This is a genomic window from Amycolatopsis alkalitolerans (assembly GCF_006152065.1).
Lineage (GTDB): Bacteria > Actinomycetota > Actinomycetes > Mycobacteriales > Pseudonocardiaceae > Amycolatopsis_E > Amycolatopsis_E alkalitolerans.
Map to the genome: position 1 here is coordinate 1 of NZ_VDFW01000001.1, position 115343 is coordinate 115343.

Genomic DNA, 115343 nt, shown 5'->3' on the forward strand with positions numbered 1-115343 from the left:
GGGGCACTGTCCTATATGGATTGCTTTGCCCGTGTCGTCCGAACCCAGACACCAATCGTTGGTGAGATCACCTCAGCGTGTGCCAGGGTTTGCGCCGCTCGACGTTGACCGTGAACGGCGAGTAGCGGCGCCCGCCGGTTTCGCTGCCCGACCACTCCGGTGAGGTGATCACCGCGCGGGGCTGGGTCTGCGTGTCGGCGAAGGTGATCCGATCCCCGGCCCGCTCCCCGGCCAGATCGGCCAGCGCGACCCCGGTTTGTTGTTCCAGCACGCGGAATCCGGCTTCGGCGAGCCTGCCGTTGGTGGTGCCGGACAGCGCGAGGATGGCCTCGCAGAACTGGTCGTCCCGGGCGATCGAGGGGCGGCCGTCGGCGATGCCGCCGCGGACGGTGCCGTTGTGCCGGCGCAAGTAGTCGATCTCCGCATCCGGGACCCAGGTGATGCCCTTGGTGGTGGTTCCCGCCGTGTCCAGCAGCGGCCCGATCGCGGCCATCTTCTCGGCCACCGCCGCGTAGTCGCGTTCGACCACGATCAGTTTCGGCATGGTCTTGCCGGGAACCGGCTCGCAGTCTCCGGCCTTCCAGTCCCGGACGAGGCCGTGCGGCTGGGCCAGTTCGTCCGGGGTGTCGTGGGCCAGCGGTGCGGCGATCACGTCGCGGCGCACGCCGAGGTGTGTCGCGGCCTGCCGGGAGAACTCGGCGGCGAGGGTGTGGAACAGGTCGAAGTCCGTGCGGGCCTGCCACGGCGGAGCGATCGCCGGGCTGAAGGCGTGCACGAAGGGATGCATGTCCGTCGAGGACAGGTCGTATTTCTCGTACCAGGTCGCGGCCGGAAGGACCACGTCGGAGAACAGGCACGTGCTGGTCATCCGGAAGTCGACCGCGACGGACAGGTCCAGCTTGCCGACCGGGGCCTCGTCCCGCCACCGCACCTCGGTCGGGCGCAGTTCGGGTGGGGTTTCCGTTGCAGTGACGGCATCGTCGGTGCCCAGCAGGTGCCGCAGCAGGTATTCGTGGCCCTTCATCGACGAGGCGAACAGGTTCGCCCGCCACACCATCAGCACCCGCGGGAAGTTCGCCGGATCGTCCGGGTCCTCGGCGGCGAAGGACAACGCGCCGGATTTCAGTTGCTCGACGACGTGGTCCGGCACTTCCTTGCCGGCGCGCTCGGCCTCGTCGCACAGGTCCAGCGGGTTGCGGTTGAACGCCGGGTGGGAAGGCATCCAGCCCAGCCGGGCGGCCAGTGCGTTGCAGTCGGGCAGGGTGCGCCCGGCCATCCGGCCCGAGCCGAGCGGGCTGGCCAGTACGTCGGCGCCGAAGGCTTCGTAGCGCCATTGGTCGGTGGCGAGCCAGAACAGCGGGGTGCCGACCATGTGCCGGGTCGGGCGCTGCCAGTCCAGGCCGAATGCCAGGTGGAACCAGCCGGTCAAGGGCCGTACCTTCTCCTGGCCGACGTAATGGGCCCAGCCGCCGCCGTTGACGCCCTGGCAGCCGCACAGTTGCAGCAGCGACAGGAAGGTGCGATAGATCTGGTCGGAGTGGAACCAGTGGTTGGTGCCCGCGCCCATCGCGATCATGGACCGGCCGCCGGTGCGTTCGGCGTTGCGGGCGAACTCCCGCGCCACCCGCGTGCACGCCGCCGCCGGAACCGAGGTGATCGCCTCCTGCCAGGCGGGCGTGTAGGGCCGCTCGGCGTCGTCGTAGCCGGTCGGCCAGTTGCCGGGAAGTCCGTTGCGTGCCACGCCGTACTGGGCCATGACGAGGTCGAACACCGTGGTGACCAGATGGCCGTCAACACGAATCGCGGGGACGCCCCGTCGCAGGACCGCACCGGCCTCGCCCTGGCCCCGGTCGAAGCGCGGCAGGTCCACGGCAACGGACTCGGCACCGGCCCGGCCCTGCAACGTCAGGGCGGGATCGGTGTCCAGGTTGAGGTTCCATTTGCCCGGCTCGGCGGCCCAGCGGAAACCGACCGATCCGTTGGGCACGACCGGCGCTCCAGTGGCCTCGTCCAGCAGGACGGTCTTGAACTCGGCGTGTTCCACCTGCCGGCCAAGGTCGGCGGCGGTGAGGAACCTGCCGGGCACGAACGCGTCGTCGCGTTCGGTCAAGGTCACCAGGAACGGCAGGTCGGTGTAGGTCTTGGCGTAGTCGAGGAACCGCGGTACCTGCCGCTGGGCGTAGAACTCGGTGAGGATGACGTGGCCCATGGCCATCGCGAGCGCACCGTCGGTGCCGGGCGCGGCGGCCAGCCATTCGTCGGCGAACTTGGTGTGGTCGGAGAAATCCGGCGACACCACCACGACCTTCTGACCCCGGTAGCGGGCCTCGGTCATGAAATGCGCATCCGGGGTGCGGGTGATCGGCAGGTTCGTGCCCCACACGATCAAATAGCCCGCGTTCCACCAGTCGCCAGACTCGGGCACGTCGGTCTGGTCGCCGAACACCTGCGGGGAAGCGACCGGCAGATCGGCGTACCAGTCGTAAAATGAGGAAATCGTGGCGCCGATCATCGACAGGTAGCGGGTGCCCGCCGCATACGACGTCATCGACATCGCCGGAATCGGCGAAAACCCGATGATCCGGTCCGGGCCGTGGCGTTTGATCGTGTGCACCTGCGCGGCGGCGATCAGCTCGATCACTTCTCCCCAGGTGGACCGCACGAAGCCGCCTTTGCCCCGGGCCCGCTTGTATGCCTGCGCGCGGACGGGGTCGGTCGCGATCGATTCCCACGCGTCCACTGGATCGGCGTGTCCGGCCCGCGCCGCCCGCCACAGCTCCAGCAGCGGCCCCCGCACGTAGGGATAGCGGATCCGGGTCGGCGAGTAGGTGTACCAGGAGAATGACGCGCCGCGCGGACAGCCGCGCGGTTCGTACTCCGGAGAATCCGGACCCACCGAGGGATAGTCGGTGGCCTGGGTCTCCCAGGTGATGATGCCGTCCTTGACGTACACCTTCCACGAGCACGAGCCGGTGCAGTTGACCCCGTGGGTGGAGCGGACCTCCCGGTCGTGGCGCCACCGCTCCCGGTAGAACTCGTCCGCACCCCGACCGCCTTCCCGGTACAACACTCGCTGGTCCGCTGACTGCTCACCCGGGAAGAACCACTGGGCGGCGCGCATCAGCGCGTCAACAGCGTCCTGTGTGGACGGTTGGTTAGTGTGCGGCGATTCGGCGGAGCACATAGGACAGGATCCCTCCGTGGCGGTAGTAGTCCGCTTCACTGGGCGTGTCGATCCGGACGTCGGCATCGAATTCCCGGCTGGTGCCGTCCGCCGGGGTGGCGATGACCCGGACCCACTCGGGTAGCTCGCCGTCGCCGGCCAGGCCGTGAATGGCGTACACCTCCTCGCCGGACAGGCCGAGTGTGGTGGCGTTCTGCCCGGGCGGGAACTGCAGGGGCAGCACGCCCATGCCGATCAAGTTGGAACGGTGGATCCGCTCGTAGGACTCCGCGAGCACCGCGCGCACGCCGAGCAGGGCGGTGCCCTTGGCGGCCCAGTCCCGCGACGACCCGGACCCGTATTCCTTGCCGGCGATGACCAGCAGCGGCACGCCCTCGGCGGCGTACCGTTGGGCGGCGGCGTAGATGCTCATCCGTTCCCCGTCCGGCAGGTGGCGGGTGATGCCGCCCTCGGTGGCCGGGGCGAGCAGGTTGCGCAGCCGGATGTTGGCGAAGGTGCCGCGGATCATCACCTCGTGATTGCCGCGCCGGGAGCCGTAGGAGTTGAACTCGCGTGGACTGATCCCGTGCTCGCGGAGGTAGGCGCCGGCCGGCGCGTCCCGCTTGATCGCCCCGGCCGGCGAGATGTGGTCGGTGGTGACCGAGTCGCCGAGCTGTACCAGCACACGGGCGCCTTCGATGTCGCGCAGCGGCTCGGGGGTGGCAGGCAAGTTCTCGAAGAACGGCGGCCGGCGCACGTAGGTCGAGGCGGGATCCCAGGCGAACGTGTCGCCGGCCGGGACGGGCAGCGATTGCCAGCGTTCGTCGCCGGTGAACACGTCGGCGTAGTCGCGGACGTACATCTGGGGGTCCAGGCTGGCCGCAACGGCCCGGTCGATCTCTCCCGAGTCGGGCCAGATGTCGCGCAGGAACACCGGCTTCCCGTCCGTGCCGGTGCCGAGGGGGTCCTGGGCGAGATTGACGTCCATCGATCCGGCCAGCGCGTAGGCGACCACCAGCGGCGGCGAGGCCAGATAGTTGAGTTTGGTTTCCGGGTGGATGCGGCCCTCGAAGTTGCGGTTGCCCGACAGCACCGAGCACACCGCGAGGTCACCGGCGTTGATGGCGCGAGACACCGGTTCGGGCAGCGGACCGGAGTTGCCGATGCAGGTGGTGCAGCCGTAGCCGACCAGATCGAATCCGAGTTCACGCAGCGCCGACAGCACGCCGGCCCGGTCGAAGTAGTCCATGACGACCTTCGAACCCGGCGCGAGACTGGTTTTCACCCACGGTTTCGGGCGCAGGCCCCGCTCGGCGGCGTTGCGCGCCAGCAAGCCGGCGCCGAGCATCACCTGAGGATTGGAGGTGTTGGTGCAGCTCGTGATCGCGGCGATCACCACTGCCCCGTGGTCCAGCTCGACGGTCTCCCCGGTGTCCAGGGCGACCGGCATCTTCGAACTGGGCCGCCGCCCCGGCTCGGCCGCCGAGGGAACAGCCCGTGGCCGGTCGCCGGGGCGGTCGCCGGTGACCGCGATCGGGTCGGAGGCGGGGAAGGACTCCGCGCCGCTCTCGTCCAACCCGACCGGTGCCGGATCGGCCGGCAGGTACCCGCGCACCGCCGCGCGGAACGCCTGGGGTGCCCGGTCCAGCGGGATGCGGTCCTGGGGCCGTTTCGGCCCGGCGATCGACGGGACCACGGTGGCCAGGTCGAGGTCCAGGACGTGGCTGTAGACCGGTTCGTGGTCCGGCTCGTGCCACAGGCCCTGTTCCTTGGCGTACGCCTCCACCAGCGCCACCTGCTCGTCGGTGCGGCCGGTGAGCCGCAGGTAGGCCAGGGTCTCGGCGTCGATCGGGAAGATCGCGCAGGTGCACCCGTATTCCGGGCTCATGTTGCCGATCGTGGCCCGGTTGGCCAGTGGCACCTGGGCCAGGCTCGGGCCGCAGAATTCCACGAACGTGCCGACCACCCCGTGGCTGCGCAGCAGTTCGGCGATGGTGAGCACCAGATCAGTGGCCGTAGCGCCATCCGGCAGTTCGCCAGTGAGCCGGACCCCGATCACCTGCGGCAGAAGCATGCTCATCGGCTGGCCGAGCATCGCGGCCTCGGCCTCGATCCCGCCGACGCCCCAACCCAGCACGCCCAGCCCGTTGACCATCGTGGTGTGCGAATCCGTGCCCACCAGAGTGTCCGGGAACGCCTGGCCGTCCTCGGCGAACACCACGCGGGCCAGGTGCTCGATGTTGACCTGGTGCACGATCCCGGTCTTCGGGGGCACCACCCGCAGGTTGTCAAACGCCTGCTGGCCCCAGCGCAGGAACTGGTAGCGCTCCCGGTTGCGCTGGTACTCCAGCTCGACGTTGCGGTCGAACGCATCCGGGCGAGCGAAGTAGTCGGCGATCACCGAATGGTCGATCACCAGCTCCACCGGGCGCAGCGGGTTGATCGCCGCCGGGTCCCCGCCCAGCGCGACCATGGCCTCGCGCATCGCGGCCAGGTCCACGATGCACGGCACCCCGGTGAAGTCCTGCATCAGCACCCGCGCCGGGGTGAACTGGACCTCGGTCGCGGGCTCGGCTGCCGGGTCCCAGGCGGCTAGAGCGCGGATCTGGTCGGCGGTGACGGCGTGGCCGTCCTCGTGCCGCAGCAAGTTCTCGGCCAGCACCTTCAGCCCGTAGGGCAGGCGCATGGCGCCGTCGAGCCGGTCGAGGCGATGGATCACGTACGACGCGCCGCCGGACACGAGGACGTCGCGGGCACCGAAACTGTTGGCAGACATGGCAATCCTCCGCTCACGCATCCGGGGAGGCCGGGCCGTCCTTGCCCGGTTCGCTGCCGGGCTTGCGCCGCCAGCGCGGGAACAGGCGGCGCAACGGGTCGTAGCGGCGGTCCACGACGCGTTCCTTCATCGGGATGATCGCGTTGTCGGTGATCTTGATCCCCTCCGGGCACACCTCGGTGCAGCACTTGGTGATGTTGCACAGGCCCAGGCCGTGCGCCTCGCGCAGCTGGTCGCGCCGGTCGGCGGTGTCCAGCGGGTGCATGTCCAGTTCGGCGTGCCGGATGAAGAACCGGGGGCCGGCGAAGGCGGGTTTGTTGTCGTCGTGGTCGCGGATGACGTGGCACACGGTCTGGCACAGCCAGCATTCGATGCACTTGCGGAACTCCTGCGGCCGTGTCACGTCGGCCTGCCGCATCCGGTACTCGCCGGGCTTGAGGTCGGCTGGTGGGGTGAAGGACGGGATCTCCATGGCCTTGCGGTAGTTGAACGACACGTCGCAGACCAGGTCCCGGATGACCGGAAAGGTGCGTAGCGGCGTGATGGTGATGGCGTCCCGGGGCAACGCGGACATGCGGGTCATGCACATCAGCCGGGGCCGGCCATTGATCTCCGCACTGCATGAGCCGCACTTGCCGGCTTTGCAGTTCCACCGCACCGCCAGGTCCCCGGCCTGGGTGGACTGCACCCGATGCACGAGATCCAGCACCACCTCGCCGTCGGCCACCGTGACCGGGTAGTCGACCAGGCCGCCGCCCTTGGCGGTGCCCCGCCAGATCCGCAGGTTCATCTGGTAACTCATGGTCACGCCACCTTTCCCCGGTCAGGCGACGATGCGCGGGTCGTGCAGGATGCCGGCGGCATCCAGCCGCACGTACAGGTCGGTCAGCGCCACCCAGACCAGCGAGGCCCAGGCGAACCGGCCGTGGATCGGGTTGATCTTCGACACGGCCGTCCAGAGCCGGTAGCGGATCGGGTGGCGGGAGAAGTGGTTGATCCGGCCACCGACCACGTGCCGGCAGGCGTGGCAGGACAGCGTGTACAGCCACAGCAGCACCGCGTTGATCACCAGCACCACGCTGCCGACGCCGATGCCGAAGTGCCCGTCGAAGTTGAACGCGATCACCGCGTCCCAGCTGAGGATCACGTTGAACACCATCGCCGCGTAGAAGAAGTAGCGGTGCACGTTCTGCAGGATCAGCGGGAACCGGGTCTCCCCGGTGTAGCGGCGATGGGGTTCGGGCACCGCGCAGGCTGGTGGTGCCAGCCAGAACGCCCGGTAGTACGCCTTGCGGTAGTAATAGCAGGTCAACCGGAACCCCAGCGGAAAGATCAACACGATCACCGCGGGCGTGACGATCCACCAGGTACCGAACCAGCCCAGGTGTGGTGCCCCGGGCGAGCCGGGCACCTGGCCGCAGTTCCAGGACAGGCAGGGCGAGTAGAACGGAGATAGATAGGGGTCTGCGTAGTAGTCGCGGTTGGCTACCGCCGCGTAGGTGGAGTACACGATGAACGCCAGCAGGACGGTGAACGTCGAGGCCGGGTAGGCCCACCACCGGTCGATCCGCAGGGTTCGGATGGTGATCGGGGCCCGCCCCGGCGCCCGAGTGCCGGTCCCGCCTGGTCCTGCTGGGGTGCGCATGTGCACCATCGCCGGCCCACCTCCGTACCGCTATGTCACCTGATCAAGCGATGTTGATCTGAGGACCAAAGACCCCAGTTTCGATTTGCTCCCTGTGGTTACAGTCACGGTGGGGGCAGGTGCTTGCAATTTGCCTGCGACCGGCCGCGTCAGGGCGGTGAAACGCACGCGGTCACTGGAGCGACAACAGACCGGCGGTGTCTTTGAGATGAGCCTGTCACGCCAGCAGAACCAACCGAACGGTCAACCCGACCCGGCTGACGAGCGGTCGAACTCGCAGGTCAGCATCCAGTTGCTCGGCCGGTTCGCGGTCCGCCGAGACGGCCGGGAGCAACCGGACCGGGTCTTCGGCGGCCGACTGGCGCGTCAACTGCTGCGGATGCTCACCCTGTCCCGCGGAACGCTGCTGTCCAAAGACGCCGCTATCGAGGCACTGTGGCCAACACAGCCGCCGATCGACGCGTCGGGCAACGTCGAGATCCTCATCAGCCGCATCCGCCGCGCTCTGGGTGACCGGTCGCTGATCCAGACCGGCCACGGCGGCTACACCCTGGTCGGCGACGACCGCTGCTGGGTGGACATCGAGGTGTTCCTGACCGCCGTGGGCCGGGGGCAGGCCGAATTGACCCACAATCCGGACGCCGCGCTGACCGCGTTCCGGACAGCGCTGGCGTGGTGGCGGGGCGAACCGCTTGCCGAGGACGCCTATGCCCCCTGGGCCCTTGAGCACCGCCACCACCTGCTGCGCGCCCACCTCGACGCGCTGGAAGGCGCAGCCACCGCCGCTTTGGCTGTTGGCGACACCGCCGCAGCCGTGGACTGCGCGCAGACGGCCGCCGACGAGCATCCCCTGCGCGAGGCGGCGGCGTTGCTGCTGGTCCGGGCACTGGCGGCCGGCGGTGACCGGGCGGCTGCGCTGGCGAGCTTCGACGCGTTCGGACGGCGCCTGGGCGATGAACTGGGTATCGACCCCTCCGCGGACGCGCTGCGGCTTCGCCAACAAGTGCTGTGTGACGAGATCCGCCCGGGCACCCCCGCCGCCGCGAGCCTGCCGCTGACCACGCCTGGGGAGGTCGGCGGTGGGGACCGGTCGGGGTCGATTGTCCCGTTCGTGGGGCGAGACCGGCTGCGGGAGCGGATCGCCGAGCTGTTGGCCGATCGAGAGGTACGGGTGGTGCTGGTCCGCGGCGCGCCGGGCAGCGGGAAATCCCGCCTGCTCGCCGAACTGGCCAATCAGGTCGGCATGCCGGTCGTGCTGCTGCGCGCGCGTCGGGATGGCCGGGACGACCCCGGCGCGCTGGCTGCCGACCTGCTACGAACCCTGCAAGCTCACCGAGCCCGGGCCGAACATGACGAGCATCCGCACCTGGTCTCGGCGCCACGAGCCAGCGCGTCCCCGGACGACAGCCCGTTGTGCGCCGACATACCGAAGGCGGCACGGGCCGTCCTGCGCGCGGCACGGGCGTGGGCACGGCCTCACTCTCTGATCGCGATCGACGACCTGCAGTGGGCCGACGACAGCAGCTTGGCCATGCTGCGGGTGCTGCGACAGCGCGTATCAGGGTTGCAGGTGATCGCCACGTGTCCGACCACTCCGCTCTCGGGAAGTCGTGATCCGGCAGAGGCGCTGGCCGGCGCTGACCCCGGACTGATTCGCCGGGTGGACCTCGCCCCGTGGTCGACCACCGATCTGTCCCTGATCATGGGCCCGATCCTGCGCACGGCCATCACCGAGTGCACCGACCGCATGCCCGCGACCTCCATCCAGATGCTGGAGGCGCTGGCCACCGCCCATCTGGTCGAGCGCGACCCGAGTGGCCGGTGGCGGCTGCGCGACCGCGGCTCGCGGTCGCAAGTCCGGGCGCTGGTGGCCGCCGGGGCGCGACCGCTGGTCCGTGCCAGGGTGGCGTCGGTGCCCATGCCGGGCCGGGAAGCGCTGACGCTGCTCGCGCTGCTGGGCCGTCCCGCCCCCGCCAGTGTGCTGGCCACCGCCGCTCGGCTGGACCTGCCGGGCACCTTGGACGCGCTGACCGTGCTGGCCAACGCCGGCCTCGTGACAGGTGACGACGACGGCTGGGTGCCCGCCACGAGGACCGTCGGCGATGTCGTGGCCGCCGACCTCGACCCCACAGATCGGCTGCGGCGCCACCTGATGCTCGCCGAGGCCCTGCGCGAGCACGACGGGGACCTCGCCGAGGTCGCCGCCCATTTGACGGCGGGCGGCGATCGTCCCGCCGCAGCCGTCGCGTTCGCCGACGCCGCGCGGGTCCGGTTGAACCGGATCGCCGATCGGGAAGCATTGCGCTTGATCCAGGCGGGTCTCGCGGCGGCGACACCCGGCCACACCCGGGCCGCGCTGTGGCAGATGCGGGGCGAGGCGCACCGGCGGTGCGGCCGACTCCGCGATGCCCGCGCAGACCTGGACGCGGCGCTGGCTGAAGCCCCGTCCGGGGCGGAACGCTCCCGCGTGCTGGCCCAGCGGGCCATCCTGGAGACCCGGTCGCTCAGCGCGTTCCGGGGCGCGGAGCTGGCCGAACTGGCGATCGCCGATGCCGGGGACGACCCGGCGGCCCGTGGCCAGGCGCTGGCCGCGCGGGCGCTGGCCGACCTGTGGCTGGCCCGGCTCGACGCGGGCCGCCGGCGCTTCCGGCGGGCGCAGCGGCTGGTGCGACGAGACGGAGACCCCGAGGGCGCCGCGCGGCTGCTGCACTGGCAGGCGATGGCCGCTCTCCTCGCCGGCCGGCTCACCGAGGCCGCCACCCGGCTGGACGATCTGGCCCGGCTGCCCACGACCTCACCCGAGACGCTGCTGCTGTGGAATCCTCGCGCCACCCGCGGGCACGCCTTGGCACTCCTCGGCGAGCCGGCCGCCGGCCTGGCCGAGATCGACGCGGCGCTGGCCTGGGCCCGCACCGCCGACCTGCCGGAGATGCACAGTTCCTGCCTGTGGCATCGCAGCGAAGCCCTCTCCGCCCTCAGCCGCCACGACGAGGCCGAGGACGCCGCCAGGGCCGCCCTGGCCATCGCCCGGCGCATCGAGCACACCGAGTGGATCGCGGCCGGGCTGCGGGCGCTCGGAATCGCCCGGCAGTCCGCCGGTGACCTGGACCGTGCCGAAGCCGCCTTCCGCGAGTGCCTGGACGTGGGCCACGAGATTCCGTTGTTCGGCGGCTGGGCAGCGGCCCGGTTGGGGCTGGTCCTGGTCGGCCAGGGACGGGTGGCCGAGGCGGAGCCGTTGATCGGCACCGCGCTGCAGCAGGGTGTTCCGCTGGCCCGGCACGAAGCCCGGTGGGCGCAGGCCGAGTTGCTGCACGCCCGTGGCGCCCCGGGCGCCAACGCCGCAGCCAGGGCGGCGCTGGCCGCGGCGCGCGAGGCCGGCTACCTGGCACTCGTGCCGCGGCTGGCCGCACTCGCCGGATAACCGACCGCAGGCAATTCGCAAGCCGGCCCGACCAACCTCGACACCGGAATCCACCCCGAGCGGCAGGTGTCTGGGAGGCGGTGTGCGATGGCGGCGGTGGCGATCAACGGCCTGGGCCGGATCGGCCGGGCCACGTTGAAATTGCTGCTGAACACCGAAGGTGTGCAGGTCGCGGCGGTCAACGATCTCGTCTCGATCGACAACCTCGCCTACCTGCTGCGTTACGACAGCGTGTACGGCCGCTACCCCCGGCCGGTGAGCGTCGACGGTAACGCCCTGGTCGTCGACGGGCACCGCATCCCGGTGTCCGCGCACCGCAGCCCCGCCGAGTTGCCGTGGCGCGAGCTGGGCGTGGACCTGGTGTTCGAGTGCACCGGCGCGTTCCGGCACGAACCCGAACTGGCCGGGCACCTGACCGCCGGCGCGCGGTTCGTGATCCTGTCCGCGCCAGCCCGGACCGAGACTGTCGCCACCGTGGTGCACGGCACCAACCGGGCGGGTGCGGACCAGCGGATCATCTCGTGCGCCAGTTGCACCACCAACTGCATCACCCCCGTGGTGGAAATCCTGGATCGGCGGGTCGGCGTGGCGCGGGCGGTGATGACCACGGTCCACGCCTACACCTCCACCCAGCAGTTGATCGACGGCCCCAGCACGGATTTCCGTCGCGGCCGGTCGGGGGCGGTGAACATGCTGCCCGCCTCGACCGGGGCCGCCCTGGCCACCACTCGTGCCCTGCCCGAACTGGCCGGCCGATTCGACGGGGTGGCGCTGCGCGTGCCGCTGCCGGTCGGGTCGATCGCCGACATCACGGCGGTGACCACCCGGCCCACCACTGTGGCCGAGGTCAACGACATCTTCCGTGCCGAGGCCACGACCGACCGCTACCGGGACATCGTCGGGGTCGCCGAGGACCCGATCGTGTCTACCGACGTCGTCGGCGACCCGCGCGCCTCGGTGATCGACGCGGCGATGACCCGGGTGGTGGACGGCACCCTGGTCAAGATCATGAGCTGGTACGACAACGAGTGGGGCTTCACCCACCAGATGGTGCGCGAGGCGCTGGCCGTGCTCGGCATCGCGGAGGGATCCCGGTGAGGGTCAAGGAGATCATGACCGCCCCGGTGGTGACCGTGCCGGCCGACGCGACACCGGCCATGGTGGCCGCGGTGCTGCGGGAGCACCGAATCAGCGGCGCGCCCGTCGTCGGCCCCGACGACGCGGTCGTCGGCCTGGTCAGCGAGTACGACCTGCTGGCCCGATCCGGCGGCACCGCGCGCGAGGTGATGTCGACCGCGGTCATCAGCGTCACCGAAGACACCGACGTCGACGAGGTGCGCCACCTGCTGGTCGAACGGCGCATCCACCGGGTTCCGGTGCTGGCCGGAGCACGGTTGGTGGGCATCGTGAGCCGCTCGGACGTGGTCGCGCTGCTGGCCACCGAATGGGTGTGCCAGGTCTGTGGCGAGGCCGTGCGCGGAAGCCACGCCTCGACGTCGTGCCCGAAATGTCAGGCCGGCGCCGACCAGTTCGAGCTGCAGGACCCCGACCCCGGCAGCTGAGCCCCGACATGCACGGCGAGGAGGTATTCGGCATGGTCGATCCCACTTCGGCCCCGGCGAGCGGCCCCGTGGCGACCCGTGGCCCCACGCCGTCGGAGGACGCCGAGGTGCTAAGTGGCTACTACTGGCAGATGACGCTGATCCGGCTCTTTGAGCAGCGCGCCGCCGAGATGTACACCAAGGCGAAGATCGGCGGCTACTGCCACCTCAACCTCGGTGAGGAAGCCACCGTCGTCGGCCTGATGGCCGCTCTACGACCCACCGACTACCTGTTCACCACCTACCGCGAACACGGCTACGCCCTGGCTCGCGGCGCCGAACCCGCACGGGTCATGGCCGAACTGTTCGGGCGCGCCACCGGCCTGTCCGGCGGGCGGGGCGGCTCGATGCACCTGTTCGACACCCAGCACCGCCTGCTGGGCGGGTACGGCATCGTCGGCGGCCAGATCCCGCCGGCGACCGGGGCCGCTCTCGCCGTGGCCTACCGGCACGAGCCGGGCCGCGACTGTGACGCGGTGATGTGCCTGCTCGGGGACGCGGCCACGAACATCGGGGCCTTCCACGAGTCGCTCAACCTCGCCGCTGTGTGGCGACTGCCGATCGTGTACGTGATCGTCAACAACCAGCTCGGCATGGGCACGCCGGTCGAGGCCGCCGCCGGCGAACCCGAGCTGTACCGGCGCGGGTGCTCCTACCGCATCCCGGGACAGCGGGTGGACGGCAACGACGTCATCGCCGTCCGCGAGGCCGCCCGCGAGGCGCTGGACAAGGCCCGGACCGAGCACCAGCCGATGCTGCTGGAAACCGTCAGCTACCGCTTGCGCGGCCACTCGGTCGTCGACCCGGCCCGCTACCGCAGCGACGCCGACAACCAGCGACTCCGGGAACTCGATCCGCTGCCCGCCTTCCGCGCCCGGCTGATCGACGAGGGTGCTCTCGACGCGCAGGACGCGGCGCGGATCGACGCCGAGGCCGAGCAGACCGTCGCGGCGGCCGTCGACGCAGCCGACCACGCCCCGGCCCCGGACGTGGACTCGCTGTTCGACCACGTGTATGCCACCCCGGTCGCCAACACCTACCGAGGCCGGCCCGGTGACCCGGTGGTGACACCATGACCTTGATCAGCTACCGGCAGGCGCTCCACGACACGCTGCGCACCGAACTACTCCGCGACGAGGACGTGCTGCTGCTCGGCGAAGAAATCGGTGTCTTCGAAGGCTCCTACAAGATCACCGCCGGGCTGCTCACCGAGTTCGGTCCCCGCCGAGTGCGGGACACCCCGATCTGCGAGGAAGGATTCGTCGGCACCGCGATCGGCGCCGCCATGCTGGGACTGCGGCCGGTGGTGGAGATCATGACGATCAACTTCAGCCTGCTGGCCATCGACCAGATCGTCAACCACGCCGCCAAGATGCACTCGATGTTCGGCGGCCAGGTCCGCGTCCCGCTGGTGATCCGCACCCCCGGCGGAGGCGGCCAGCAGCTGGCCGCCACCCATTCGCAGAACCTGGAGGTCTGGTACGCCCACGTGCCCGGGCTGAAGGTGCTCGCCCCGGCCACCCCGGCCGACGCCAAGGGCCTGCTGTCCGCGGCGATCCGCGACGACGACCCGGTGCTCCTGCTGGAGAATCTCGCCCTGTACAACACCAAGGGCGAGGTCCCCGACGGCGACCACACCCTCGGCATCGGCACCGCCACGGTGATGAAACCCGGCACCGACATCACCGTCATCGCCTACTCCCGCGCCGCCGTCGTCGCGCTGGACGTCGCCCGCAGGCTCGACGAGGACGGCATTTCCGTCGAGGTGGTCGACCTGCGCAGCCTGCGCCCCCTGGATCGGGACACCATCTGTGCCTCGGTCCGCAAGACCAGCCGAGCCGTCGTGCTCGAAGACGACTGGCTGTCCTACGGCGTAGGCGCGGAAATCGTGGCCACCCTTGCCGAAGGCGCGTTCGACTACCTGGACGCCCCCGTCCGCCGGGTCGCCGCGGCCGAAGTCCCGCTCCCATACGCCAAACCGCTGGAACTGGCCGCCCTGCCCGACGCCACCGCCCTGACCCGCGCCATCCGGGACACCCTCGACGCCACCCGCTTCGCCGGCCAGGAGGACCACCGATGACGGACGTGTTGATGCCCCGCCTGTCCGACACCATGGAAGAAGGTGTCCTGTCCACGTGGCACAAGCACGAAGGCGACCCGGTCCACAAGGGCGACATCCTGGCCGAGATCGACACCGACAAGGCCACCATGGAACTGGAGGCATACGACGAGGGCGTCCTCGCCCGTCTTCTGGTCGACGAAGGCGCGACCGTGCCCATCGGCACCCCCATCGCGGTCATCGTCCCCGCCGGTACCGCGCCCGCCGCCAGCCTCGACGTCCCGGCGACGACCTCTGCTGAGAAACGGTCCTCAGCCCCGCCTCCGGCACCGCCCACACCGCCGCCACCACGGCCCGTCCCGGTCCCGAGCTCACCGTCCACAGTGGCGTTTCGGGCGTCCCCGCTGGCTCGTCGGCTCGCCCGCGAACACGGACTGGACCTCGCCGCGATCCCCGGCAGCGGCCCCGACGGACGCATCGTGCGCGCCGACATCCACGCCGCCATCGCCGACCAAGCCGCCGCCCCACCGGCGCCAACACCAGTGGCACCACGGCCGACAACCCACCGCACACCCGCGGCAGACCCGGACACCGAGGAGATCCCGCTGACCCGGGTGCGTCGACTCACAGCACAACGCCTCGCCGCCAGCGCCCAGCAGGCACCGCACTTCTACCTGACCCGCGTCGTGGACGCCGACGCCCTGGTGGCCTTCCGTGCTCAGGTCAACACCGACCTCGCCGAGACCGGCGTCCGGGTCAGCGTCACCGACCTGCTCGTCAAAGCCTGCGCCCAGGCTCTGATCGCGCACCCGCAGGTCAACTCCTCCTGGGGCGAAACCCGGCTGCTACGCCACCACCGCGTGCACATCGGTATCGCGGTTGCCCTGGACGAGGGTCTGATCGTTCCGGTCGTCCACGACGCCGACCGCAAGACCGTGTCCCAGATCGGCCGCGAAGCCCACGACCTCGCCGAGCGGGCCCGCGCCGGCCGGCTGTCCCTGGACGAGATCACCGGCGGCACCTTCACCATCAGCAACCTCGGCATGTACGGCATCGACCAGTTCACCGCCGTGATCAACCCGCCCGAGGCGGCGATCCTCGCTGTCGGCGCCGCCGCCCAGGAGGCGATTGTCCGCGACGGCCAACTCGCGGTGGCCACCACGATGACCCTGACGCTCTCGATCGACCACCGCGTCCTCGACGGCGCCACCGGCGCCCAGTTCCTCGCCGACCTGACCGCGCTGCTGGAACACCCGACTCGGATCGTGCTCTGAGCCCATGCCCCGCCGCCAGCGACGGGTAACCGACCGGAAGGAGGCCATGATGACCGACCCGTTGACCGCTCTCACCGACGCCGGAGTATCGATCTGGCTGGACGATTTGAGTAGGGAGCGACTCACCAGTGGCAGCCTCTGCGGCCTGGTCGCCGACCAGCACGTCGCCGGAGTCACCACCAACCCGACCATCTTCGCCAAAGCGATCACCGGCAGCGACACCTACGCCGAGCAACTTGGGCAGCTCGCCGCGCGCCGGGTGGAGATGAGCACCGCGCTGCGCGAGATCACCACGTTCGACGTGCGATGGGCCTGCGACGTGCTGCGCCCCGTGTACGACGCCACCGACGGGGTGGACGGCCGGGTGTCCATCGAGGTCGATCCCCGCATCGCGCACGACACCGAGCGCACCATCGCCGAAGCCAAAGCCCTCTGGTGGCTGGTGGACCGGCCCAACCTGTTCGTCAAGATTCCCGCCGCGAAACAGGGGCTACCCGCGATCAGCGCATGTTTGGCCGAGGGAATCAGCATCAACGTCACGCTGATCTTCTCCCTGGCCCGCTACGTCGAAGTGATCGACGCGTTCTTCACCGGACTCGAACAGGCTCGCGCCCACGGCCGCGACGTCGCCACGATCTCTTCGGTCGCCTCGTTCTTCGTGTCCCGAGTGGACACCGAAATCGACAGTCGGCTGGACAAGCTCGGCAGCGACAAAGCCGCCGCACTGCGCGGCCAGGCCGCGATCGCCAATGCCCGGCTGGCCTACCAACGCTACGAGCAGGCGTGCGCCACCGAACGGTGGCAGGCCCTGCAGCAGGCCGGTGCCCGGCCACAACGTCCACTGTGGGCATCCACCGGCGTCAAGGACCCCGCGTATCCGGACACCCGATACGTGGTCGATCTGGTCGCCCCCGACGCGGTCAACACGATGCCCGAGGCCACCTTGCGCGCCGTCGCCGACCACGGTGTGATCCCCGCCGACAGCGTGCACGGCACCTACGAGGCCGCCCAGCAGACGCTCGACGACCTCGCCGAACTCGGCGTCGACTACGACGACGTGGTCCGGGTCCTCGAAGAGGAGGGTGTGGCGAAGTTCGACGCCAGCTGGGATCACCTCGGCGAGCAACTCGCCCGAACCCTGTCCACCCCACCCGCCACCTCGGGACGGTGATCACCAATGGCCAGTCAGTCCACGTTCGTGATCGTCGGTGCCGGCCTGGCCGGTGCCAAAGCCGCGGAAGCCTTGCGCGAGCAGGGTTTCGACGGCCGGATCGTTCTCATCGGGGACGAGGCGTCGCGTCCCTACGAACGGCCACCGCTGTCCAAGGAGTACCTGCAGGGCAAAGCCGAACGGGACAGCGTCTTCGTCCACGACGCCGACTGGTACCCCAGCCATGACATCGATCTGCGGCTGGGCACCGTCGTCCAATCCCTGGACCGCGACCGGCACGAGGTGATCCTCGCCGACGGCGACCACCTGCCCTACCACAAGCTCCTGCTGACCACCGGCGCCGAACCCCGCCGCCTGCCGATACCCGGAGCCGACGCCGAACGGGTGTATTACCTGCGGCGCGTCGAGGACAGCGACCGCCTGCGCGACCTGTTCGCCACCGCGTCCCGGCTCGCGGTCATCGGCGCCGGCTGGATCGGCCTGGAAGTCGCCGCCGCGGCCCGGACTGCCGGTGTCGCGGTCATCGTGGTCGAGGTCGCCGCCCTGCCGCTGCTGCGCGTGCTCGGGCCGCAGGTGGCGCCGGTGTTCGCCGACCTGCACCGCGCCCACGACGTCGACCTCCGCCGGGGCACCGGCATCCAGGAGATCACCAGCAGCAGCGGCAAGGCGACCGGGCTGCGGCTGGCCGACGGCAGCCACGTCGAGGCGGACGCGGTGCTCGTCGGGGTCGGCGCCGCCCCCAACACCCGACTCGCGACTGAGGCCGGCCTGGAGGTGGACAACGGCGTCGTGGTCGACGCGTCCCTACGCAGCTCCGATCCGGACATCTACGCCGCCGGGGATGTTGCCCGCGCCTACCATCCCTTCCTGGACAAGCACATCCGGGTCGAGCACTGGGCCAATGCCCTCAACCAGCCGGCGACCGCCGCAGCGGCCATGCTCGGTCAGGACGCTCGGTTCGAGGCGCTGCCGTATTTCTACACCGACCAGTACGACCTGGGCATGGAATACACCGGCTACACCGAACCGGAGGGCTACGACCAGGTCGTCGTCCGCGGCGATCTGAGCACACGCGAATTCGTCTCGTTCTGGCTCCACCAAGGCCGGGTACTGGCCGGCATGAACGTCAACATCTGGGACGTCACCCACGACATCAAGGCCCTCATCCACGCCCAGACCCCGGTCGACATCGCCCGGCTGGCAGATCCAAGCGTGCCGCTGGCCGAGGTGGGGACCAGGGCATGACGGCCACCAGTCAGCCACGGCGTGCATCGGCTGCTGGCCACGTGACGCGATCAGGTGCCCGGCTGGCACGAGCGCCAGCCACCATGCTGGCGGACCACCGTGTTCGCCTGCTCCGGGCCCCAGGAACCTCGCTGGTAGACCAGCGGTGGTTGGGACACCGTCAGGGCGGGCTCGACGATCCGCCATGCCTGCTCCACGGCATCCTGCCGGGCGAACCGGGAAGGGTTGCCATCCAGCGCATCGTCCAGCAACTGTTCATAGGCCGCGGGACCTTCGCCCAGAGCCTCGGCCTCCGACATGGTCAGCGCCACCGGTTCAGTGACCAAACGACCACCCGGCACCTTGGCCTGAAGAAACAAGGTGATCCGGCCGTCGGGTTTGACCCGGAACCGCAACTGGTTGGGGCCGGGCCGGGTCGGATCGGCTTCGGCGAACAACAAGCGGGGAGGCTCACGGAACTCCACGACCGCCTCGGTGACCGTGCACGGCAGTGATTTCCCGGCGCGCAGGTAGAACGGCACGCCCGCCCATCGCCAGGAGTCGATCTCCAAGCGCAGCGCGGCAAAGGTCTCCGTGGACGAGCCGGTCGCAACCCCGGCCTCGTCTCGGTAACCCACGTACTGGCCGCGTACCAGGTCCGCGGGATCCACGGCACGGGTTGCGGTGAGCACCTTGACCTTCTCGTCGCGCAGCGCACCGGGATCGGCCGACACCGGCGGCTCCATCGCCAGCAAGGCGACCAGCTGCAGGAGGTGATTCTGCACCACGTCCCGCACCGTCCCGATCCGGTCGTAGAACGCGCCCCGTCCCTCCACGCCGAACGACTCCGCCATGGTGACCTGCACGTGGGCCACATAATTGCGATTCCACAGCGGTTCCAGGACCGTATTGGCGAATCTCGTGCCGAGCACGTTCTGGACCGGCTCTTTGCCCAGGAAGTGATCGATCCGGAAGATGTCGGCTTCGGCGAACACGTCGTGCAGACAGGCATTGAGATGGCGCGCGGACTCAAGATCCCGGCCGAATGGTTTCTCCACGACCACCCGGCCTCCCCGATGCAGTCCGACCGAGCGCAGCCCCGTCACCACGTTCTCGAACAGGTCCGGCGGGATCGCCAGGTAGAACACCGGTGCCCGGCACCGGTCCAGAGACGCCGCCAGCCGGTGGTACAGCTGCGGATCACGGTAGTCACCCGCCACGTAGCCGACCCGTCCGGCCAGCTCATCGAGTATGGCGTCATCCACCAGCTCACCAGAGGCTTCGGCCGTCGAACGGATCTGGCTGCGAAACCGATCGGCAGTCCATGCCGTCGCCGCGACCCCGATCACCCGTGCACCACGCAGCCGTCCGCGACGCGCGAGCCGGTACACGCTGGGCAGCAACTTCCGGCGGGCGAGGTCGCCGGAAGCCCCGAACAGCACCAGCGCGTCTCCACGCAGCGATGCCATCGCCTTCCCTCACTTTCGTTCTCACCGGGAGCACCATGACCCGCTTGGTCGGTGTCGACGCCGACGCCGCGGCGTTACTCGCCGACATCGGTATCCGGGTGCACCTGGCCGTCACCGGTTTGCCCGGCTCGGGCACCCCGGCCGATCTGCTCGACGCCGGTATCTCCGTGCCCGGCATCGTCGCGGCCACGCACCGGCCGGTCGCCGCGTAGCCACCGAACGGTCGCGACGAGCATGGCCGCGAACACCACGGCCCACACCGCCAGCGCCACCCACCCCTCGCCCCCGCCGAACGCGGCCAGCCAGCGGGCGCCGGTGGCGTGCCCCAACTGGTCGCCGGCCACGCCGTACATGCCCACCGGGAACACGATGCTCCACAGGGCACTCTCGTAGCGCAACGGCACCCGGCGCACGAGGTGCCGCCACACGCCGAGCGCGACCAGCAGCGGGATCAGCCAGCTGCAGAACGACCACAACACCAGCGAAACATCCGCGAGCACGCCGCGCGACAGGAGGGCATCCGGTAGCGCGAGCAGGTGGGCGCCGGCCAGGATCGTGATCGCCGCGGCCCCCATGAACACCCAGTACGGCGGGACGAGTTCAGCCGCCGCGACCGGCCGGACCAGCAACCGGGCCAACCCGATCCCGGCCAGCAGCAGGTACAGCACCAACCCGATCGCCCAGCACACCGCCCCGGCTGTCGCCAGGAGCGTGGCCGGCCCGAACGGGGCGAGCGTGGCGGCGGCCACGGCGACGGACTGGGTGCCGACGACCCAGATGAACCAGGTGCCGTTGACCTGGTCCAGGCTCGGATGCCGGCGCGGGTCGGCGATCAGTCCCAGCGGTACCCCGTAGCCGAGCACCAGCCAGCTCACCACGCCCACGACCAGCAGCACGATCGCCGGCCACCACCACCCGCCGAGAGCCAGCCGGGCGGCCAGCACGTTCGACGCGGCCACGAAGGTGAGGAACGCGAACCCGCTCGGGCTGACCACATCCGCCAGCATCTGCCGCGGCCACCGCACCAAGCGCCATCCGGACACGGCGATCAGCCCGGCATAGCCGACCAGCCCGATCAGCAGCAGCGCATCCGACACGGCCGGCACGCCGTCTTCGTCCAGGGCGGTGGACACGATGCCGGTGGCCATGACGAACGCGAACACGCCCGGGTTGAGGCCACGGACCACGCTCCTGCATCCCGCCCACCCCGGGTGGGATGCTCGCAGCGTTCGCCGGTCCACGCGGTCCTCGGCCGGCCGCGTCAGGTCGACGGGCCGGAGCCTGGGCTCAGCCACTCGACGAGGACGGCCGCCTGGCTGTGCTCGACATCCCGCGTCGCGGTCAACAAGGTCAGGTCGTGTCGACGGGCGATCAAGCGCAGGTGCTGGGCGGCCTGACGTTGCGGGGACTCGCGCAGCTCGGCCAGGTAGCGGCGGCGGAACTCGGCGAACCGCGCGGGGTCATGCCCGTACCATTGGCGCAACTCGGTCGACGGTGCCACTTCGCGCAGCCACTCGTCCAGATGCGCTTTCTCCTTGCGCACCCCACGCGGCCACACCCGGTCCACCAGCACCCGCACCCCGTCCGACCGGTCGGGCCGGTCATAAATCCTGCGACAGGCGATGTGCGTATCCACGGCACGCTCCTTCCCGATGCCCATAGGTAACCTCCTGCACCCGTATTTTATACAATCAAGCTCGTATAAACTGCTCGTGGTGACGCACCACCCATGTCCAGTGTCCACCCGGCGGAGGTGACGGGTCCATGCGCGACAACCACCCGGGTGCGGTGCCGAACTCACCGGCACCGGACGATCCCGGCTACCCGGCGGCCACCGCTTCTGATGCGGGAACGGTGACCGAGCTGGATGCCGTGCTCGTCGGGTGCCGGGCCTGTCCGCGGCTGGTGGCCTGGCGCGAGCAGGTCGCCACGGTCAAACGCAGTGCCTTCCGCGAGTGGGACTACTGGGCGAAGCCGGTCCCCGGTTTCGGGCCGGTGGACGCCACCCTGGCGATCGTCGGCCTGGCCCCGGCCGCGCACGGCGGCAACCGCACCGGCCGGATCTTCACCGGCGACCCGTCCGGCGATGTGCTCTATGCCGCCTTGCACGCAGTCGGCCTCGCCTCTCAGCCCACCGCGACACACCGGGGAGACGGGCTGGCTCTGCGCGGGGTACGGATCACCGTGCCGGTGCACTGCGCGCCGCCGGACAACCGGCCCACCACCATCGAGCGGGACACCTGCCGGCCGTGGCTGGCCCGCGAACTGGCGCTGCTGCGGCCGACCCTGCGAGTGGTCGTGGTGCTGGGCGGGTTCGGCTGGCAGGCAGCACTGCCCGTGCTCGCGGCCGGCGGGTGGTCACTGCCCCGGCCTCGACCGGCGTTCGGCCACGGCGTCCACGTTCGAGTGACCGACCCGCGCACCGGCCGCGATCTGCACCTGCTCGGCTGCTACCACCCCAGCCGCCGCAACATCTCCACCCGCACCCTCACCATCCCCATGCTGCACGACGTGCTCCGCCGCGCCGCCCACCTCGCCCGGCAGTAGCCGGATCCCGTCCGCGTTCAGCCGGCCAGCAGCACGCCGAGGAACAACGCCGCCAGCGCGCTGACGCCCGTGAGCGCGCCGAACACGGCCAGTCCGGTGGTGCTGCGGGCGCGGGCGTGCAGGAACGCGGTGATGCCGGAGACGGCGACGACCGCGAGCTTGACGATCAGCGTGGTCCGGTAGTGGCCGGTGTCCTTGGCCGCCTCGGCCAGGATGTTCCACACCCCGGTCGCCACCAGCACGGCGAACGCCGGCCAGGCGACCTGGTTGAACCGCCGCGCGGCGGCCGCGGGCACCTGAGTGCCGAGCCCGCGCAACACCGGGACCAGCGCGGCCAGGGTGAGCTGTCCGCCGACCCAGATCGTCGCGGCCAGCACGTGCAGGAACAGGCGGACCGTGTCCCAGGACACCCCGAGCATGACAGCTGATCATTCCCTTCCGGCGGTCCGGCCGCAGAGGACCTCCGTCCCTACCGCGCCCACCGGGCCGCACCGTACCCTATCGTTGTTTCTACAAGTCCAATCGTTAAAAAGCGGGATGGGTAGTGATCGACCACGAACCGGAGGCGGCGCCGCAGTACCGGCGCCTGCCGCTGACCGAGGGCCCCGGCGCGTCACCACGCCGACGCCGGCACGCCATCGCCGCGAGCCTGATCGCCGGCTATCTGATCGCCGCGGCGGGCACGGTGATGGCGCACGGCGTGCTGGCCATGCCGGAGTGGCTGGCGTTGCACCTGCTGGTGCTCGGTGCGGCCAGCAACGCCGTGCTGGTGTACAGCCGGCACTTCGCCCAGGCCCTGCTGCACGCCCGGCCGGGACCCGAGTGGCCGGCCAGCGCCCGCCTGGCCGCGTTCAACCTCGGCGCGCTCGCCGTGCTCACCGGGATGGCGGCCGGGCTGCCGTGGGTGGCCGTCGCCGGGGCCGTGCTGGTGGTCGGCGCGGTGTTCGCGCACTCGGCCGCGCTGATCGCCATGGCACGCGCCGCGACCCTGTCCGGGCGGCTGCGGGTCGTCGTCCGCTACTACGTGGCCGCCGGCATCTGCCTGATCATCGGCGGCACCCTCGGCGGGCTGCTGGCCGGGGGCGCGTTCCCGTCCCCCGGATGGCAGCAGGCAGTGCGCCTGGCACACGCACACCTGAACCTGCTGGGCTGGCTCGGCCTCGTCGTGGTCGGCACCCTGTTCATGCTCTGGCCCGCGGTTCTGCGCACCCGCATGGCCGACACGGCGCCGCGGACCGCCCGGCAGGTTCTCGTGCTCACCACGGGCGGCCTGGCGGTCGCGGTGACCGGTGCGGTCCTGACCGGATGGCACCCCGCGGCACACTGGGCTGCGGCTGCGGGCATGGCCGGCTACGGGGCAGGCGTGGCGTACGCGCTGACGCCCGCGATCCGGGAGATGCGGGCCAAACCACCGCGCTCGGCCGCACCCGTGGCACTGCTCGCGGCCAACGGCTGGCTGCTGGCCGCCCTGGCCGTCGACATCATCGGCCTCGCCCTCGGCAGCACCGTCGCGGACGACCTGCTCGGTCGCCTCCTGGTGCCCGTGCTCGGCATCGGCGTGGTCGCCCAGATCCTGACCGGCGCGCTGACCTTCCTGATCCCGGTGACCGTGGGCGGCGGGCCGAGCAGCAATCGACGACTGACCGAGGTCCTGGAGTACGCCTGGCTGCCCCGCGCCGTGCTAGGCAACCTCGGCCTCCTCCTGCTCGCCCTGCCCACCGCGGGTGACCCGCGGGTGCTGGCGTGGGTGTTGGCGCTGGCCGGGTTCGGCTCGTTCCCGGCCCTCGTGGTCGCGGCCCTGGTGACGCGGCGCCGGCCGGCCCCTGCCGGCACCGCCGGGCCCTCTGCCGGATCGGCGCGACGGCGGCTGGCCGGCCACGAAATCCTGGCTCTCGGCAGCGTTGCGGCCGTGCTGGCGGTGCTCACCCTGGTGAGTGCCGGCGCCTGGCCCGGCCATCCCGACAACGCGGCCCCGGCAACGGCCACGACCGCATCCTCCGGCGTGCCGGTGGCGGTGAGCCTGAGCGAGTTCACGGTCACCCCGGCGACCATCGCCGTCACCCCGGGCACGAAGCTGGTGCTGACCGTGCGCAACACCGGCCGGATGAACCACGACCTGAAACTGGACGGCCGGCAGGGCACCGGCACGCTGGCCCCCGGTGCGCAGCAGACCGTCGACTTCGGCGTCGTCACCCAGGACGAGCAGGCCTGGTGCACCGTGCCCGGCCACCGTCAAGCCGGCATGACCCTGACCATCCACACCACGACGACGCCGTCCATCGCCGGTCAGCACGACCCCGGCATGGCCGGCATGGATATGAACGCCGCCCCGCCACCGACCTGGCGGCCCTACGACCCGACACTGCAACCAGCCTCCGGCGGCACCGAACACGACGTCACCCTGCGCGTCGAACACGCCACCATCGAGGTCGCACCCGGTGTGCGCCAACAGGTCTGGACCTACAACGGCACCGTGCCCGGCCCGGTGCTGCACGGCCGCGTCGGCGACCTGTTCACCGTGCACGTGATCAACAACGGCGACCTGCCGCACTCCATCGACTTCCACGCCGGCCAGGTCAGCCCCGACACCGCCATGCGACCCATCCCGCCGGGCGGCGAACTGACCTACTCCTTCCGCGCCGAGCACGCCGGAATCTGGCTCTACCACTGCGCCACCGCACCGATGATCCAGCATCTGGCGATGGGCATGTACGGCGCGGTGATCATCGATCCACCCACCCTGGCCCCGGTTGCGACCTCCGACGTGCTCGTGCAGTCCGAGTTCTACCTCGGCCCGAACGGTGGCATACCCGCCACGCCGCAACTGCTCGCCGCCGACCCGAACCTCGTGGTGTTCAACGGCTATGCCAACCAGTACCGTTCCGCGCCGATCCACGTCCGCATCGGACAACGCATCCGGCTGTGGGTGCTCGACGCCGGGCCCAACGAACCCAGCGCCTTCCACGTGGTCGGCACCCAGTTCGACACCGTCTTCAAAGAAGGCACCTACCTGCTGCAGCCCGGAAACACAGCCGACGGCGCCGCCCAGGAACTGGACCTGCAACCGGGAGAAGGCGGCTTCGTGGAACTGACCCTCACCCAACCCGGCACCTACACCATCACCACGCACCGGCTCGCCGACGCCGAACGCGGCGCCATGGGCAGCATCATCGTCGAACCATGAATCTCGGAGAGGAATCAAGATGAACTTGATCGTCTATGCGGATTTCAGCAGCCCGTTGTGCTATTTGGCCAGCAGCCGGGTGGACGCGCTGGGTGCAGCCGGGATCGACGTGGACTGGCGCGCTGTCGAGCGTGCACCGTGGTTGCCGGTGACCGGCCGACGACTCGACAGTAACAGCCGGCCCGCGCTGGAGGCCGAGATCGCCGAAACGCTCGACATGCTCCAGCCTGACGAACAACTGGACTGGACAATGCCCGACGTCGTGCCGAAGACGGAAGCCGCCGTCGCCGGCTACGCAGAGGCATACGGCGCGGGCGTGGCCGACGACGTGCGGCGACTGCTGTTCCGGGCGTACTGGTGCCGCAAAGTGGACATCGGTGACCCCGAGAAGCTACGGAAACCCCTGGCCGGACCCATTCTGCGAGGCCGTTCCGCTTCCGATCCCTTGCGCTTGTACGGCTATGCGGTGAGCATGAGCCGGGGACCGATCACCACCAGCGCATGGCGTCGCATTCAAGCATGGCAGGACGAATGGTCCGCTCTCGGCGCGGACGCCCTGCCGGTGCTCGTCGAGAACGGGTTGCCCCTGTCCGGCCCGGACGTTCCCCGATACCTGGCCAAGATGATCGCCCAGCTGAATGTTCCCTTCAACTCGGAACTCCCTGAGCCGGAACGCTATCCCTCGCCTCGTGTGCGTCCGCCGGCATGGTGGGCAGCCCAGGCCGGTGGCCGGTGGCTCTACCCCAGCAGGTGCACATAGGAGCCCCGGTTGACGCAGCGGCCGATCACCAGGCAGGCAGTCAGCCGTCCGTGTAAACCCGCGTCGGGCAACAGGCCGGGTCGCGTCTCGTAGGAGGAGGCCGTGAATGCCTTGACCGGGCTCGATTGTCAATTGGTAAATGACCAAGGGCGTCCTCGCCGCGCAATCAGTCGTTACGCCCATTCCGGCTGAGCGAACAATCGATCTTCCATGTTTTGGCCAGCCGACTGCTCGGCCCTGATGATCGACACCAGCAGTCGCGCGCGGGCGGCACCGATACGCAGGTTTCTGCGGAGCGTGTCGGCCGAGATCGGGCGCCGATGCTTGGCCCAATGCCGGGCGTCCGCGCGCCGGGCGCGTTCGAGCAGCTCATTCTCGGCACTTGCCTCGATGTCGCCGACCTTTCCCGACGCTGACGACGTAGCCGAATCGGTGTCCTCGTCGCTGGCGAGTGCCCTGCCAGCGTGGTCATTCAGGGCACGATGGTCGTTGCGGCTGACGGACTCCTCGACGTCGAGCGCTGTCGCTACGGGATGGCCGATGGTGGTGATGGCCTGCAGCAAGCCGGGTCCTACCTCGGCCCACCCGATAAGCAGTAGTGGGCCGACGGCGTCGAACGCAGCCTTGCCGTAGGCCCCGGTGACCACTGGGTCGGCGATGTTCAAGGCGAGGGTGGCAAGGCTGGCGAAGATGAGCAACCGGCGGGCTGGCCGGAGCTGCTCTTGTGTGGCGCCGTGGAGGGCGAGGTGGCGTGTGCCGAGGAGCAGGCCGAGGATGGACAGGTCGACCGCGGGCGCGACGAGGGGCGCGACCCAGGCAGGCACGCCGAGCCTGAGCGCGAGATTGAGGACGTTGCCGAAGCCGAAGAGGAAGGTCAGGCCGACGACGACGCCCATGATCACGGTGACAGCCTGAACCACGGCAGCCCCGTCCGAACCTGATTGAGTCGACATAACCGCACGCCGGGTCATCGGGCACCACCTACTTCGAGGCGCGGACGTCCATGGCTGTCTCGCGTGGGGATGCCGCGTTCACGGAGCTTGTTGAGCACGGTGGTGTGGTTGACGCCCAGACGGTCGCCGACTCGCGCCAGGGACCACCCGAGGTTGTAGAGGTGGATGGCGTCGTCGACCTGCTCAGGTGTGAGGCCGCGGCGGCGCATCGGCACACCGTACCGATGGAGGATGTTGCTGACCGTTCGCCGCTCGATGCCGAACCGGTCACCGAGCTCGTACACCGTCGCCCCGGACCGGTAGCCGGCGATCAACTGCTCGACTTGATCGGCACGGAGTTGCCGGGCACGCCGCGGCCGGTCGCGCTCGATCGACGTCGGCTCGGGGGCATCGAGGCTGGGAAGCTTCTCAAGGAGCTCTTCCAGGGCTCTGACCTGGTCTTTTATGTTCGAGTAAGGTCCCCTAACCTCCACTTAAGGGTTCTAACCGCTCTTGACCTGGTGTTTTTACCCTAGGTAGTTGCGGATCTCTGGCTTGGTGTTCGACAGAACGCCAAGCCAAGGTGGTGTTTTGAGGGTTCTAACTCTCTGAAGGTGTCGGTGTGTCGCCACTCTGTGTGGCGGCCTCTGGCTGGTTGGGTTCCTGCTCTCGCGCGAGACTGATGAGGACCTTGGCGAGCTTCTCGACGTCGGGTGGGTCACGACGTTCGTCAGTGACACGGAGCCGTCGTGAATCGGAGCGGCGGCGCACGTGCTGCTTCCGGTCTCGTTCGGTGCCCACACCCACCACCTTCTGTAAGAGAGGCCAAGTTCTGGGCCGACTCTGCGTTCGGAACCGAACGCCGCCCATAAAGGTGCGAAGGTACTCAACCCGACACCGACCAGGACGCAACCGCGGCTCACAAATAGAAGGCCCACCCGATCGTGTGTGTCTTGAGGGAGCACCTGCTAGGTCCACCCGTGGTGCTTGATCACCCGTTCGGCGCATGACATCCCACTCGGGCTTCTTGGACGATTTCACGATGTGCAGTCGTGGAACCGTCCGAGCGTGGCTTTCGTGACGGAGCAACATCTATTCTCCGATGACGATGACGACTCGGAGTCCGAGGATGCCTTTCTCGAACGGCTTGGCGCCTTCGTTGCCGCGGTGGCGGACAACGCTGGTGCTGTCATCCGCGACCCGGCGATGCTCAAGTGGGCGCAAGCTGTCTACGAGGCTTACGGCGATCTCGATGAGAATGGTGAAGGACTGACCGTCGAACAGCTCAAGGCGGCCTGCGGCGATGCAGGTCCCGGCACGTTTGAGAGCCGGATCGCGGTCTTCAAACAGCTGCGGCTGATCCGGCCTCCGCAAGGGCGTGCTTACCACCGCCGGCTGCACTTCGACGGCGCTGGTGTCGCCGCTTTGCTTGTTTTCGACAAGCTCCGTCTTGGTACAGGGGTCCAGGAAATCCTGTTCCTCCTCGACCAGACCAGACGCGACATCCTCGACGGCGTGCTTGGCATCGATGATGTGCTGGCGCGGCTGACGACTCTGAGGCGTGCCCTGTCCATCAGTACGGGCGAACTCATTCAACTCCGGGACCGGCCGGTCGAGGAACTGCTGCACGAGCGACGCAATCGCCGGGGAGCGGACCGTATGCTTTCCGAGGCCAAGGCGCTCGTGGCGGTCGTGGAGACGCAGTTTCCTGAACTGAGTCCTACAGGTTCGAAGTTGATCACTCAGGCGCTGCGCTACTCGACGGCGGTCAGTGACTTGATCGATCGCCTCCTGCGCGCGGTCACCGCTGAGCGGGATTTCTCCATGTTGCTGCCGGAGCAATACCACAGCGCCGCCCTGCGCTCGTCGGCTGATGGCCTCGCTGAGGTGTTCGGAGGCATAGTCTTCGACCCGGCGTCGGCGTTGATAACGCCGGACGAGATTCTCGCGACGGTCGAGAAGTACCGGCCGCCCGAGCCACGTAGGCGCGCACCGCGATCACCAGAACTGCCGCCGGAGCACGACCCAGTCCGTGAAGCGCGCCGTAGACGTGCGAGTCTGCGTGAGCGTCGCGAAGCCGTTCTACGGTTGCAGTTACGCGGAAACGCTGAGATCGACCTCACCGTCGAGATCGAGAACTCGTCGTGGCGCGATGCGATCCGCCTGGTCGCCGATCTGCTCGCCGCGTGCGGGGATCCTGAACTCGGGTTCACCCTGCGGCTGTCCGATGAGCTGCGGGTGCACATTACCGGAACGGTCAGCTACGTCACCCCGATCCGGTTGATCGACGAGAAGGGCGGTTACCGTGACTGAGGCCTTCCGACTGGCCCAGATGAGGGTGTGGCGGACGATCACTCCCCCCGAGGACGACGCGGACCTTACTGGTCTGCGGGTCGCTGCCGCTCGCGCCGGTCGCAGACTGGTCGAGTTGGGCGGCGGCGATTCCGGAGTCGAACTGACCTTGGGCTGGCGAGAGGAAGTGCCTCTGACGCCGGACGACGCGGGCGGCCCCAGCGGCGCGGGAGAAGGCACGGTGGTCGTGCTCGCCGCGTGTCTGAGCTGCTGCTGGCCGGATCCGGACGCACCGATGTTCCCAGGCATGCCCACGACCTTCGAGGAGCTGCGGCAGACTCTTGCGCCGCTGGGCATCCAGAACGTCACACACGCTGTCAACCGGCTGCGCAGGTGGGGGTACCTCGTGACCGACCTCGTTGACGGGGCCATCAGGCTGGGGCCCGCGGTGGCGACCTGGACACAAGCCGACGTCGACAGCCTGCGCCGCGAACACTCCCGACTGCCAGCTGTGAGAGGGCGAACGAGTGACTGAGCACCTGCTCGACACGCTGCCGATCGCCCGCCAGCACGACGTTCTATCCGCGGTAGCTGCCGTGGAGACCGCCGAGCTGCCCGTCCCGGCTCGTGAGTTTCGCGCGCTCATGGAAATACCGCTGCGGCACGTGGTGGAGCAGGTGCTCGCCGAGGCCGGCCGAGTGCTGATCAAGCGCGGTAGCGCCTACATCACGGGCTATGACGACACGATCCGCGAACGGCTCGCCTCGGAGGGCATAGGCGTGCTGCCTCCTGAACAACGTGCTGTCCTGGCAATGGTTCTGCTGTTGTCGGTCGCCATTCCACGGGCGGAGGGGCGCTTGTTTTCGGACGCACCGTGGACCGACGGCGATCCGGTTTCGCCCGCCTTGCTGAAGACGGGCCAGATCAAGCGCCAGAGTACGATCGACGACTCGCTGCGAGAACTCCGTGCTCTGGGGCTGATCAAGTCAGCGACCGGGGGCGGCGTCGTACTCGGAGCTCAGGTTCTCCGGCTCACGCCGCGGGCGACCACGACGCTGTTTGAGGAAATGATCCTAGTCGCCGAACCTCACGGTGATCTGGCACTGGCGATTCGCAGGCAACGCGCAACAGGTCCACGACTCGGGAGTGCACACGAGCATGAATGACCAGTACGTACCGAAAGCGAGCAACCGCGGAATCATAGGTTCGCGTCATCTGATCGCGGTGCAGACTTTCGACGTGGCCAGGCTGACTACCCATCCCGTGCCCGTCGTCCCAGGCACCTTCATCGCGGTGTCCGGCGAAGGACCTCGCGGTGACTCCAACGGGTCCGGCAAGACCAGCTTCCTAGCCGTCGTCTCGATCCTGCTCGGTGATCCACAGTGGAGGTTCGACACCAAGGGAGGAAAGGCCGCGACTGGGGTGCTCTTCCGGCCAGACTCGGCCGGCGTCAGCGTCCACCAGGCGAGCCCAGCACGAAGTGGGTACATCGTCGGGGTCTTCGCGGACGAGGTAGACGCGCTGGAGACGGCGGTAACGGTGTGGGTTCATCTCACTACCTCTGAGCCGTGGCTGGAGGTCAGGTGGGCCAGCGGCGTGCATCTCGCCGACGATGAGGATCTCGAACAGCGCGATCTGCAGGCCGACTCGATCTGGCACGCCGTGCGCCACAGCGGCACCTTGTCCGCCCGTCGCATGGCCGAGCAACTCTATGGAGACGCACCCCGCTGCTTGACCTACCTCGACACCCCGCTACGGCCTCCGGTGCCATCGCTGCTCAGTCAGCAAATGACCGAGATGGAGCCGAAGGACATCGGGGAATCCTTGATCGCGCTGTCGGGATCCAAAGCGCACCTTGACGCCGAACGCACGCTGCGCGGCGACGTCCTAATGCAAAGGCGTACTCGTGACGACTCGCTCTCGCGCGCAGCGGAGCGCGAACGTGAGGAAGCGGTCACGCTGCAGGCGATCGAGGACCGAGACGCTGCACGGGCCGCGCTGACTGAGGCTGATAGTCAGTGGGACCTGTACGTCCTTGCGCAGTACCGCAAGGCGCTGTCCGACGACGCAGCCGCGGACGAAGACGTTAAGGATCTTGGCGATAAGCACGCAGACGCAGCAAAGCTCGTTACTGAGACTGAGGCGGTGCTTGCCGAACTGAAGAACACCACAGACTATGCCACCACCGAACGACGAGCTCGCGATGCCTGGACGGGGGCGCAACAGAAGACCAGTGGCCTTCGGATCCAGCGCGCGGAGGTCAACAAAGCACACCGCGACTTGGTGGATGAGCGGAACAAGCTTTTGAAGGACGCGGCTGAGTGGGATGGTCGTCCGTCTACCGAGACGGCAATAGACCACGCAAGGTCGCTCCATGACCGGAACAAGGCCGAACTCAAGCTGGAGAGCGCACACACAGCGGTTGCCGAGGCCGAGAAGGTACTAGATCGGGCAGAGAACGGCCGTGGTGGGGTGGCCGGTCTGGTGCTGGACACCCTGGAGAGCAACGGGATCGAAGCCGCCTCGCTCTTCGACGTGGTCGAGGTCGACGAGTCCGAGCGTCATGCCTGGGAACCTAGGTTGCTGCCCTATCAGGATGCCGTCGTCGTTGACCATCGACTGGCTTCTCCGACACTTGATGCCGCCCTCGCCGAGCGCCCTGGGGCGATGGTCATCACCACCGATGAGCTGGAAGGTTCATTTCCGGACGGTGTTCGGTGTCGGCTGCCGATCACCCGCTTTCTTCAGACGCTTGAAGCTCGCCTGGAGCACCGGGTCGCGCCCGACCGCGTTCACGACGGATCGTTGAGCCTGACGATCAGCGGCAGCTTCCCTAACCCCATAGCGGGCAGGGAAGCACTACTGGGTCGCCTCCGTAGGGATGTAGATGACGCGGTTGAGCTCGAAGACCAAGCCGGAACCGAACTTCAGCTGGCTGAAGCTGCGCTTCGGCTCGCATCCGCCAAGCACAACTGCGCTGTTGCTGCCGAGCGGCTGAAAGCCGTGAATGAGGAAGAGGATCGGCTGTCCAATCAGATCGGCGAATTTGATCGTGCGATTGGTAAGGCGTCCGAGGATGAGGCCGAGCTGCAGGAAGCTTGGGAGCAGGCTAAGGGAGCACTGGATGGGCACGATCAGCAGGTGACTCTTCTCAAAGTCCGTCTGGAGAACTTTCAGCGTGACGAACGGGAGAAGCGTCGCAAGCTGCGTGCCCGCGAACAGGAACGCGTCGATCTCGATGTCGAGATGTGGAAGGCGCTTGCTCGTGGTGCCCTGCACCGGTATGAGGGCGACCTGGACGACTTGCCGGTCCGGGACCTCGGCACGATTCGAGTCGCGGCCACGGACCGGTTGGCGGATGCGATGCGATTGTTCGGCATCGATGATCGCGACGAAACGCTGCCCACCGAGATGCGGGACTGCATACGGCTGCGAAAGGCGCTCGCCGCGGGGTCCGGCGATCGTGCACCCGCAACAGATCTCCCCGCCGTCGCCGAACCACTGTGCCGCAGACTCGAAGCGATGGCGGGCCAGGATCGAGTCATGCGAACCAAGATCGAGAATCAGCGGGCTGAGCACGCGCGCGTCCATCAAGGACTAGAGCGTGAATTGGCGGACGGTGAGCAGAATCTTAAGGTCATGCAGGACATGATCGAGCAGCACCTCGAAGGCATTCTCGGCCGCGTGAGCGATCAGTTCGACCAACTGGACAGGCAACGTGGCGGCAGCGGAGCCGACCTTCATGTCGCGGCCTCGCTACCACAGGGTGCATCCGAATGGGTCTGGGAGGTCACACCCAGGTGGAGACGCTCCCGTGGCAGCGGGATGGTGTCCTACAAGGAGGTCGCCAATGGGGCACAGGTCAAGGTCCACGCAGTGCAGCTCGTCCTCGCGGCAGTTCTGGCCGACACCGAGACCCATGGCAGAGTGCTCGTGCTCGACGAGCTCGGCAACAGCCTGGGTGAGGTCAACCGCAAGGACGTCCTCGGCGCGCTCAAACGCGTCGCCGAAGACACCCAGGTCACGATTCTTGGCACATGCCAGGACAGCGTGCTAGTCGATGCGGCGGACGTCTGCGGCGAGCTGATGTGGTTCGCCCACACGAGCGAGGCGGAAGCCTATAACCGGCCGACCCGAGTGTGGGGCTTCAACGCGAACTCCGAACAGGTCACCCTGACCGCCGACCACCTCACGGCCGGTCGGCGCGGCAAGGGAGCTTAACCCGTGAACGCCCATTCACTGGAGTTCCTCTTCGGTGAAAGCGCCGGCCGAATCGAGGTGCCACTGCCGGGCCTGCTGCCTCCCGATGTTAAGGCCTTCACGGTGCCGAAACCCCGTGCCGACGACGATGACGAACTCGAACTCGGCGCTCCGGCGGACCGGGTCCGCCGCGACAGGAAGGGGCGAGTCAAGGTGCGCCAGGTCGACCTACTCGCCAGCTCGCGGTCGTCGTCCTTCGCGCTTCCTGCCACACTCACCAAGCGCGACCTCGTCTGGGTGCTCAGTACCAAGACCGAGCGTCGTTGGTCCGGCCTCGTCACCCAGTTCGAGGATAGGGCCTGGCCATCCACGATGGATCTGGTCCGCAGCGGGGTGGCCGTCGTGCGGTGCACGGTGACCGCGACCAAGACCGGATTCGACCTCCGGCCACAGCACCTCCGACTCACGGCAGGGTGGCAGGCGGCGCGTCTCGACCACCTCAACGAGGTCACCGGAAGGCCAGACCCCGCCACCGCGCGGGCAGAGCTCCAGAACTTGATGACAAACATCGTGGAATTGGCTGACGAATGCCTTCTGTTGGCCGGAGTCGAGCAGGGGTCACCGCTTCGCGCGCCCGCAGGTACCCGCGCGGGAACGAAAGTGTGGTCGGTCTACGAGGACGCTGTCCGCGCTGCGTGCTACTGGTACCTCCACGAGGGTGCCAACGGTGAGCTCACCGCAAAGGACGTCGCCAGCCACGCATTTCGGGACTCGAAGCGATGGACTCCGGAACGGGAAGCTGCGTTCGCCAACATTGTCAACAAGTCCTTCACGGAGGCTGTGAAGGTCAATGACGTCGAGATCCTGATGCGTGGTCCGCTACTGTGGCACGTCGGCAGCGTCATCGCCGACGCTCACACGAGCGAGCCTTGGATCGGTCTGCCTGCCGGAGGTCTCGGACTGCTCGGCACGGTAGACACTACTGCCGTACGCGGCGTTCTCGTGATTGAAAACAAGGACACTTTCGAGCAAATTTGCCAGCGGACTGATGTCTACGACCGGTGGTTGTGCGTGTGGGGCAAGGGCTACGCCAGCCGTCCGCTGGTCGCCTTCCTGTCCGGCTTCGCTGAACTGCCGATCGCAGCGTGGTGCGACCTGGACGCCGACGGCGTAGGCATCATCAACAACCTGAGCGTCCGGCTCGGCCGTTCCGTGGAACCCGTGTGCATGGGCGTCGAGTTCTGGAGAACCGGACCGTACCGTCGGCAGACGCCCTCCGAGTTGGAACGCGGACGGGCTAGGGCCACCACGCTGGCCGCCGAAGGCCCACTGGGGCTTCGCGCGCTCGCCGAGGCCATCGCGCCGAGCGGCGAGGGACGCGAACAGGAGTCCATGTACGACGACGTGCTACCCACGCTCTCGAAGGTCCTGAGCAGTCTCGAAAGTTAAAACCCTTATTGCCGCCAGTGGTTCTCATCGAACTTCGATGGCTGGCTTGGGGACGCGAAGACATCTGGGAGCAGGCAGACGGCGTGCTTGCATTTGTCGAGCAGCGGCGGTTGCAGCACCAGGCATGAAGGGTCATGCAGCGACTGGGTCTCAGCGGAGATGGTGCTCGATGATCTAGTCGCGGACATAATCACAGACCCTGTCGACGTCCCCGGTCCGCTCGCCGTAGCAGCCGCTGCATGCCGTCTGGAGACACGTCACCAGGCCGTCTGGTCAGCGTCCCATCCGTTCTTGCGTTCCAGGTGCGCGATCAGTCCAGACCCATGCGTGGGGTTCGGCGCGGGTGAACCGGTCCGCGATCTGTTCATACAATCGGTCCAGTTCGGCCATCACCAGGGTAACTACCACGAACAACGTGATCCACTACAGATCAAGCGAGTGCCGTTGCTACATTCAACTCTCCTCGAAGCCGGACTGGTCGAACTTGAGGGTTTGGGCGTTCTCGGAGACCGTGCGAACCTTGCTCTCCTCGAAGCCGGAGGTTTCAGTTGCTTCGATTTCGATGCGGACAGTCAGGTTCGTGCTCTGATCGGCTCGGAGGGGAGCGATGACCTCCTCAGCGATGTTCTTGAAGTCCTGTGCGATCTTCTCGGTGTTCAGTGTCTTGACGCCGTAGAAGCGGGTCTTGAACTTCCGGTGGTAGACGCCCGGATGGTCAGGGTCCGGCTCGAAGTGTTTCTTGGCACTGCTTTCGGTGGACCCAGTCGGGATTCCCGGCGCCGCAGAGGCTTCGGTCTCGCGCTGCTGAACGGCGACGTCCGGGCGGACGAGCAGTAGCGAATCCGTGGTGGGGGGAGCGGGCCGCTCGTCGTCTGGGGTCCAGAGGTCGATGTACCGGTTGGCGACCTCGTCGTAGCTGGTCGCCAGGGCGAAGGCATCGGTCTGCCAGATCATCGGCAGATCGACCACGCCATCGTCGAGGACACGGCGATCACGCAGACGCGGCATGTACGGGTACTGACTGTAAAGCCCCCAGAGCGCGCCTAGGGAGACGTGGCCGTCCTTCCAGATTTGCGGCACCTTGCCCAGGGCAAGACGGACCGTCGCGGCGGCCTGTCGAGTGGACAGGTCACCGTCATTGCCGAGTCGTCGCGAGACCCGCTCGGCCAACGCGTCAGACTGCCCTTCTACCTTGGTCTCCCGAAGGACGAAGGGCGCTCCGGGGTCAGGCTGGGCGGGTATGAGCGCCCAGGTGAAGGTTTGCAGCAGGCGCGCGGTCACGGTCTGGTCGGCCTGAGCCTGACGCTGCGCAGCTTGGTTCTTCTGGTTGTGGGTCAGGTCGAGGTCTGTCTCGTTGTCGAGCACATGGCGCCAGCCGAGGTAGTCGCGGGTCGCTGTGTCGAGTTCTTCCAGTCGGGCCTCGTCGGCAGCGAGGTAGACGAGCATGTTGCGATGGGTTCTGTTGGCGTTACCGCGTTGTTCGGTCGCCTTCTGGGCGAATTCTTTCGCTGCTGACTCGGTGCCGCGCTTGTGCGCGACCTTCGGGTGGAGGATGACAAGCCGGGATTCGTCCGTGTCGGGGATGTCGGAATTGGTTTCTGGGCACACGTGTACGCCAGCGAAGTCGCCGCGGGTGCGGGCCTGGCTTTGCAGCCGGCGGACGATCTCGGCCCAGACATCTTCCTTGTGCAGGCGCTCGGCCTGGTCTTTGGCGGTGCGGGTGATGTTGGGCTGGAGATCATACCAGTACTTGCCGGAGCCGGAGTAGAAGTAGGTGGCCCGGTCGCCGAGTTGAGTCAGCGCGGAGTGGAAGTTGCCGGGTACGTCGCCGGGGACGGCGGTGCCGAGGAAGACCCGCTGGGTGCCGATCCCCTTGTGGACCGAGCCCGGTGCGATGGTCGGCGCGGCACCGAAAAATACCGCACGGGCGAGACGTTTGGTCAGGGCTCGCTGGCCGTAGAGTGGCTTCTCCCGGTCGATACGGGCAGGTTCGGAGTTGGGACCATCCACGTCGGCGTCGATGATCGTTTTCCAGGAGTCCTGGAGGTACTGCGTCAGCTCGGCATTCACGTTCGCCGTGGCGAGCGGAATCGACGAGGGCATGATCAGGGGCGCGGCGTCCTCGCCTGTCCAAAGGGCGTGAATCACCGTGCTCATTAACCGCAGAACGCCTCGCGTGCGCTGGAACCGTTCGAGCGAGGACCACTCCTCGTACAGGGTGTCGAACAGCTCCGGGTGGATGGGGTAGGTCCGCTTGATCCGGTTCTCGTACGTCGAGTCCCGAGACTCGCGCGGAAAATCATCGATGTACTTGCGATACATCTCCACATAGGCACGTGCCGTCGCGCCGATCGCGGCGAGCCCGGCGGCGTCGGGCTGCTTGAACAGCCGCTGTTTCACGATGTGATACGCCTCGTCCGAGGACGCCGGTCGCCACTGATCGGCCACCCGGCGCACGACGTTCTGCAGCCGCCTGAGAGCCTCGAGACCGTTGGCACCGCCGACCTCCTCGGCGTTGCCGGCGACGGTCTCGGAGTCGTCGCCGCTCTCGGAGGCGGGGATGGAGATCGCGAGCAGAATGCCCGAGGTGCCTTTGGCGGTCTCGGTGAGCGACTGGGCGAAGGTGAATTGGTCATCGAAGGTGCCGCCAGCGAGGTCGTCACGACCAACGAGCGAGCGGGCGTAGGCGACCCATTCGTCGATCAGGATCACGGCCGGGGCGTACTTCGCGAGTAACTCGTGGAGCGCGTCGCCGGGGTGCGTCCGGTTGCTGTCGGCGGTGGCGACGATCGCGTAGCCCTCTGCGCCACCGAGCTGCCACGCGAGTTCGCCCCAGATCGTGCTGACCTGGGTGCCGTCCTCCTTGGTGGCACCGGACGGGCTAAGGTGGTTGCCGACGATCGCGACACGGTTGACCTTTGCGCCGGCGTAGCCGTGGGCGTTCAGCAATTCCTGGGTGTCTTGCGGGAAGTCGCCCACCGGGAGCCCGGCGGCGATGTGCCACAGGGACAGCATCGAGTGGGTTTTGCCGCCACCGAAGTTGGTCTGCAGGTTGATCACTGGCGAGGCGTTGTCGTCACCGGACAGTCGGCTCACCGCGCGGCCGATGAGGTCACGTAGGCCCTCGGTGAGGTAGGTGCGCTTGAAGAACTCGATGGGGTCGGCGTAATCCGAGTCCACCTCGCCGCCCGTAGCGACCTTGTACAGGTCGGCGGCGAACTCGGAGGCATGGAAGTTGCCGGTGGCGACGTCATCGTGCGGTGGCAGCACCTCACGCCAGGGCTTGAGCCCGGATGCCTCGGGGTTGTCGACTGCGGACTTGAGGAATTTCTTGTCATCCTTGTCTGCGGTGACGCGGCGCAGGTTGAGCCGAATCCGCGCAATCTCCTCACCGGTCCCGACAGCGCCGATCGCGACCGCGAAACGCTGAGCGGTGTCGAGAGCCCGGTACGCATCGTCGTCGGTGAACGACCTCATGTGCGCCCACGTGTGCCGCACCTGCAGGAGTTCCGCGGCGTAAGCCAGATGCGTGCGGTTCAAGTGGGAATTCAACGGACGCCAGTTACGCCGGTACCGGTGCGTGTAGTCCCGGGTGATCAGCTTGAGCTGGACCGACGGGTCGCCCCGGTGGACCTCCCTGCCGTCGCTGTTGTCAACCGCGGTGATGATGTCGACCCAGGTACGACCGGCCTCGAGCTGCGGGTCGAGGATCTGGGACAGGAAGGCGTCCAACTTGGGTGCCAGCAAGTCGAACATCTGGCCGATGCGGTCGCGGTTGCTCACTGCCATGTCAGTCGTCCCCCTCAGTAAAGTCGAACGCGCCCTGCTCCCGGACCGGCTTTGGCGCGGTCCGCGCCACATCGAGAATCTCGGGCCAGCTCGTGACGAGATTGTTGAAGCTCAGCGCATCCTTGGTCCAGCCATTTCCCTCGGCGATACGGAACAGCAAGTGGGCGAGTTCCTTGACGAGATCGCCGTTAACGGCTCCGTCGGGACGGCTCAACGCGGCCTGGAGGAACTTGCCCGTGCTGACGATGCCATCATGCTCTACGATCTTGATCAGATGGTGCAGCGCTTCCCAGTTGCAGGTGTGGCTGTCTTTGAGGACGTCATACTCCTCCGGCAGGTCCGCAGGCTTGATCAGCTGAACCTTGCCCGCCCGACTAGTCAAGATCGCTTCCCGATCCATCACGTCCACGCTGGTGTTCCGTGCTCGAGCGAGACTATCCGCGTCACCGAACGTCCCGACGCCGTAACCGTGCTGTCGGTACCAAGCGATTGCAAACCGGGTTGCCGCGTCGAAGTCCCCTTCCTGCTCGGCCAAGACCTGGTCGAGAATCTCGTTGATCCGTGCCAGTGCTGAGCGGACGGTCATTTTTCTCCCGTCATTCTCAATCACTCTGCTGTAGCGACTGAATACTGCCATCCCGGGCCCGATCGCAGCCTGCGGCAAGTCGACTGGCGCAATCTGCCCCTGCTGGAGCTTGCGCAGCGCGTCAGGCAGCTCCTCCGTCAACGCCGTAATGAACTCGCGACGATCGATTGTCGGCGCCCCTTCGAGCCGCGGTCGCAGAGACAGGACGATCGAAGAGGCAAGAGCATTCGAGTCGATGCTACGCATTCGGTTGCCCAACTCGCTACGACTCGGCCAAGTGGCAGTGATCGCCCAACCCGATCGGATCATGCCCTCGAGCAGGGTTTCCCAGCCGGTCGACGCCTCGCCGCGCTCGTCAGCCTCGCTCTGCTTGAAGGCATACCAAACGGTGATCGGCAGGTCGTCATGGGCAGACTCTCGAGCGCGTGCAAAGACGGAGCGGAAACCATCCTCAAAAAAATTCTGCGCACCATCCCGGCCGCCGTGTCGGAACGGATTTGCTACCAATTCCTCAGTCTTTGGCACCAGCATGGTCGAGAGTTGGGCAGAGTGGATCACTCGCAATGACCGTCGCAGCCAGATGTAGAAGAAGTCGGAGAGATCGGAGTAGCCAATGTTGTCATAATATGGAGGGTCGGTGCTGATGAGGACTCTCTTATAACTCCGCGACGCGGCGTCTGCCTGCAGCGCCTCGCCGCTGCCCGAAACGGGCAAATATTCGATTACCTTCGGGATGAACCGAAAAGCAGGGCTCCAGCCGCCAGCCGAGTTGCTGAACGGGAATGCCTCGGCGAAATCCCAGACCATTGAGATCGCTTGGCGTCCGAACATGTCTCCGACCTGTTCTTTGCCCGCATCGGGCCTCCAGCGACCCATTGCACTTGCGTAGTTGGTGTAACGGCTTACACCGAGGCCGAGGTATGTGGCAACAGCGTCGGCGTATTCCTTGGAGCCGCCTTCGACGAGGATGCGTGAATGTGCTTCGAAGACGAGGTCGCTGAAGGCCGTGATGGCGACGAGTTGGCGGTCGGTGAAGAGGTCGACCCATTTCGTCATGCCATAGGCCTGTACGCGGAAGCCGAGGGCTTCTTGCGGGAGAGTCGAGTCCGGCAGGTCTGTGGGTCGCTCTACCACTGCAGCGGCTTCGTGGTCGGCGGTGGGTTCCAGATAAAGGCGCTGGCGGTTCCCTTCAGCGACGACAGCCATTAGCTGCAAACCAAGTCGATGGGCCCGCCCTTCCGCTCGCACATACTTTAGGTCGACGCTGGCATCACAGGCGAGGCAACGTGCGCCAGTCTTCGATATCGTCCCGTCAGTAGCAGCGGTAGGCGCGCCAGACTTATCGCGGCCGATCTGGAACTTCACACGTTGCCCCGAGGGATGGGTGGAGTCGGGGACCACAGTGGCGATGACGTAAGCCTCTTTGCCCTTTTTCTTGCCTAGCCACCACGACCGGACCAACGGCGTCTCGATGCCACAGGCAGGGTTGGGGCAGGTAACGGTACGGGCCCAGATCCATGCGATGACGGCGGCCTTGGTGCCATCCGCGAGGGTGGCCTTGGGGTAGAGGTGGCCGATACGCTTCTGAGCCTCGTCGCGCATCCACGCGCCATAAGCACGGACATCGGCAGCCAGGCCCTCGGCGCCCCGCCACTGCCGAATCTGGGAATCAGCCAAGCCAGGAAACACTGGTGGCTGGTTGTGGAATTTCGGCGGGATCTCGATGAGCGCCTTGTTGATGAGCACGGCGACCGGATTGAGGTCGGAGGCATGTGCCTCCAGGCCGAGTCGTTGGGCTTCAAGCGGAATCGTGCCGCCGCCGGTGAACGGGTCCAGGATGGGCGGCGGGTTTCCGTTGGTGGACTTCAGAATTTCAGCGTGGGCCTCGGCAAGCAGTTTCTCGTCGCGGACGTTCTCCCACACGACGAGTCGCTCAATGATGTTGTGTAGCCGCTCCCGCTCTTTGCGCTGTAGTTCCTCCGTCGGAAACTCGTCTGGCCGCGACGAGGGATCGTCAACGAGTTGGGCGAACAGCACTGCCCTGGCCGCCGCGAGCGGTCGGCGAGCCCACCACAGATGAAGGGTCGAGGGGTGGCCGTGCCGGATCGACTTCTCGCGGGCCGACTCTCGGTTGATAGCCTCCAGCGGCAGGGCCACCTCAATCAGCTTGCGCTTGTACATCTACCTTCTCGACCCTCTGAGCCTTGGAGTTGGCTCGACCAAGCGGTGTCTCGTCACCGCGACTTGCTCGTTCAAACCTAGCGACTGGCCAAACGCAATCGACCTGAATTGGAACAAGACTGTCGCGTAGAGCCTCTGCGAAAGGCAGGTCAGGATGCGCTCGGTAGGTCCATCGTTGCCAGCGCGATGGATGTCTTGGCCCGTCGCCGACGTGCCAGGTCGGCAGGTCGCTGGCGGCGATTCGGTGGTGAAGCCACGCGACCTGCTGGCGAAACTGCCACCGCGCCTCTCCGGACGGCGAGGTGGCTCCATACGCGAGTAGAACGCCGTCGCTGGCCCCGAGGCAGGTCTCCAGCGACTCTCTCGCCGCCAGCCATCCGTCTTCGGCGGCCCCCAGTTCAGTGATGGCACCGGTCCGGTATGACGGCACCGAGAATAGGTTCGCCACTGCGACGTCGTCGAACCCGAGCAGTTCGGCCGCCAATGCCACCCGGCGCAGGGTCCGCTTGCCATCAGTCATGGGTGGGTTGGCCAGAACCGCGACCAGAGTTCTTCTCGAAGCAGTCGGCATCAGAAGGGCACCGTTCCCTTGGCCCACATCTTGGCCCAGTCGCCGCGAATTCCGGTGGCCTCGAAATTGCCGAGATCGGTGGTGGCGAAGGGGTTGTCGAGGTAGCGGACCTCGTCGTGCTGGGGTCCGCGCGGGCCGACGCGCACCAGAGCCAGGCGGTAGCGGGGCACGGCGTTCTTGCCGGTCATCACCTCGTTGTGGGTGACGAAGAAATCCGTGGCCCCGTCCAGACGGGCCTTGACCTCGACCCGGTAGGTGTCGCCGTTCGGTGCCGTGGACAGGATGTCGAAGCCTTTGTTGTTGAACGGCTGCTCGACCGGTCGCCGACCGAGTTCTCGCTCACGGGCCAGCACCAGGTCGACGCCGCGTCGTTCGATTTCCTTGGTCTCCTTGGCATGGATGGGGGCGTTGGTGGGGAGGTCGTCTTCGAGCAGGCTGATCGGCAGGACGAGCGCCGCGGTGACGATCAGCGGCGGCTTCGTGGACATGAGGCTCTGCTGGTCCAGCAGGGCGAGTCGGCGACGCAGTCGCACTTCGAGCTCTGCGGCCTTACGGCTGAGACTGTCGGAGGTCTCCTTCGGCTTCTCGCCTTTCTGCTCCTTCTCGGCGGCGACTGCGGCCTCGAGAAGCAGGCGTTCGTTTTCGGACGAGAGCCGCTTGGTGACCAACGTCCGTGTCCTGGTCAGCTCGGCCAAGCGCTGGGGCTGAACTTCGGCCAGGTGCTCCGGCAACTGGTGGGCGATGATCCAGCTCGTTGCCTTGTCTTCCGCCTCGGCCAGCCACGGCACGGCGCGAGCCGCCGCGACGGCAGGCGTGTCGGGGGCGGCGACACAGTCCAGGTAGGGCGCGGGACCGGCAGCGGTCACGGTGCCGAGGCTGTCGACGAAGGCATAGCCGAAGCGACGGGCTACGCTGGCGCCGGTCGCGTCCGCGACCTCCTCGATAACGCCCACCAGCAGGTGCGGCTCCTCGAGGGTCGAGGACACCAGCACGGTGCCCGCGTTGAGGGTGCCACCGAACTGTTTGATGGCCTCGTCCATGACCGTGTCGTGCAGCGGGTGACCGGGGGCGAGGAGATCGGCGCGGACGAGGCCGTCTTCCGGGGCGACCCGGGCCAGGTCGAAGGTGATGCGGTCGTAGCGGGTCGCGATTGGCCCGTACTTGCTGGCCCGGAGGTGGGCCGGCACGTTGGCGACCTCGTAGCGTCCGCGTTCACGCCGGGCGATCCGGCCACCGAGGCGGGTGAACGCTGCTTTGAAAGCCAATTCGATGTAGTGCGGCTGCAGACGACGGGCGCGGGCCTCGTCCATCGCGGCACGCAGAGCCGCGAGGTCGGCCTCCGCGAGGTGTTCGGCGGCTAGCGCCCGTTCCTCCAGCAGCTCCTTGACGCCGTCGCCGACGCTGGCGTCGATGACCTTGTGCATCTTCGCTCGGACATCGGGCCGCTCGCCGTACTGGATCGCCTCCTTCAAGAGGTCCCGGAGCGGGGTCTCGGTGAAGGCTTCGCCGAGCACATCGAAGACCTTCCCGCCGTAGGCCTTGCCCATCTCCTCAAGCTTCACGAGCAAGCGGGTGAAGACCTCGCCTTCACGCGTGTTGGAGGCGACCAGGTTCCACAGTCGGCAGACCTCTTCCTGGCCGATACGGTGGATCCGGCCGAAGCGCTGTTCAATCCGGTTCGGGTTCCAGGGCAGGTCGTAGTTGACCATCAGGTGAGCGGCCTGCAGGTTCAGTCCCTCGCCCGCGGCGTCGGTGGCGATGAGGATCTGGCAGTCGCGGCTCTTGGTGAATTCCTCGGTGATCTGCCGGCGCTCGCCGCGGCGCACGCCGCCGTGGATGGTGCGGACGGCATCCGGGCGGCCGAGCAGCGAGCTGATGCGGCCCCGGAGATATTCGAGGGTGTCACGGTGTTCGGTGAAGATGATGAACTTGCGTGGCCAGCCGTCGTGGTCAGTGGTCAGGGCGTTGTCCTGCAGGATCGTCGACAGCTCGGTCCATTTGCGGTCTTTAGCCAGGTCGCGGACCTGCTTGGCCAGCGCGGTCAAGTCGGTCAGCTCGACCAGTTCCGCGTCAAGCTCATTCACGGTGCGTGCCGCGGTGGCCGCGTCGAGGAGTTCTTCCTCCAGCACCTCGACCTGTTCGGCGTTGTATTCGTCCGCGTCGAGGTCATTGAGGTCGATCGTGGGCTCTGACTCCTGGTAGGTGCCGTTGAGGATCTCGTGCTTCTTGCGCTCGAGTCGCCGGGAGCGGCGGATCAGGCTCTGGTAGATCGCCTCAGGGCTGGAGGCGAGACGGCGCTGGAGCACGGTGAGAGCAAAGCCGACAGTGTTTCGGCGTTTGCCGTCGAGCTTGTCTGCCCGGTTCATCCCAGTACGGACGTACTGGGTGACCTGTTCATAGAGGTGGTACTCGCTAGCGGTGAGCTCGTAGGGAACAGTCTCGGCGATCCGCTCGGGGAACAGCTTTTTACCCTCGAAGGTGAGCAGGTCTTCCTTGACCATCCTGCGCATGATGCCGCTGGTGTCGGCGCTGATCTTCTGCTTGCCTTCGAAGCGGTCGCGGTCCAGCAGAGTGAGGAAGAGCTGAAAATCCTCCTCTTTGCCCGAATGAGGGGTGGCCGTCATCAGCAGCAGATGGCGGGTGAGGTCACTCAGGAGCTCGCCGAGCTGAAACCGTTTCGTCTTCTCCAGCTTGCCACCGAAGTAATGCGCCCCCATCCGGTGGGCTTCGTCGACAATGATCAGGTCCCACTCGGTCTCCTTCAATCGCGCCCGCAGCTCCTCATTGCGGCTGAGCTGGTCCATCCTGGCGATCAACAGCGGGTTGGTCTCGAAGACGTTGAAGTTGACGTTCGCGTCGATAAGCTGGTTGGTCAGCAGATCGAAGCGCAGGCCGAACTTGAAGAACAACTCGTCCTGCCACTGCTCCACCAGACCGCCCGGCGCGACGACGAGGCACCGCTGGACGTCATCGCGAAGGATCAGCTCCTTGATGTAGAGCCCCGCCATGATCGTCTTGCCGGCGCCGGGGTCATCGGCCAGGAGGAACCGCAGCGGCGTGCGTGGGAGCAGTTCACCGTAGACGGCGCGGATCTGGTGTGGCAGCGGTCGGACGTCGCTGGTCGCTACCGCGAGCATGGGGTCGAACAGGCCAGCGAGCGTGATCCGCTGGGCTTCGGCGACGAGCTTGAACTCGCTGGCCGGAGCGTTGAAGGCGCGGCTCCCAGCCTGGGCGATCGACAGCGTGCCCTCGTCCTTCCGGAACACGACCTGTTGCCCGAGCACGCCTGCGGTGGTCTTGTAGGTCAGTTCCAGAGCGTCGGCGCCGTGCCTCTGCACCGCGACGACGGTGATGACCTCAGCCGGAATGAGCCCTTCGAGCCGCAACCCCGGCTTGACCTCCTCAAGCCGCACCTATTGACCTCCTCGCCCACAGTCCACCTACCTCCGATCGAGAGGCCCGGCCCTTGCGTTACGACCCCCAGTAGCGTGGTTCGCCGGTCTTCGCAGCACCAGCGGCGGACCTTGAGGGTAACGGGCTAGGATGAACGGCCGCAGTTCTGGACTGTCGCGGGCCGGTTGCTGGCAGTGGACACCACTGCGCTTGGTCTGTCATGCCTGGTCAGCGAGCAGAGAGGAGTACCTCGACCGCGAAGATCGACACCACTCCTCAAACGGACCCGCCGATATGCTGGCCACGCCGGCTCTAGCTACCAGCCTGGCGGGGCGGGCGATGCGCCCACCGACCATCCGCAGACAAGTGAGTCGCTAACTGCCGCCTCCTGGTATCACAGACTTCGAGGTGACAGTCGATCATCTGACTTCGCCCCTCAACGTGGGCTGCCATCTCGTCTGGAGCTGCTCGTTGTTTGCGAATCGGCCCGGATGATCGAGACGATCAGCCGGGAGCGGGCGGCGCCAATTCGGAGCCTCCTACGTAGCGTGTCAGCGGAGATCGGTCGGCGATGCTCGTCCCAATGACGCGCGTCGGCTGCCCTCGCTTGCTCCAACAGATCGTCATCAACCACGTTGGAAGCATCACGGCTGCCCTGCTCGTCGGCTGGAGCGCCCTTGGGTTTGGTGTTCTCGCCGGACGACTCCAGCGCCGTCTCGCCGACAGCAGCCAGATCGCCGGCGAAGGCGGCCTGCACCGGTTCCGCGTCCTCGGGTGTCGCATCGCCCGGCTGAAGTGTGATGCTCAACGCCCTGAGCAGGTCCGGGCCGACTTCCACCCATCCGATCAGCAGCAGTGGTCCCACGGCGTCGAACACGGCCTTGCCGTACTGGCCTGCGAAGAGTGGGGCCGCCACGTTCAGCGCCAAGGTGACCGCGCTGGCGAAGATCAGCAGACGGCGAGCTGGTCGCAGTTGGGTCGGTGTCGCCCCGGCCAGGGCCAGTTGTCGGATGCCGAGGAGAAGTCCAAGGATCGAGAGATCGACAGCGGGGGCGACGAGGGGAGCAACCCAGGCGGGCACGTCGAGGCGGAGTGCGAGGTTGAGGACGTTGCCGAAGCCGAAGAGGAAGGTGAGGCCGACGACGGTGCCCATGATCACGGTGACGGCTTGAACGACGGTAGTGCTGTTCGAACCTGATCGGGGTGGCAGTGTGGTTGCTGGCCGGGTCATCGTGGGGTGCCTGCTTCGATGCGCGGGCGCCCGTGGGTGTCACGCATGGTGACGCCGTGTTCGAGGAGGCGTTTGCGTACGGTGTCGGCCGTGACGTCCATCTGGATGCCGATTCGGGCGAGTGACCAGCCGAGGTTGTAGAGGTGGATCGCGTCGTTGACCTGCTCGGGCGTGAGGCCGCGGTGGCGCATTGGCACGCCGTGTCGGCGGAGGATGGTGCTGACCGTTCGCCGTTCGATGCCGAACCGGTCGCCGAGCGCGTGGACTGTGGCGCCGGACCTGTAGCTGGCGATCAGCTCCTGGATGTGTTCGTCGGCGAGCTGTCGAGCACGTCGCGGTCGGTCTCGTGTGGCTGGGGCCTGCTCGGAGTCGTCGACGCTGGGAAGCTTCTCGCGGAGCTGTTCCAGGGCCCTGACCTGGTCTTTCGGGTTGTAATAAGCTCCCCCAAGGTCCGGGATCGCTGCCCTCGGTGGCCTGCTCCTGGAGTTCGACCAGCCGGTACTCACGTTCGCGAACTTCACCGTGTTCGGCTCGATCTATCTGGTCGCCGTGACGGTGACGGCCGGTATCGGGTATGTCGCCGGCGCTCCCCTCGGCGCGCTGCTGATCGGGGGCGGCGTCGTCAGCCAGCTACTCAACGGCTGGTCGGCCGTCAACCTGTGCCTCCCGCTGATCGGCGGCCTCTCCGTGGTGGTCACCCTGCTGTCGGCACTCGACGGTCAGATGCGCCTGTTCGCCAGGGCTCGTGGTCCGCTCGCCGACCGCTGGGCGGCGTTCACCGGTGGAATCAGAGCCCGCCTGCCGTGGGCCACCGCCGGTTCGCTGGAGAGCGAGGTCGATGCCCACCTCGCTCGAACCGACCGTCCCAACTCGGTACTCAGCGTCCAAGACCTCGCCGTGCGCTTCGGCGGCGTGGTCGCGGTGAACGGAGTATCACTGGAGGTTCGTCCTGGCGAGATCCACGGGCCGATCGGGCCCAACGGTTCTGGCAAGACTACCTGCATCGACGCCATCACCGGCTTCGTCCGGTCCTCGGGGCAGGTGACACTGGGTAAGCGAAACCTGGTCGGCAAGTCGGCACAACGTCGAGCCGCCGCCGGGCTTTCCCGCTCGTTCCAGTCCCTTGAGCTCTTCGGCGACCTGACAGTCGAGGAGAACATGGCCGTCGCGGCCGGGACTCCGCGCGTCTGGCGCCATGTGACCGACCTATTCCGGCCCGGCAAGATCCGCTTGAGCGCGGCGGCGCTCGAGGCGATGCGGCAGTTCGACCTCGAAGGCTGCCGCTACCTGCACCCCGACCAGGTTTCCTTCGGCAGCGCAAGGCGATCGCGATCGCGCGCGGTCGCCGGACGGCCGGATATCCTGCTGCTGGACGAGCCGGCCGCCGGCCTCAGCGACGCCGAGGCCGGCCAGCTCGCGGACCTCGTCGTGCGAGTCGCTCGTGAGTGGCGGATCGGTGTTCTGCTCGTCGAACACAAGGTCGACCTGGTCCTGGCGGTGAGCGACCGGCTCACCGTGCTGCAAGAAGGCCGCATCCTCACTACCGGCCAGCCGGATGCGGTCCTGCGCGACCCGCGCGTTGTCGCCGCCTACCTCGGGATCCCGCTGGCGGATTCGAGGCAAGCCGTCGAGTGATCCGATGTTCACCCGCTGACCGGCACCAGGCCGTCCGCGTGGCGATCGTGCTGCACGTGCGTCTCAGCCGTTGGTAGCACCGGCCGGAGGCCGTGCCACACTTGTCCGGCGCGCACCGGCGGCGGAGGATCGACCACGGGGGCTTGTGTGAGTCAGCAGGAGACCAGCAAAGCGGGCGGCGCCATGGGCAGCGTCGCGAGCACGTTCCGCGTGCTGGAGGAGGTCGCCCGGCGTCAGCCGATCGGGCTGCGTGAGCTCGCCCGGCACCTCGATATGCCCAAGAGCACCGTGCACCGGTGCCTCGTGTCGCTGCGCGAGGTGGGTTGGCTCTACGTGGTCGACCCCGAGCGCGCTCGCTGGGGCGTCACGAGCAAGCCACTCGCCATCGGACTCGCCGCCGCCGGGCACATCAACTTGCGGGACGTCGCGGACGCACACCTGGAGGATTTGCGTGCCGCTACCAAGGAAACCGTCCACATGAGCGTCCGCGAGGGGTACACCTTGGTGCTGCTGGTTCGCAAGGACGGCTTGCAAGCCATCCGCACCTTCATCGCGCTCGGGACGAAGGTCCCCATCCACGCGACGTCGAGTGGAATCGCGGTGATGAGCCGGATGTCGGCCGAAGAGGTGGAAACAGTGCTCGACCGGAGCCTGGAGAAGTACACCGACGCGACTCCGGTCTCGCGTGAAACCGTTCTCGCGGAAGTCGAGCGGGCACGTGAGCTGGGTTATGCCGTCAACGGGGCGGGCTGGTGCCGTCCCGAGGTCGCGGGGATCAGCGCGGCGGTGGTCGGCGGTGGAGGCCAGCCACTGGCCGCGCTGACGATTTCGTTGCCGGTGAATCACTTGCAGGTCGTGGACGTGGCGGCCTTCGGTCAGCTCGTGGCCGAGACGGCGGGTGCGATTTCGAAAGACCTGCAGCACCTGTAGCTTCGCCGACTGCCCGGGCCCGCCCGCGTCCTTTGAGAAGCACGGCCGCTCTGCCGGTCCTGTGCTTTCCTCGTGCGCCGTGCCCAGTGCGGTTTCGTGTGCCCGCTTTTCGTACTCGCTGCAGACAGGGCGTCTCGACTGCTCACGTCCCCGCTTGACATGCGTCGCTGTCGCGGTCATGTTTTGGACCGTAAAGCAGAACGGTGTCCCGTAATACGGGACAACATTCGGCGCACGCGTCCCGAAGTGAATCCCCGACGAGCGGAAGAAGGACTTCTCCGACATGCCGTTGAAGATCCACGCATTGCACGTTGGCTCGCTGGTCAACTTCCCGACCGCGGCGATCAAGTACCACCGGGACTTCGGCAAGTTCCACGACGTCGCCGTGATCATGTTCGTGATCACCGGCGGTGAGCACACCATCGTGGTGGACACGGGCACGGGCGACCCGGAGCACGCCGCAACGTGGCACGGGTACGAACTCCATCGCCCGCCAGAGCAAGAGCCCCTCGCGGCGCTCGAGCGGATCGGTGTGGATCCGGCGTCGGTAGGCACGGTGGTCAACACCCACCTGCACTGGGACCACTGCTCGAACAACGACCTCTTTCCCGAGGCGGAAGTCCTGATCCAGCAGAAGGAACTGCGGTACGCGATCGATCCGCTCGAGCCGACGCGCAAGCCGTACGAGCGGCTGGGTACGGCGATGCCGAACTGGCTCAAGGCACTCAACCAGGTTCGAAGCGTGGACGGGGACGCGGAGGTCTTTCCCGGAGTCAGCCTGGTTCACCTTCCCGGCCACACTCCAGGGTCGCAGGGAGTTCTGGTCGACACCGGAACCAACCGGTACGTGATCGCAGGCGACTGCGTCGACACCTACGAGAACTGGAACGGTGACGACAAGGCGACCCACATCCCGAACGGCTCGTTCACCGATCTCGAGGCCTACATGCGGTCCTTCCACAAACTCGATCAGCTCGGCGCCGCGATCGTGCCAAGCCACGACGTCGAAGTGGTCAAGCACGCCGAATTTACCTGACCACGGGCCGCTTTCTGTCCGAAACGGACTTTGTCACGGCGCGAAGAGGAGGAAAGCCAACGATGTCGGTGACACCTGTTGAAGAGATCGGTCACCCGGATGCGGTTCGCGCACTGTTCGAAGCCCGCTCGGTCGCGCTCGTGGGCGCGAGTGGGGACGAATCGAAGTTCTCCGGCCAACCGGTGCGCAACCTCCGCTCCGGCGGGTATCCGGGTGGAATCTTTCCCGTCAACCGCCGCGGTGGGACGGTTTCGGGCGTCGACGCGGTGTCGAGCATCGCCGAACTTCCAGACGGCGTCGACGCCGTCATGGTGATGGTCCCCGCGGCGAGCTGTCCGGAAGCGGTTCGCGAAATCGGCAGGCGTGGCATCCCCGTCGCGGTCGTCGCGGTGAGCGGGTTCGCCGAGATCGGCACCGAAACAGGCGAACGCCTGCAACGTGAACTCGCCCAGGCGGGCAGAGAGGCGGGCGTGCGCATCGTCGGACCCAACTGCAACGGGATCTACGAAACGCACCGGCCGTTGCCGCTCGGGTACAACTACACGCACTCCCTGACACTGGCGAAGGGCACGGTGGGCCTGGTTTCCCACAGCGGCGCCGTTCTCGGTGGCTTCGTGCCGTTGCTCGAAAGCTATGGGTCCGGCATTTCGGCATTCGTCTCGTGCGGGAACGAAGTCGATCTCGAGTTGACGGACTACTTCGAATATCTCGTCGATGACCCGAACACCGAGGTGATCGCCTTGATCATGGACGGGGTGCGGGACGGCACGAGGTTTCGCAGGACCGTGCGCCGCGCCCGCGACGCAGGGAAACCGGTCGTGGCCCTCAAGCTGGGCACCACCTCGTCCGGGGCGACCGCGGCAGCAGCCCACTCATCTCGAATGGCGGGTGCCGCCGCTGCCTATGACGCGGTGTTCGCCGCCGACGGGGTGGTGAGCGTCTCGACTTTGGAAACGCTTGCGCTCGTGGCGGCGGTGCTTGCCGCAGGCCGGGCACCGCAAGTAGCCGGAGCCGTGGCGACGAGCACGTCCGGCGCGGGTGGTGTCATGCTCGCCGACACGCTGAACCGGGCCGGTGTGCCGCTGGCGACCTTCGCCCCCGCGACCTGCCGGGCCCTTGCCCCGGCCGCAGGCTTCGCGCAGGTGATCAACCCGTTCGATATCGGCGCCGCCGGTCCGGCCACGATCGCGGACAACATGTGCGCCCTCGCGGCCGATCCCGGGGCAGGCGCCTTCGTCTTCTACCTGACGCCGGTACCGACGCAGGCTTGGCGGGAAGCACTGGCCGCCGGTGTCGCGGCAGCGGCGGCGGCGAACCCGCGGCTTCCGTTCCTGGTGGTCAGCCCGGCCCCGATATCGGCGGGGGAACAGGCTCTCTACCGGGACGCCCGGGTGCCGGTCGTGGCGTCGCTCGACAACGCGGCTCGCGCGCTGCATGCCCTGACCAGGGTTTTCGCGCCAATGAAAGCTGAAGCCGCAGTCGAGCACCCGCCGGCTTCGGCAGGCGGAGCCGCGTTGTCCGAGCCGGGGAGCAAGCGCTTCCTGGCCGAGCGTGGCGTGCCCGTGTCGCAGGAGTCGCTCGCCACTACGGCAGAGGCCGCGGTCGTGGCGGCTTTCGAGATCGGCTATCCCGTCGTGTTGAAGGCTTCCGGCGCGGCGTTGCCCCACAAGAGCGAGCATCGCCTCGTGGCCCTCGACGTCGCCGATGCGAAGGCCGTTCGGGACGCGTTCACCGATTTGGCCACACGCGGCCGGGAACTCGACCCGCGGACTTTCGAAGGCGTCACGGTCACCAGGATGATCGGCGAAGGCGTGGACGTCATGGTCGGCATGCATACCGATCCCGATTTCGGGCCGATGATCGTGCTCGGCGCGGGAGGTGTGCTGACCGAACTCGTCGCCGACGTCACGCTCGCGCCCGCTCCGCTGACCGCGGATCAGGTCCAGACCATGCTTGATCGCACCAAGATCGGGCGGCTGCTCGCCGGATACCGCGGCAGTGTGGCGGCAGATCTGCCGGCTCTGGTCGATCTTGTCGTCAAGGTTTCGGAGATCGCCGCATCGGAGCCGGAAGTGCTTGCCGTGGACCTGAACCCGGTGCGTGTGCTTCCGGCGGGCCGCGGCGTCGCCATCGTCGACGCGCTCGTTATCCGGCACGTGTGAATCCCACGTCGTTTCGTCATCCCCACCGAAAGCGAACCCATGTCACTCAATGCAGAGCGATCAGCCGGACGATCGAAGTCCGCGGTGTTACGGATCGGCGCGGCCAGCTTCATCGGCACGGCGGTCGAGTATTATGACTTCTTCATTTACAGCACTGCCGCTGCCTTGGTTTTCGGGAAGCTGTTCTTCCCGTCCGGCTCTGCGGTGGCCGGCACGCTGGCGGCGTTTGCGACGTTCGCCGCGGGTTTTCTCGTCCGTCCCCTCGGCGGGGTGATCTTCGGTCACTTCGGTGATCGTGTCGGGCGCAAGAAGATGCTCATCCTGAGCCTGTTCTTCATGGGTGGGTCGACCGTGCTCATCGGCCTATTGCCCACCTTCACCACCGCCGGCGCGTGGGCGCCCATCGCGCTTGTCGTGGTCAGGATCGTGCAGGGTCTGGCCGTCGGTGGTGAATGGGGAGCGGCCGTGCTGATGGCCGTCGAACATGGCCCGCAGAACCGCCGGGGTCTCCACGGAAGCTGGGCGCAAGCGGGCGCACCGGCGGGCAGCGTACTGGCCACGGGGGCGTTCGCCGCGGTGTCGTGGCTACCCGACGACCAGCTGATGTCATGGGGATGGCGCATTCCCTTCCTGGCCAGCGCGGTTCTGCTCGTCGTCGGGATACTCGTCCGGCTCCGTGTGGCCGAGTCACCGGTCTTCGCCGAGGTCAGCCAGACCAAGGAGTTGCCCAAGATCCCGGTGCTCGTAGCGGTGCGGCGCTACCCGGGCAACGTGATCAAGGGTTTCGCGGTGTGCGTTGCGCCGACGATTCTTTTTTATCTGTTGAGTACCTTCGGCCTGCAGTACGCGACCAAGACGCTGCACATCGAGCGCGGGACGGTATTGCTGGTGTTGACGATCGCGTCGATCATGCAGACCGTCGCCGTCGTCCTGTTCGCCCTGCTGTCCGACCACATCGGACGGAAGCTGGTGTTCGCGTCGGGTGCCGCGGCGATGAGCGTCTTCGGAGTCCTTTACTTCACGGTAAACAACGGGTCCTTGGTGGTCTTCGCGGCCACCGTCATCGCCGGCCTGTTGATACATGCGAGTATGTACGGACCACTCGGTGCGCTGTTCACCGAAATGTTCCCGCCGGAGGTCCGCTACAGCGGAGCTTCCCTTGGGTATCAGGTAGGCAACCTGCTCGGCGGCGGTTTCGCGCCGCTGGTGCTCACCGCCCTGTTCGCGGCGGACAGCGGCGGTGCGACGTTGGCCACCATGTACGTCGTCGGAGCCGCGCTGATCACCATAGCTGGCTCGGTTACCGCGAAGCTCGGGAAGACGGCGCTCGCGACCGAACCGCAGTCGACGGCGCCGGGTATCTGACGCGGATTTGCACAATTGCTTGAAGGATGTTCATGACTGATCAGTCAGAAGAAGTCGGATACCGCGTCCTCGATCGCGTCGCTTACGTGACGATCGACCGCCCACAGCGGCGGAACTCGCTCAGCTTGGCGGTAATGGCGCGGCTCGTCGAGATCTTCGCCGAGGTGAACATCGACGACGAGATCTGGGCCGTGCTGCTCACGGGCGCGGGTGACAAAGCGTTCTGCGCGGGTGCCGATCTCAAGGAACTCGACGACCGCGCCAGGGCCGGGATCCGGTTCGTTCCGCCGATGGCGGGGCCGGAACGGAACCTGTTCGAAACCGTGCTCGAGACCTACAAGCCGGTCGTCGCAGCCGTGAACGGTCCCTGTCTAGCCGGTGGGGCGGAGCTGGCCCTGGCCTGCGACTTGCGGATCGCCGCGGAGCATGCCTTCCTCGGGCTGCCCGAAGCCAAACGAGGAATGGGTGCCAACTTCGCCAGCGTGATTTTGCCCCGGCTGATCCCACGGGCGATCGCGCTCGAGATGCTCTACATGGGCGAGCCGATCCAGGCCGCCGAGGCTCAGCGACTGGGACTGTACAACCGGGTCGTCCCCGCCGCCGCCTTGGCGGACGAAGCGGAGCGGTACGTGCGCGGCATCGTCGCGAACGCTCCGCTCACGCTGCGCCGGTACAAGGAGATGGTGACCAAGGGCTGGGAGCTGCCGGTGGCGACCGCGCTTCGCCTGTCCGTCGGGCCGAATCCTTACCTCAGTGAAGACCGCGAAGAGGGCATACGGGCCTTCGTGGAGAAGCGTGCGCCGAAATGGAGTGGCCGATGACACGGGAGAACGGGACCGCCGAGCCCACGATGCCCGGCGCGGCGATCGGCCCGCCGGGCTGGCCCGCCGTCGCTGTCGTCGACGAAGGCCCGCGGGAAGGGCTTCAGATCGAGGACGCGGGCATCCCGGCCGCGGAAAAGGTCCGGTTGATCGACGCGATGTCCGCGGCCGGACTGCGTCGCATCGTCGTCGGCAGTTTTGTCAGTCCGAAGTGGACTCCGCAGATGGCGGAGGTTGAGGAGGTCGTCAAGGGCTTCACGCCTCGTGCGGGCACGATCTATACCGCGCTGGCGCTGAACCAGAAGGGAGTCGAGCGGAGGGCCCAGTACCTGGGCAAACTGTCGCTCGACGGTGCGCTGCCCGCCACGCTGGTCCACTTGTGCGACGTTTTCGTGCGGCGCAATACCAATCGTTCCCAGGAAGACGAGATTGCCGCCTGGGAGCTTGCGGTGGCCCGGGCGAAGGTGGCCGGTGCCACGGAGGCACAGGTAGGGGTGAACGCCGCGTGGGGTTCGAACTGGCTCGGCCTGTTCACCCAGGAGCAGCGGATGACGATGCTGGAGCGCCAGATCGCGCTGTGGACCGACGCCGGTATCCGGGTCACGAAGGTCTTCCTCGGCGATCCGATGGGGTGGCACACGCCGGATCAGGTGGAGGGGGACCTGACCGAGATCACCCAACGCTGGCCAGCGATCCGGACGTTTCACCTGCACCTGCACAACACCCGCGGGATGGCCCCGATCAGCGCGTACAGCGCGCTGAAGCTGCTCGACGCACGGCACACGGTCGTCCTGGATGCCTCGATCGGCGGGATGGGCGGCTGCCCCTACTGCGGGAATGGGCGTGCGGCCGGGCTCTTTCCCACCGAGGACCTGATTTACCTGCTGCACGCCCTCGGCTACGACACCGGCGTCGACCTCGACGCACTGATCGAGGCGGCGATCGACGCCGAGGACGTCGTCGGGCACCGTCTCTACGGGCACGTGTCCAAGGCGGGCGGGCGTCCTGGACCGGACCAGCTCTACCCGATGGACATGCCGTTCGTGGAGACGTTGGAGCAGGCGCAGCACTTCCGGCTCGGACCATCGGTCTACGCCGGTGCTCCCTCGCCGTGGAAGCGCCCAATTGTGAATCCGGCCCGGCCATCCTGAGCCCGCCACTCGAAGGAGACGAGAAAGCATGCAGTTCGACCTCACCGACGAGCAACTGGCCATCCGGTCGGCAGTGGAAGACCTGTGCCGGCGATACCCGCAGGAGTACTGGCGCGAACGCGACGCGAATCTCGAATACCCCGAGGAGTTCGTCGACGAGCTCGGCAAAGCAGGTTGGCTGTCCGTACTGGTCCCCGAGGAATACGGGGGCGGGGGTGGGACGATCGGCGACGCCGCCGTGATCCTGGAGACGATCAACCGCTCCGGAGGCACCGGCGTCCCGGCGCATGCACAGATGTACACGATGGGCACGATCCTCAGACACGGCAACGAAGAGCAGAAACGTTCGTTGCTGCCGCGCATCGCGAACAACGAGGTGCGACTGCAGGCTTTCGGGGTTACCGAGCCCGACGCGGGCTCGGACACTACACGCATCCGTACCTTCGCCCGCCGCGAAGGTGATGAGTACATCGTCAATGGAGCCAAGGTCTGGACCTCACGATTCCAGCACTCGGACTACCTCCTGCTGCTGTGCCGCACGACCCCCTACGACGAGGTCGAGAAGAAGTCCGACGGCCTTTCGGTGCTGCTGGTGGACATCCGCGAGGCCGGGGACTCGATCAAGGCCACCCCGATCCGCACCATGACCGCGCACGAGACGAACGAGGTCCGCTTCGTTGATCTCCGGGTGCCGGTGGGGAACCGGATCGGTGAGGAGGGCAAAGGCTTCCGCTACATCCTTTCTGGTCTGAACGCCGAGCGGATCCTCGTCGCGTCGGAGGTGCTCGGGGACGGGTTCTGGTTCATCGACCGCGCAGCGGGTTACGCGAGCGAGAGGGAGGTTTTCGGCCGTCTGATCGGGCAGAACCAGGGCGTGCAGTTCCCGATCGCGCAGGCCTACGCGGATCTGGAGGCGGCGAGCCTGATGCGATGGAAGGCGGCCGCGAAATTCGAGGCCGGTGAGAACCCCGGGTTCGAGGCGAATGCCGCGAAGCTGCTGGCCTCCCGGGCGACGTGGTCCGCGGCGAACGCCGCGATGGATACCTTCGGCGGTTACGGTCTGGCCGAAGAGTACGGAATCGAGCGCAAGTTCCGCGAAGCCCGGCTGCCGATGGTCGCTCCCATCAACAACAACCTCGTCCTCGCTTACATCGCTCACGCGGTGCTGGGGATGCCCAAGTCGTACTGAAGAACTCACAGGGGACACCTTGATCGGATCACTGGACGGCGTCCGCGTCGTCGATGTCACCACCAGCGTCGCAGGTCCGTTCGCGACTCTCATCCTCGGCGATCTCGGCGCGGACGTGGTGAAGGTGGAGCGACCCGGTTCCGGCGACGACACCCGGCGCTGGGGACCGCCGTTCTGGAACGGCGAGAGCCCGCACTTCACCGCGTTCAACCGGAACAAGCGCAGCGTCGTGATGGACCTCAAGGAACCGGCCGACGCGGAGCGCTTCCGTGCACTGGTCGACGCCGCCGACGTGCTGGTACAGAACCTCCGGCCGGGCGCCATGGACGCGCTCGGCTTCGGCTACGACACGCTGTCGGCCACCAATCCCGGTCTGATCCACTGCGACATGACCGGGTACGGATCCGGCGGCCCGCTGTCCGATCGCCCTGCTTACGATCCACTCCTCCAGGCGTTCAGCGGGCTGATGAGCATGACCGGTGAGCCGGGCGGCGCACCGGCGCGGATCCCGGTGTCGGTGCTCGACCAGGGCACCGGAATGTGGGCAGCCATCGGCATTCTCGACGCGTTGCGTCGCCGCGAGCGGACGGGGCGGGGCACTCGCTTTGAGGTCTCGCTCCTCAACACCGCGCTGATGTGGTTACCGGCGCAGTTCGGCAACTACTTCGCCGATGGGACTGTGCCGCGGCGCCTCGGCTCGGGGACCATCGGTATCTATCCCTACGGCGCGTTTCCAACGGCGGACGGTTCCGCTGTGGTGGCTGCCGGAAACCAGGTCTTGTGGACCCGGTTGTGCGGGGTCATCGGGCGCCGCGACCTGATCGAAGACACCCGCTTCGCCGACAACCCCGGTCGCGTCGACCACCGCGACGAACTGCACGCCGAGTTGGCCGCGACGCTTTCGACGCGGCCGACCGCGTACTGGACCGAGTCTCTCGGCGCCGTGGGCGTGCCGTGCACGCCGATCCAAACCCTCGACCAGGTCGCCGAACACGAGCAGGTCAAGGCGATCGGGGCGTTCGGTAGCGTGCCGCACCCGGCGATCCCGGATTTCCGCACCGTTCACTTACCCGTCCGCGATGCCGATGGATATCCCGCGTTGTCCCGTCCCGCACCGGGGCTGGGTGAGCACGACAGCGAGTTCGCGGACGGCTGGCCTTCCGCGCGTGACAACGCCTGAGCCACGACCAGGAGGATGATCATGACTACCGACGCCGCCGTGACCCGTACCGTTGCTCAGTACGTCCGCGATGCCGACCTGGGTGGGGCGTCCGAGGCGGCACTGGACCAGGCCCGGCGGACACTTGTCGACACCGTCGCCGTCGCGGTTGCCGGGGGCAGGGAGCCTGCGGTGCGGATCGTGCGCGACACAGTGGCAACCGGCCCGGACGGTCCCGCCCAGGTGCTGGCGGACGGTTCGCGAGCCACCGCCGCCGACGCCGCGCTGCTGGGTGCGGTCGCAGGCCACGCCCTGGATTACGACGATGTGGTCGACCACATCTACGGGCATCCAAGCGTGGTGTTGTGGCCCGCCGTGCTCGCGGCAGGCCAATCCGTGGGTGCCACCGAGCGGCAGATCATCGAGGCCTACCTGGCCGGGTTCGATGTGCAAATGGCGCTGGCCGAAGGAATCGACGTCCGCAGGCACTACGCTCGCGGCTGGCATTCGACCGCGACACTGGGCGTAGTCGCCGCCGCGGCGGGCGTGGCCCGCCTTTTGTGCCCCGACGTCGAAAGCATGGCACACGCGCTCGGTGTCGCCGCCTCGATGGCGGGTGGCAGCCGGCAGAACTTCGGCACGATGACCAAGCCTTTGCACGCGGGTCTCGCCGCCAGGGACGGCGTTCTCGCCGCGGTTCTCGCCGCCGATGGGTTCACCGCGGACGAGAGTCAGCTCGAGGGGCCGCTCGGCTTTTTCGCGCTCTATGACACCAGGGAACAACTGGCCGGCGTGACGGCGGCACTCGGCGCCGAAGAGCCAGGGGCGGCGATTCTGCGCCGCCGGATCAACGTCAAGAGGTACCCTGCGTGTTACAACACCCAGCGCATGTCGAACGCCGCGCTCGACCTCTTCAACGGCTCCGAGCGTGCTGCGGACATCAAGCACGTCCAGGTCACCGTCGAGCCAGGCGGTCTCGATCCGCTCATTCACCACCGTCCGCGGAGTGGTCTGGAGGGCAAGTTCAGCGCCGAGTACGTCGTGGCCGCGGCCTTGCTCGACGGTCGGCTCGGTCTCGACACCTACACCGACGCGGCGGTCACCCGCCCTGAGGTTCAAGCGCTCGCGGAGCGGGTGGACGTCACCGAGCAACGGGTGCCGCCGCGGGGCCCCGCGGAGTGGGACCAGGCGTACGCCGTGATCCGCGTCGAACTCGCCGATGGCTCGGTCCGGGAAACGCGCGTCGACGTGCCGCGCGGGGACTGTCGAGCGCCGCTCTCGGACGCGGAGCTGGAAGCGAAGCTCAAGGACTGTGTCAGCTACTCGGGGATGGCGGTCGACCCGGGCGAGTTGTCGGCGGAGCTGTTCGACTTCGGCTCGGGCACCGTGTTCACCGGCTTCGCCGCTCTGGAGCCGTGATGGTGCGGCGGGCCTGTGGTTGCGGACCTGAGTCGAGCTGGCCTGCGTGCCGCCGAAGGAACGGCGACGCGCACCGCCGTACCGATTCGGGCAGCACGGCGAGCGCCCAGTCGTAGGCGGTCTGGTGGCTTTCGCGGAGCCGCAGCGCCGGTACGTCGACCTCGATCATGAGATCGCCGTCGAACCGGTCCGGCAGCGCGGCGAGACAGCCGGCGAGGTCGAGCTGACCTCGCCCCGGCTCGGCCCAGATCCGGCCGGGACGGGTCGCGCGCCGGTAGTCCAGTTCGTCGGTGGCGGCACAAGTGACACCTGCGGTGAACAGGTCCTTGAGGTGCACGGCCACGATCCGGTCGGCGTAGGCCCGCAGGAACGACGGCACGTTCACCCCGGCCCAGGCCAGGTGTTCGACGTCGGGCCCGAAGGCGAGCAGATCGGGCCCGATGTCGCCGAGCACGGCGCGGACTTCGTGCTTGGTCTCCACCCATCCGCCGACGTGCTGGTGCAGCGCCGCCGTGACACCTTCGCTGCGCACCGCCGCGCACGCCTGCCCGGGGTGTACCCGGCACCGACCGTGGGCCGGTCCGTGCGCGGCGTCCCTGGACCGAACGCCGAACACGCTCCTCCCACACCCGCACAACAGGCCTCCTTCACATGATCTTCACGGAATCAATCGCCTAGCCGGCGGCGTCGGTGGCGGGCTCGCCACGGAGGACATAGAGGTCCTCGATCCGGCCGAAGGGCAGGATGCCTATCCGGTCGGCCCAGGCGGACCAGTCGGCCAGGAGATGCTCGGCCAACTCGCGGTTCTGGCCTGCGACATCGTTGAGTTCGGTGGGATCCTTCGCGAGGTTGTAGAGCTCCCATGGTTTCGTGTGCTCGCGCACGAGCTTCCACTGACCCCGCCGGACCGCGCCGTTGCCGCAGTGCTCCCAGTAAAGGGCTGGCCCCCCGGCGGGCGACGCCGCGTGGTCGGACCCGCGAAGCTGGGCCAGGAATCCGGTGCCCTCCATCGGCGGAATCGGATGGTCGCCGAGGACGGTGGGGTATGCGACGTCCAGCGCGTCGAGGAGGGTGGGCAGCACGTGGGTGAGCTGGTGCGGCTCGCTCAGGATCTGCCCGGCCTCGACGCCCCCGGCGGGCCAGTGGACGATGAACGGGGCCGCGATGCCGCCCTCGTGGGTCCACTTCTTGTAGAGGCGGAACGGCGTGTTGGACAGGTTGGCCCACGGACGCCCGTAGCTCGAGTAGGTGTTCTCCGGGCCGGGCATGGTGCCAGGTTCGTTGCCCAGGCGGACCGGCTCGCCGGTACGGGTGTGGCCGCGGAAGATGTCCGTGCGGGAGACGAACCTCTCCCGCGTCATGTGGGGGATCTCCTCGGGGGAAGCGCCGTTGTCAGAGAGGAAGACGATGATCGTGTTCTCGAACCGGCCGAGGCGCTTGAGGGTGTCGAGGATGCGGCCGATGCCGTGGTCCATGCGGTCGACCTGGGCTGCGTAGACTTCCATGCGGCGCGCTTGCCAGTCCTTGTCCGTAACGTCCTCCCAGGCCGGCTCGCGCGGGTCGCGGGGGCTGAGGACGGCGTCGGCCTCCACGATGCCCAGCTGGACCTGGCGCTCGAACCGCTCTCGGCGCAGGGTGTCCCAGCCGGCGTCGAAGCGGCCCTGGTACCTGCCGATGTCCTCTTCCGGGGCGTGGAGCGGCCAGTGCGGGGCTGTGTAGGCGGTGTAGAGGAAGAAGGGCTGGTCGGCCTCGGCGGAGCGCTCGATGAACGCGACGGCTTCGTTCGTGATGGCGTCGGTGTAGTAGAAGCCCGGGTCGTCCGCTTCGTGCTCGATGTTCTCCTCGCCACGCGTGAGTGTGCCGGGGCTGTAGTAGCTTCCGCACCCGGTCAGCGTGCCGTAGAAGTAGTCGAAGCCGCGGCGAGTGGGCCAGGAATCGCTGGGGTTCCGCACGTCGGCCGCGAGGTGCCACTTGCCCGTCAGGCCGGTCGCGTAACCGGCTCCCCTGAGGATCTCGGCGATCGTCGCGCAGCCACGATGCAGGTCGCCCCGGTAGCCGACCGGGGAGTCGTCCCCTGTCAGGACGCCGATACCGGTCTGGTGCGGGTGCAGTCCCGTCAGCAGCGAGGCACGGGACGGGCTGCAGCGGGCGGTGTTGTAGAACCGCGTCAGCCGCGTTCCGCCCCGGGCGAGCGAGTCGATGTTCGGCGTGGAGATCTCGCCGCCATAGCAGCCCAGATCGGAGTAGCCGAGGTCGTCGACGAGTACGAGGACAACGTTGGGGCGGGGCATCGGGATCCCTTCGTGAAGGTTGCACCGGGCGCTGGGTCAGCCCTTGACTGCGCCCGCGGTGAGGCCGGCCACGAGGTAGCGGTTGGCGACGACGGTGATGAGGATGATCGGCACGGCGGCCAGGGTCCCGGCGGCGGCCATCTGACCCCAGGCGACCTCGTACGGCTGGACCAGGGAGGCGATGCCGACCGTAAGCGGCGCGGTCACCCCGCCCGAGGTCATGGTCAGCGCGAAGAGGAACTCGTTCCACGCCATGATGCCGGTGAAGGTGCCGACGGCGGCGAGCCCGGGCTTGACCAGCGGCAGCATGATCGTCCGGAAGGTGGCCGCTTCGGAGGCGCCGTCGATGAGCGCAGCCTCCCGGAGGGTGCTGGGAACCCCGTCGAAGTAGACCTTCATCAGCAGGGCGGCAAACGGCAGCTGGAAGACCGTGTTGAGCACGATCAGGCCGAGGGTTCCGCCGATGAGCCCCAGGCTGGTCATCGTGGCGTAGAGACCCGGGACGAGGACCATGGGTGGGACAAGCGGGAGGAACCCGGCCAGGATCAGCAGCGGAACGGTGGCCCAGCGCGGGAGAGGTAGCTGGGACAGCGCGTAGCCGGCGAGGGAACCGAAGACCAGGCACAGCAGCACGGTTCCCACGACGATGAGAAGGCTGTTGACCAGCTGGGCGAGCAGGGGGTTCCCGGGCGCCAGCAGGTCGGTGAAGTTGCTCAGGCTGAAACCGATCCGCACGCCCGAGCCGATGATGTCCTTCAGCGGCTGGAACGACAGGACGAGCATCCAGAGGATCGGTGCGAGCGTGGCGGTGACGGCCGCGATGAGCACGAACTCCGCCAGCACGCCGATCGCGCCGCGGGCCGAGCGGCGGGGCTCAGGCATGTGCGGCCTCCCTGCCGGTCGCGAAGCGCCTGACGGCGGCGAAGATCCCACCGAGCAGGACGAAAACGATGATGATGGCGACGCCGATCGCGGCGCCGTAGCCGAACTCCAGGCGGTCGAAGAAGATCGTGCGGATGTCGAGGCTGATGAGGTTCGTGGCGTTGCCGGGGCCACCGTGGGTGAGCAGGTACATCTCGTCGAAGGCCTTCACGCACATCACGAGCCGGATGACCGCGGCGGTGACGATGGCCGGGCGGATCATCGGCAGGACGACTTGCCGGATCACCCGCCCCTCGCCCGCGCCGTCCACGCGGGCCGCCTCGAGGACCTCCGGGTCGAGAGACTGGAGTGCGGTGTAGACGAGCAGGAAGACCAGCGGGGCCCAGTGCCAGACGTCCACGACGATGATCGCGATCAGCGCTCCGGCCGGCTCGCCGAGCCAGCCCTGCTGCGGCAGTCCGAGCGCGGCCAGGACCTTGTTGACGAGGCCGATGGCCGGGCTCAGCAGGAGCATCCAGATCACGCTCACCACGACCGGGGCGATCACCGTCGGCCAGATCAGCATCCGCCGCGCGACGCGGCGCATGAAGGGCGCCCGGTCGAGCATGACCGCCAGGAACGTGCCGAGAACCACGGTGAGCACGACGGCACAGGCGATGAACACGATCGTCACCCCCACCACGGGTGCCGTGTCCGGGTCGGTGAAGATGCGGGCGAAGTTGCCAAGGCCGGCTGGCTGGTACCGGAAACCGCCGTGCAGGATCGTGACGTTCGAGATGGACATCGTCACCAGCTGGACCATCGGGTAGATCCCGAAGACGACCAGGAACAGGGCGAACGGAGCCACCGCGACCAGGCCGAAGCGAGACCACCGGCGCTTGCGTGGCCGGCCGGCCGCGGGAGGGGACATGGCCGCGCGGACGCGGTCGCCCATGGGCGCGACAGCCGTCACTTCAGGTATCCCGCGTCCTTGACGACCTTCGTCACGGCATCCTGCAGGGCCGTCATGCCCGCCTCGGGGGCCAGCTGACCGGAGGCGATCTGGCTCAGGTACTTCTCGGTCTCGGCGGCCATCGCGGGCCCGAACGTCCACCGGATCGACGGCTTGACGTCCTTGATGGAGTCTTCGAGAGGTTTCAGGTAGGCGGCCGCCGTCCCCGCGGACGCTCCCGCCGACAGGGCGTTCCGGCGGGTCGGAATGCCACCTGCCTGCGTGAAGAGCGTCTGGCCCTCGTCGGAGAGAACCCACTTGATGTAGTTCAGGGCCGCGCGGGCCCGGTCGGGCGGGAGGCCCTTCGGAATGCAGAGGCTCCACGTGCCGCTGGTCGGCGCGGGAGTCCCGGTCGAACCGGCCGGTACCTCGGCGAATCCCACCGTGCCGGCGATCTGCGACTTGTCCTTGTTCTGGAACTGGCTCGCCGCCGCGGCCACCACGTGCGTCTGGGCCGCCTGGCCGCCTTGCATGAGGGAGATGACCTCGGCCTGGCCGACGGTCTGAGGCTGGGCGGGGCCGAGCTTGGCCAGTTCGCGGTAGACGGCCGCGGCCTTGCGGCCGGCCGGCGTGTCGACCGTCGGGGTCCAGTCTGTGCCCTCGTCCTCGAACCAGGTGCCGCCGTAGCTGTAGAAGACGGGCATGAACTCGTAGGTCACCGAGAGGCCGCTCTTCGTCGCCTGTGCCCGCGGGACATACCCGTAGCGAATCTTCCCTGACGCCATGGCCTGCCGACCGTTCGCGATCACCGCGTCCCAGGTCTTCGGCACGGACAGGCCCAGCTCGACGTAGATGTCCTTGCGGTAGACGAAAAGGTCCATGTTGCCGTTGATCGGGTACCCCATGACCTTGCCCTGGGGATCGGAGCTGCGCGTGGCAGCGTCCCAGAAGGGCAGGTTCGCGTAGCTGAGCACCTGGGGATCGATCGTGAAGCTCGAATCGACCGCGTCGAAGGGCTGGACCCACTGGTTGCCGTAGAACTGCCCGACGCCGAACTCGTCGAGCTGGAAGATGTCGAACGGGAAGTTGCTGCTCTGGACGGCGTTGGTCATCTGCGTGTAGAGGCCGTCGTAGGGGAACTCGCGGAGAGTGACCTTGACCCCGGTCTTCTCCTGGTACTTCGCCGCGAGCTTCCGGTAGGCGTCCAGCCACGGCGTCTGCGCCGTCGGGACGATGAGCTCGCTCCCGCCGGCAGCGTTTCCGCTCCCCAGAGCCCCGCCGCCGTTGCTGCAGCCGGCCAGGCCGCCCACCAGCGGGACAGCGGCGCCCGCACCCACGAGCTGGAGGAAGCGCCTGCGGCTGGTCTCGTGCGCACGGTCCTCAAACATGCCAATGCTCCTCTTTGAACAGTGGTTAGTTTGGTATGTATTCCGAACTTAACCGTAGGAGGGCTGGATCGCACATGTCAAGACGTGCGGGCCCGCTATTCGGCGAGCCAGGGCCTCAGGCAGAGGTCCTGCGTGGCGGATTCGATGCCGCCGGCCATGACAGCCGCGGCACCGAGCGTCGAGACGCGGATCTCGGCCCGGCCGTACCGGCCGCGGGTGCGTTCGAACTCCGCCCAGAAGGCGGGCATGATCAGCGGCGCGAGCGCGGTCAGGTGCCCGCCGAGGATCACGGCGCGGGGGTCGAAGATGCTCACCAGAGACTGGACGCTCCGGGCCAGGATGACGCCCTGCCGTGCGACCTCCGCCCGCATCGTGGCGTCCGGGTTCCGCAGCGAATCGAGCATGTGGGCCACGAAACCCGCCCCTCCGACGTCGCGTCCGGTGCCCATCGCCTCGGCGAGCGGGCCGAGCCCGACGTAGGTCTCGAGGCAGCCGGCCTTGCCGCAGAAGCACGGCCGGCCGCCCTGTTCGACGACCACGTGCCCGAACTCCGCACCCATTCCCCAATCGCCGTGCAGCACCTGTCCGTCGCGCTGGTACGCGCCACCGATGCCCACATCGCCGAAGAGCAGGAGGATGCCGTCCTCGGCCGGCCACCCGCCGGCCTTCCGCTCCGCGTGCACGGCCAGGTTCGCCAGCCGGTCGAGAGAGAAGGACACCCCGTTCCCCGCCAGCCGGTCGAGTTCCGGCACGACGGGCACGCCGCTCCACCCCAGTGCCTGGGACATGATCACGACCCCCGCCGACGCGTCCACGTAGGCCGGGCACCCGACGCTCACCCTGGCCAGCCGGGTTCCGGCCGAAGCGAGGAACCCTCGTGCCTCCTCGACGGTCTTGGCCAGGTCCGCCAGTACCTGGCCGGGACTCATCCGCGAGCAGTCCACCTCGATGTCGCGGGAGAACACCGTCCGGCCCTGCAGGGAGGCGCACTCCAAGGCCGCGTGGTCGGCGGTGATCCGCAAGGTGCCGACCGCGAGGCGGGTGTCGTCCATCTCGAGCGCCCGGGCGGGGCGGCCGCCGGCCCGTCCCGCGGGAGTGAACCCGCTTTCGCGGATGAACCCGCGATCCTGGAGCTCGCCAACGATGTCGAGCACCGTCACCCGCCCGAGACCGGACGCCGTGACAAGGCCGCTGCGGGTGAGCGGGGCGTTTCCCCGCACCAGCTGCAGGACGCGGATCAGGTTGAACCGCCGGACGTCCCCGATGCTCGGGGGGCGGGCGGTTCCCGCTCGCTGGCCGGCCCCCCCGCGACCTCCGGTCATTCCCGCGCCGTCCTTTGCGTCGTTCGGTATACCCTACGAACAAAACGTTAGCGCAAAACCGGGATAAGCAGGCAGCCCGACCCAAACCTGCGACCGGCCGTTCCGCGGGCGAGCTGGGGCTGAGCTGGCGGCGACGTTGCGGGCCGGGGAGACGCTCGGGCTGAGCTACAGCAGGCAGATCGCCGCCATGGCGAGCCACGTCCGGCAGCTGCCCCGGTGCGACGTCGTCCAGCTGGCCGGTCATCTGCTGCAGGCGCACGACCCCGCGGGCCGCCCGGAGGTGGCGCGCCGCGTGGCGGCCGCCTCCGGGGGCTCGTGGTATCCGGTCTGCTGCCCGATGCTCGTCACCGACAGCTCGGTGGCCACGGCGTTGCGCCACCAGCCGGAGATCGCCGACGCGCTGGACCGCGGCCGTGCCGTCGACCGGGCCGTGGTGTCGATCGGCGCCTGGGGCGCGCCGAGGTCCCGCGGAGGTGCCGGAACTGCTGGCCGAGGCGCTCGGCGAGGTCTCGGGCCGCCTGTTCGACGCGGCGGGCCGCCGGATCGCCAGCCTGCTCGACGATCGCGTGGTCGCGCTGACGCTCGACGAGTTCCGCGCCCTGCCGCACGTCATCGGGTCGTTCGCGCTCGGCTGGCCAATGCGGGCCAGTGCGTGATCGTGGCGCGGCCGTCGAAGTAGATGTCGCCGCATTCGAACGGCGCTCTCGTAATCCGCAGCGCCATCGCGAGACGAGCTGGGAAGGAACCATTGAGGGCGGCGACGTTAGGACGTGGCGTTCAGGCGATCGCCTTCGAGCACCGTCTCGAGATATTCGGCGATTGCGTCGCGGTTGCGGGTCAGGACGGCGATGCGCTCGGTCATCCGGTCGCGCTCCTGTTCCAGTGTGGCGATCATCTCCGGAGTTGCGTCAGAGAAGTGGATTACACGGGGCTTGTCGAGACACGGAAGGATCTGCTTGATGATCCGGGTCGGCAGCCCGGCGTCGAGCAGCCCTCTGATCTGTGTCACCCGGTCGACGGAGGCCTCGTCGTACTCGCGATAGCCGTTCGGTGAGCGTTCCGCGACGATCAACTTCTGCTCTTCGTAGTAACGCAGCAGCCGACGGGAGGCGCCGCTGCGCTCCGACAGCTCTCCGATACGCATGCGCCCTGCCTCGTATCTCTGGCTACGGTCACTTCAAACTTGCGTGAAGAAGATGCTCACGCAGGTAAGTCAGATGAGCAATGATTGCTTCCTCGGCCGCGTCGGGGTCGCGGCCTTCGATCGCCTTGATGATTTGCTGGTGTTGGCGCACGCTTTGCGTGCCCACCTTGGGGGACAGGTCCAGGTAGTGAACTGGCTCGGTCTCGCGGTGGAGTGCGTGAACGAAAGAGGCGAGAACCCGGTTCCCGGAGGCCTTCGCGATTGCCGCGTGGAACCGTTGATCCAGGTCGGGCACATCCGGATCGTCGACCGATATCGTCCGCTGCCGGTTGACGATCTCGCGGAGGGTCTGCAAATCCTCGTCGGTGCGGTGTTCGGCGGCCAACCGCGTCGATGGGACCTCAAGGTACTGCCGGACCATCGCGACTTCGTTGGCGTCCACGCTACCCAAGGACAGCAGGTGGTGAAGGGACTCCTGGAGTTGCGTTCCCAAGGCTTCGTGGTTGACGCTCCGTACGAAGCTGCCACCACCAGCGCCGGGCTGCTTGTCGATGAGGTTCTGGGTAGACAGGGCACGGAGCGCCTCGCGCACCGTTGTCCGGCTCACCTCGAACTGCCGAGCCAGTTCAGCTTCGGGCGGCAGCCTCTCTCCGGGGCGGAGTTCGCCGGAATAGATCAGTTCGCGGATCTGCTCCTCGACCTGTTGGCGTGGTCGCACGACACGCCGACCGATCGGCCTGGACTGTCGCGCCTCCTCGCCGGTAGCCAGCGGCCTGGCCATGTGACCTCCCTCAGTCCTCGCAACTGTCGAACTTTAGCACTTGGTCCACAAGCAGTCGCAGAGGACAGCGGTTGACAGGCACTAAATGTTGAATAATAGTCATGCTGTCTACTGCTGGTGGAAGGTCGCCCGAGCGCGGTCGGGCTTCGCCGGCCGGCACACGGGGGCACCGCTGCCCGGCCCCGGTGCACGATTCGATCCGTCTGGTCAGGATGGGGTGAACGATGCAGGACATCGGCTTCGTCGGCGTGGGCACGATGGCGGCGCCTATGGTGTGGCGATTCATCGAGCGTGGCTGGCGAGTTCATCTGCTTGATCCCGCGCCCGAAGCAACCGCGCCCTTTCACGGCCACACGCAGGCGACGGTGCACGACGACGTGGCTGCCTTGCTGCACAACGCAGGAGTTGTGCTCCTGAGCCTGCCCAGCCCGGCGATACTGGTCGAGGTCGCCAAGCGGTTGTCCGCCGCCACCGCGAACGTGGCGGAGCCGGCCGTCGTCATCAATACCTCGACGACCGGGCTGATCGCGACGCGTGAGGCCGCCGCTGAGCTCACCGCGGCCGGACTGTCTTTCGTCGACGCTCCAGTCAGTGGGGGTGCGGCAGGAGCGCGACGTGGTTCCCTCACCATCATGGTTTCGGGCGCCCCCAAAGTCGTTGCCCGTTGCACTTCAGTGTTCGAAGTCATCGGCGAACACGTGCTGCACGTGGGCCCTGAGCCGGCGCAGGCCCAGGTGATGAAGGTGGCCAACAACCTTCTCTCACTCGGCGCATTGGCAGCGACCGCCGAAGCGACAGCGTTGACGAGCAAGGCCGGAATTCCGCTCGACGTCGCCATTGACGTGCTGAACGTGAGCTCTGGTCGCAACTCGGCCACCGCGGTGAAGTTCCCAGACGCGGTGCTGACTGGACTGTTCAATTTTGGTTTCCCCACTGAGGGCGCGCTCAAGGACGTCTCGCTCTTCGCGGAGCTCGCCAGTGAGTTGGGCGCCCCCGCGCCGTTGGCGAGTGCGGTAGCGGCTTGCTGGCGGCTGGCTGTCGACCACGGCTACGGGGAGCAGGATTGCACGCGCATCGCAACCATGTACGAGCAGATGGCCGGGTTACCCGTGCAGGGAACGAGTGGTGAGGCCATGGCAGACAAAACTCCCGAAATGCCGGCGTAAGGGCGTGTCGGCGAATCGGAGGCTAGCTTGATCACTGACAGCACGCACCAGGACTCAAGCCTGGCACTGTGGCGGTCGGCTCGCGAGAGCGCGGACATGGCCGACGCCGCCACTCTCGAGCGAGCAGCTGGCTGCCTCGCCGTAGCACTCGCGGAAATGGTGGTGTCCGCCAGAACTCCGCAGCACTTCACCGCCGCGGAGGCTTTGGCCGGCGCTCCCGGTCCATGCACCGTTAGTAGTCTGACCGGCCGCGCGGCCCTCACCGGCGCGGTGACCGCCAACGCGTACCTCATGCACGCACGGCTCACCGACGACTCGTTCCGGGTCGCCGCGCATCCTGGCTTGGCGGTTGTGCCGGTAGCCTTGGCTGCCGCTGAGCACACCTCTGGGCATGGCGCTGTTGATGGCGTTCGGCTGCTGCGTGCGGTGGTGGGCGGATACGAGTGTGCCTGCCAGCTCGCGGAACGTCTCTTGCCCGCGGTCTCCCGGCGAGGCTGGCGAGTCACCTCGGTCATCGCACCGCTGGCCGCTGCGGCCACCACGGCGTTGGTGCTGGGCTTGCCGGATGAGGTCGCCTCCGCGGCGCTCGGTTTGGCTTCTGCCGCCGCGGGCGGCCCGCTGGGAGTCGTGTCCACCAATGGCGACGGCTGGCGGCTGCAGCCTGCGCTTGCCGTCCAAGCGGGCGTGTCGGCAACCGTTGCCTCCATCGCCGGTCTGCGTGGGGGAGCAGATGCCTTGGGCGGAGCGCATGGACTGTACGCGCTGTTCGGTGGCGACGATGTAGAGCAGCCACAGCCGTTCGGTCAGGCCGCCGTCCACCGCGTCACCTTCAAGCGATATCCGGTGGCGATGTACGGACAGTCGATCTTCGACGCCATACGGGCGCTGCCGCCGATCGAGGGAAGTGTCCGGCGCATCACCGTGCGGCTGGCACCGTTCGCCGCCGGATACGGAGGAAATCAGCGTGCCGTCTCGACCGACTCCATCTCCAGCGTGGAGGGGATCACGGCGGCCGCGCTACGAACGTTCCAGCCTGGCCTCGCCAAAGACTTCAGCGCGAGCCAGGGACTCGTCGAGGTCCTCGGCGACCCGGCACTGCCGGAACTCACCGCGCAGATGCATCTCGAGGTCACCGACGGCCGTCTGTTCGAGCTGACGGGCAATGGCGATACCAGCAGCTGGGGTATTGCGGACTTCAGCCGTCATTGCCAGGAACGTCTCGGTGACGTGGGCACCCGGCTGTACGAGGCCACGACGACGTTGACCGAGGAGGCCGGCGTCGCCCGCCTCTTCGAGGTGTGGCGAGCAGCACGCTGAGTGCGAATTGAGCGGCGAACGGATCGTCGTTGCCCGGTTTCGCCCGCCATGTCGACGATCACGCTGCCTGATCTCATCCCCTCGAGGCCCGTGGCGTCTCGGGGACGACCACCGTCCCGCCGTCCACCACGATCGTGGCTCCGGTGGTACTGGCAGACCGGTCCGAAAGGAGAAACACGATGGCGGCGGCGACTTCGTCCGGCTCGGACGGGCGGCCCAGGGGGACCGTGCTGTCGAGGATCTTCCTTGCCTCCGCTGGGGCGAGGCCGTCTTGCTCGCTGAGGCGTTCGACCCGCCGCTTGTATCGATCGGTCGCCGTCGTGCCGGGGACGACGGTGTTGACCCGGATCTTCCGCGGGGCGAGCGCGGCCGCGTAGTGCGTGGACAGCGCTTCCACGGCCGCATTGATGGCGCTCACGTGGGGCGACCGGGGCCAGTAGCGCTTCGACGCGATTCCCGAGATATTGACGACGCTCCCACCCTCGGGGAGGTGTTCGAGCGCTGCCTGTACGACGGCCTCATAGCCGAGGAGCTTGAGTTCGAACAGATCGGTCCACGCGGCCCTGTCCGGGTGGTCGAGATCGATGGAGAACGCGGACGCGTTGTTGACGACGCCGTCCAGCGAGCCAAACCGCTCAACAGCGGCGGCCACCGCCATGCGCGCGCCATCAGGCTGCCGCAGGTCAGCCCGCACGAACCCGGCCCGCGGATGCTCGCCCAATTCGGCAGCCGCCGTCTCGATCGACGAGGTGGTCCGCGCCGCGACGGTCACCCGCGCACCGTCTTCGAGCAGCAGCCGGGCGGCGGCCAGGCCGATCCCACGGGTGCCTCCGGTGACCAGATACGACCGGTTGCTGATCCCGAGATCCATTACGACCCCCCACCGACGCGGCGCACTGCCTCGGCCGCCGCCAACCGGATGTTCCGTCGAGTCTCTCGACTGTTATCGATGGTCACTTCTTCTCCTTGGCCTGCCGCACCGTCGACGCGTAACGTTGGACATTAATCTGCATGTCCAACATCTGTCAACAGCGGTTGATCCGGAGACCGTGCGACCTGGTGCGTTGTGCTTCACGTCATATCTCCTTGACGTTCACATTTATGTGAAGGTTCTGAACTGGGGTCATGCGGCAGAGTCCTCATTGACAAGGAGAGCGAATATTGGACAATTGCCCAGGTGTGTGAACGTGCGCCATTCGTGGTCCCGTCGTCGAGGAGGAAGAAGTGAGTGCAGTGAGCAAGCCGTGGGTCGGCGCCATCCCCGACGAGGACATCGCGAGCTTCGGGCGCGGGTTCGACCGCCAGGACCGCCCGATGGCAGCCGGCGTGCGCCCCGCGGTGCTGGTGGTCGACATGACTCGCGCGTTCGTCGACTCCACCTACGCGACCGGCTGGAGTGCGACCGGCTACCCCGCGGTGGACGCGAATGTGGAATTGCTCGGCGCGGCCAGGCAAGCACAGGTGCCGATCTTCTTCACCAAGGGCTACCCGGAGCAGGACGACCAGCTGCAGCCCGCCGAGCGCGGCCGCTGGAAGTCCAATGGCGCTCCCGCTCCACTGCCGGAGGGCACGCCCCCCGGGGATGTCATCGTCGAGAGCCTGGGTCCGCAGCCGGGTGACATTGTCGTCGACAAGGGCACGAGGCCCAGCGGGTTCTTCGGCACGCCCCTCATTTCCTACCTCGTTCATGCAGGATGCGACACCGTCATCGTCACTGGCATGACGACCAGTGGATGTGTGCGAGCCACCGTGCTGGACGCTTTCCAGTACAACTTCCACGTCCTGATCCCGTTCGAGTGCTCGGCAGACCGGAGCCAGATCTCGCACAAGGTCAGCCTCTTCGACATGCACATGAAGTACGCGGACGTGATCAGTCTCAACGAGACGATCGACTACCTCCAGAAACTGCCGGGCGCCTGACACTCGCCACCTCGATTGGATTGAAGAACGCATGGAGCACGAGCTGTACCCGTATTCCCCGATCGCCTCCAGGCCGCCGTTGAGCTTCCCCAACGGGGCCCGGCTGGCGTTCTACGCCGGGCTCAACATCGAACACTTCCGCATCGGCACCCCGTTTCCGGGCACCGCCGGTACTGTGCCGGATCCGATGTCCTACGGGTGGCGGGACTACGGGAACCGGGTGGGCATCTGGCGACTGATGGATCTGTTCGACGACGTCGGGATTCGCGCAACCGGCATCATCAATTCCGAGGTGTGCACCGAGTATCCGGAGATCATCAAAGCCGGCGTCGAACGGAACTGGGCGTGGGTGGCGCACGGGAAGACCAACTCGATCTTCCAAGCGGGCATGGCCCCGGACGAGGAGGAGCAGTTCCTGGCGGAGATGTTCGCCACGCTCGACGCCTCGCTCCCAGCCCGCCCGCGCGGCTGGCTCGGCCCCGGCCTCAACGAGACGTTCACTACCCCGCGACTGCTCGCCGAGGCCGGCCTCACCTACCTCCTCGACTGGTGCTGCGACGATCAGCCGTTCCCGCTGAACATTCCGGGCATGCTTTCGGTGCCATACGGGATCGATGTCAACGACTACGTGCTGTTCACGTCGAATCCCGCCCTGACCGGTCCCGACTACGAGCGGATCGTCCTGGACCAGTTCGAGCAGCTACTCGACGACTCAGCCACCACCGGCCGCGTACTGGCCCTGCCGCTGCACACCTTCATCGTCGGGCAACCGTTCCGTGCCAAGTATCTTGCGCGGGTGTTGCGCGCGATCACTTCGACTCCCGAGGTCTGGGTCTGCACAGGCGACGACATCGCTGAGCACTATGCGAGCATCGGACCGGAACAAGCCACCTGAGCACTTGTAGACGGACTGCGGAGGTGTGGGCGTTCCTGCCTCACACCTCCGCGATGCCGGTAGCGGGAACTTCAGCGAGGCGACCAGACGGCTCCGGTGGGCAACGGGTCGAGCGCCGGGTAGCCGAGCGCACCGGGCGGCCGGCGCAGCGCGGAGTCCACGGGGCTCGGTAACGTGCCGACATCGAATCCCTCACCGATGAGCCGGTCGGTCGAATCCGTGTCCACCAGCCCGGATTCGACCGCCTCATCGAACGTGGCGACCACGACAGCACAGATATCCTCGCCGTCGAACACGGTGCGCCAGTGTTCAGCGGTGTGGGCGCCGATGCGCCTGGTCATCTCGGCGATGATCTCCTTTTCCCGGCCGCGTTCGTCGAGATATTCGGTCGGCAGATCCACCAGTGTGGCAAGCCGCTCCCAGAACTTGTCCTCCAGCGCCGCGACGGCCACGTGCCGCCCGTCCGACGTGCCGTAGACCTGGTAACGCGGGCTGCCACCGGTGAGCAGTTCCTGACCCGGCACAGGCCATCCGCCGCCGCCCTGGTGAGTGGCGAAATACCCGTAGGCCAGCAGTTGCAGGTTATGGGTTATCGAGACGTCGAGGTGGCACCCGGCGCCGGTGGCGTCGCGCTGTCGTAGCGCGAGCAAGATGTTCATCACCGCCGGATAGGTTCCGGCGGCGATGTCGGCGAGCACTGTCGGTGGCAGCGGCGGTGTGCCCGTGCCGTCGGCGACGACGCCGAGCAAGCCCATCTCGGCCAGATAGTTCAGGTCGTGCCCGGCGCGAGCCGCGTTCGGCCCGTGCTGCCCGTACCCCGTGATCGAGCAGTAGATCACGCCAGGGTTGGCCGCGCGCACCTGGTCGTAGCCCAAGCCGAGCCGGTCGGTGACCCCAGGACGGAACTGCTCGACCACCACATCGGCTTTCGCCGCCAGCGCGAGCACCCGATCCCGCTCGGCCACGTTCTTGAGGTCGGCCGCATAGGCGCGCTTCCCGCGGTTGAGCACGGCGTAGTTGGCACTGGTGCCGCCCAGTCTGGGCTGGTACGTGCGCATCTCGTCGCCGCGCCCCGGTCGTTCGATCTTGATCACCTCGGCGCCGGATTCGGCCAGCAGCAGGGTCGCGAGAGGGCCGGGCAACAGGGTCGACAGATCCAGCACGCGCACCCCGGAAAGGGGACGGAGGGCGGTCACTTCGGCGCCTCGCTCCCGCGGGGCAGCCCGCCCTGGTCGGCTGCGACGAGTCCGCGGAGCTTGAACTTCTGGATCTTTCCGCTCTGCGTCGTCGGCAGCTCGTCGAGCAGCACGAGCCGCTCAGGCAGGTAGTGTTTGGACAGTCCGCGCGCCAGCAGGTAGTCACACAGCGCGGGCAGATCCAGGGTGCTGCCGGCGCGTGTGACGAGCACGGCACACGCCCGTTCGCCCAACCGCTCATCCGGGTAGCCGACGAGCGCCGCGTTGATCACCGCCGGGTGGTCGAAGAGCAGGGTCTCCACATCGGTCACCGGGATGTTCTCACCGCCCCGGATGATGATGTCCTTGCTGCGTCCACGAAGGGACAGCCAGCCGTGCTCGTCGATGCTCGCGGTGTCACCGGTTTTCAACCAGAGGCCGGGCAGGAACGACTCGTCCGTCGCATCTGGACGGTCGTAGTAGCCGAGCACCACGCCCGGGCCACGCATCAGCAGGTGACCGGTCACGCCGACCGGAACATCGGCGCCCGAAGCGTCGACGACCCGCACCTGGGAGCCTGCGAAGATCGAACCGTCGGTGCCCTGGATCTGCGCCGGCTCCGCGGGCGTGCAGCAGCTCATGATGCTGCACTCGGTCATGCCCCAGGCCGGTGCGATGTACGCGCCGAGCGCTTCGCCCGCTTTCGCCGGCAGGGTCCTCGGGACCGAGGACCCTGCGATGACCAGGCATTCGAGTGGGCAGTCCGGATCATCGGCGAGCGGGGTGCGCATCATGTCCTGCAGGAACGTGGGCGCGCCGAAGAACGCGGTCACCCCTTCGTCGCGGATCACCCGGACGCCCCAGTTGGGCTCCCACCGGTCCACGTACACGCCGGTGCCCGCGAGATAGACGGTGAACAGGATCCCCCACACGTACCCGGTGTGATGCCCGACGGGCGAGGCGACCAGTTGGCGCATCGGGTCGCCGAACACCGTGGGCCCCACGTGATCGGCAAGGGCCTGCACCGGGTAGAGCAGGGTGTCGTGGGTGTGCATAGCGCCTTTCGGCTCACCGGTGGTGCCCGAGGTGAAACCCAGATAGCACAGCTCACCCGAGTCGCGCGGGTCAAAAGATCGGGTGGGCACATCGACAAACGAGGTCCACGCGTGCTCGCCCGGACCGAGCGCGGCCCCGTCGTCTCCGATCACGACGATGTGTTCCAGGCTGGGGATCTCCTCGCGGAGGCGACGCGCGAGCGCGAGATGGTCGGTTGACCGCCACCGCCGGGGAATGACGAGCGCCTTTGCCTTCGCCCGCCGCAGGATCGCGATCATCTGGCGTTCCCCGTAGGAGACAGGGATGCCGGTGTAGACAGCACCGATCTCGTTGATGCCGAAGACGAGTGCGCAGTACTCGATCCAGTTCGGCAGCATGAGCGCGACGACGTCCCCCGCGCCGACGCCGATGGCGGCGAGCGCCGACGCGACGCGGTTGGCCTCGCCGTCGAATTCCCGATAGGTCAGGTGTGCTGTGGGCTCGCCCGCGCGGTGGCCGATCAGGGCGACGCGATCGGGATACCGGGCGGCGGCATCGGACAGCACGGACCGGATCGTCTTGCCCGGCCACCAGCCGGCCGCCCGGAACTCCGCGGCATCGGCATCGGTGACCGGTGTGTACTGGCCGCGAAGTAGTTCCGCCAACGTCCGCGTCATGTCCTGTCCTTCCCGGAATCCGTCCTCGGATGTCCGGCTAGCTCGGACGCCGCGGCGCGGCGCGCGCCCGCCACGTCGGCTGCGGCGCGCAGCGAGACCGCGTCGCGAAGCAGGCGTTCCACCGGGTACTCGGCGAGGTACCCGTAGCCCCCGTGGGATTGAACCGCCAGGGCACAGGTGTCGATTGCCTGCTCACACAGCGAGTCGAGCACCGCCGCGGCCTGCCAGGCCGAGCAGTCCCGGGGTCGCAGCACCTGCCGCAACGCCGTCGTGGCCGCGCCCGAGGACAGGAACAAGGCGTCGCGCACTGTCGGCAAGGCGGTAAGCGGTGCGCCGAACTGTTCACGTTGCGCGCTGTAGGAGAGCGCGGCCTCTGCCGCAGCGTCCGCGATTCCCGCGGCGATCGCCGCCGCTCCGAGCCGCAGCCGGATCCGTGCCGCGGTCGTGTCGACACCGGCTCGGGTCACGTCCGCTTCCCGCACCGCCTCGGTCGTCTCGGCGGACACGGTCAGCGCACCGTCGAGGCCGGTGCGCCGCAAAGGCTCGAACCGCAACGCCTCGGCGGGGATGACCCGGGCCGAACCTTCACCGAGCAGGATGACGTGTGGTCGCTCGCCGGCCGGATCCAGCCGGTCGATCCGTCCCGACAGCCACCCGTCTCGTGCCGTCATGTGCACCACCGCCGACGACTGGTCGAGCACCGCCACCGCCGAGTCACCCGCCCGGATAGCGGCGGAGAGTTCGCTGTCGCCGACAACGTCCACCGCCGCATGAGCCTGAACCGAAGCCCAGGCGAGGGCGGCCCAGCTCCGGCCGAGACGGGCGAAGGCAATGGCGGCGAGCTCGTCACCCGCAGGATCGCCATCCATCGTCGCGCCCAGAGTCCACACACCGAGCTCAGCCAGGCGCCGCCGGAGGACCGCGATGTCAGCAGGATGCTCGTCGGCGGGCAGGTGGCCGGCGTCCGCGACGACGGCGGAGAGCATGTCCTGCAGATCGGTCTGCTCCGTGGTCAGCGCCGGCGCGTGCCGGGTCACGACCAGAACCTTTCCGGATCGGGTTGCCGCCGCTCGGCGAAGGCGTCGTTCACCTCGTGCGCTTCCTTCGTGGTGAGGTACACGCTGAGGTACTGGTCGTGCGCCATCCTGGCCTGCCCGGACACGCCGTTGTGCCGGCCGGAGAACGCCGACTTCAACGCGCCGAGTGCCATCGGGCTGCGGCTGGTGAGCTCCCTCGCGACCTCGGCCGCGCGTGCCGGCAGCTCGGCCGCGGGCACGACCTCGTTGACCAGTCCCATGTGCAGCGCCTGCTGGGCGGAGTACTTGCGGTTGAGGTACCACATCTCCTTCGCGCGCTTGCGGCCGACGGTGTCTTCCAGGTACCAGCTGCCGTATCCGGCGTCGAAGCTGCCCACCATGGGACCGACCTGGCGGAACACGGCGTGGTCTGCGGCGATGGACAGGTCGCACACGGTGTGCAGCACGTTCCCGCCACCGACCGCGAACCCGTTGACCGCGGCCACGATCGGCTTCGGGATCGTGTCGATCGCCTGGTAGACGTCGACGATCGGCAACACCTGGGACTGGTCGAGCGAGGTGATCTCGTCGTGTTCCCCGCCGATACAGAAGAACTTCTCACCGGTTCCGGTGAGCACCGCGGCCCGCGACGCGGGATCGAGGCGGAACCGCTGCAGCGCGTCGAACAGTTCCACGCACGTCTGGTGGCGGAACTTGTTGCCCGCCTCCGGCCGGTCGATCCTGATCGTCACGACCGGACCATCCGTGGCGACGGCGATATCGGTGTACTCGATCATGAAGCCTTCTCCTGGCCGGTACGGAATCCCTGCCCGGTCTTCTTGCCGTGAAATCCGGCGGCGACCATCTGCCGCAGCAACGGCGGCGGCGCGAACCGGGGATCCAGGGTCGCGTCGTAGGCACTCTGCGTCGCGTGGTTGTGCACGTCCAGCCCGATGAGATCGAGGAGTTCCAACGGGCCCAGCTTGTAACCCAGGCCGAGACGCATAGCCGTGTCGAGATCCTCGGCCGTGGCGAGATCCCGGTCGTACTCGGCGATCACGTCGTTGAGGTAGGGCATGAGCAGGTAGTTGACCAGGAACCCCGGGCGGTCCTTGACGACGACGGGCTCCTTGCCGAGTTCGCCGACAAAGGCCGCCAGCCGCTCGACGACGTCGGCGCCGGTCTGCAGGGCACGTACGACCTCGACGACCTTCATCAACGGTGCCGGGTTGAAGAAATGCAGGCCCGCGAAGCGCGCAGGATGGGGCACTGACGCGGCGAGATCGGTCACGGGCAGCGCCGAGGTGTTGGTCACGATCAGCGCGTCGCCGGCGACCACCTCCGCGACCGCGCGGAACAGCGCCCGCTTCACCTCGGCGCGCTCGGTCACCGCTTCGATCACCAAATCGCTGCCAGCAAGCTCGGCGGTCTGGGTGACGGGCCGGATACGGGCGAGCGTCTCGTCCCGCTTGGTCTCCGTGAGCTTGCCTCGTTCCACCCCGCCGTCCAGAAATGCCCGCAGCGCCGCGAGCCCGGCGTCGATCCTCTCCTGACTGGTTTCCAGGACCGTGACCTCGTGCCCCGTCATGGCGGTGACCTGTGCGATACCGGAACCCATCGTGCCCAGCCCCAGCACGGCCACTCGTTTGATGTCAGACATGCGATCCTCGCTCACGAACCGAACAGCCGGTTGTCGTCGTAGGTGTAGAAGCCGCGGCCGGTCTTGCGCCCGAGATCGCCCGCGGCGACCATCCGCTCGACCATGGGCGGCGGGAAGAAGCGCGGATCGCGCAACTGCTCGTAGAGCCGCGTAGCCACCTGCTGATGGATGTCCAAGCCGACCACATCGAGCAGCCTGAACGGTCCCATCGGATGACCGAGCGCGCCCGTCACGGCGGTGTCGATGGACTCCTTGGTGCCGAGCCCCGCGTCAAGCGCGTGGATGCAGCTGTTCTCCCAAGGGATCAGGAAGCGGTTGACGATGAAGCCGGGGCGGTCCTTGGTGACCACGGTGGTCTTTCCCACCGCGGTCAGGAATTCCGTTGTCGCGTCGTGTGCCCAGCTTGCCGTGTGGCGGCCGTCGGCGACCTCGACCAGCTTCATCAGGGGCGCCGGGTTGCAGTAGTGGGTACCGACGACTCGCTCCGGTCGCCTCGATCCCGAAGCGATCGCGGTGACCGACAAGGTCGAGGTGTTGGTGTGGAACAGGGTGCGCTCGCCGACGATGCCGTCGAGCTCACCGAACAGCTGTTGCTTCGCGCCCAGGTCCTCGTAGATCGCCTCGATCACCACCTCGGCGTCAGCGAGATCGGGCAGGTCGGTGGTTCCCTCGATCCTGGCGGCCGCCTGCCGGGCTTCCTCCGGCGCCATCTTGCCCAGCCGCACGCTCTTGTCCAGGAACCCGCGCACCGTGTCGAGACCGCGCTCGAGGTTGCTCTGGCTGAGGTCGTGGATGATGGTTCGACAGCCGGCGCGCACGGCGACGAGGGCGATTCCGGACCCCATGGTCCCGGCGCCGAGCACCGCCACGATGGGCTCTTTCGTTGTCACGTTGTTCACTCCTGTTCGGGGCTCGCGGTCCTCATCGGACAGATTGACCACCATCGATGACGATGGTTTCGCCGGTCACGAAGGCAGAGGCTTCTCCGGCAAGCAGGAGCAGCCACGGCGTGATTTCCGCCGGCTCGCCCATACGGCGTGCCGGGATCGCCTTGAGCACCCGCTCGGTCGCCTCCGCGTCGGCTCGCAACTCGGCGTTGAGCGGGGTGGCGAAGTAGCCGGGCGCCAGCGCGTTGACCGTGATGCCGTACCGAGCCCATTCGATCGCCATGGATTTGGTGAACGCGATCACTCCGGCCTTGGACGCCGAGTAGGCCGCATGATTGGCCACGCCCTGCAGGGCGAAGTTGGACGCGATGTTCACGATCTTGCCGGACCGCGCGGGCACCATGTACCGTCCGGCTGCCCTGGTGGCCAGGTAGACCCCGCGCAGGTTGGTCGCGATGACCCGGTCCCACTCCTCCGGTTCCTGCTCGAGCAGTGGTGTGCTCGCGACGATGCCGGAGTTGTTCACCAGCACGTCCAGCCGACCGAAGGCGTCCACAGTGGAATCCACGAGATGGTTCACCGCATCGGCGTCGGTGACGTCGGTCGGGCAGGCCAGCGCCTCCCGCCCGAGTTGTGCCTGCTCCTTGACGAACGTGTCCAGCTCCGCGGCGCTGCGGGCGGCCACGCACACCCGGGCGCCGGCCTCGGCCAGTGCCTCGGCCATGGCACGGCCGAGCCCTCGCCCGGCCCCGGTGACGATGGCCACCTTGCCTTCGAGTGATGCCGTCATCGCAGGCCTCCCAAGGTACGCGCGGTGTCGCGGGCGATGAGCAACCGCTGCACCTCATTCGTGCCGTCGTAGATCTGAGTCACCTTGGCGTCCCGCAGGCACCGCTCCACGCCGAGTTCGGCCAGGTCGCCGTAGGGCCCGAGGATGCGCATGGCTTCGCGGGCGGCATGCCAGCCGAGGTCGGTGCAGGACTGCTTCATCATGCCGATCTGCCCGGCCGACGGCGTTCCGGAGCGGTCGACCTGCCGAGCAACGCTGAAGAGCAGCAGCCGGCCCTGCAGGACCTGACCCCGCAACGTCGCGAGAGCGAACGCCTGCTCGTCCGGCAACCGCGATCCGTGCAGCCGGGTCAGCGCACGCAGCGTGCGCGCGTACGCCGCGCGCGCGATTCCCACTCCCTGTGCGGCCGCGCTGATCCGGGATTTGATCACCGAGTTCAGCACGACTCGCCAGCCGCCGCCGGGCTTTCCCAGCAGGTGATTCGCGGGTACCTCGACCTCGTCGAAGAAAAGTTCGGCGGTAGTCGACCCGTGCATGCCGAGTTTGGCCAACGGGGTGCCCCTGGATAGTCCCGGCCAGCGCCCGTCCAGCACGAAGGCGGTCACGCCGTCGCGACCGAGCGACCGGTCGATGGTGGCGAAGCAGATGATCACGTCGGCCTTGTCGCCCGTCGTGATGAACGTTTTGGCGCCACTGAGCCGGTACCCGTCCGGGTGTGGGGTGGCAACGGTCCGCAGGCTCGCCACGTCACTGCCGGCGTTCGGTTCGGTGATCCCGAGCGCGCCGTAGGTTTCGCCGCACAGCAGGCCCGGGATGTAGCGCCCGGCCAGCTCGTCCGATCCCGCGATCATGATCGGGTACGCGGCGTGCATCTGTGTCATGTAGACAAGGGCCGTCGCGGCGCATCCCGCGCTGATCTCTTCCATCGCGGCGGCATAGGCGGTGTGGGTATCGCCTGTGCCGCCCAGGCGTTCCGGGAAGATCAACCCGGCCAGGCCGGCCTTGGCCAGCGCCTGGTAGCTCTCGTGCACGAACACGTGATCCCGATCCGCGGCGGCCGCCCGCGGCGCCACCTCGTGAGCCACCACGTCGCGCACCGCCGCCCGCACCGTCCGCTCTCGCTCGTCGAGCAGCGCGTCGGCGGCGGACTCGTCGAGCGCCTGGTGCAGTGCGAGATAAGCCTGGGGATCGCGGTCGATGTCCAGTGCCGCTGTCGCGATGGTCATGCCCGCACCCCGAACTCCGGCCGGCGCTTCTGCTTGAACGCGGCGACCCCCTCGGTGGATTCGGAACCGCCGATCGCCATCGCCGCGAGCCTCGTCTCCAGCGCCAGACCGACGTCAAGCGGGCTGTCCAGCCCGGCATCGACCGCGTCGAGAATCGCCCGGCAGGCCGCGGGGCCGCGCGTCGCGACTTCTCTTGCCACGTCCAGTGCGAACGGCATCAGCTCGCCCGGCTCGACCGGGGGCGCGACCGCGATGCCGAGCCGATAGGCGCGGTTGGCGTCGATACGGTGACCGGTGAGCATCACGTGGCGCGCGACTGCGGGCCCGGCCACCCGGGCGAGGCGCTGCGTGCCGCCATACCCGGGAATCAGCCCGAGTCCGGCCTCGGGCAGCCCGAACGCCGCAGTTGTCGAGACGACCGCGAAGGAGCAGGCAAGTACCAGCTCAAAACCGCCACCGAGGGCAAGGCCGTTCACCGCGGCGATCACCGGCACGGGGGATCGTTCGATGCCACGGATGATCGACTGGCCGGCGCGCATCAGGGGAGCTGCGTCCTCGGCGTCGAGGTTGGCCAGCTCGTCCAGGTCGGCGCCCGCACTGAACGCTTTTTCGCCCGTGCCCGTGAGCACGATGGCGCGCGTCGTTCCCGATGCGGCCAGCTCGGCGATCTGGTCGCCGAGCCGTTGCAGGATCGCCGAGTTCAGCGCATTGTGCACCGTCGGGCGATCGATCCGTACCGTGGCGATCGCACCATCGCGTTCCACGGCAATGAATCCCTCACTCATCGCACTCCGTGTCCTTTGAATCACCGTCTTCGATCGCGCCTCGCTCGATCAGACGGGCGATCTCACTCTTGCTGAAGCCGTGTTCGGCCAGCACCTCGACCGTGTGCTCGCCGAGGTCGGGGAAGCGTGTGTTGCGCACCTCCGGTATCGAATCGAGCCGGAACGGGCTGCGCACGCTGCACATCGCCCCGTCCGTGCCGGGAACCGCGAGAAGGTTCTCGCGGGCCAGGACCTGCCGATCCGTGACCACTTCGGATAATCGCTGGACGAGCGAGCACGGGATGCCGGCGTCGGCGAGTACTCGCTGCCATTCGGCGGCTGTTCGCGTGGCAATCCGGGCTCCCACCAGGCCGACCAGTTCCTCGCGGTGGGCGCGCCGGCCGGCGTTGTCCACCAGGTCGGCCCGCTCCGCGAGATCGGGAAGGCCGATCGCGACACAGAATCGCCGCCACATGGCGTCGTTGCCGACCGCGATCACGAGATCGCGATCGGCCGCCGAGAACGACTGGTAGACGGCCAGCACCGAGTCCGCCCCTCCGCTCGGCGCTGGCTCCGGTTCTCCCGCGAGATAGGCGGCGATCCGAGGGGCCATCACGGCGAGATCGGCGTCGAGCAGGGACACGTCGACCAGGTCGCCGACACCCTCTTCCCGCTGCCGTACCACCGCCGCACTGACGGCCAGAGCGGCGCACATGCCGGTCATCACATCGGAGAGCGCAGTCGACACGCGCTGCGGCGAGTCGGCCTTGGCGCCGGTCACCGACATCAACCCGGATCGAGCCTGCGCGGCGAGATCGTAGCCGGGCAGGGTCCGGTCCGGACCGTCCAGCCCGAACCCCGACATGGCGCAGTAGATGAGGTGGGGAAAGTCCGCCCGAAGCCGTTCATGGTCGAGATCGAGGGCCTCCAGCTTGCCGGGGTTGAAGTTCTCCATGAACACGTCCGCCTTGCCGATCAGCGTGCGCAGCGTCGCCAACCCCTCCGGATCCCGCAAGTTGATCACGACGGACCGCTTGTTCCGGTTCGCGGAGGCGAACCACGCCGAAGCGGACCCGACGAACGGCGGACCCCACCACCGGGCGTCGTCTCCGGCGCCCGGCCGCTCCACCTTGATCACGTCGGCACCCAGATCAGCCAGGTACATGGATGCCGTCGGGCCCGCGTACGACGTCGTCGTGTCGACAACCTTGAGACCGGTGAGCGGGCCACCCATCGACGCCTCCCCCTGTCCTTTCACCCACATCCCCTGTATATTGTTCGACATTTATCAGTGTGTCAAGACGTCGCCGTTTCCGCTCGCGGCTCGTTCTCCTCGGCGGGCCGTCCAACCTGCCTGATGTCATCGCGATAGGACTCTCGCGCAACGAGGACCGCGATCACGGTCGCGATGCCGCCAACGATGATGTACACGGCCAACGGCCACGCATTGCCCGCCAACGACACCAGCGCGGCAGCCACGAACGGCACCGGCCCACTCCACACCATGCTTCCGACCTGGTAACCGATCGCGGAACCGCTGTACCGCAACCGCGTGTCGAAGAGTTCAGGCAGGAACGAGGCCATCGGGCCGTAGGTCAGCGTATGCACAACCGGGAGCGCAATCACCAGCGCGACGATGATTGCGATGGCGTTGCCCGTGTTCAGCAGCCAGAAGAACGGGAAGGCCGTCACCATGGCAAGCACGGCACCAGCGAGCAGGACAGGTCGACGGCCGTATCGGTCGGCGAGGACAGCCACCCGCGGAATGGTGAAAACCTGCACCAGCCCGGCGATACACACCGCCAGCAACATGGTGCCGCGCGTCGCGCCGGCTCGCTGGACGCCGTAGCTCAGCGCATACACGGCCGACAGATAGAACACCACACTGTTGACGGCCATCGAGAAGATCGCGATGAGCAGGGGCTTGCCGGCCCGGCGGACCACTTCGCCTGCCGGGAACCTCGACACCTCGCCGCGGTCGAGAACTGACTGGAACGCGGGCGACTCCGTCACCTTCAGCCGGATGTAGAGGCCCAGGATCACCAGAACGGCGCTGGCCAGGAAGGGAATGCGCCAGCCCCAGCTCATCATCGCGCTCTGCGGCAGCAAACCGACGAGATAGAAGGACACCGTGGCCAGCACGAGCCCGGCCGGCACCCCCCGCTGCGGCCAGCTGCTGTAGAACGCCCGCCTCCCCGGCGGCGCGTGCTCGACAGCCATCAGGACGGCGCCGCTCCACTCGCCACCGATGGCCACACCCTGCAGGACGCGGGACACAACCAGGAGAAGGGGGGCCCAGATTCCGATCTGCGCATAGGTCGGCAGCAACCCCACCATGGCTGTTCCGGTACCCATCATCACCAGACTCAGCACCAGCATCGCCTTGCGTCCGAGCCGGTCGCCGAAGTGGCCGAAGATGACCCCGCCCAGTGGTTTCGCGACGAACGCGACCGCGAACGTGGCGAACGCGGCGAGCGTGCCAGCCAGCGGATCCAGCGACGGGAAGAAGATCTTGTTGAAGACCAGCGCTGCGGCCGTGCTGAAGATGAAGAAGTCGAAGAACTCGATGACGGTGCCGATGAAGCTCGCGAAGGCGATCCTGCCGACCGGCACGCCGGAAGATGGGGTTCGACTAGCCATGATGCCGTCCTTCTGCTGATTCCCTGCACGTTCGTTGCATTAACGGAGAACCGTAGGTTATTCGTCCTTCATGTTCAAGGTCCAACCTTTAGCAGGCGCAGAGCGTTCCGGGCGTCCTGCGGATCTGACCGCGGATGAGGCTTGACCTTCTCACCGGTGTGATGGACCGGCCCACCGATCCCGTCAGCACGTGAGCGCATAACTGGCGGCCTTCGCGCCGTGCTCGGCGGTCACTCGCCAGAACTGGGTCAGGGCGCCTACACGATCCGGATTCAGCGGTCGATGTGCAGATGTTCGGGGGTGTCGGCCAGCGCGGGTACCGGGCGGGTGGTGATGCGGTGGCCGAGGAAGACGGGCCGGTTGGCATGCCCGAGCAGCAGCGGCAGCAGTTCCTCGGCCCGGATCGGGCCGTACCAGCCGTGGCGGGCGGGCCATTCGCCGAATTGCTGGACCTCGTCTGGCCGCACGGTCGGACCGGCCACGGTGAGCGGGGTCGGGTCGGCGGTGTGCAGGACTCCATGCGTAGACGGGGTGGCGTGGTCCCCGGTCACGGCCACGACCGCCCGCTCGGCGAGCGAACCGAGGCGTGCCAGGCCTCGGTCGGCGGCTTCGAGGACTTCCCGCTTGGCGTGGGGGTTTTTCGTGTGGCCGGCCTCGTCGGTAGCCTTGGTGTGGACGTGCACGAACCGGGCACCGCCGGTGATGAGTTCCTCGACCGCGTCGAGACGGGCCGCGAGGTCGGTCGCCAGATCGTTGACCGGCGGAAGGTCGACAGAGGTCATCTCCAGCGCCGCGGCCAGCCCGCGATAGAGACGGGTGCTGGTGACCGCCGCTCCGCGGATACCGATCTGTTCGGTGAAGGACGGGATCGCGTCCCGGACACCGGCCCATTTGGTGGTCAGTGCGTCCAGCGGCGGCAGACCTCGGATGCGGCGGTCGGCGTTGGTCGGGCTATCGAGCAGACATTCGCGTGCCGCGTGGAGGACATCGCGCAGCGTCGCCGCAAATCCCTGCCCTTCCGGCGTGGTCGGCTGCGGTCGCAGGCAAGGATGGAAGGTTTCGAAGAAGGGATCGGAGTCGGTGACGGCCGCGCTGGTGTGCCCGGGTGCGAGCAGCAGTGCCTCGCCGCGCGCTCCGAGTGGTTCGAGTCGGACACCCATGCCGTCGAGTACCGGCCGTCGCTCGGCAAGTAGCGCGCCCGCGTCGGCGTCGCGTCAGTGCGTCCAGCGCGCCCGGTGATCCAGAGCCGGTCTCCCTCGCGACAGGATGTGCGCAGCGAGGCGTGCACGATTGCGGTGTGCAGGGGGATGTCGAGCCCTGCGCCGAGTCCTTCGAGGACGGCTCGTCCGGGGAAGGCCACGTCGTTGAAACCGAACATGGCCGGGCGCGACATGGCCACCGGCGGCCGCGTCGCCAGTTGATCCCCACGTATGGAGGGTTTACGCGGAACGCACCGAGAAACTGCCGCGTCCCGAGCGACGAGGCGACCCCACTCAAGCAGCGCCGGTGAACGAAGGAGCACCGGCCAGTGCCGATTTCGCGGCGATCACGCATTCGGTGAGCGTGACGGTGGCAAGGCTCGACCCGACGACCTGGATCGCCGGCGGGTTCATCGAGAGGCTGGTCATCCCGAGCCCCGCGAGCACCTGAGCCAGCAGCGGGTCCGCCGCGGCTTCGCCGCAGACTCCGGCCGGTTTGCCGCAGTCGCGCGCAGCCACGCCGATCAGCTCGAGCAGCCGCAGGAGTGCGGGCTGCCACGGGTCGTTCAGGCTCGCCACCGCGCCGAGTTGACGGTCCGCGGCGAAGGTGTACTGCGCGAGATCGTTGGTGCCGGCGGAGACGAAGTCGACCATCTCCAGGATCTCCCGGGCGGCCAGCGCCGCCGCCGGAATTTCGATCATCGCGCCCACTCTGGCGATTCCGGCGGCCCGGGCGTGGCCGGCGAACCAGGCGGCTTCCGCCGCGGTGGCCACCATCGGTGCCATCACCGAGACGTCCGCCCCGGAGTCCTGCGCGGCCAGTGCGATGGCTTCGAGTTGGCGGTCGAGGACGTCCGGCCGGTCGAAGGCCACCCGGAGCCCGCGCACACCCAGTGCGGGATTCGGCTCGGGGTCGGGTGCGAGGAAGGCGAGCGGCTTGTCGGCCCCGGCGTCAAGAGTGCGCACGACGACCGGCTTCCCGGCGAAGGGCTCGAGAACGGGAGCGTATGCGGCACGCTGTTCCGCGACGGACGGTTCGGTGAGTGCGCTGAGAAAGCAGAACTCCGTGCGGAACAGCCCGACGCCTTCGGCACCCGCGGCTGCCGCGGCGTGGGCGTCGGCGGTGGAACCGACGTTGCCGAGCACCTTCACCCGGTGCCCGTCCGCGGTCGTGCCCGTCCCGTCCCACTCCGCGACGGCACGTCGTTCCGCGGTCACCACGGCCGCCCGGGGATCCATGGTTTCGACGGCTCCGGTGTCGCCGTCGACGAGGAGTGCCCCGGCTTCGAAACTCAGCAGGCCGCGCACCGCGACGACGGCGGGAATTCCCAGTGCCCGCGCGAGAATCGCGGTGTGGCTGGTCGGCCCGCCCTCTTCGGTGGCCAGGGCGAGGACCTTGGCTGGATCGAGGCCGGCGGTGTCGGCCGGTGCCAGGTCCCTGGCGATCAGCACGCTCGGGGCGGACAGGTCCGGCACACCCGGTGCCGCGACGCCGAGCAGTTCCGCCACGATGCGATCCCGGACGTCCTCGATGTCGCGTACGCGCTCTGCCAGGTAGCCGCCGGCCGCGGTCAGGGTCCGGGTGAAGCCCCCGGCGGACTCGTACACCGCACGCGGGGCGGGCAAGTTCTCGGTGACGACAAGCCGTTGTGCTTCGCCGATCAGGGCTGGGTCCGTCGCCATGAGCGCGGTCGTCGCCAGGATGTCAGCCATGTCGCCGGTGGCGGTCGCGGCGAGGGTTTCGAGCCTGGCGGCCACGGTGCGCACAGCCGGGGCGATGCGCGCCGTTTCCGTTGCGGTGTCCGCCGGCGCCGGGCCGCGTGGGGGCTTCCCGAGCGGTTCCGCGACCCGGACGACAGGTCCGCCGGCCCGGCCCGGGCTCACGCCGACGCCGGACAGCCTTGTTTCCGACATGCGTCACGCCTTCCGCTCAGGTGGCGATCTCGTCGAGCAGTGCCCGGGCCAGGGCCCGGTCGCAGATCAGTACGTCGAGAACGCCGGTGTGCAGTGCGCCCAGCGTGCCGCGGGTCTTCTCGGTCCCTGCCGCGACGCCGGCGACGAGGCCGATTCCGGCGAGGTCGGCGAGGGTCACGCTGAGCACCCGGTCGTCGACCGGGCCGTGGACGGGTTTGCCTGCCGCGTCGAAGAACCGGGCGCAGAAGTCCCCGACGGGGTCGCCACCCTCGAACTGGGCACGCTCCTCCGACGTCAGTTCGAGTGCCGTCAGCAGCGCAGCGGACGATCCGACGCCGAAGCTGCCGATGCCGACGACGGCGACGTGCACATGCCGCGACTTTTCCAGGGTGTCCCCGATCGACGGTTCGGCGAGCAGCACGTCCCGGCCCGCCTTGGAGGTCAGCAGGGCGGGTGCGTGCAGCCGCTGGAACCGGCCACCCAGCCGGCCGGCGAGGTCGCGGACGAGTTCCTCCCCCGTGATCGCGGAGTCGACCGCCGACAGCCCGCCGACCAGCGGTAGCACCTCGACGTCGAGTGCGGTGTCGTCCGGGACCTGTTGCACGACCGCCTGCACGGTCCGGCCCCAGGAGATCCCCACCCGCTGCCCGGAGTGGAGGTTCTCCAGCAACCAGCGCGCGCCGAGATCCCCCACGCGCGGAAGTGGCCGGTCTCCTGCCGGGGTCTCGGCGACCCGGCAGTCGCGCAGCCCGAACCGGGCCACCAACTCGCTTTCCAGGTCGAGATCGCGGCCGGCCGGGTCGTTGATGCGGATCTGGACGATGCCGCGTTCCCGCGCGGCGGTCAGCATCCGCGACACGCTGGACCTGCTCACCTCGAGTATCTCGGCGATCTGGTGCTGGGAACGGCCTTCCTCGTAGTACAGCCGCGCCGCCTTGACCAGCAGTTGCTGCTCACGGGGTGGCGGCATCAGGAGTCCACAGTGGACATCAGCTCGGCCAGTTCCGCGAGGGTGGCGTCGGCGCCGTCGCCGTCGGCGCTGATCACGACCTCCTCGCCGTGCCCGATCGCCAGGCTGAGCACGGAAAGCATGCTCCGCGCGTCCACCGGGTCGGCGCCGGGCCGGGCGATCGACACCGGTCCGGCGTGCTTCGCGGCGGCCTTGACGAACTGGCTCGCCGGCCGGGCGTGCAGGCCGACCAGGGACGCGACCTTGACCTTGATCTCGGGCATTCCGCTCCTTTGCCGCAGGGCTTGTGATCCGCTGGACCGGCATGTTACACACATCACTGTCAAACGTGAAGAGCACCTGCACAAATGTGCAGATCACGCTGGTCATGGGGGCCGTGCAAGGAGGAAGAATTATGGCGGAGCTTGCTGTAATGGCGCAGCAGGCGGACACCGGGTCCAGTTCCGGTCCCCTCGGTGTCCTCGAGTGGATCGGCACGCACTTCATCGGACTGTTCACCGCGTCCGGCAAGCAGTTCGTGAGTCTGGTGACGGGAATCCTGCCCACCCTGATCGTGCTGCTCACCGCGATGTACGCGATCACCACGATGATCGGCGAGCAACGGGTCACGAGAGCGGTGCGGTGGTCGGCCCGGTGGTGGATCACCCGCTACACGATCATGCCGATCCTGGCCGTGCTGATGCTGACCAACCCGATGGCCTACTCGTTCGGCCGGTTCCTGCCCGAGCGGCACAAGCCGGCGTTCTACGACTCGGCCGTGTCGTTCGTGCACCCGGTGACCACATTCTTCCCGTACGCCAACGCCGGCGAGCTGTTCGTGTGGCTCGGCGTCGCGAACGGCGTGACACAACTGGGCATGTCGACCGTGCCGCTGGCCCTGCGTTACTTCCTGGTCGGCATCGTGGTGATCTTCATCCGGGGTGTGGTGACCGAGCGGATCACGGCGTTCATGATCAAGCGCACCGGTCGCGCCGAGGTGTTCGCGGACTTCGACCGCCAGTTCGAAGCGGCGAAGGCGGGTGCGAAATGACCGAGACCCACGTTTCCCGCGCGGTGTTCGTCCGGCCCGGTGACGGCGGCTGGGGCAAAGGCCTCCTGCTTCGGGTGGACGGTAAGCGCGACAAGGTGATGTCGGTGACCGGCGGTGGCATCCACCCGGTGGCCGCCCGGATCGCCGAGTTGACCGGAGCGGAAGCGGTCGACGGTTTCCACACCACGGTGCCCGATGACGAGGTGGTGGCGGCGGTGATCAACTGCGGTGGCACCGCCCGGATCGGGGTCTATCCCCGCAAGGGCATCCCCACCGTGGACGTCTACGCGGGCGCGCCCGGCGGCCCGCTGGCGAAGTTCATCACCGAGGAGCTGTTCGTCTCCGCGGTGGGCGTCGGCGAGGTGGCCGAGTCCGAAAGCGACGGTCCGGCAGCCGGCACCGCGCCGCCGAAGGTGCCGCCACGTGGGGAACGTCCTTCGGTGCGCGAAGTCGCGGCCACCGTCACCGGCGGCGACTCGACCGGTTTCGGCCGGGCCTTCAACAACGTGTCCGGCGTGTTCGTGAAGTTCGGGTCGGGCGTGGGCTCGTTCGTCAACACCATGCTGGCCGCCGGGCGGCAGACCGTCGACCTGACGCTGACCACGATCCTGCCCTTCATGGCCTACGTCAGCCTGCTGCTGGGCATCGTGAACTACACCGGGGTCGCGCGGGGAATCGCCCACGTCCTCTCGCCGATCGCGAGCAATCCGCTCGGGCTGATCGTGATCTCGCTCGTCGTGTCGCTGCCGTTCCTGTCCCCGATCCTCGGGCCGGGCGCGGCGATCGCCCAGGTGGTCGGCACCCTGATGGGCGGCCAGATCGCGATCGGTGCGCTGCCGGTTCAGTACGCGCTGCCGACGTTGTTCGCGATCAACGGCCAGGTGGGCTGCGACTTCATCCCGGTGGGTCTGGCGCTGGGCGAGGCGAAGCCGGAAACTGTCGCGGTCGGCACCCCCGCGGTGCTGATCAGCCGGCTCCTGACGGCTCCGCTCGCGGTGCTGATCGCGTGGGCCGCGAGCTTCGGACTCTGATGAGGTATGGACATGACTGTTTACTACGAGAGCACGATCTTGCGATCCGGCGCGGAAGCACAGGACATGGTGGACGGTGGGGTGGTCATCCTCTATGCGGACCCGATTCCCGACGCGCTGGAAGAGGTGAGCGTCGTGCACGCGCCGGTCGCGATGCCAGGGCGGGATGTGCGTGTCGGCGACATCTTCCGGATCGGGGAGGCGGAGATCGAGCTGATCGCGGTCGGTGAGCGGGCGGACGAGAACCTGCGCACGCTCGGGCACATCGTCGTCTATCTCAATCCGGACGACGGCACGACGTTGCTTCCCGGCGCCGTGCACGGCCGGGGTTCGGTGTCGTTGCCGGCCTCGGGGGCGAGGTTGTCGCTGAGTGGAGGGGGGCTGCCGTGAGCTGGCAGGTCGCGTCATTCCTGATAGCCGGGTTCGTGGTGGCGGGCTTCCTGAGCTACCGGCAGCACGCGCGGTACGCGCAGGTGGTGAACGCGGTCGCGGACGAGGAGAACCGCAGCGGGGCGCTACTCGTGACCGGCCGCGCGAAGGGCAAGTTCCGTGGTGCGGTGGTGCTACTGGTGATCGACCGCCGGCGGCACCTGGTGACGCGGGCACTCGCGATGGAGGGTGCTTCGGTGTTCGCCCGGTTCCGGGAGCGCCCTGAACTCCTCGGCCCGGTCGGCTCCGTCGAAAGCCGGACGGCTTCGAAAGCGACGGCCAAAGCGGTGAAGGAAGCGCTGACGATGGCTTCCCGGGCGACGGCGGGACAGCGCGCGGCCGCCTGATGCCGCTCGCGCACAAGCCGGCTTTCTCCGAGGCAGCAGGAGAAGGCCGGCTTCTCTCGTTTCACGTTGGCGCACAAATGTGCAGATGAACCAGAGCCTTGTGCGGACTCGACGACACGTGGTACCAAATAGTCACTGAAGTGCAGATGAAGTGCACATTTATGCAGATGGAAGGTATCGAGATGAGCTACGTCGATCGGCTGCGGGCGCGCGAGCGAGAGCTGGGTCGCCCGGTCCGGATCGGGCTGGTGGGTGCGGGCCAGATGGGGCTGGGATTCGTCGCGCAGGCCGGCCGGATCGACGGGATGGAGGTCGCCGCCATCGCCGACATCGCACCGGAGCGCGGCGTGCGGGCGTTCGCGCGGGCCGGCCGCCATGATGTGCTCACGGGCACCGGCGATCTGTCCACGGCGGTGGCGCAGGGCCGGCCCGTCGTCGTCACCGACGCGCTGGCCCTGACCGGGTTGCCGATCGACGTGATCGTGGACGCGAGCGGAGTGCCCGAAGTCGGCGCCCAGGTCGCGTTCAGCGGGCTGCTGGCCGGCAAGGACGTCGCGCTGCTCAACGTCGAATGCGACGTGACCGTCGGCCTGCTGCTGTCCACAATGGCCACCGGGCTCGGCCGCGTCTACACCGTGTGCCGGGGCGACGAACCCGTCGAGTGCAAGGCTCTCGTGGACTACGCGCGCGACATCGGCTTCTCCGTGATCTGCGCCGGCAAGGGCAAGAACAACCCGCTCGACCCGGCAGCCACCCCGGCGTCCCTCGCCGGCCAGGCGGCGGTGAAGGGCATGAACCCCCATATGCTCGCCAGTTTCGTCGACGGCTCGAAGACGATGATCGAAATGGCCGCGCTCGCCAACGGCGCCGATCTGAAGGTGGCCAGGCGCGGCATGACCGGGCCGTATTCCACAGTGGACGGACTGTCCTCGGTCTTCCGGCCGGTGGCCGACGGCGGGCAGCTGACGGAGACCGGTGTCGTCGACTACTGCACGGGCCCGGTCGCCCCTGGCGTGTTCGTGATCGGCCACACCGAGGATCCCGTCGTCGCCGAAGAGATGGCTTATCTCGGGATGGGCCCGGGCCCCTACTACACCTTCTACCGGCCGTATCACCTCGCCAGTGTCGAGGCGCCGCTGTCCGTCGCGGAAGCGGTGCTCGACCGCAAGCCGAGCCTCGTCCCGGTGGCGTGGAACGCGGAGGTGCTCGCCACGGCGAAGCGGGACTTGCGAGCCGGCGAGCTCATCGACGGCATCGGGGGCGAAACCGTGTACGGCATCACCGATTCGGCCGAGGCCGCGCGCGCCGGCGACCACGTACCGCTCGGCCTGGCCGGCGGGGCCCGCGTGCTGCGCGACGTGCCGGCCGGAACCGTGCTGACATCGGCGGACATCGCCGTCGACGAGACCACCACGATCGCGTCCCTCCGCCGGCTGCAGGATCGCCTGCTGCTCGGTGAGCCGGTGCGCGACCTGATCGCGGCCTGAAGGGGAAAACCGATGGATCTGGTCGGCGACGCCGAACCCGCCCGGCATGCCCTGGTCACCATGTGGACGATCCGGCGCTTCGAGGAAGCGGTCGACGATCTGTTCGCGCGTGGCCTGATGCACGGCACGATGCACCTCTCGATCGGCCAGGAAGCGGTGCCGGTCGGCGCGTGCCTGGCGCTGGGGGACGGCGACTACATCACCTCCACCCACCGCGGGCACGGCCACTGCATCGCCAAGGGCGCGCGCCTGGCGGAGATGATGGCCGAGTTGCTCGCCAAGGAGACCGGCTACTGCCGTGGTCGTGGCGGGTCGATGCACATCGCGGACGTCGCGACCGGGAACCTCGGCGCGAACGGCATCGTCGCGGGGGGTGTCCCGATCGCCGCCGGAGCGGGGCTGGCCGTGAAGATGCGCGGGGGGCGCGAAGTCGTCGTCAGCTTCTTCGGGGACGGCGCGGTCAACGAGGGCGCCTGGCATGAAGGCGTCAACCTGGCCGCGATCTGGGACCTGCCGGTGGTCTTCGTATGCGAGAACAACCACTACGGCATGTCGATGCCGGTCAATCGTGCGTTCCGGGTGAAGGAACTGTCCGAACGGGCCGCCGCGTACGGGATTCCCGGGACGACGGTGGACGGCAACGACCCGCAGGCCGTGCACGACGCGGTCGCCGACGCGGTGGCGCGCGCCCGCGCGGGCGAGGGACCGACACTGGTCGAGGCGATGACCTACCGCTGGAAAGGCCATTCCAAAAGCGACAAGAACCTGTACCGCACCCGCGAAGAGATCGAGCACTGGCGCGAGCGCGACCCGATCGCGCGCTTCGAACGGCGGGTGTCCGCCACGCTGGGGGAGCAGGAGATCCAGGCGTGCCGGGACGAAGCACGTGACCTGGTCCGGGCCGCCGTCCGGGCGGCCAACGCGGCACCCGACGCCACGGCCGACTCGCTGATTGAGGCGGTGTACGCCAAATGACCGCCACCCTTGCCGAAACGCGGACCATCACCTACGCCGAGGCCGTGCGGGAGGCGCTGGCCCAGGCGATGGCCGGCGACGACCGCGTCTTCCTCCTCGGGGAGGACGTCGGGACCTACGGCGGTGCCTTCGGGGTCACCGGCGACCTGGTGCACCGCTTCGGTGAGGAGCGGGTTCGTGACACGCCGATCAGCGAACTGGGCATCGTCGGCGCCGCGGTGGGGGCGGCGCTGGCGGGCATGCGCCCGGTGGTGGAGATCCAGTTCTCCGACTTCACCGCCCAGGCCATGGACCAGATCGTCAACCAGGCGGCGAAGATCCACTTCATGCTCGGCGGTGCGGCGACCGTGCCCATGGTGCTGCGCGCCCCGAGTGGTTCGGGCACCGGCGCGGCCGCCCAGCACTCGCAGAGCCTGGAGGCATGGTTCGCGCACGTTCCCGGGCTCAAGGTGGTGATGCCGGCGACGCCGGCCGACGCGAAGTCGTTGCTGCTGGCCGCCATCGCCGATCCCAACCCGGTGATCGTGCTGGAGCACAAGCTGCTCTACAAACAGCGCGGACCGGTGCCGGAGGCCGCCACGCCGACCAGGCTCGGCGAGGCGGCCGTGCGCCGCGGCGGCGCCGACCTGACCATCGTGGCGACCGGGGTGATGGTGTCCCGGTCGCTGGAGGCGGCCGAGCGGCTCGCCGGGGACGGCATCGACGCGAGCGTGCTCGACCCGCGGACCCTCAAGCCGCTCGACGCGAAGACCATTGTGGACAGTGTGATCGGGACCGGGCGGGTGTTGCTGGTGCAGGAGGCGCCCAAGACCGCGGGGTTCATGGCCGAGGTGGCCGCGACGATCGGCGAGTCCGCCGCGTTCGGGCACCTGCGTGCCCCGATCGCCCGGCTGTGCGGCCTCGATGTGCCGATTCCCTATGCGCCGCAACTGGAACGCGCCGCCGTCCCGCAGGTGGACGACATCGTGCGCGAGGCGGCAGAACTGGTGCGGAGGTGGTGATGAAGGAGACGCCGCTGGTCATGCCCAAGCTGTCCATGACCATGACCGAGGGCGTCCTGGTCGGCTGGCGCAAAGCCGAAGGCGACGAGGTGCGCGCGGGCGACGTCGTGTGCGAGGTGACGACCGACAAGGTCGACATGGAGGTCGAGGGCAGCGTTGACGGCACGCTCATCCGGATCGTGGCGCAGCCGGAGGACGTCGTCGCGGTCGGTGAGCCGATCGCCTACCTCGCCACCACGGCCGATGACCTGCTCGACGGCGTGTTCGACGGTCCAGTGGAAGCGGAGGCCGTCCCGGAACCGGAACTGGTGGAAGCGACGCCCGCCCGATGTGAAGTCGGGCAAGCCGCCGCACCGCCGGGTTGGATTCCGGCGGTGCCAGCGGCGCGGAACGCCGCCGCCGAGCGCGGGCTCGACCTCGCCACGGTCACTCCCAGCGGGCCGGGAGGCACGATCCGCCTCGCCGACCTGCCGCCGGTCCGGCCGCGGCGCAGCCCTCGTACGGCGATCGCGCGGCGGATGTCGGCCAGTGCGGAAGTGCCGCAGTTCGTGCTGTACCGGGACCTTGACCTGGTCCCGTCACCGCACGGCTGGACCACGATGTTCGTCCGGGCCTTCGCCAAGGCGTTGCGCCGGCATCCGGAGCTGAACGCCGAGTGGGCCGACGGGCAGGTGCGGTCGCACGACCACGTGGGTGTCGCGGTCGCCGTCGACACCGAACGCGGCCTGCTCGCCCCCGTGCTGTCCGATCCGGACCTCGACGATCCCGGCGCCCTGCGCGAGCGGATCGGCGACGTGGTCCGCCGCGCCCGCGCCGGCAAGCTGGCTCTCGGGGAGATGTCCGGTGGCACCACGACGGTGTCGAACCTGGGCGGGTTCGGTGTGGACGCGTTCCAGGCGCTGCTCAGCCCGCCACAGGCCACCGCGCTGTCGCTGGGAGCGGTGCGGCAGCGGGTCGTACCCGTGCCGGGCGGCATCGGGGTCGCGTTGCGCTGCACGGTCGGCCTCACGATCGACCATCGTGTCGCGGACGGGGCGGACGCCGCCCGGCTGCTGGGCACCTTGAATGAAGTGTTGGCCTGCTGATGCGCCACCTGGTGAAGCGCGCGGCCGCCGTCGTCTTGGCCAGCGGCGCGGGTACCCGGGTCGGTGCGGGCGTGAACAAGGTCTTCCTGCCGCTTGCCGGGCGCCGGGTGGTTTCGTGGTCGCTCGAGGCGTTCGCCCGGGTCGAGGCGATCGGACCGCTGCTGCTGGTCGCCCGGCCGGAGGACGGAGACCTCGTCCGATGGGTGCTCGACCGCGAGGTCAACGGTCCCGTGGTCGAGGTGGTCCACGGTGGACGGACCAGGCAGGAGTCGGAACTGCGGGCGTTGCGGCATCTCGCCGAGCGGATCGACCGTGGCGCCGTGGACATGGTGCTGATCCACGACGGAGCCCGTCCGCTCGTCAGCCCGGCGTTGATCGCCGGCGTGTTGCACGAGGCACGCGAACACGGCGGGGCGATCCCGGGTCTGCCGGCCCGCGACATCGTCGCGGTCGCCCCCGACGGGGCAGCGCTGGGTGCACGTCCGTCGGCGTCATTGGTCCTCGCCCAGACACCGCAGGCTTTCCGGGCCGCGCCGTTGCTGGAGGCCTACGAGGCAGCCGCGCGAGAGGGGTTCGACGGCACCGACACCTCGTCGGTGATGGAGAGGTTCTCGTCGGTTCCCGTGCGATGGATCCGGGGCGAGCAGGAGAACCTCAAGGTGACCTACCCGCGCGACCTCGTGGTCGCCGAACATGTCCTGGCATCGGTGGACTACCGCAGGTGAGGAACGAGCATGAGCAAAATCGAGAATGCGGGCCTGGAATGCTCCCGATGCGGTACGGAGACGGCACACGACGTCGCATACGCCGGCCGTCTGCTGGTGAAGGTCACGTGCACCCGGTGCGGCAAGACGATCGAGCGTGACCTGCGCGCGGAGTACCTCGCCGACCTGGGCCGGCGGGTGGTCACGAAGCCGAAGCGGATGTTCAAGCGGTTCTGCCGGAATCCGCTGGGTTACGCCGGTTCCCTGCCGAAGACGGTGCCGGCCAAACCGATGGAACTGCTCTCCGACGTCAGGCTGGTCTGGGACGCGGCCCGCACCGCGCCGCACGGCGTGCGGGGTCGTCAACCCGGCCGGCGGTAGGCCGGTGCTTCGGGGCGATGAGTTTGCCTGCTGGCTGAAGTCTTCCACTGTGACGCTTGGTGAGAAGCCCGACGTAGGAGGCCAGGATGCGCAATCCGATTCGGTTGTATATGTCGATGTCGCTCGACGGCTACATCGCGGGCCCGGACGATCGACCGGGTCAGGAACTCGGGCGCGGCGGGGGACGGCTGTTCAACTGGCTCGACGATCGGGAGTCCGACGGTCCCAGCGGACGGGTTTATCGCGAGGCGCTGGCGACCGGCGCGCTGATTTCCGGGCGGCGGACGTTCGAACTCGCCGGGCGTTGGCAGGGCGACCACCACGGTGGTGTGCCGATCTTCGTCCTCACCCACCAGGTGGCTGAGGGGGACGTGCCACCCGGCCACGCGCGGTTCGTCACCGATGTCGAGGACTGCGCCCGTCGGGCTCGCGCGGCGGCCGGTGACCGGCCGGTCATGGTCCATGGGGCGGGCGCGGCCCAAGCGCTGCTGCGAGCGGGGCAGCTCGACGAGATGGAGATCCACCTGGTTCAGGTCCTCCTCGGCGACGGCCGGCGACTGTTCGACCACCTCGGTAGCGACCACATCGAACTCGACCTCGTGCGCCGGCTCGAAGACCGAGACGTCACGCACCTGCGCTACCGAGTGCGCCGACCCGGCGAGGCCGCGTGAAAGCGCGCGCCCCCAATTACCTTTACACTGACAATGTTTACATCGACAACACACGATAGGCGGCAGACAGGCGGTCCTGCTCCCCGACGCAACGCGGTCGGTCGATGCAGGGCGGCTGGCGATGGGCGTGGGGGCCGTGATGGGTCGAACGAGACAGGTCGGCCGAGGCGCGAAGGGCTCGACCGCGTTACCCCTGGGCAGGGTGCTGGGTCACGTCGAACGACACACCACCCGGCTCATCGAGGGGGAGATCGCGCACCAGGGGCTGACCGTGGATCAGTGGCGCGTGCTGGACATTCTCGCCGACGGCGAAGGTCACCCCATGTCGGAGCTCGCTGGAACGATCGTGGTGCCCGGGCCGACCTTGACCAAGATCGTCGACAAGCTGGTCGACGCCGCGTTGGTGTACCGGCTGGTCGATGACCGTGATCGTCGGCGCGTGCTGGCGTTCCTGTCCAAGAAGGGGCAGCAGGTGCACGCCGATCTCGCGCCGGTGGTGGCGAACATCGAGCAGGACATAGTGTCGCGGCTGGGGTCTGACGGCTCCGTGCTGGTTGAGTTGCTGGGGGAGCTGGCGCGGCAGTACGCCGGAGACAGCGCCGGCTACTGAGCCCGTCCCGCTCGGGCGAAACGTCTGCTGTTCGCCGGGTGCGTCCATAGGAAACGGGACTCATCTCGGGCATCCCGATGTGTAGCCTGACAACGGTGAGATACGACTGAGATGTCTCTGGTCGGCCAGGGAGGCGACGGTGGCGAACGGGCGCGTGGGTGCGAAGGATCGTGCGCTGACCTATGTGAAGAAGCAGGTGCTTTCCGGCGCCTTCGCCGGGGGCGAGCTGATCAGCGAGGGCGAGGTCGCCGAGTCGCTCAACATGTCGCGCACACCCGTCCGGGAGGCGTTCCTGCGTCTGGAGGCCGAGGGCCTGCTGCGGTTGTACCCGCAGCGTGGCGCGCTGGTCGTGCCGGTGTCGCCGGACGAGGTGCGCGCGGTGCTGGAGGCGCGGCTGGTGCTGGAGCAGTTCGCGGCCGGCAAGGTCGCCGCGTCCGGTCGGGCGGGGCGCGATGCGGTCTTCGCCAAGATGGAACTCCACATAGGACGGCAGCGCGCCGCGGACGTCACCGTGGACCCCGACGAGTTCCTCGAGGCCGATCGCGCGTTTCACACGGTGCTGGTGGAGGCTGCCGCGAACCCGATCCTGGGCTCCGTGTACGACTCGCTGCGTGATCGGCAGATGCGGATGGTGGGTGAGTCGGTGATCCAGGCGCCCGGCCGGATCGAGACGATCCTGTCGGAGCATCTCGAAATCGCGAAGACGGTGCAGGCCGGCGATGCCGAAGGAGCGCTGGCAGCCGTGAAGCGGCACCTGGCCAGCACCGGCAGGACGCTGGGTATGGCGATCGGGTCCTGAACGGACTCCCGGCGAACCATCGACGGCACCTGTCGCGCCGGGCCACCGTCCCGGAAATCTGCCGTCGGTCTTGTGCGGGACCGGTCCATCTCGTTAGCCTCAACTTGTATCTAAGTTGCATGCGAATCTCATCTAAGTGGTGGAGGTGGCGACGATGCCGCACAGGCTGCGGGGGGAGTTCGTCGCGGCGCTGGGCGTGGACGCCGTGGTGGACGACCCGGTCGAGCTGCGCATGTACGAGTGCGACGGGTTGACCGGTTTCCGGGTGGTGCCCTCGCTGGTGCTCCTTCCGCGTACCGCGGAGGCCGTCGCGGCGGCGGTCGGGATCTGCGCCCGCGAACGCATTCCGTTCGTCGCGCGCGGCGCCGGCACCGGGTTGTCCGGTGGTGCGCTGCCGGTCGCCGACGGTGTGGTGATCTCCTTGCAGCGCTTGCGTTCCATCGTCGAGATCGATCCGGTGAACCGCCGCGCGGTGGTGGAACCGGGCGTGACGAACCTGGACATCAGCCGCGCGGCGGCGCCCTACGGCCTGTATTTCGCGCCGGATCCCTCCAGCCAGCAGGTGTGCACGATCGGCGGGAACGTCGCGGAGAACTCCGGTGGCGCGCATTGCCTCAAGTACGGCTTCACCGTGCATCACATCCTTTCGGTCGACGTGGTGCTGCCGGACGGGACCAGCACGGTGCTCGGTGGCGACAGCCCGCACGTCGGCGGGTACGACCTGCTGGGCTCGTTCATCGGTGCGGAGGGCACGCTCGGGATCGTCACGCGGATCACGGTCAAGCTGCTGGCCAAGCCGGCCGCGGTCAGGACGCTGGTCGCCGACTTCCCGTCGATCGAGCGGGCCGGCGACACGGTGACCGCGATGATCTCCGCGGGGATCGTGCCGGCCGCGGTGGAGATGATGGACGCGGTGGCGATCGAGGCGGTGGAGGCCGCCGTGGCCGCGGGCTATTCGCGGGACACCGCGGCCGCGCTGATCATCGAGCTGGACGGCCCGGCCGGCGAGGTCGCGGTGCAGTTCGCGGAGGTGGAGCAGCTGTGCCGGGACCACGGCACCACCAAGCTGCGCAAGGCCGCCGACGCGCAGGAGCGCGCGGTGGTGTGGAAGGGGCGCAAGGCGGCGTTCGCGGCGGTGGGGCGGATCAGCCCGAACTACATCGTCCAGGACGGGGTCGTGCCGCGGACGTTGCTCACCACCGCGCTCACGAAGATCGCGGAGATGGCCGCGGCCGCCGGCCTGCGCGTGTCGAACGTTTTCCATGCCGGGGACGGGAACCTGCATCCGCTGGTGCTCTACAGCGAGGCGGCCGGTGAGGCGGAGCGGGCGGAGGAGCTGTCGCGCGCGATCGCGGAGCTGTGCGTGGAGCTCGGCGGGTCGCTGTCGGGGGAGCACGGGATCGGCACGGACAAGGCGTGTTCGATGCCGCGCCAGTTCAGCGCGGACGATCTGGCGACGATGGCCCGGCTGCGCGCGGCCTACGACCCGCACGGCATCTGCAATCCCGGCAAGCTCTTGCCCACGCCTCGGCTGTGTGGCGAGAAACCGGGCGTCTACCGGCCTCATCCGCTCGAAGCGGCCGGCGTGATCGAACGGATGTGAGCGCGGTGACCGCCACGGCTTCGACCGTCATGCATCCGTCCACAGTGGAGGAATTGCGCGACGCGATCGCCGGTACCGGGAAAACTCATCCGAGGCTGCTGGTCGCCGGCACCGGCACCGCCACCAGCTGGGGTGCGCCCGCCGCGCCTGCCGACGCGATCATCGACACCACGAAGTCGACCGGTGTGCTGCGGTACAACCCGGCCGACATGACGATCGCCGTGCGTGCGGGCACACCGCTGGTGGCCATCCAACAGGTACTGGCCGAACACCACCAGCGCGTGGCGTTCGACCCGGCGCGCGCCGCCCGCGGCGCCACCGTCGGCGGTTTGCTGGCCACCGCGGACGCCGGGCCGCTCCGTACCGGTTACGGCAGCCTGCGGGACCTCGTGATCGGGGTGACGGTGGTGCTGTCGGACGGCACGGTGGCCCGATCCGGGGGGCACGTGATCAAGAACGTCGCCGGCTACGACCTGGCGAAGCTGTTCCACGGCTCGCTCGGCACGCTCGGCGTCGTCGCCGAGGTGGTCCTGCGGCTGCACCCGCTGCCGCGCGCGACGTCCACGGTCGCCGTCGAAGGCTCCGCCGAGGACGCCTTCGCCGTGACCGGCAAGGTCGTCGAGGCCGGGCTGGAAGCGGCGGCGCTGGAATGGTGCGACGGCCGGTTGCTGGTCAAGTTGGAAGGCACCCCGGACGGCGTCACCGAGCGTGCCGGTGCGGTGTGCGCGATCGCCGCGGACGCCCAGGTCCTGTCGGAAGACGAGGCCGATCGCGCCTGGGCGGGCGTCGCGGCAACCGCCGAGGGCGGCTCGGGCTCCACCGTGCTGCGCATCGGCACCCTGCCCACTGCCGGTCCCCGCGCCGTGGGAAAGATCCTGGCCCTCGCCGGCGAGTCCGGGATCGCCGCGAGAGTGTCCAGTTCGGTGCAGATCGGCGTGCACACCGTGCACCTGAGCGGGGGAGCGCACGACGAGCTGCTGTCGTTGGCGCAGCAGGAGTTCGGTGCGGCGGTGACGGTGCACCGCCGCGACGGGCTCGGGCCGTCGAGCGGGTGGGGGCCGCCGCCGCCCGCGGTCCGGGTGATGCGGGCGATCAAGCGGCAATTCGACCCGGCGGGCCGCTTCGGCGCGGGACGGTTCGCGCCGTGGCTGGACGATGAGGAGCACCCGTCATGACCCAGGATCTCGGCCCGCGCACCACGGGGTCGTTCGACGATCACCATCCGCCGCGGCGGGACCTGCTCGACGAGTGTGTCCACTGTGGATTCTGCCTGCCGGCGTGCCCGACGTATGCCGTCACCGGCGAGGAGATGGAGTCGCCGCGTGGCCGTATCTATCTGATGGATCTGGCCGCTCGTGGCGAGATCGGTCTCGACGAGGCGTTCGGCAACCATATCGACTCGTGCCTCGGCTGCCTGGCCTGTGTCACCGCGTGCCCGTCGGGAGTGCAGTACGACAAGCTGATCGAGTCGGTGCGGCCGCAGGTGGAACGGCATGTCCCGCGCGGGTTTCTCGACAAGCTGTTCCGCAAGCTGATCTTCGCGCTGTTCCCGTATCCCCGCCGGCTGCGGCTGGCCGCGCTCGGCGGCCTGCTCTACACGCGGCTCGGGATCCGGGCGCTGGTCCACGGTCTTGGCCTCACCAGGTTGCTGCCACCACGCCTGCGTGCGCTCGAGGCGCTGCTGCCGCCGGTGACGCTGCGGGCGCTGTTCTCGTCGGTGCCGGAGAAGACGCTCAACCCGGGCAAGGCGCGACTGCGCGTGGGGCTGCTGGCAGGGTGCGCGAACCGGGTCTTCTTCGGGGACGTCAACGCGGCCACCGTCCGGGTGCTCGCGGCGGAAGGTTGCGATGTCTATGTGCCGCAGGACAACCAGTGCTGTGGGGCGCTGTCGATGCACGCCGGCTACGAGGACGACAGCGTCGAGCGCGCCAAGGCGACCATCGACATGTTCGAGCGCTATCAACTCGACGTCGTGGTCGCGAACGTGGCGGGCTGCGGCTCGGTGTTGAAGGAGTACGGCGACATCCTGGCCGGTGTCCCGGACTACGCGGAGCGGGCGAAGGTCTTCGCCGCGAAGGTCAGGGATATCAACGAGCTGGTGGCGGACCTGCCCGCACAGGCCGAGCGCAATCCCCTCGCCCTGAACGTCGCCTACCACGACGCGTGCCACCTCGCCAACGCCCAGCGGATTCGCAGCCAGCCTCGCGAACTACTGCGCAGCATCCCCGGGCTGTCGGTGTCCGATATCGCCGAAGCCGAGCTGTGCTGCGGTTCCGCGGGGATCTACAACCTGGTCCAGCCGGCCAAGGCCGAAGAACTCGGCCGGCGCAAGGCCAGGAACCTCGCAGACGTCGAACCGGACGTCGTCGCGACCGCGAACGCGGGCTGCCTCCTGCAGATCCGCCGGTTCCTGGACAAGGGAATCCCGGTCGTGCACCCCATCCAGCTGCTCGACGCCTCCATTCGGGGTGTGGACAGCCAGGGTGGCCGATCCTGAAACCGTCCGCCACTAGCGCGGGATCGGCGGCGCCGGACTACGTCAGGGGCGTGTCAGGCCGGTGTCAGGACGGCCGGTGACAGTGGCCGCATGACAGAACTGGCGATTATGGCTTCCGGGCTACGGAAGGCATACCAAGACAAAGTCGTGCTTGACGGCATCGATCTGAACGTCGGTGCGGGCACGGTCTTCTCCTTGCTCGGTCCGAACGGGGCCGGCAAGACCACGACCGTGAACATCCTGAACACGTTGTTGAAGCCCGACGCCGGGACAGCGCGCGTCGCCGGACACGACATCGCGTCCGAGACCAAGGCGGTTCGCGCGGCGATCGGGGTCACCGGTCAGTTCGCGTCGGTCGACGATCTGCTGACCGGGGAAGAGAACCTGCGGTTGATGGCGGATCTGAACCATTTGGGGACCGGCGAGGGCAAGCGGATCGTCGACGAACTGCTGAACCGGTTCGAACTGGCGGACTCGGCACGCAAGACGGCCTCGACCTACTCCGGCGGCATGCGGCGGAAACTCGATCTGGCGATGACGCTGGTCAGCAGGCCACGGATCATCTTCCTGGACGAGCCGACGACGGGACTGGATCCGCGCAGCCGGCGGACGATGTGGACGATCGTCCGTGAGCTGGTGGCCGACGGGATCACCATTTTCCTCACCACCCAGTATCTCGACGAAGCCGATCAGCTCGCCGACCGGATCGCGGTGCTCGACCACGGCAAACTGGTCGCCGAGGGCACCCCGGACGAGCTCAAGCGGCAGATTTCCGGTGGCCACGTGCGGCTTAGGTTCCCCGACGCCGCGCGGTTGGTAGCGGCGGCGCGAGTGCTGACCGATGCCACCCCGGACGAAGAGAACCTGACCCTGCGGGTGCCCAGCGACGGTGGGCTGAAATCGTTGCGGACCCTGCTGGATCGGCTCGACGAGTATGCGATCGACGTCGAGGAGTTCTCCGTGCACATGCCGGACCTCGACGATGTTTTCCTTGCCCTGACCGGCCACGCGAGCATGGAGGCGAGCACCCGATGAGTACCGTTTCAGGGCCGTTGACCGATGCGGCGATCATGTTGCGCCGCAACGTCAAACACACCCTCCGGAACCCGGTCGCCATTTTCAACGCGATCCTGTTCCCGGTCGTCATGATGTTGATATTCGTGTACGTGTACGGCGGCGCTTTCAGCGTCGGTGCCGACTACATCGATTACGCGACACCGGGCATGCTCATGATGGCCGTCAGCTACGGGCTCAGCGCCACCGCGACGGCCGTGAGCGAAGACATGACCAAGGGGGTCATCAACCGGTTCAAGGTCATGGATGTCTCCCGCGGCGCGGTATTGACCGGTCATGTCGTGTCCACTGTGGTTCGCACGCTGGTCGCGCTGGCGGCCATCATCGGGGTGGCCTTCCTGCTGGGCTTCAGGCCGTCCGCGACCTTCCCGCAGTGGCTCGCCGTGATCGGCATCCTCGTGCTGACGGTTTTCGCGGTCAGCTGGCTCACCATCGCTTTCGGACTGGCCGCGAAAACGCTGGAGTCGGCCGGGTTCGCCACCGTACCGCTGATCATGCTGCCCTTCCTGAGCAGCGCGATCGTTCCGGCGGACAAGATGGGCCCCGGAATCCGCCAGTTCGCGGAGTACCAGCCCTTCACCCCGATCATCGAAACCCTGCGCGGGCTGTTCAACGGCACCCCGTCCGCCGGCTACGCGATCGCCGCGATCGCGTGGTGCGTCGGGATCGCGGTCGTCGGTTACGCGTGGGCCCGCGCGAAGTTCACCAAGCGAGCGTGACCGCGGCCAGCTCACGCCAGTCCGCCTGCGCCCCTTCCCACGTCGCCTCGGTGAACCGCGTGTCACCGAGGCGACGCCGTGCGGTCTGCTCGATCCGCGCGGCGTCCGGTTGCGAACGATCCGGCTGGCCGCGCACTCCGGCGCTCGCCGCGAGCAGCCGCGCAGCCTGCTCGTACTGTTCCTGACGCAGCGCCAGATCCGCGACCCCGACGAGGACCTGTGCGTTCAGGAGCGCGCTCCCGTGTTCGGACGCCGCCCGGAAGGCCGCGACGCGGTGTTCACGGGCTTCGCCGAGATCCTCGGCAAGGTAGCCGAGCAGGTCTTCGGTCAGCGCCCGGACCTGCGCCCGTTCGGCCGCCTTGCCCAGCATGGCCGTCGCGACCTCGAGTTGCCGGCGCGTCTGCTCGGCGTCGCCGCTCCAGCGGGCGAGTTCCGCCTTCGACAGGGCCAGTTCGGTCAGCGCCCCCGGCCAGGCGACCCGTTCCGCGGACCGCTGCGCCTCGGCCATCGCCGCGGCGCTCGACTTCTCGTCCCCGGCCAGCCAGTACAACTGTGCCTGCCGCGACCGGAACCGCACGACATCCTCGACGGCAAAGACTTCGGTGACGACCGCGATCGCCTGTTCGTAGTACTCGCACGCACCGGCGAACTCGCCGCGCATGGCCATTCGATCCGCGAGTTCGGTCAGGGCGAAGGAAATACCCCACCGTTCGCCCAGCGCGCGAAACTCGCTGAGCGCCTTCTCGAGATCGGCGTCCGCGTCACGGCTGTCGTGGCCGACCATGATCCGCATCTTGCCGAGCTGCAGCCGGGCCAGTGCGCGCACCCACGGGTCCTCGTCGGTGAGCAGCGGTTCCCACGCGGACAGGTAGGCGTCGGGCGCCTGCACCAGGCGTTCCAGCGCGGCGACGAGCGCCACCGCGGGGTGGCGGTGCTGGATACGCCGGCCGATCTCGTACACCTCGTGGATCCACTCCGCGGCCTGGCTCTGGTCACTTTCGCGCCCGGAGGTCAGGAATCCCGTGACGAAGGCGTACACCGTGGCCCGGAACTCGTCGGCCACCTCACCGGGCACCGCAGCGGCCGCCAGAAGCAGTTCGTTGCCCTCGACCTTGTGCCCGGCGAGCCACCAGTACCAGCCCGCGGCCGCCGCGAGCCGCATCGCCGGGCCTGCCTCACCGGCCGCGAGCGCAGCGCGCATCGCGGCCGCGATGTTGTCGTGCTCGGCCTCGAGCGTGGCGAGCCAGTCCAATTGGCCGGCCCGGCGAAGTTGCGGCTCCGCGGTTTCCGCGAGTTCCGTGAAATACTCGAGATGCGCGCGGCGTGCCAGCTCCGATTCCCCGGCCTCCGCGAGCCGCTGCCCGGCGTATTCCCTGATGGTGCCGAGCATCCGGTAACGCGGCGCCCGATCGCCCTCGGCGACCACCAGCGATTTCTCGGTCAGCGCGGCCAGCGACTCCTCGACCGTATCCGGTGCGCAGACCCGCTCGGCCGCTTCCAGGCTCGCTCCGCCCGAGAACACGGAAAGCCGGCGCAGAACCACCCGCTCGGCGTCGGTGAGCAACTCCCAGCTCCAGTCGATCACCGCACGCAGTGTCCGGTGCCGTGGCAGCGCGGTACGGCTGCCGCCGGTCAGCAGGCGGAACCGGTCGTCGAGCCGGTCGGCGAGCTGATCGAGGGACATCGTGCGCAGTCTGGCCGCGGCGAGTTCGATGGCCAGCGGCATCCCGTCGAGCGCCCGGCAGACGCGCGCCATGGTCGACAAGGTGTGCTCGTCGGCTATGTTTTTCTCACCCCCCTGCCCTGTGGGCCCACCCCCCATGAGGTCCTCGCGCACCGCGCCGGCGCGGTCCCGCAGCAGCCGGACTGCGGGGGCGGACTCGATTTCGCCGGGTTCGGCGTCCTCGGCCGGCAGGGCCAACGGTGGGACCGGCCGCAGTGCCTCGCCGGTGATGCCGAGCGGTTCCCTGCTCGTCGCGAGGATCCGCAGCCACCGGCATTCACCGAGCACGCGATACGCGAATTCCGCCGCCGACTCGATCACGTGCTCGCAGTTGTCCAGGATCAGCAGCGCATCCCGCTCGCGGAGCGCCGCGATGACCCGGTCCGTGGGCTCGGCGTCCGGCACGTCGCCGAGAAGTGCATCCCGAAGCCCGAGCGAGGCGAGCGTCGCCTGTGAGACGTCATCGTCGGCGCCGATGGCCGCGAGTTCGACCAGCCAGGCCCCGTCCGGCAGGTCACCGAGCAACGTGCGCGCGGTTTCCGTGGCCAGCCTGGTCTTCCCCGCGCCGCCCGGTCCGATCAGGGTGGTGAGCCGGTGTTCGGCGATGAGTTCGCGGACCGCGGCGACCTCGGTGTCCTTGCCGACGAAGCTCGTCAGTTCGGCACGCAGGTTGGTCGCCCGGTTCTCCTGCCGCCGTCCCCCCTCGCCGCGCAGCAGCGCGACGTGCAATGCGGACAGCTCCGGTGAGGGGTCGACGCCCAGCGCGTCGGCCAGGGCTTCCCTCGTGCGCTCGTACACGAGCAGCGCTTCGCTGTCGCGGCCGGACGCGACGAGGGCACGCATCAACGCGGCGACAAGCCGTTCCCGCAGCGGATGCGTGGCCACGAGGTCGGTCAGTTCCGTGACCAGTTCCGCTCCGTGGCCTGGACCGGTCTCCGCGTCGAACCGGTCCTCCATGGCCGTCAGGCGTAGCCCTTCGAGCCGGGTGACCGCCGCGTCGAACGCTCCGCTCTCCTGCAAACCGATGTCCTGCATGGCCGCACCGCGCCACAGGGCGAGGGCCTCGCGCAGCCGTCGTGGATCCTTGTCCTGGCGGGCCTGCCCGACGAGGCGTTCGAACCGCACGGCGTCGACGGCGTCGGGCGCCACCCTCAGCCGGTAGCCGTCGGGCTGCCCGTCGACCGCCCCGGCCGGCAGCACCTTCCGCAGCCGGGAAACCAAGCGTTGCAGGGCATTCGCCGCGTCGGATGGCGGGTTTTCACCCCAGATCCAGTCGACGAGCGTCGCCTTTCCGACCACGCGACCCGGTTCGAGCGCGAGTGCGGCGAGCAGCCCGCGCAGCCGGGCGCCCGGCACGTCGGCCAAGGCGCCGTCGTCCGTGCGCACCTCGAATGGTCCGAGCATCCCGACCTGCACCCGGCTGATTTTGCCATGCGGCGCCGGGCGGCATCGTGTCCGAGCCGTGTCAGGCCCATGTCAGGGCTCCCGGCGATGGTGGCCGTACCAACCGCCACGAAAGGAAATCCGATGAGTCGAACGGTTCCGGTCCCGCACGGCCTTCCCATTGATCGCGACGCGGGCCCCTTCGACCCGCCCACCGCGATCACCCGGCTGCGGGCGGCTCGTCCGGTCAGCCCGCTGGTCTTCCCCGACGGCCACGAGGGCTGGCTGGTCACCGGCTACGACGCGGTCCGCCAGGTCATGGCCGACACCCGGTTCAGCTCGCGCCAGGACCTCGGCGTCATCCACGTGCCGTACGAGACGCCCGGCATGCCAGCCCCCACCGAACCGTCGCCGCAGGTGCCGGGCCTGTTCATCGCCATGGATCCGCCGGATCACACCCGGCTGCGGCGCAAGCTCACCGGCGCCTTCACCGTGATGCGCATGAAGCAACTCGAAGAGCACATCACCGACATCGTCGGGCGGCAGCTGGACAGGCTGGCGGGCCTGACCCCGCCGGTCGACCTGGTGCAGGAGTTCGCGCTGCCGGTGCCGTCGCTGGTGATCTGCGAACTGCTCGGCGTCCCCTACGCGGACCGGGCGACGTTCCAGGTCAACTCCGCGAAGTTCCTGGTCAAGGACCAGTCGCTGGAGGAGAAGATGGCCGCGCTGGGCGCGCTGAACGGGTACCTGGCCGGACTGGTCACGAGCAAACGCGCCGAGCCCGGCGAGGACATCCTGTCCGATCTGGCCCGCCAGGACGACCTCAGCGTCGAGGAGCTGACCGGCATCGCCTTCCTGCTGCTGCTCGCGGGCCACGAGACCACCGCCAACGTGCTGGCGCTGGGCACCTTCGCGTTCCTGGAGCATCCCGGGCAGCTGGCCGAACTGCGCGCCAACCCGGACCTGCTCCCTGACGCCGTGGAGGAAATCCTGCGCTACCTGCCCGTTGTCGACGTCCTTTATCGCTACGCCACCGAGGACGTCGAAGTCGGCGGCGAGACGATCGGCAAGGGGTCGACGGTCGTCGTCTCGCTGCTCGCCGCCAACCACGACCCCCGTCGTTTCGACGGCGACCCCCTGGACGTCCACCGCAAAGCCCGCGGTCACCTGGCCTTCGGCCACGGCGCGCACCAGTGCCTCGGCCAGCAACTGGCGCGGATCGAGCTGCGCGCCGGTTTCGGGGGACTGCTGCGCCGGTTCCCGGAGCTCCGCCTCGCCATCCCCGCCGGCGAGGTGAAACTCAAGGCCGACATGAACATCTACGGCGTTCACGAGCTGCCGGTCACGTGGACCGCGGTGCGCCGTTGACTCGTCCCGGGTCTTCGGTTTCGCCGGCGGCTACCGCAGGTCCGGATTCCGCTCCAATGCGGACAGGGCGAGCATCACCTGGGGCCACACGCTCACGTCGGCCAGGTCGAGACCGGTGAGCGTGCGGACCCGCTGGAGCCGGTTGAGCACGGTATTTCGGTGGCAGTACAGGGTTTTCGCCGCGCGCAGGGACGAGCCGAGCCCGTGGACCCAGGCCTGGATGGTGTGCAGTAGATCGTCGCGTTCGGGCGCGGGTAGCTGCAGCAGCGGGCCGAGGGTGGTGGTGACCAGCCGCTGGGCGAGGTCGGGGGAGCTGAGCAGCAGCGCGTCGGGCAGGCACTCGTCGACCGTCATCGCGGCCGGTTGGTGCGGTGGCAGCGTCGCCATCGCCAGGGTTGCCATCCGGTAGCCGGTCCGGGCCTCACTCAGCCTGTCGAACGCGGGGGACAGCCCGATCCGCGCGGCGGCGGGAAGCCGCAGGATCGCGGCGACGTCGGCGGGCGTGGTGCCCGCCGCGGGTATGACACCGACGTGCAACCCGGCGCGCAGCTGCCAGGTCGAGTGGATTCCGTGCTGCTCCAGCATCCTGGCCAGCGGCGCGGCCGTGCCGCGGTACGGAACCGCGTCCTCGGCGACGACGATCAGGAAGCGCCCGTGCCCCTCCAGCCGCAGGGCGCGGATGGCTTCGGCTTCCACCTCCGTGGCTCGCCCGTCCAGGAGCGCGTCGATGATTTCGCCGAGGTACCGGTCGGCGCCGCCGAGTAGTTCCCGTTCCACCTGCTGGTAGGTCGCGGCCATCTCGATCGAGAACCGCTCGGTCACGCCCCAGATGTCACTGGTGTGCCGTACCAATTGCCGCAACCCGGCCGCGTCGTCGTCGCCCGCGCGCTGCGCGAGGTCGTGCCAGAGGATCTGCCCGCCGTTGTGCCAGGCCTGCAGCACCCACTCCAGCGGGCAGCGCTGGTTGGCCCGGCGGGTGCCGGTCGCGCGGGCGGTCTGCAGGAGTTCGGCCGAGCTCGGCACCGTCCCGCGCAGTGACTGGAGCATGTTGCCGAGATTGTCGTGACAGGACCGCCACAGATCGTCCTTGGGCACCGGGCCCGTCGGATCGTAGACGTCGTCCCACATCTCGTTGACCAGCTGATCGGCCAGGTCGGGGAGCGCGTGCAGGGACCGGCCGGCAAGCTCGGCAAGCCAGTCGTCCGGGGTGAAGGCCATCGTCGTCATCGTGTTCGTCCTGGTCCACGGCTTTGTGGTCGGTGTCGTCGCAGCGGCGACGCGGCTCATTCTCACAGGCGACCGTTCACTCTGCAGGGTGAACCTCGGTGGGTACGCCCAGTGTTACGGCTTGATTCCTGTGCGGATTGCCCTGGATTCCCGAAGCGTGTATGAACATCATCCTCCCAACGCGCAAGACGGGACGACACGCGTCCGTCCTTTGGAGAGGATCAACGATGACCGCTCACGACCCCCGTGACGGCGAGCCCCAGCCGAAGACCACCGACCGGCGGCGGTTCCTGGGGTACCTGCTCGCCGCGCCCACTCTGGTCGCCGCCGCACAGCTCGGCGACACGCTGCTCGGTTCGAGCCGGGCCTCGGCCGCCGTACCGTCGGGGCCGCAGCCCTCGGATATCGTCGACCTCAACGACATCCTGACCGACGCGACGCTGGCCACCGCGAACCTGATCACGGTCACGATCAACTCCGACGGCACGGCCTCGTTCGCCATGCCGCGCTGCGAGTCGGGGCAGGGCATCACCACCTCCACGGCCATGCTGATCGCCGAGGAACTCGATCTGCCGGTGGAGAAGGTGCATGTCACCCTCGCGGACGCGCGCCCGGAGCTGATGTTCAACCAGGCGACCTATGGTTCGAACACGACAATCTCGACCTTCACCCCGTTCCGGGTCGCCGCCGCGCTCGCGCGGCAGCGCCTGCTGGAAGCCGCCGCGATCGAACTCGGCGATACCGTCACCAACCTCACCACCAGGGCCGGCACGATCATCGCCGCGTCCGGACTGTCGACGTCCTACGCTTCGCTGGCCCAGAAAGCGGCGACCTCGGTGTCCAAACAGGTCTCGGTCACGCTCAAACCGCGATCGGAGTTCAAGGTCATCGGCAAGCCCCACAGCCGGGTCGACGCGCTGGAAGCCGTCACCGGCCGCAAGGGCTACGCGATGGACCTCGCGGTCCCGGGTGCCAAGCCGACGCTGATCTGCCGCGCGCCCACGATCAACGGCACGGTCAAGGCGGTGCGCAACGCCGCCGAGGTCCGTGCGATGCCGGGTATCACCGACGTTGCGGTGATCTCCACCGGCGTGGCCGTCCGCGGCGAGACGTTCGGCCAGTGCGTCGACGCCGTGCGGGCGCTCAAGGTCAGCTGGGGACCGGGCAGTGTGGACGGTGAGTCCGACGACACCATCCTCGCGAAGCTGAAAGCGGCCGAGATCCCGCTCGTGGTGCCGAACCTGCCGCCGCTGACGAAGACGATCGAGCAGGTGTTCACCTTCTACTGGAAGAGCAACAGCGCGCTCGAACCGCAGACCGCGGTCGCCGACGTGCGTGACGGGCACGCCGAGGTGTGGGCCTGCATGCAGACCCCGATCTTCGCCCAGCAGATGATCGCGCAGAAGCTCGGATTGCCGCAGGGCGCGGTCAAGGCACACGTCGTGCAGGGCGGCGGCGCGTTCGGGCGGCGGATGTTCCCCGACGTCATGGTCGAAGCCGCCGAGGCGTCGCAGAAGATGGGCAAACCGGTCAAGCTGATGTGGCACCGCACCGACGAGTTCCGGTACGGGCGCGTGCACCCGATGTGCATTTCCCGGGTGCGCGCGAGTTACCTGGCCGGCAACGTGCTTTCGTTCGAGCAGCGGCACACCAGCGTCGCCACCGACTACACGATGGCGCTCGGCGAGATGATCACCGCGGACGCGGCCAAGCTCGTGCCGCTGGGGCTCGGCAACTTCGCGGAGTATTCGCAACCGGTGTTCGAGACCACCGCCAACGTGCCCTACAACTTCGGCGCGGTCACCCAGGTGCTCAACGAGATCTTCCAGTGGGACACCTTCCACACCGGCAGCAACCGCAACCTGTACAACCCCGACGTGGTCACCGCCGTGGAGCTGATGGTCGACCAGCTGGCCGGCGCGATGGGCCAGGACCCGTACCGCTTCCGCCGGTCCTTGCTGAAGGATCCCCGCGCCCGGGCCGTGCTGGACAAGGTCGCCCAGGCCGGCCGGTGGGGGCGCCCGATGCCGCGCGGAACGGCGCAGGGCATCGCCCTGCACACCGAGTACAAGGGCGCCACCGCGGCGCTGGTCGAGATCGACGCCCGGCCCCAGACTTCGGGCCGCGAGGTTCGCGACGGGGTCACCGGCCCCCGGGTGACCAAGGTCGTCTTCGCGATCGACGCAGGGTTGCCGATCAACCCGCGCGGCCTGGAAGCCCAGATGATGGGCGGCACCATGGACGCCATCGGGCAGGTGCTGACCGAGAGCCTGCACCTGAAGCACGGCACCTTCCTGGAAGGCAGCTGGGACAACTACTTCTACCCGCGCCAGTGGAACACCCCGCCCGAGATGCAGATCATCGTCATGCCGCCGACCACGGGTGAACCGGGCGGGGCCGGCGAGTTCGGCGTCGCGGCGTCGAAGGCCGCCACCGCGAGTGCGCTCGCGCGGGCCACCGGATCCCTGCCGACCGAGTTCCCGGTCAACCACAACGGTCCGCTCGCCTTCGAGCCACTGCCCACCGTGCCGTCCATCCCGCAGTCCCCGACTGACGGCCTGCGCTACGCGTACTGAAGGAGAATCCGTTGCCACAACACACTTTCCGGCTCAACGGTAAGCCGGTCACCGTCGACTGCGCGGGCGATGTGCGCCTGCTCTGGGTGCTGCGCGACCTGCTCGGCGTCACCGGCCCGAAGTACGGCTGCGGCCTCGACGTGTGCAAGGCCTGCACATGCCACATCAACGGCAAGGCGTTCAACCCGTGCTCGGTGCCGGTGTCGCAGATCAAGGAAACCGACGAGATCACCACGATCGAGGGCCTGCCGGCGACCGTCGGGAAGGATCTGCACCCGATGCAGCAGGCGTGGCTCGACTTCGACGTCGCGCAGTGCGGCTACTGCCAGCCCGGGCAGATCATGGCCGCGGTCGCCAAGGTACGGCAGGCGCGTGCGGCGGGGCACGAGATCGGCGAAGCCGACCTCGACGAGATCCGCAACGTCTGCCGGTGCGGCACCTACCACCGCATCCGGGAGGCGATCAAGGCCGGCGCCAAGGACATGTGAGTCGAGGTCAGCCGGCGAGGATGCGGCCGGGGCGCGGGCATCTTCGCCACCTCCAGCGGTGCCGGCGGTACGAGGTCCACGCCCGGCCGATCCCTCCACTGTGGACCAGCGGCGACCTAGATGTAGTAGTCCACGATCGCCACGTGGATGCTGTTGCTGCGGACCCGGATCTCCAGCATGGACGCCGTGTTCCGCGGCCAGCTGACGGTGCCCTGGCCGCTCGCGCCGCAGCCCAGCCCCTGCCACTTGTCGGGGTTACGGGCCTTGCCCATCCGGCCCTCGACGCAGGCGCTCTGGTTCGTGCCGGCCTGCGCGCTCCACTGGATCGTGAGCCGGCCCTTCCAGTTCGCCGAGTCCGGG

Annotated in this window: 94 protein-coding genes and 3 pseudogenes (1 of these 97 running past the window's edge); 53 read left to right on the forward strand and 44 right to left on the reverse strand. The window is 68.2% G+C overall.

Features of this window, described 5'->3' with window-relative positions; all coding sequences use genetic code 11:
* Nucleotides 1–67: 67 nt before the first annotated feature.
* Genes FG385_RS00005 through FG385_RS00020 form a run of 4 tightly spaced genes read right to left on the reverse strand, consistent with a single transcriptional unit; the run spans nt 68 to nt 7584 of the window.
* On the reverse strand, nt 68–3121 hold the full coding sequence (locus FG385_RS00005) for a nitrate reductase subunit alpha (RefSeq protein WP_235022276.1): 3054 nt from the start codon (nt 3119–3121) through the stop codon (nt 68–70).
* A gap of 34 nt (nt 3122–3155) precedes the next feature.
* On the reverse strand, nt 3156–5939 hold the full coding sequence (gene acnA / locus FG385_RS00010) for an aconitate hydratase (protein ID WP_139094476.1): 2784 nt from the start codon (nt 5937–5939) through the stop codon (nt 3156–3158).
* A gap of 13 nt (nt 5940–5952) precedes the next feature.
* Entirely contained in the window at nt 5953–6741 is a 789-nt protein-coding gene (locus FG385_RS00015; protein WP_139094477.1) for a succinate dehydrogenase/fumarate reductase iron-sulfur subunit, read from the reverse strand.
* A gap of 21 nt (nt 6742–6762) precedes the next feature.
* A complete protein-coding gene (locus FG385_RS00020) occupies nt 6763–7584 on the reverse strand; it encodes a hypothetical protein (RefSeq protein ID WP_139094478.1) in 822 nt (273 codons plus the stop codon).
* Between the two features lie 208 nt (nt 7585–7792).
* Here FG385_RS00020 and FG385_RS00025 point away from each other — a divergent pair, with 208 nt between their 5' ends.
* The 8 genes from FG385_RS00025 to FG385_RS00060 all read left to right on the forward strand — a co-directional run bounded on the left by FG385_RS00025 (nt 7793) and on the right by FG385_RS00060 (nt 18355).
* Nucleotides 7793–11005, forward strand: coding sequence for a BTAD domain-containing putative transcriptional regulator (locus FG385_RS00025; protein WP_139094479.1), 3213 nt, complete (start codon nt 7793–7795; stop codon nt 11003–11005).
* Between the two features lie 87 nt (nt 11006–11092).
* Nucleotides 11093–12103: a type I glyceraldehyde-3-phosphate dehydrogenase gene (gene gap, locus FG385_RS00030; protein WP_139094480.1), complete on the forward strand. Its 1011-nt coding sequence runs from the start codon at nt 11093–11095 to the stop codon at nt 12101–12103.
* A 14-nt stretch (nt 12104–12117) separates the two neighbouring features.
* The gene (locus FG385_RS00035) at nt 12118–12567 is read left to right on the forward strand and encodes a CBS domain-containing protein (RefSeq protein ID WP_200834230.1); all 450 of its coding nucleotides are present in this window, start codon (nt 12118–12120) and stop codon (nt 12565–12567) included.
* 32 nt (nt 12568–12599) lie between these two features.
* A complete protein-coding gene (gene pdhA / locus FG385_RS00040) occupies nt 12600–13682 on the forward strand; it encodes a pyruvate dehydrogenase (acetyl-transferring) E1 component subunit alpha (protein ID WP_139094482.1) in 1083 nt (360 codons plus the stop codon).
* Nucleotides 13679–14686: an alpha-ketoacid dehydrogenase subunit beta gene (locus FG385_RS00045; RefSeq protein ID WP_139094483.1), complete on the forward strand. Its 1008-nt coding sequence runs from the start codon at nt 13679–13681 to the stop codon at nt 14684–14686. Before pdhA ends, FG385_RS00045 begins: the two co-directional genes overlap by 4 nt.
* A complete protein-coding gene (locus FG385_RS00050) occupies nt 14683–15939 on the forward strand; it encodes a dihydrolipoamide acetyltransferase family protein (protein WP_139094484.1) in 1257 nt (418 codons plus the stop codon). Before FG385_RS00045 ends, FG385_RS00050 begins: the two co-directional genes overlap by 4 nt.
* Nucleotides 15940–15988: 49 nt before the next feature.
* A complete protein-coding gene (tal, locus tag FG385_RS00055) occupies nt 15989–17110 on the forward strand; it encodes a transaldolase (RefSeq protein WP_139094485.1) in 1122 nt (373 codons plus the stop codon).
* Nucleotides 17111–17116: 6 nt separating this feature from the next.
* Nucleotides 17117–18355: an NAD(P)/FAD-dependent oxidoreductase gene (locus FG385_RS00060; RefSeq protein ID WP_139094486.1), complete on the forward strand. Its 1239-nt coding sequence runs from the start codon at nt 17117–17119 to the stop codon at nt 18353–18355.
* Nucleotides 18356–18405: 50 nt separating this feature from the next.
* On the opposite strand, the gene zwf is transcribed toward FG385_RS00060, so the two are convergent.
* From zwf to FG385_RS00075, 3 genes are all read right to left on the reverse strand, one after another.
* Nucleotides 18406–19803, reverse strand: coding sequence for a glucose-6-phosphate dehydrogenase (zwf, locus tag FG385_RS00065; protein WP_139094487.1), 1398 nt, complete (start codon nt 19801–19803; stop codon nt 18406–18408).
* 74 nt (nt 19804–19877) lie between these two features.
* Nucleotides 19878–20990 carry a tellurite resistance/C4-dicarboxylate transporter family protein gene (locus tag FG385_RS00070; RefSeq protein WP_200834231.1) on the reverse strand — a complete coding sequence of 371 codons (1113 nt, stop codon included), beginning with the start codon at nt 20988–20990 and terminating at the stop codon, nt 19878–19880.
* A 74-nt stretch (nt 20991–21064) separates the two neighbouring features.
* Nucleotides 21065–21439 carry a DUF488 domain-containing protein gene (locus FG385_RS00075; protein ID WP_235022277.1) on the reverse strand — a complete coding sequence of 125 codons (375 nt, stop codon included), beginning with the start codon at nt 21437–21439 and terminating at the stop codon, nt 21065–21067.
* A gap of 128 nt (nt 21440–21567) precedes the next feature.
* On the opposite strand from FG385_RS00075, the gene FG385_RS00080 reads away from it, so the two are divergent.
* Complete coding sequence (locus FG385_RS00080) at nt 21568–22350, forward strand: uracil-DNA glycosylase (RefSeq protein ID WP_139094489.1); 783 nt, start codon at nt 21568–21570, stop codon at nt 22348–22350.
* 17 nt (nt 22351–22367) lie between these two features.
* Here FG385_RS00080 and FG385_RS00085 read toward each other — a convergent pair whose 3' ends face one another.
* A complete protein-coding gene (locus FG385_RS00085) occupies nt 22368–22769 on the reverse strand; it encodes a hypothetical protein (RefSeq protein WP_139094490.1) in 402 nt (133 codons plus the stop codon).
* Nucleotides 22770–22894: 125 nt separating this feature from the next.
* Between FG385_RS00085 and FG385_RS00090 the strand changes: the two genes are divergently transcribed.
* Entirely contained in the window at nt 22895–25534 is a 2640-nt protein-coding gene (locus tag FG385_RS00090) for a multicopper oxidase domain-containing protein (RefSeq protein ID WP_139094491.1), read from the forward strand.
* Between the two features lie 19 nt (nt 25535–25553).
* On the forward strand, nt 25554–26294 hold the full coding sequence (locus tag FG385_RS00095; protein WP_139094492.1) for a DsbA family oxidoreductase: 741 nt from the start codon (nt 25554–25556) through the stop codon (nt 26292–26294).
* A 173-nt stretch (nt 26295–26467) separates the two neighbouring features.
* Here FG385_RS00095 and FG385_RS00100 read toward each other — a convergent pair whose 3' ends face one another.
* Nucleotides 26468–27247, reverse strand: coding sequence for a hypothetical protein (locus FG385_RS00100; protein WP_407645445.1), 780 nt, complete (start codon nt 27245–27247; stop codon nt 26468–26470).
* Nucleotides 27248–27261: 14 nt separating this feature from the next.
* Nucleotides 27262–27561 carry a hypothetical protein gene (locus FG385_RS00105; RefSeq protein ID WP_235022278.1) on the reverse strand — a complete coding sequence of 100 codons (300 nt, stop codon included), beginning with the start codon at nt 27559–27561 and terminating at the stop codon, nt 27262–27264.
* A gap of 733 nt (nt 27562–28294) precedes the next feature.
* Here FG385_RS00105 and FG385_RS00110 point away from each other — a divergent pair.
* From FG385_RS00110 to FG385_RS00130, 5 genes are read left to right on the forward strand one after another with little or no spacing between them, the layout of a single operon-like run.
* On the forward strand, nt 28295–29539 hold the full coding sequence (locus FG385_RS00110; protein ID WP_139094495.1) for a hypothetical protein: 1245 nt from the start codon (nt 28295–28297) through the stop codon (nt 29537–29539).
* Entirely contained in the window at nt 29532–30053 is a 522-nt protein-coding gene (locus tag FG385_RS00115) for a hypothetical protein (protein WP_139094496.1), read from the forward strand. Before FG385_RS00110 ends, FG385_RS00115 begins: the two co-directional genes overlap by 8 nt.
* Entirely contained in the window at nt 30046–30684 is a 639-nt protein-coding gene (locus tag FG385_RS00120; protein WP_139094497.1) for a hypothetical protein, read from the forward strand. Before FG385_RS00115 ends, FG385_RS00120 begins: the two co-directional genes overlap by 8 nt.
* The gene (locus tag FG385_RS00125; protein ID WP_139094498.1) at nt 30677–33739 is read left to right on the forward strand and encodes a hypothetical protein; all 3063 of its coding nucleotides are present in this window, start codon (nt 30677–30679) and stop codon (nt 33737–33739) included. Before FG385_RS00120 ends, FG385_RS00125 begins: the two co-directional genes overlap by 8 nt.
* 3 nt (nt 33740–33742) lie before the next feature.
* Nucleotides 33743–35167, forward strand: a complete 1425-nt coding sequence (locus FG385_RS00130; RefSeq protein ID WP_139094499.1) for a Wadjet anti-phage system protein JetD domain-containing protein — start codon at nt 33743–33745, stop codon at nt 35165–35167.
* A gap of 177 nt (nt 35168–35344) precedes the next feature.
* Here the strand turns inward: FG385_RS00130 and FG385_RS34580 are convergent.
* The 6 genes and pseudogenes from FG385_RS34580 to FG385_RS34585 all read right to left on the reverse strand — a co-directional run.
* Nucleotides 35345–35575 (reverse strand): annotated as a pseudogene (locus FG385_RS34580) (IS701 family transposase); the annotation flags it as partial.
* Nucleotides 35576–35620: 45 nt separating this feature from the next.
* Nucleotides 35621–38956: a DUF499 domain-containing protein gene (locus FG385_RS00135; protein ID WP_139094500.1), complete on the reverse strand. Its 3336-nt coding sequence runs from the start codon at nt 38954–38956 to the stop codon at nt 35621–35623.
* A gap of 1 nt (nt 38957) precedes the next feature.
* A complete protein-coding gene (locus tag FG385_RS00140) occupies nt 38958–41723 on the reverse strand; it encodes a DUF1156 domain-containing protein (RefSeq protein WP_139094501.1) in 2766 nt (921 codons plus the stop codon).
* Nucleotides 41724–42293: 570 nt separating this feature from the next.
* Nucleotides 42294–45707, reverse strand: a complete 3414-nt coding sequence (locus FG385_RS00150; RefSeq protein ID WP_139094503.1) for a helicase-related protein — start codon at nt 45705–45707, stop codon at nt 42294–42296.
* Between the two features lie 416 nt (nt 45708–46123).
* Entirely contained in the window at nt 46124–46840 is a 717-nt protein-coding gene (locus FG385_RS00155; RefSeq protein ID WP_235022279.1) for a hypothetical protein, read from the reverse strand.
* A gap of 74 nt (nt 46841–46914) precedes the next feature.
* On the reverse strand, nt 46915–47439 hold the full coding sequence (locus FG385_RS34585; RefSeq protein ID WP_235022280.1) for a hypothetical protein: 525 nt from the start codon (nt 47437–47439) through the stop codon (nt 46915–46917).
* Nucleotide 47440: 1 nt separating this feature from the next.
* Between FG385_RS34585 and FG385_RS00165 the strand changes: the two genes are divergently transcribed.
* The 10 genes from FG385_RS00165 to FG385_RS00210 all read left to right on the forward strand — a co-directional run bounded on the left by FG385_RS00165 (nt 47441) and on the right by FG385_RS00210 (nt 59785).
* Nucleotides 47441–48553 (forward strand): ABC transporter ATP-binding protein, encoded by a 1113-nt coding sequence (locus FG385_RS00165; RefSeq protein ID WP_139094505.1) that lies wholly within the window; start codon nt 47441–47443, stop codon nt 48551–48553.
* A 147-nt stretch (nt 48554–48700) separates the two neighbouring features.
* Entirely contained in the window at nt 48701–49483 is a 783-nt protein-coding gene (locus FG385_RS00170; RefSeq protein WP_139094506.1) for an IclR family transcriptional regulator, read from the forward strand.
* Between the two features lie 283 nt (nt 49484–49766).
* Nucleotides 49767–50519: an N-acyl homoserine lactonase family protein gene (locus FG385_RS00175; protein ID WP_139094507.1), complete on the forward strand. Its 753-nt coding sequence runs from the start codon at nt 49767–49769 to the stop codon at nt 50517–50519.
* A gap of 62 nt (nt 50520–50581) precedes the next feature.
* A complete protein-coding gene (locus tag FG385_RS00180; RefSeq protein WP_139094508.1) occupies nt 50582–52681 on the forward strand; it encodes an acetate--CoA ligase family protein in 2100 nt (699 codons plus the stop codon).
* A 39-nt stretch (nt 52682–52720) separates the two neighbouring features.
* Nucleotides 52721–54046: an MFS transporter gene (locus FG385_RS00185; RefSeq protein WP_139094509.1), complete on the forward strand. Its 1326-nt coding sequence runs from the start codon at nt 52721–52723 to the stop codon at nt 54044–54046.
* A gap of 32 nt (nt 54047–54078) precedes the next feature.
* Nucleotides 54079–54867, forward strand: coding sequence for an enoyl-CoA hydratase/isomerase family protein (locus tag FG385_RS00190; RefSeq protein WP_139094510.1), 789 nt, complete (start codon nt 54079–54081; stop codon nt 54865–54867).
* Nucleotides 54868–54896: 29 nt separating this feature from the next.
* Nucleotides 54897–56018 carry a beta/alpha barrel domain-containing protein gene (locus tag FG385_RS00195; RefSeq protein WP_139094511.1) on the forward strand — a complete coding sequence of 374 codons (1122 nt, stop codon included), beginning with the start codon at nt 54897–54899 and terminating at the stop codon, nt 56016–56018.
* Between the two features lie 28 nt (nt 56019–56046).
* Nucleotides 56047–57207: an acyl-CoA dehydrogenase family protein gene (locus tag FG385_RS00200; protein ID WP_139094512.1), complete on the forward strand. Its 1161-nt coding sequence runs from the start codon at nt 56047–56049 to the stop codon at nt 57205–57207.
* 19 nt (nt 57208–57226) lie between these two features.
* A complete protein-coding gene (locus tag FG385_RS00205; RefSeq protein WP_139094513.1) occupies nt 57227–58387 on the forward strand; it encodes a CaiB/BaiF CoA transferase family protein in 1161 nt (386 codons plus the stop codon).
* Nucleotides 58388–58408: 21 nt separating this feature from the next.
* Nucleotides 58409–59785 carry an MmgE/PrpD family protein gene (locus tag FG385_RS00210; protein ID WP_160148694.1) on the forward strand — a complete coding sequence of 459 codons (1377 nt, stop codon included), beginning with the start codon at nt 58409–58411 and terminating at the stop codon, nt 59783–59785.
* Here FG385_RS00210 and FG385_RS00215 read toward each other — a convergent pair.
* From FG385_RS00215 to FG385_RS00240, 6 genes are all read right to left on the reverse strand, one after another.
* Nucleotides 59757–60317 (reverse strand): sugar phosphate isomerase/epimerase family protein, encoded by a 561-nt coding sequence (locus tag FG385_RS00215; protein WP_160148695.1) that lies wholly within the window; start codon nt 60315–60317, stop codon nt 59757–59759. The two genes, FG385_RS00210 and FG385_RS00215, sit on opposite strands and share 29 nt — an antisense overlap.
* Nucleotides 60318–60459: 142 nt before the next feature.
* Entirely contained in the window at nt 60460–62076 is a 1617-nt protein-coding gene (locus FG385_RS00220) for an arylsulfatase (protein WP_139094516.1), read from the reverse strand.
* Between the two features lie 36 nt (nt 62077–62112).
* Nucleotides 62113–62958, reverse strand: coding sequence for a carbohydrate ABC transporter permease (locus FG385_RS00225; RefSeq protein ID WP_139094517.1), 846 nt, complete (start codon nt 62956–62958; stop codon nt 62113–62115).
* Entirely contained in the window at nt 62951–63910 is a 960-nt protein-coding gene (locus FG385_RS00230) for a carbohydrate ABC transporter permease (protein WP_139094518.1), read from the reverse strand. Before FG385_RS00230 ends, FG385_RS00225 begins: the two co-directional genes overlap by 8 nt.
* Complete coding sequence (locus FG385_RS00235; protein ID WP_139094519.1) at nt 63907–65277, reverse strand: ABC transporter substrate-binding protein; 1371 nt, start codon at nt 65275–65277, stop codon at nt 63907–63909. The genes FG385_RS00230 and FG385_RS00235 overlap by 4 nt, the downstream gene beginning before the upstream one ends.
* Before the next feature lie 95 nt (nt 65278–65372).
* Nucleotides 65373–66599 (reverse strand): ROK family protein, encoded by a 1227-nt coding sequence (locus FG385_RS00240; protein WP_139094520.1) that lies wholly within the window; start codon nt 66597–66599, stop codon nt 65373–65375.
* Nucleotides 66600–66723: 124 nt separating this feature from the next.
* Here FG385_RS00240 and FG385_RS35510 point away from each other — a divergent pair.
* Together FG385_RS35510 and FG385_RS35215 are read left to right on the forward strand one after the other, a co-directional pair.
* Nucleotides 66724–67044 (forward strand): annotated as a pseudogene (locus FG385_RS35510) (sugar-binding domain-containing protein); the annotation flags it as partial.
* 28 nt (nt 67045–67072) lie between these two features.
* A complete protein-coding gene (locus tag FG385_RS35215) occupies nt 67073–67255 on the forward strand; it encodes a sugar-binding domain-containing protein (RefSeq protein WP_160148696.1) in 183 nt (60 codons plus the stop codon).
* Between the two features lie 107 nt (nt 67256–67362).
* Here the strand turns inward: FG385_RS35215 and FG385_RS00255 are convergent, their stop codons facing one another.
* Both FG385_RS00255 and FG385_RS00260 read right to left on the reverse strand, forming a co-directional pair.
* Entirely contained in the window at nt 67363–67743 is a 381-nt protein-coding gene (locus FG385_RS00255; protein ID WP_139094522.1) for a MerR family transcriptional regulator, read from the reverse strand.
* A 28-nt stretch (nt 67744–67771) separates the two neighbouring features.
* On the reverse strand, nt 67772–68524 hold the full coding sequence (locus FG385_RS00260; RefSeq protein WP_139094523.1) for a FadR/GntR family transcriptional regulator: 753 nt from the start codon (nt 68522–68524) through the stop codon (nt 67772–67774).
* 224 nt (nt 68525–68748) lie between these two features.
* On the opposite strand from FG385_RS00260, the gene FG385_RS00265 reads away from it, so the two are divergent.
* Nucleotides 68749–69690: an NAD(P)-dependent oxidoreductase gene (locus FG385_RS00265; protein WP_139094524.1), complete on the forward strand. Its 942-nt coding sequence runs from the start codon at nt 68749–68751 to the stop codon at nt 69688–69690.
* Nucleotides 69691–69717: 27 nt separating this feature from the next.
* A complete protein-coding gene (locus tag FG385_RS00270; protein WP_139094525.1) occupies nt 69718–71007 on the forward strand; it encodes an MmgE/PrpD family protein in 1290 nt (429 codons plus the stop codon).
* A 73-nt stretch (nt 71008–71080) separates the two neighbouring features.
* On the opposite strand, the gene FG385_RS00275 is transcribed toward FG385_RS00270, so the two are convergent.
* A complete protein-coding gene (locus FG385_RS00275) occupies nt 71081–71878 on the reverse strand; it encodes an SDR family NAD(P)-dependent oxidoreductase (RefSeq protein ID WP_139094526.1) in 798 nt (265 codons plus the stop codon).
* 353 nt (nt 71879–72231) lie between these two features.
* Between FG385_RS00275 and FG385_RS00280 the strand changes: the two genes are divergently transcribed.
* Together FG385_RS00280 and FG385_RS00285 are read left to right on the forward strand one after the other, a co-directional pair.
* Nucleotides 72232–72927: a cysteine hydrolase family protein gene (locus FG385_RS00280; protein WP_200834233.1), complete on the forward strand. Its 696-nt coding sequence runs from the start codon at nt 72232–72234 to the stop codon at nt 72925–72927.
* 31 nt (nt 72928–72958) lie between these two features.
* The gene (locus tag FG385_RS00285; protein WP_139094527.1) at nt 72959–73822 is read left to right on the forward strand and encodes a polysaccharide deacetylase family protein; all 864 of its coding nucleotides are present in this window, start codon (nt 72959–72961) and stop codon (nt 73820–73822) included.
* A 71-nt stretch (nt 73823–73893) separates the two neighbouring features.
* Here the strand turns inward: FG385_RS00285 and FG385_RS00290 are convergent, their stop codons facing one another.
* From FG385_RS00290 to FG385_RS00360, 16 genes and pseudogenes are all read right to left on the reverse strand, one after another.
* Complete coding sequence (locus FG385_RS00290; RefSeq protein WP_139094528.1) at nt 73894–75018, reverse strand: CaiB/BaiF CoA transferase family protein; 1125 nt, start codon at nt 75016–75018, stop codon at nt 73894–73896.
* Nucleotides 75015–76709: an AMP-binding protein gene (locus tag FG385_RS00295; protein ID WP_139094529.1), complete on the reverse strand. Its 1695-nt coding sequence runs from the start codon at nt 76707–76709 to the stop codon at nt 75015–75017. Before FG385_RS00295 ends, FG385_RS00290 begins: the two co-directional genes overlap by 4 nt.
* Complete coding sequence (locus FG385_RS00300; RefSeq protein WP_235022281.1) at nt 76706–77746, reverse strand: acyl-CoA dehydrogenase family protein; 1041 nt, start codon at nt 77744–77746, stop codon at nt 76706–76708. The genes FG385_RS00295 and FG385_RS00300 overlap by 4 nt, the downstream gene beginning before the upstream one ends.
* A complete protein-coding gene (locus FG385_RS00305; protein ID WP_139094530.1) occupies nt 77743–78522 on the reverse strand; it encodes an enoyl-CoA hydratase-related protein in 780 nt (259 codons plus the stop codon). Before FG385_RS00305 ends, FG385_RS00300 begins: the two co-directional genes overlap by 4 nt.
* A complete protein-coding gene (locus FG385_RS00310; RefSeq protein WP_139094531.1) occupies nt 78519–79385 on the reverse strand; it encodes a 3-hydroxyacyl-CoA dehydrogenase family protein in 867 nt (288 codons plus the stop codon). Before FG385_RS00310 ends, FG385_RS00305 begins: the two co-directional genes overlap by 4 nt.
* Nucleotides 79386–79396: 11 nt before the next feature.
* Nucleotides 79397–80275, reverse strand: a complete 879-nt coding sequence (locus FG385_RS00315) for a 3-hydroxyacyl-CoA dehydrogenase family protein (RefSeq protein WP_235022282.1) — start codon at nt 80273–80275, stop codon at nt 79397–79399.
* 31 nt (nt 80276–80306) lie between these two features.
* Nucleotides 80307–81062, reverse strand: a complete 756-nt coding sequence (locus FG385_RS00320; RefSeq protein ID WP_139094533.1) for an SDR family NAD(P)-dependent oxidoreductase — start codon at nt 81060–81062, stop codon at nt 80307–80309.
* Nucleotides 81059–82288 carry an acyl-CoA dehydrogenase family protein gene (locus FG385_RS00325; RefSeq protein ID WP_139094534.1) on the reverse strand — a complete coding sequence of 410 codons (1230 nt, stop codon included), beginning with the start codon at nt 82286–82288 and terminating at the stop codon, nt 81059–81061. The genes FG385_RS00320 and FG385_RS00325 overlap by 4 nt, the downstream gene beginning before the upstream one ends.
* Nucleotides 82285–83073, reverse strand: a complete 789-nt coding sequence (locus FG385_RS00330; RefSeq protein WP_139094535.1) for an enoyl-CoA hydratase/isomerase family protein — start codon at nt 83071–83073, stop codon at nt 82285–82287. Before FG385_RS00330 ends, FG385_RS00325 begins: the two co-directional genes overlap by 4 nt.
* The gene (locus FG385_RS00335) at nt 83066–84286 is read right to left on the reverse strand and encodes a CaiB/BaiF CoA transferase family protein (RefSeq protein WP_139094536.1); all 1221 of its coding nucleotides are present in this window, start codon (nt 84284–84286) and stop codon (nt 83066–83068) included. Before FG385_RS00335 ends, FG385_RS00330 begins: the two co-directional genes overlap by 8 nt.
* 62 nt (nt 84287–84348) lie before the next feature.
* Complete coding sequence (locus tag FG385_RS00340; RefSeq protein WP_139094537.1) at nt 84349–85692, reverse strand: MFS transporter; 1344 nt, start codon at nt 85690–85692, stop codon at nt 84349–84351.
* 272 nt (nt 85693–85964) lie between these two features.
* Nucleotides 85965–86852: an alkaline phosphatase family protein gene (locus FG385_RS00345; RefSeq protein WP_235022283.1), complete on the reverse strand. Its 888-nt coding sequence runs from the start codon at nt 86850–86852 to the stop codon at nt 85965–85967.
* 113 nt (nt 86853–86965) lie between these two features.
* Nucleotides 86966–87085: pseudogene (locus FG385_RS35380) on the reverse strand (hypothetical protein); the annotation flags it as partial.
* 100 nt (nt 87086–87185) lie between these two features.
* Nucleotides 87186–88805 (reverse strand): phosphoenolpyruvate--protein phosphotransferase, encoded by a 1620-nt coding sequence (locus FG385_RS00350; RefSeq protein WP_139094538.1) that lies wholly within the window; start codon nt 88803–88805, stop codon nt 87186–87188.
* Between the two features lie 16 nt (nt 88806–88821).
* Nucleotides 88822–89775, reverse strand: a complete 954-nt coding sequence (locus FG385_RS00355; RefSeq protein WP_139094539.1) for a sugar-binding transcriptional regulator — start codon at nt 89773–89775, stop codon at nt 88822–88824.
* The gene (locus FG385_RS00360; protein ID WP_139094540.1) at nt 89775–90038 is read right to left on the reverse strand and encodes an HPr family phosphocarrier protein; all 264 of its coding nucleotides are present in this window, start codon (nt 90036–90038) and stop codon (nt 89775–89777) included. Before FG385_RS00360 ends, FG385_RS00355 begins: the two co-directional genes overlap by 1 nt.
* Nucleotides 90039–90169: 131 nt before the next feature.
* Here FG385_RS00360 and srlA point away from each other — a divergent pair, with 131 nt between their 5' ends.
* The 18 genes from srlA to FG385_RS00450 all read left to right on the forward strand — a co-directional run bounded on the left by srlA (nt 90170) and on the right by FG385_RS00450 (nt 106218).
* Nucleotides 90170–90805 (forward strand): PTS glucitol/sorbitol transporter subunit IIC, encoded by a 636-nt coding sequence (srlA, locus tag FG385_RS00365; protein ID WP_235022284.1) that lies wholly within the window; start codon nt 90170–90172, stop codon nt 90803–90805.
* A complete protein-coding gene (srlE, locus tag FG385_RS00370; RefSeq protein WP_139094541.1) occupies nt 90802–91836 on the forward strand; it encodes a PTS glucitol/sorbitol transporter subunit IIB in 1035 nt (344 codons plus the stop codon). The genes srlA and srlE overlap by 4 nt, the downstream gene beginning before the upstream one ends.
* 12 nt (nt 91837–91848) lie before the next feature.
* Nucleotides 91849–92226, forward strand: a complete 378-nt coding sequence (locus FG385_RS00375) for a PTS glucitol/sorbitol transporter subunit IIA (protein WP_139094542.1) — start codon at nt 91849–91851, stop codon at nt 92224–92226.
* Nucleotides 92223–92612 (forward strand): transcriptional regulator GutM, encoded by a 390-nt coding sequence (locus FG385_RS00380; protein ID WP_139094543.1) that lies wholly within the window; start codon nt 92223–92225, stop codon nt 92610–92612. Before FG385_RS00375 ends, FG385_RS00380 begins: the two co-directional genes overlap by 4 nt.
* Nucleotides 92613–92794: 182 nt before the next feature.
* Nucleotides 92795–94099: an NAD(P)H-dependent oxidoreductase gene (locus FG385_RS00385; protein WP_139094544.1), complete on the forward strand. Its 1305-nt coding sequence runs from the start codon at nt 92795–92797 to the stop codon at nt 94097–94099.
* A 12-nt stretch (nt 94100–94111) separates the two neighbouring features.
* A complete protein-coding gene (locus tag FG385_RS00390) occupies nt 94112–95074 on the forward strand; it encodes a thiamine pyrophosphate-dependent dehydrogenase E1 component subunit alpha (RefSeq protein ID WP_139094545.1) in 963 nt (320 codons plus the stop codon).
* Nucleotides 95071–96075: an alpha-ketoacid dehydrogenase subunit beta gene (locus FG385_RS00395; protein WP_139094546.1), complete on the forward strand. Its 1005-nt coding sequence runs from the start codon at nt 95071–95073 to the stop codon at nt 96073–96075. Before FG385_RS00390 ends, FG385_RS00395 begins: the two co-directional genes overlap by 4 nt.
* The gene (locus FG385_RS00400) at nt 96075–97160 is read left to right on the forward strand and encodes a dihydrolipoamide acetyltransferase family protein (protein ID WP_139094547.1); all 1086 of its coding nucleotides are present in this window, start codon (nt 96075–96077) and stop codon (nt 97158–97160) included. Before FG385_RS00395 ends, FG385_RS00400 begins: the two co-directional genes overlap by 1 nt.
* Nucleotides 97160–97885, forward strand: a complete 726-nt coding sequence (gene ispD / locus FG385_RS00405) for a 2-C-methyl-D-erythritol 4-phosphate cytidylyltransferase (protein ID WP_139094548.1) — start codon at nt 97160–97162, stop codon at nt 97883–97885. The genes FG385_RS00400 and ispD overlap by 1 nt, the downstream gene beginning before the upstream one ends.
* Nucleotides 97886–97894: 9 nt before the next feature.
* Nucleotides 97895–98245 (forward strand): hypothetical protein, encoded by a 351-nt coding sequence (locus FG385_RS00410; RefSeq protein WP_139094549.1) that lies wholly within the window; start codon nt 97895–97897, stop codon nt 98243–98245.
* Nucleotides 98246–98331: 86 nt separating this feature from the next.
* On the forward strand, nt 98332–98916 hold the full coding sequence (locus FG385_RS00415) for a dihydrofolate reductase family protein (RefSeq protein ID WP_139094550.1): 585 nt from the start codon (nt 98332–98334) through the stop codon (nt 98914–98916).
* A gap of 139 nt (nt 98917–99055) precedes the next feature.
* The gene (locus tag FG385_RS00420) at nt 99056–99526 is read left to right on the forward strand and encodes a MarR family winged helix-turn-helix transcriptional regulator (RefSeq protein WP_160148697.1); all 471 of its coding nucleotides are present in this window, start codon (nt 99056–99058) and stop codon (nt 99524–99526) included.
* A gap of 139 nt (nt 99527–99665) precedes the next feature.
* Nucleotides 99666–100325 carry a GntR family transcriptional regulator gene (locus FG385_RS00425; protein ID WP_139094552.1) on the forward strand — a complete coding sequence of 220 codons (660 nt, stop codon included), beginning with the start codon at nt 99666–99668 and terminating at the stop codon, nt 100323–100325.
* A 154-nt stretch (nt 100326–100479) separates the two neighbouring features.
* Nucleotides 100480–101928: an FAD-linked oxidase C-terminal domain-containing protein gene (locus FG385_RS00430; protein WP_139094553.1), complete on the forward strand. Its 1449-nt coding sequence runs from the start codon at nt 100480–100482 to the stop codon at nt 101926–101928.
* Nucleotides 101929–101933: 5 nt separating this feature from the next.
* Nucleotides 101934–103103: an FAD-binding oxidoreductase gene (locus FG385_RS00435; protein ID WP_235022285.1), complete on the forward strand. Its 1170-nt coding sequence runs from the start codon at nt 101934–101936 to the stop codon at nt 103101–103103.
* On the forward strand, nt 103100–104425 hold the full coding sequence (locus FG385_RS00440; protein ID WP_139094554.1) for a (Fe-S)-binding protein: 1326 nt from the start codon (nt 103100–103102) through the stop codon (nt 104423–104425). Before FG385_RS00435 ends, FG385_RS00440 begins: the two co-directional genes overlap by 4 nt.
* Before the next feature lie 90 nt (nt 104426–104515).
* Complete coding sequence (locus FG385_RS00445; RefSeq protein WP_139094555.1) at nt 104516–105460, forward strand: ATP-binding cassette domain-containing protein; 945 nt, start codon at nt 104516–104518, stop codon at nt 105458–105460.
* Nucleotides 105457–106218 carry an ABC transporter permease gene (locus FG385_RS00450; protein ID WP_139094556.1) on the forward strand — a complete coding sequence of 254 codons (762 nt, stop codon included), beginning with the start codon at nt 105457–105459 and terminating at the stop codon, nt 106216–106218. Before FG385_RS00445 ends, FG385_RS00450 begins: the two co-directional genes overlap by 4 nt.
* Here FG385_RS00450 and FG385_RS00455 read toward each other — a convergent pair.
* Nucleotides 106202–109357, reverse strand: coding sequence for a BTAD domain-containing putative transcriptional regulator (locus tag FG385_RS00455; protein WP_139094557.1), 3156 nt, complete (start codon nt 109355–109357; stop codon nt 106202–106204). The two genes, FG385_RS00450 and FG385_RS00455, sit on opposite strands and share 17 nt — an antisense overlap.
* Before the next feature lie 111 nt (nt 109358–109468).
* On the opposite strand from FG385_RS00455, the gene FG385_RS00460 reads away from it, so the two are divergent.
* Nucleotides 109469–110692, forward strand: a complete 1224-nt coding sequence (locus FG385_RS00460) for a cytochrome P450 (protein ID WP_139094558.1) — start codon at nt 109469–109471, stop codon at nt 110690–110692.
* A 30-nt stretch (nt 110693–110722) separates the two neighbouring features.
* Here FG385_RS00460 and FG385_RS00465 read toward each other — a convergent pair whose 3' ends face one another.
* The gene (locus FG385_RS00465) at nt 110723–111919 is read right to left on the reverse strand and encodes a PucR family transcriptional regulator (RefSeq protein ID WP_139094559.1); all 1197 of its coding nucleotides are present in this window, start codon (nt 111917–111919) and stop codon (nt 110723–110725) included.
* 227 nt (nt 111920–112146) lie between these two features.
* Here FG385_RS00465 and FG385_RS00470 point away from each other — a divergent pair, with 227 nt between their 5' ends.
* Both FG385_RS00470 and FG385_RS00475 read left to right on the forward strand, forming a co-directional pair.
* Nucleotides 112147–114495, forward strand: coding sequence for a molybdopterin cofactor-binding domain-containing protein (locus FG385_RS00470; RefSeq protein ID WP_139094560.1), 2349 nt, complete (start codon nt 112147–112149; stop codon nt 114493–114495).
* 11 nt (nt 114496–114506) lie between these two features.
* Nucleotides 114507–114983 (forward strand): (2Fe-2S)-binding protein, encoded by a 477-nt coding sequence (locus tag FG385_RS00475; protein ID WP_139094561.1) that lies wholly within the window; start codon nt 114507–114509, stop codon nt 114981–114983.
* A gap of 116 nt (nt 114984–115099) precedes the next feature.
* Here FG385_RS00475 and FG385_RS00480 read toward each other — a convergent pair whose 3' ends face one another.
* On the reverse strand, nt 115100–115343 hold the 3' portion of the coding sequence (locus tag FG385_RS00480) for a hypothetical protein (RefSeq protein WP_139094562.1). Its footprint extends 149 nt past the window's final position; only the last 244 of its 393 coding nucleotides appear in the window; the start codon falls outside the window, past its right edge — the gene reads right to left on this strand; its stop codon occupies nt 115100–115102.

Coding starts and splice junctions, on each gene's coding strand:
- FG385_RS00415 (WP_139094550.1), top strand. CDS start 98,332: ATGCGCAATCCGATTCGGTTGTATATGTCGATGTCGCTCGACGGCTAC.
- FG385_RS00135 (WP_139094500.1), bottom strand. CDS start 38,956: ATGGCAGTGAGCAACCGCGACCGCATCGGCCAGATGTTCGACTTGCTG.
- FG385_RS00095 (WP_139094492.1), top strand. CDS start 25,554: ATGAACTTGATCGTCTATGCGGATTTCAGCAGCCCGTTGTGCTATTTG.
- FG385_RS00410 (WP_139094549.1), top strand. CDS start 97,895: ATGAGCAAAATCGAGAATGCGGGCCTGGAATGCTCCCGATGCGGTACG.
- FG385_RS00015 (WP_139094477.1), bottom strand. CDS start 6,741: ATGAGTTACCAGATGAACCTGCGGATCTGGCGGGGCACCGCCAAGGGC.
- FG385_RS00275 (WP_139094526.1), bottom strand. CDS start 71,878: ATGGATCTCGGGATCAGCAACCGGTCGTATCTGGTCACCGGAGGCACC.
- FG385_RS00335 (WP_139094536.1), bottom strand. CDS start 84,286: ATGGGTGGCCCGCTCACCGGTCTCAAGGTTGTCGACACGACGACGTCG.
- FG385_RS00395 (WP_139094546.1), top strand. CDS start 95,071: ATGACCGCCACCCTTGCCGAAACGCGGACCATCACCTACGCCGAGGCC.
- FG385_RS00140 (WP_139094501.1), bottom strand. CDS start 41,723: ATGTACAAGCGCAAGCTGATTGAGGTGGCCCTGCCGCTGGAGGCTATC.
- FG385_RS00320 (WP_139094533.1), bottom strand. CDS start 81,062: ATGACGGCATCACTCGAAGGCAAGGTGGCCATCGTCACCGGGGCCGGG.
- FG385_RS00325 (WP_139094534.1), bottom strand. CDS start 82,288: ATGACCATCGCGACAGCGGCACTGGACATCGACCGCGATCCCCAGGCT.
- FG385_RS00155 (WP_235022279.1), bottom strand. CDS start 46,840: ATGGGCACCGTCGTCGGCCTCACCTTCCTCTTCGGCTTCGGCAACGTC.
- FG385_RS00200 (WP_139094512.1), top strand. CDS start 56,047: ATGCAGTTCGACCTCACCGACGAGCAACTGGCCATCCGGTCGGCAGTG.
- FG385_RS00210 (WP_160148694.1), top strand. CDS start 58,409: ATGACTACCGACGCCGCCGTGACCCGTACCGTTGCTCAGTACGTCCGC.
- FG385_RS00375 (WP_139094542.1), top strand. CDS start 91,849: ATGACTGTTTACTACGAGAGCACGATCTTGCGATCCGGCGCGGAAGCA.
- FG385_RS00190 (WP_139094510.1), top strand. CDS start 54,079: ATGACTGATCAGTCAGAAGAAGTCGGATACCGCGTCCTCGATCGCGTC.
- FG385_RS00225 (WP_139094517.1), bottom strand. CDS start 62,958: ATGCCTGAGCCCCGCCGCTCGGCCCGCGGCGCGATCGGCGTGCTGGCG.
- FG385_RS00400 (WP_139094547.1), top strand. CDS start 96,075: ATGAAGGAGACGCCGCTGGTCATGCCCAAGCTGTCCATGACCATGACC.
- FG385_RS00255 (WP_139094522.1), bottom strand. CDS start 67,743: ATGCGTATCGGAGAGCTGTCGGAGCGCAGCGGCGCCTCCCGTCGGCTG.
- FG385_RS00185 (WP_139094509.1), top strand. CDS start 52,721: ATGTCACTCAATGCAGAGCGATCAGCCGGACGATCGAAGTCCGCGGTG.
- FG385_RS00420 (WP_160148697.1), top strand. CDS start 99,056: ATGGGTCGAACGAGACAGGTCGGCCGAGGCGCGAAGGGCTCGACCGCG.
- FG385_RS00440 (WP_139094554.1), top strand. CDS start 103,100: ATGACCCAGGATCTCGGCCCGCGCACCACGGGGTCGTTCGACGATCAC.
- FG385_RS00470 (WP_139094560.1), top strand. CDS start 112,147: ATGACCGCTCACGACCCCCGTGACGGCGAGCCCCAGCCGAAGACCACC.
- tal (WP_139094485.1), top strand. CDS start 15,989: ATGACCGACCCGTTGACCGCTCTCACCGACGCCGGAGTATCGATCTGG.
- FG385_RS00045 (WP_139094483.1), top strand. CDS start 13,679: ATGACCTTGATCAGCTACCGGCAGGCGCTCCACGACACGCTGCGCACC.
- FG385_RS00360 (WP_139094540.1), bottom strand. CDS start 90,038: ATGCCCGAGATCAAGGTCAAGGTCGCGTCCCTGGTCGGCCTGCACGCC.
- FG385_RS00265 (WP_139094524.1), top strand. CDS start 68,749: ATGCAGGACATCGGCTTCGTCGGCGTGGGCACGATGGCGGCGCCTATG.
- FG385_RS00260 (WP_139094523.1), bottom strand. CDS start 68,524: ATGGCCAGGCCGCTGGCTACCGGCGAGGAGGCGCGACAGTCCAGGCCG.
- FG385_RS00235 (WP_139094519.1), bottom strand. CDS start 65,277: ATGTTTGAGGACCGTGCGCACGAGACCAGCCGCAGGCGCTTCCTCCAG.
- srlA (WP_235022284.1), top strand. CDS start 90,170: ATGGCGGAGCTTGCTGTAATGGCGCAGCAGGCGGACACCGGGTCCAGT.
- srlE (WP_139094541.1), top strand. CDS start 90,802: ATGACCGAGACCCACGTTTCCCGCGCGGTGTTCGTCCGGCCCGGTGAC.
- FG385_RS00060 (WP_139094486.1), top strand. CDS start 17,117: ATGGCCAGTCAGTCCACGTTCGTGATCGTCGGTGCCGGCCTGGCCGGT.
- FG385_RS00195 (WP_139094511.1), top strand. CDS start 54,897: ATGCCCGGCGCGGCGATCGGCCCGCCGGGCTGGCCCGCCGTCGCTGTC.
- FG385_RS00125 (WP_139094498.1), top strand. CDS start 30,677: ATGAATGACCAGTACGTACCGAAAGCGAGCAACCGCGGAATCATAGGT.
- FG385_RS00350 (WP_139094538.1), bottom strand. CDS start 88,805: ATGTCGGAAACAAGGCTGTCCGGCGTCGGCGTGAGCCCGGGCCGGGCC.
- FG385_RS00390 (WP_139094545.1), top strand. CDS start 94,112: ATGGATCTGGTCGGCGACGCCGAACCCGCCCGGCATGCCCTGGTCACC.
- FG385_RS00445 (WP_139094555.1), top strand. CDS start 104,516: ATGACAGAACTGGCGATTATGGCTTCCGGGCTACGGAAGGCATACCAA.
- FG385_RS00345 (WP_235022283.1), bottom strand. CDS start 86,852: ATGGGTGTCCGACTCGAACCACTCGGAGCGCGCGGCGAGGCACTGCTG.
- FG385_RS00085 (WP_139094490.1), bottom strand. CDS start 22,769: ATGCTCGGGGTGTCCTGGGACACGGTCCGCCTGTTCCTGCACGTGCTG.
- FG385_RS00385 (WP_139094544.1), top strand. CDS start 92,795: ATGAGCTACGTCGATCGGCTGCGGGCGCGCGAGCGAGAGCTGGGTCGC.
- FG385_RS00220 (WP_139094516.1), bottom strand. CDS start 62,076: ATGCCCCGCCCCAACGTTGTCCTCGTACTCGTCGACGACCTCGGCTAC.
- FG385_RS00035 (WP_200834230.1), top strand. CDS start 12,118: ATGACCGCCCCGGTGGTGACCGTGCCGGCCGACGCGACACCGGCCATG.
- FG385_RS00460 (WP_139094558.1), top strand. CDS start 109,469: ATGAGTCGAACGGTTCCGGTCCCGCACGGCCTTCCCATTGATCGCGAC.
- FG385_RS00330 (WP_139094535.1), bottom strand. CDS start 83,073: ATGAGTGAGGGATTCATTGCCGTGGAACGCGATGGTGCGATCGCCACG.
- FG385_RS00005 (WP_235022276.1), bottom strand. CDS start 3,121: ATGCGCGCCGCCCAGTGGTTCTTCCCGGGTGAGCAGTCAGCGGACCAG.
- FG385_RS00025 (WP_139094479.1), top strand. CDS start 7,793: ATGAGCCTGTCACGCCAGCAGAACCAACCGAACGGTCAACCCGACCCG.
- ispD (WP_139094548.1), top strand. CDS start 97,160: ATGCGCCACCTGGTGAAGCGCGCGGCCGCCGTCGTCTTGGCCAGCGGC.
- gap (WP_139094480.1), top strand. CDS start 11,093: ATGGCGGCGGTGGCGATCAACGGCCTGGGCCGGATCGGCCGGGCCACG.
- FG385_RS00465 (WP_139094559.1), bottom strand. CDS start 111,919: ATGACGACGATGGCCTTCACCCCGGACGACTGGCTTGCCGAGCTTGCC.
- FG385_RS00430 (WP_139094553.1), top strand. CDS start 100,480: ATGCCGCACAGGCTGCGGGGGGAGTTCGTCGCGGCGCTGGGCGTGGAC.
- FG385_RS00285 (WP_139094527.1), top strand. CDS start 72,959: ATGGAGCACGAGCTGTACCCGTATTCCCCGATCGCCTCCAGGCCGCCG.
- FG385_RS00310 (WP_139094531.1), bottom strand. CDS start 79,385: ATGTCTGACATCAAACGAGTGGCCGTGCTGGGGCTGGGCACGATGGGT.
- zwf (WP_139094487.1), bottom strand. CDS start 19,803: ATGGCATCGCTGCGTGGAGACGCGCTGGTGCTGTTCGGGGCTTCCGGC.
- FG385_RS00175 (WP_139094507.1), top strand. CDS start 49,767: ATGCCGTTGAAGATCCACGCATTGCACGTTGGCTCGCTGGTCAACTTC.
- FG385_RS00080 (WP_139094489.1), top strand. CDS start 21,568: ATGCGCGACAACCACCCGGGTGCGGTGCCGAACTCACCGGCACCGGAC.
- FG385_RS00305 (WP_139094530.1), bottom strand. CDS start 78,522: ATGATCGAGTACACCGATATCGCCGTCGCCACGGATGGTCCGGTCGTG.
- FG385_RS00240 (WP_139094520.1), bottom strand. CDS start 66,599: ATGACCGGAGGTCGCGGGGGGGCCGGCCAGCGAGCGGGAACCGCCCGC.
- FG385_RS00355 (WP_139094539.1), bottom strand. CDS start 89,775: ATGCCGCCACCCCGTGAGCAGCAACTGCTGGTCAAGGCGGCGCGGCTG.
- FG385_RS00295 (WP_139094529.1), bottom strand. CDS start 76,709: ATGACGCGGACGTTGGCGGAACTACTTCGCGGCCAGTACACACCGGTC.
- FG385_RS00050 (WP_139094484.1), top strand. CDS start 14,683: ATGACGGACGTGTTGATGCCCCGCCTGTCCGACACCATGGAAGAAGGT.
- FG385_RS00100 (WP_407645445.1), bottom strand. CDS start 27,247: ATGTCGACTCAATCAGGTTCGGACGGGGCTGCCGTGGTTCAGGCTGTC.
- FG385_RS00450 (WP_139094556.1), top strand. CDS start 105,457: ATGAGTACCGTTTCAGGGCCGTTGACCGATGCGGCGATCATGTTGCGC.
- pdhA (WP_139094482.1), top strand. CDS start 12,600: ATGGTCGATCCCACTTCGGCCCCGGCGAGCGGCCCCGTGGCGACCCGT.
- acnA (WP_139094476.1), bottom strand. CDS start 5,939: ATGTCTGCCAACAGTTTCGGTGCCCGCGACGTCCTCGTGTCCGGCGGC.
- FG385_RS00180 (WP_139094508.1), top strand. CDS start 50,582: ATGTCGGTGACACCTGTTGAAGAGATCGGTCACCCGGATGCGGTTCGC.
- FG385_RS00340 (WP_139094537.1), bottom strand. CDS start 85,692: ATGGCTAGTCGAACCCCATCTTCCGGCGTGCCGGTCGGCAGGATCGCC.
- FG385_RS00020 (WP_139094478.1), bottom strand. CDS start 7,584: ATGCGCACCCCAGCAGGACCAGGCGGGACCGGCACTCGGGCGCCGGGG.